A 111,615-nucleotide genomic window follows, 5' to 3' on the forward strand; every position below is an offset into this window, starting at 1 on the left:
TGGGCCGAAAGCGCACGGGCCGATCGCCGAACAGCTCCTGCGTAAAGAACGTCAGGGTGCCCTTGAGATCGCCGAAGGTGATCTCCTCATCGACGGCGAGAATCTCGACCTGGTGAAAGACCGGCGAATGGCGATTGGTCACCTGGTCGCGGCGGTAGACCCGTCCGGGGGCACAGATGCGGATGGGCGGCTCGTTTTCCTCCATGTAGCGAATCTGGACGGAGGAAGTCTGGGTACGCAGGACCAGCCCGTCGCTCAGATAAAACGTGTCCTGCATGTCGCGGGCCGGGTGGTCGGCAGGTGTGTTGAGCGCCTCGAAGTTGTAATAATCTGTCTCGATCTGGGGGCCGGTGGCGACGGTGAAACCTAAGCCGACGAAGACATCGACGATTCGATCGGTGGTGGAGGTGAGCGGATGCAGCCGTCCGGGCGGCACGAAGCGGCCCGGCATCGTCACGTCGATGTGCTCGGCTTCCAGACGCCTGGCAATCTGCTGTTCTTCGAGATCGAGCCGCTGGGCTTCGAGCGCTTCCTCGATCCGGGCTTTGACTTTGTTGGCGAGGGCACCGACAAGCGGACGCTCCTCGGTGCTCAGACGGCCCATACCTCCCAAAATCGCCGAGAGCCTGCCTTTTTTGCCCAAAAAATCGACGCGGATGCGCTCCAGTACATTCAGATCCGCCGCACTGTGGATCGCTCCCAGTGCCTCAAGTTGCAGTGCGTCAAGTTGATCTTTCATCGTGGGCTCATCCAGGCACCTGAACAATCTTATCGTGCCCCATGACCGCCTGAGCGCAGTGGTAGGATGGGAAAGCTTGTGATCAAAAGCGGTCCGGGAGCGGAGGGTGTGCCCTGCAGGCTCGGACGAGACCTGCAGAAATTCGCACCGATAGGGAGACACAGGAATGGCGAAGCGCCGCAACCAGAAAAAAGAAAAAGCTCTGCGCAACCGGGCCAACGCCCGCAAGTACCGCAAAAAACAGATGACTGGCCGCTACAACCGGCGCTCCGGGCCGGGAGGCGCTTTCGAGGACAACGATACCGGCGCTCAGGCTCCTTGATCGACAGTTTTTAAGCAGCGATGGAGCGGCACTGGATAGCAAGATGGGCGCTCGTGCTGTTCCTGCTGGGGGGTATCCAGCTACCGCTCGTTGCCCAGACGCCCCCGGTACTCATCGACACAAATTTGCCGAGCGGCAACCTGAGCCAGGCGTATCGCTACACCTTTCAGGTGGTAGGCGGCACCGCCCCTTTTAGCTGGTCGGTGAGCAACGGCAATCTGCCCAGCGGCCTCAGCCTCGACGGTACGAGTGGGCGCTTGGAAGGAACGCCCAGTGCGACGACCGTCGCAACTTTCACCGTCCAGGTCCAGGACAGCAACGGTCAGACCGCCAGCCGCACCTTCAACTTGATCGTCACCACCAGCGGTTTTCAGCTGCAGCCGACCGCCGCAGAACTGGTACTTCTGCAGGGGCGCACCGCCAGTCTGCAACTGCAGGTGATTGGCCAGCCCCAGACCAACAACCCGATCGGCTTCAGTCTGCTCAGTGCTCTGCCTGCCGGGGTGGTGGCGAGCTTTGAACCGGCACTTTTAAGCGGCGGCGACAGCAATGTCAATTTTGTAGCGGCGGCGGATACGAGTGCGGCGGCGGGTGTCTATCCCCTGCGCGTCTCGGGGGTGAGCCCGCCCGATAGCCAGTACGCCTCTTTTAATCTGATCGTCCGGCCACCGCCCCCTGAGATCGCAGGCTTCAGCCCACCGGGAGGACTGCCGGGCACCAGCGTTACGGTTCGCGGAACGCAGTTGCAGACGGCAACCGCCGTTACTATTGGTGGCCTGCGCGCACCATTTACGGCCTCCGGCCCCAATCAGCTGCAGTTGAGCGTGCCGCGCGGCGCGAGGACTGGCCGGATCGTCGTCGTCACCCCCGCCGGAAGTGCCACCAGCGCTACGGACTTCCTCGTTCCGACCTTTGCCCTCAGTCTGCAACCGGGGGTGGCAACAGCACAGCCCGGTAGCCAGGTGCTGCTCAAGCTCGTCGCCACCGGCCAGGTCAACAATCTTGTCAACTTGAATGTGATCAACTTGCCCGACAGCTGGAGTGCCCAGTTCAATCCGAACTATCTCGACAGCCAGCACCGGCAGGCCAATTTGCTTCTGCAGGTACCGGCCACCTCGCCCCTCGGCAACGCAGCGATCACCGTGAGCGCGGGCATCGTCCAGGCAGCGGCGACCGTGCAGGTGCTGACTGCCCCGCCCCGGCTCACCCGGCTTTTTCCGGTGCAGGGTCCACCCGGAACGGTGATCACCCTGTCGGGCCAGAATTTTCAGCCCGGCCTGCGGCTGCGCCTCGGTGCTCTCGAACTACCCATTTTCTCGATTAGTAGCAACCGCGTTCAGGCCCAACTGCCAGACGGTGTGGCGAGCGGTCGCATTCAACTTGTCAACCCCGACGGCCAGACGGTGAGCACCAGCACGGTCTTCGCTGTCCTGCCGCGCACTGGCCCGCCGGTCCTGCCGCCGCCATAAAGTAGAATAGGTGCGAAATAGAACCGCTCCGGTCCTATTTTGTATGCAGCACCTGGAAGGTGGGTTCCATTTATGAATCAGGTTATTTATCTCGACAATCAGGCCACCACCCCGGTCGATCCGGCTGTGCTGGAGGCGATGTGGCCCTACTTTACCGAAAAGTTTGGCAACGCAGCGAGCCGCAGCCATCCCTACGGCTGGGAAGCAGAAGAGGCGGTCGAACTGGCGCGCACGCGGGTTGCCGCTGCCCTGCACGCCGATGGGCGGGAGATCGTCTTCACGAGCGGTGCCACCGAATCGAATAATCTCGCGATCAAGGGGGTGGCCGAGGCGTACCGCCAGAAGGGCAACCACCTGATCACCGTGAGCACCGAGCACAAGTGCGTGCTCGACAGCATGAGCTTTCTTGAACATCAGGGCTACCGCGTCACCTATCTACCGGTCAGCGCCGGGGGGCTGATTGACCCGGCCCAACTGGCGGCGGCGATCACCCCCGAGACGATTTTGATCTCGGTGATGTTCGCCAACAACGAAATCGGTGTTCTGCAACCGGTGGCCGAAATTGGCCGGATTGCTAAGGCGCACGGCGTTGTATTTCATACCGACGCCGCCCAGGCGGTGGGCAAGGTGCCCATCGATGTGCAGGCACTGGGGATCGATCTGCTGTCGATTTCAGGCCACAAGCTCTACGGTCCCAAGGGCATCGGTGCGCTCTACGTGCGGCGCAAAAATCCGCGCGTCAGCCTCACTGCTCAGATTCACGGCGGCGGCCACGAGCGGGGGATGCGCTCGGGTACCCTGGCGGTGCCCCTCATCGTCGGTCTGGGAACAGCCGTAGAGCAGGCCGTCGCGAATCTATCTGCCGAAGCTCCGCGCCTGCGCGCCCTGCGCGACCGGCTACTTGAGCAGATTACAGGCCGTCTGAGCGGTGTCATCGTCAACGGCTCGCTCGATGAACGCCTCGCGGGCAACCTCAACCTCGCCTTTGCCGGCGTCGAGGGAACGGCGCTCCTGATGGGGCTGGCCGACACGGTCGCCCTTTCCTCCGGCTCGGCCTGTACCTCGGCGTCCCTCGCCCCAAGTCACGTGCTGAGGGCTCTGGGCCTCGACGACGAGTTGGCCCACGCCTCACTGCGCTTTGGAATTGGCCGCTTCAATACGGAGGCCGATATCGAGCGTACCAGCGCTAAAGTGGTGGAGGTGGTCAACCGCCTGCGCGAGCTGTCACCGGCCTGGGAAGCTCACCTCAACCGGCAGGCCGTCGCAAGTTCCTAAATTGAGCAATAGCAATGACTAGCAGCAGCACGACTACTCCCCGCCGTCTACCCAGGCGCGGTATCCAGATGACCGAGAACGCCCTCGCCGAGGTGCGCCGCCTGTGCGAAGGCCGAAGCGAGGATCTGATCTTGCGCGTCGGTGTCAAGGGCGGCGGCTGCTCCGGGCTCACCTACACGATGGACTTTGAGGATGCCGCCAACATCGGCGAGCGCGACGAAGTCTTCGACCACGACGGTTTCAAACTGGTGAGCGACAAAAAGAGCCTGCTTTTTTTGTATGGCCTGGTGCTCGACTACAGCGACGAGCTGCTGGGCGGTGGCTTCCAGTTCAACAATCCCAACGCCGAGCGCACCTGCTCCTGCGGCAGTTCCTTCTCAGCCTAGGGCGTGCGTGCCCCCCGCTTGCTGATCGAACCTGACCAGATTGAGGGCAAGTGCGCCCAGCTCACGGCTGCGCAGGCGCGCTATCTAAGGCAGGTGCTGCGGCTGCGCAACGGGGCAAAGGTGACGGTGGCTAACGGTCAGGGCCAGCTCTGGCAGGCGGTACTGGCGGGGGAATTTCTGCAGCTGGCCGGACCTATCGCCGCTGAGCAGACCGAACTTGCGACGATCGCGACGATCGCCTGCGCTGTGCCTAAAGGCGATCGCTGGGACTGGCTGTTGCAGAAGGCGACCGAGCTGGGGGTAGGGCGCATCGTGCCGCTCATCGCTGCCCGCTCGGTGGTCCGCCCGGATGCTGCCCGCCACCGGCGCTGGCAGGCGATCGTGCGCGAGGCCGCTGAGCAGTCGGAGCGGCTAATCTTGCCGGTGATCGAGCTGCCCGCCGATTTTGCTGCCTTCGTCGCCACCTGCCAGGACGAGGTGCGGCTGGTGTGTACGGCCCGTGGCGGGCGGCCATCGCTGCTCCGATTTCTGCCGACTCCCCGGATCACCCTCGTCTTTGGGCCGGAGGGCGGCTTCGAGGAGGCGGAGGTTGCTCGTGCCCGCACCGCCGGCTTCGCTGAATGTGGCCTCGGAAAACGCATCTTGCGTGCCGAAACTGCTCCGCTGGTGGCGCTGAGTTGGCTCGCCGCCTGGGATGAAGGGCTGACTGAGGACGCTTGACGCTCTCCCCATGCAGGTGCCACGATCGATGTAACGAGAATTTACAAACCGCCTGAGGTTGCCCGATGCTTGTCCCCTTCGATCCTGACCGCGCCGATTCTAACGGCGAGCGACCCACCGAAAACAAGTTGCAGCGCTACCTGCAGCGGCAATCGCCCGAGTTGCTCGCTCAGATCGCCCAGTCGATTACCCCCGAGGTGCAGCAATTGATCGCAGGCAACATCCAGGGCCTGATGGGCTCGCTGCCCAGTACCCAGTTCAGCGTCCAGGTCACCACCAACCGCGATAGCCTCTCTTCGTTGCTCGCTTCGGCGATGATGACCGGCTATTTTTTGCGCAACGTCGAGACGCGCATGGAACTGGAAAGCCAGCTCAACTCGGCCATCGGTGAAGCTGAAGAATCGTAGCAGCCCGCCACTACCTGTGTGCGCCGCTAAAATCCCCCCTTCTTTTTCCTAAGAAGGGGGGATTTTTGTGGACAGAATCAGGAGAACAAATCCCGAAACGCTCCAGGTGTAGTTATATGCATCCGCTGCATAAGGAGTTGCTTTTCAGAGGAAGAAGGAGTCTGGCCCATTACTCAACCCAATTGGCCAACCTCTGTTGATTTTCCCATCAATCAGCGGAAGCGGAGCGGACAGCCTTTTGTCAGGCAGAAGGGGGGCAGCGCAAAGTGAGTTAGAGCACGCCAGTTTCCTTGTCATTAAGGCCAGGATAGTCATCTTCATCGGTCGAAAGTAAAGTGGAACCTTTCGCCCAGGTCAATAACGAAATCAGGAAGGACTGATAGCCGACGTGACGTCTTTGCGCTTCGTCCTTGAGCCACTTGAGCAGTTCTCCGGGCATCCGAATGCTGATGAGAAAGCGTTCGTCGGTTTTAGCTGCTTCAAGGGTTTCATCGAGACTGGTACGCGGTTTGTAGGCAAAACGTTTCCAGACGTGGCGGTAACGATAGATCGTGCTCACCGAGAGCTGGGTTTCGGCGGCAAGTTCACGAACGAGTTGGCTGCTCTGCATCGGCAGCGCGTTCTTCTTGTGGAGTGCTTTGAGAGCACTCTCAATTTTGTCCTGGTTTTCCATGATCTGCTGATTTCCCTCCGGGATCATAGCTTGCTGTTGCAAACTATACATCAAACATAGCGGACTTCAAGAAAAACTGGTGGGCGATTTTTGTGACTTTTTATCGCCAGAACGCCAACAGGCTGTGAGCAGCGTCAGCGATGATCCCGTCCGCTCCCCATTCTATCAGTATATTCATTTCGGCAACAGAGTTGACAGTCCAGGGTATTACCAGCAAACCAGCGTCCTTTGCCCGAAGGACAGCGGCCCGATCGAGGGACTGGTAAGCCGGGCACCATATTTGGGTCTTCAAATATCGAGTATCGGCAAGCAAATTGATGGGTGTATGGGCTGTCAGTAAACCCGTTTGCAGAGCACTCCAGTGTTGGCTGATCGTCTGAAGTGCCCGAACTGTAAAGGACAGAACAATTACATTCTCACAGAAATGCCAGCGCTCGACGGCCTCGATGAGACTTTGCTCAAAGCGATCCGCGCCGGGGCCAAGCCAGAGCGGGTCATAAAATGGCGTGCGCTTTATTTCAAGAAATAGACGCAGTCTTTGCAGATAATCTGTCTGCTCTGCCCCCAGACTGGCGTAGGCTCTCAACAGCGCAAAGACCTGATCGAGGCTCGGCGGTGCAAAGATGCTGCGGACATTTCTCATAATCTCCGGTGCAAGCCTGCCGGTATAAAGTGGCCCTTCTTCCTTGAACTGGACCGTTACCAGGCTGCAATCTGCGATGTAATTATCTTGAATTGCTGACAGAGTAAGACTGCTCCAAAATGGGGGATCAGCAGGCAGGGAAGCTGTCCTGAGCCTGCACTTGCCGGGAAGTGGGCCTGGATCGTGGCTGATAATTACCTGGCTATCTCTACTCAGGTAGAGGTCCAGCTCGATGCCATCGACGCGCAGGTCGAGAGCCTTCTCGATCGCAGGCAAGGTATTTTCTGGAACCAGAGCGCTTGCCCCCCGGTGGGCGATGATCAGTGGCCGCTTTTCAGGTAGGGGCGAGGGCATTGCCGCGAATGAGCGAACCGAGGGTCTTGAGGGTGATCTTGGCCTGGACGAGGGGGTTGGCGGGCACGACCGTCTTATAAAGGTAAGAGTCGAAGGTGAGCCGCTGCACGTCGCGGTCGGCGCACATCTCGACGAACGCCTCGCGGGTGGCGTCGCTGCGATAAAAGACATCCTGGAGAATCGAGAGTACCCGGTAGGTCAGGCCGTACTGCTTGTCCCAGCGCTGGACGTACTGCTGCAATTGGGCCTCTGTGGGCAATCTGCCCCCTTCCGCCGCCTCGACGATCGCCTGGGCGGCCATCCGCCCTGACTTGGCCGCAAAGTAGATGCCCTCGCCGCTCGATTTGGTAACATAGCCGGCGGCGTCGCCCACGAGCATTACCCGCTCGACCACTCGCCGGGGACGGGAGCGCTCCGGTAGAGGGTGGGCTTCGATCTTGATAATCTTGCCTCCGGCAATCTTGTCGCCGGCCCGCGCCCGGAGCGCCTGTTGCATCCGGCGGATGCCGTCCTTGTTGGGAGACATCGTGCCGGTGCCGACGGCGACGTGGGTCGATTTGGGAAAGATCCAGGCATAAAAGTCGGGTGAGACATCGAAGCCCAGATACATCTCAGCCCGGTCCTCGTAGTAGGCCATCTTGTCCGGCGGCAACTGGATGCGCTCTTGAAAGGCGATGGCGTAAGGCACTTCGCCCGCATCGATGGTCTTAGCGATCTTGGAATGGAAGCCGTCGGCTCCGATCACGATGTCGGCGCTGAGGGTGTGGGCCCTGCCCGCCTTGTCGCGGTATTCGAGGGTATAGGGCGTGCCCCGCTTCAACTCGGTAAAGGTACCCTCGATCAGGTGGGTGCCCTGTTTGGCGGCGCGGTTGCGCAAAAAGCTGTCGAGCACCTCGCGGCGGCACATGCCGATGTACTCGTTCTGGTTGGTGAGCGAAATATCGACGGCGTGGTTACTGGGTGAGATCATCGACATATTGCGCACGCGCCGGTCGATGATCGACTCAGGCAGGTCAAATTCATCGACCATACACAGCGGGATCGCCCCGCCGCAGGGTTTGGCGTTGGAGAGGTTCTTCTCGATGAGATAGGTCTCAAAACCGGCCTGGGCGCAGACTTCGGCGGCGCTCGAACCGCCCGGTCCTGACCCTACCACTGCTACTCGAAGTGTCACCGGCCTCTCCTTCTCGTGCGCGAAACAGCTGACTTGGAGCGCATCTTAACACGCTCAGTCAAATTTTTCGGGCGAGGCGAGGGGGAAGAGGCGTTCTTTGAAGAGCAGATCGAACCCGGTAGTGGGGGCCATTTGCCGGACGGTCTGCTCGATACCGAGGGTGCGCAGGATGAGGCGCAGGGCGTCTTGACCCAACAGCGAGGCGAGGGGGCTGGATTCTTGGTCGATAGGTTCAAAAGTAACGGAATCGGGGGAGAGCTTGGCTTTGTCGGCAGCCAGGGCAAGGGCCGTATCGAGGCCGCCCAGGCGATCGACGAGACCTAGCTGTTGGGCGCGCCGACCGAGCCAGGTGCGGCCCTGGGCAATTTTTTCGAGATCGGCGACGGGTTTGTGGCGGCCCTGGGCGGCGAGGCTCACAAAGCGCCGGTACTCGAAGAGCAAGCGCTCATCGTAGCCCTGGGCTTCGCTGGGGCTGAGGGGGCGGAGGCCGATGAGTTCGTCGGCGTGGGCACCGCGCTTGAAGGTTTCGGGGGTGAGGGCGAGGTTGCTGTAGAGCTTCTGGAGATTGGGCACTACCGACCAGATGCCGATCGATCCGGTCTGGGTCGAAGGTTGAGCGACGATCGCCGTCGCGTCCATCGAGATCCAGTAGCCGCCGCTTGCCGCCGAATCGCCCATCGAGACGATCACGGGCTTTTTGGCGCGCAACTTCTCGACTTCGCGGCGCACAAGGTCGCAGCCGATCCCTGCCCCGCCGGGAGAATCGACCCGGAGGACGACGGCTTTGATCTCGTCGCGGCGGCCCGCTTCCCGCAGCGCTTTGATCAATGGTTCAGAACCCTGGGTCGGTCCATCGGAAAGCGGGTTGGGGCTGCCGCCATTGCCTGAGACGATGAGACCCTGGGCGACGATGAGCCCAACTTTGTTAGCTCCCACCGCCAGTCCCACCGAGGCCGGGGCCACGCGGGTGTAGTCGGTGGCGCTCACGGTCTGGAGGTTTTTGTCTGGGTCGCTGCCGGTCTGCTTTTTAAGCTGGCTTTCGACCTCGTCCCAGTAGGCCACGCCGTCGATGAGCCGGTGGCTCAATGCCCACTCAGCCGAAAGGCCGCTCGCATCGACGAGCCCCCGGACTTCGGTGACTGGAATCCGGCGGCCCGCTGCGACGGCAGCGACGAAGGTCTCGAACTGTTCGCTCAAGTTGGCGTTAATCATCTCCTTGACCGGCTCGCTGAAGGCGACGCGGCCCAAAGATTCGCCGCTCTGGGACTTGTACTTGCCGTAGCGAAAGTACTGGACGCCGATGCCCAGTTTGGCGAACAGTCCCGGATAGTGGCTGGTGGAGTTGACCAGGCCGTTCATCTCGAAGATGCCGCCGGGAGGCATGTAGAAGCGGTCGAAGGCTAGGGCCAGATAATAGAGCCGCTCGTTCATCAGCTCGGCATAACCGGTGACGGGCTTGCCGCTCTTGCGCAGGGCAACCAGGGCGTCGCGCAGCTCTTCTGTCTGGGCCCACCCCAGGGCAGCACCGTCGATGCGCAGCAGGACAGCCTTGATTCGGTTGTCCTTTGCCGCCTTCTTCAGATCCCCCAGGAGGTCTTTGAGAGTAAGGGTGTCGCTGCCCAATAGTCCCGAGAGCAGATCGCTGTTCGCCTTCTCCGGTAGATCGCCTGCGAGCTTAATTTCGAGAACCGAGTTGTCTGCAATCTGGGGACCGCGATTGAGCAGGACGAGTCCCACCAGACCCACCAGCACCAGTACCAGAAAAAGCCCGCCAAACACCGCCAGAACGCGCACCAGCCAGACGCCGACTTGCCTGAGAATGTTCATCTTTTGCTGCCAACCGTCAGCGCGATTCTAACAAAGCTTTACTGTTGATCCCTGGCCGGATCCTTATCCTTTGGCTGATTGCGCAGCCGCCAGACCCAAAAGCTCAAAGCGGCCAGCACCAGGGCAAAGGCGATCGTCAGCGGCGTCTGAGCCACCAGCGGATAGTGAACGCCCGTTCCCAGCGTATGGAGCAGAGCCAGAAAGGCGACGAAGAAGACGCCCTGGTGCAAGCTCTTCCAGGCTCCCTGCAAAAGGCGCACCGAAAAGTTGTTGCTCGTGAGCGCCAGGGGCACCATCGCAAGCAGGGCGAATATACCGAGCATCACGCCAAACTGCATGTCTCGCGGCAAAAAGAACATCCCGTCCAGACTGCCCCCCAACACATGCACGATCTGCGACCACGTGTGCAGCAGCGAAAAAGCAAAGGTCAAAAGCCCCAGATAGCGCCGCTCCTTGAGCAGACCCGGTAAGAAGCGGCTGAGAGGCCGGGCCGCCAGAGTCAACCCGAGACAGACCAGCGCCAGATGCCCCTCCACCTCGCTCAACCGCTGCTGCACCAGATGGTCACTGCTCTGCAAAAAGCTGGCAGCGACAAACCCGAGCAGGCTCGCCGTCAGAAGCCACGTAAGTTTGCGGCCATCACTCATCCGACCGGGGGAGAGGTCTACCCCGGCAGGCTCGCGTTGCTCGATCGGGCTGGTCGATTCTTTGGACATACAGACTCGAAGGCTTCCTCTTTACGCTACTGTGCAGCGGCAGATCCGCAGCCGTTCTTAAGACAGCTTTTAAGTCGTCTGACTCGTCTTGTCGGACGGGGTTGACAGTGTCCCTCAATTATTGTTAAGTTAAATTACAGGTAGTTTACAAAGCTTAATGGAGTTGCCCATGTTTTCGGCGAACGCGATGCCCCAGCTCAAGGATGGCCGGGTTGAACTGGATCTCGAGTTCAAGAGCTTCTTTGTCAATCTCGTCGAGCGCAGCTACCGCGAGGGTCTGTCCCTTGTGCGCATCAAGGAGGACATCGCCACCGTGCGCCGCGAACTGGAAGTAGCGGGCCTGGCGGAGATGCCGCTGGAGCAGTGGGCGGAGGAGGCGATCTTTGCCCTCAAGCGCCGCGAGAACCTGCCCTTGCGGGCCGTCGATGCGAATGCAAACCTGGCGGTCTGCAAGCTGTGCGGCAAGGTTGGTCCCTACCGCGAGACCAACTGCGCCTCCTTCTGCCCCTACGGCATCTGAAACACGACCCCACGGACACTCAAGCACCCAGGGCAGGGTCAGAGACGACCTTGCCTTTTTGTTGAGCGCTCCCTGAGCTTTCAATCATCTGCCGGACGGCACGCCCTCGCCCTCAAATACGGCTGAGGGGCGCAACAGCAGCATGAAACGCAGCGAAGAACTCTTGATTCTTCAAATCAAGAAACCTTGGTAATTGTTTGAGGTTTCTGTTGGTGAAGAATTAAAGCTTTTAGCGGACCGGACCCCAAATTGGCCACTGGGTTTCAATAGGATAGGAAGCGAATAGTCGGAACCTCGCAAGCTGGCGCAAGCGGCTCTGCTCCGTCTAGTCACATTCTTATTGATAAAAAGAGAGCACCCATGCAAGATTCGTTCGTGTCCGTCGAACCGGTGATCGAGTGCGGTCCCGCCGATCTTGACCTCGATTTCAAAGTATTTTTCATCGAACTGGTCGAACGCAGCTATCGCCAGGGCCACCCGCTCGATCGGATCATTGCCGACATTCAGACAGCTTGCTGTCAGTTGGGTGTGCCCGGTCTCGACGAATTGCGCTTTGTGCAGTGGGCCGAGCAAACTTTCGAGCAGCTCGAAAAGCAACAATCACAGCCGCAGAGTGCTCTCAATGTCTGCCATCTGTGCGGCAAGATCGCTCCCTACCGCGAGAGCAACTGTGCCTCCTTCTGCCCTTACAGTAGCTAATCACTTTGCGCAGCTTTAGAGCTTTTCGCCGCTGAGCACAAATGTCGGATCGAGGGCGACAAACGCCTGCTGCGCGCCGCGCCGCTCAAGGCGACAGATGGCCGCCTGTACGACTTCGACCTGGCGGGCCTGCAACTGGGCAAAGCCTTCGGTGATCTGATAGAGCCCTTCGAGGGTCGAGGTCACCGCTACCACCCTGCCGCCGGGGCGCAGTCTGGACCAGACTGCCGCCAGAACCGCCGGTAGAGACTGGCCGCCCTCGATGCAGACGCGATCGGGATCTTCTACCAGTGCGTTCAGGCACTCCGGGGCGCTACCGCGCCGCACTTCGACGCTGGTGATCGCAAACTTGTGGCAGTTGCGCTCGATCAACTCCGCCACCTCCTCGTCGCGCTCGATCGCCACGATCGGCGCGCTCGGGCAGAGCAGGGCCGCCTCGACGGCGATCGTGCCGGTCCCCGCACCGATATCCCAGAGTACGGCCCCACAGTGCAGCCGCAGCTGCGAGAGCATCAGCACCCGCACCTCCCTTGGACTGAGGGGAATGCCCGGAATGCGCTCGAACAGCTCGTCCGGGAGGCCAGGTGTGGAGTAGGGCCAAAGCGAATCGGAACTTGCCAACTGATTCTTGCTCGGCGGATCGCCCACTAACCTAACCGAGGCGACCTGCTCTTTGGAGGGCAACGGCGCTTCTGCCTGGAGGAATATTTCATTTGGTTGCCATTTTGATCTGACTGTTTCAGCCTCCGCTAGACTGCTTCTCATTTGCAGTCATAGCCTGGGTGTCATCATGGGAAGCATTGTCTGGCAGGACACAATCATTTATCTTTCATTCCTGGCCTGCATCGCTGGACTGGTGCTCGTCTTCGCCTTTCGGCGCACCGCGCCAAGCGAACTGGAGCAAGTCGATGAAGGTCTATTTGCCATGATTTTCGCTTTCTGGATTGTCTATTGCGCGACGGTGATCGTCGTGCGACTCGATTGGCTTGAAAGCGAGTGGATCGTGCGCAGCCTGCGGCTGACCAGCGCGCTGTCCTACTTTCTGACCTGGGCGAGTGTGCTGAGTCTGCCTCTGCATCGCATTGCTGCGGTTCGGGAAATCGAGTGAGCGCTCTGCCGGCAGTGCAGCTGAAGCCCCAGCGTCGCAACCGCCGCACCCACCCCTGGATATTTGCCAGTGAAGTTGCTCGATTTCCTTCTGCTGAGCAGGTGGCGGACGGCAGCATGGTGGATGTCATCGACGCCCAGGGCCGCTTCTGTGGACGGGGATTTCTCAATCGCCAGTCGCAGATCGCCGTGCGCTATCTCGAGCGCGGCGCGGACATCGAGATCGATCGCGTCTGGTGGCTGGAGCGCTTTGCTAGAGCCCTCGCCCACCGGCAGCGCTTTCTCGGCAGCGAGATTCGCACCTTCCGCTGGATCCACGGCGAGGCGGACGGCCTGCCGGGTCTGACGGTGGACCGCTACGAAGATTTCATCGTCGTTCAACTGCTGGCTCTCGGGCTTGAGCCCTGGCGGGAGGTGATCGTCGATTGCCTGGTCGAACTGGGTAGCCCACGGGGCGTCTTCGAGCGCTCCGACGCCCCGGTCCGGCGACTTGAAGGGCTCAAAGAGCAGGTTGGCTCCCTCTGGGGTGAGACACCGCCGCCACTGGTCGAAATCCAGGAGGGTTCTGCCCGGCTGCTGGTCGATCTGCTGCAGGGGCAAAAGACGGGCCTGTTTCTCGATCAGCGCTTTAACCGGCTGCATGCGGCCCGCTTTGCAGCAGGCCGCAACGTGCTCAATGCCTTCGGCTATACGGGCGCTTTCGGTGTGCATTGCGCTCTCGCTGGGGCCACCTCGGTGCTCAACGTCGATATTGCCGAATCGGCAACGGTTCTCGCCGAGCAGAACGCCCAGCTCAATCAGCTTACGCAGTGCAAGGCGATTACCGGCAACGCCTTCGATATTCTGCGCGAGTTCGATCGCGAGGGCCGCCGCTTTGAGATGATCATCCTCGACCCGCCCGCTTTTGCTAAAAGCCGCAGCGTGCTCGAAGGGGCGCTGCGCGGCTACAAGGAGATCAACCTGCGGGCGATGAAGCTGCTGGTGCCGGGTGGACTGCTCGTCACCTGCTCGTGCTCGTCGCACCTGAGCATGGAGATGTTCCGCGATGTGGTCCGCGACGCTGCCCAGGACACGGGCCGCATCGCCTGCCTCATCGAGCAGCGCGGCCAGTCGCCGGATCATCCGATCTTGATTCACATCCCTGAGACTGAATACCTCAAGTACCTGCTGCTGGAGATCGAGTGATTAGAATCGGAGCATGAAAATCCACGTCAGGCTCTTTGCCAGTTACCGCGAAGCCTTCGAGCGCGACGAGTTGGAACTGGAGGTGCCGGGGGGCACGACCTGTACCCAGATTCAGACCCAGCTCGCTGCCGAGCAACCGGTGCTGGAGCGCTGGGGCAGCGTGGTCCGCTACGGCGTCAACTGCCGCTTTGTACCGCCTGAGACGCCCCTTACCGACGGGGACGAACTGGTGCTGATTCCGCCGGTGAGTGGGGGGTAGGGCGGTGTGAACAATGATTTTCGCTTTACCCGAGAACCCCTCGATCTACAGAGCGCCTACGATCTCGGCACCGACAGCGGGCAAGGCGCTGTTGTGATCATGGTCGGTACCGTGCGCACGAGCACCGGAGGCCGGGCGGTCGCCTTTCTAGACTACGAAGCCTACGAGCCGATGGCGCTCGCGGTCTTTGAGCAGATTGCCGCCGAGATCCGCTCCCGCTGGCCTGCGACGGGCCGGATTGTCGTTCATCACCGCCTGGGCCGCCTTGCCATCGGGGAGGCGAGCGTGATCGTCGCTGTCGGCAACGCCCACCGCGCCGATGCCTTTGCCGGCTGCCAGTACGCCATCGATGCGCTCAAGCGCGACGCACCGATCTGGAAAAAAGAGCACTGGGCCGACGGCAACAGCGACTGGGTGACAGGCTCGCTTCTGCTTTCAGCCCAGGGGTGAATGTGTTACGGTTGCGCTGTAGTAGCTGATTTGGAACGGGTTTTAAGGCTGTGAGTGACGATCTTTTGCGCGCATCGGATCCGCTAGTCGCCAGCTGGATCGACCGGGAACTGGAAAGACAGCGTACCCACCTTGAACTCATCGCCAGCGAGAACTTTACTTCGGCGGCGGTGATGGCCGCCCAGGGCTCGGTGCTCACCAACAAGTACGCCGAAGGACTGCCCAGCAAGCGCTACTACGGCGGCTGCGAGTTCGTCGATGCCATCGAGCAGATCGCCATCGACCGGGCCAAGAGCCTTTTTGGCGCAGCCCACGCCAACGTCCAGCCCCACTCCGGTGCCCAGGCCAACGCCGCCGTCTTTCTGGCGCTGCTTGAGCCGGGCGATACGATCCTGGGGATGGACCTCAGCCACGGCGGCCACCTCACCCACGGTTCGCCGGTCAACCTTTCCGGACTCTATTACCGGGCAATCCACTACGGCGTCGATCCGACCCACCACCGCATCGACTTCGATCAGGTGCGCGAGCTGGCCCTTGCCCACCGGCCAAAGCTGATCATCTGCGGCTACTCCGCCTACCCGCGCCGCATCGAATTTGAGCGCTTCCGGGCGATCGCCGACGAGGTGGGTGCCTATTTGCTGGCCGACGTCGCCCACATCGCAGGGCTGATCGTCGCCGGTGAGCACCCCAACCCGATCCCCCACTGCGACGTGGTGACGACCACTACCCACAAGACCCTGCGCGGGCCACGGGGCGGGCTCATCTTGACGCGCGACGAAGCGCTGGGCAAAAAATTTGACAAAGCGGTCTTTCCCGGCATCCAGGGCGGACCGCTCGAGCATGTGATCGCCGCCAAGGCCGTCGCCTTCGGCGAAGCGCTGCGCCCCGAATTCAAGAGCTACGCAAAAGCCGTGATCGCCAATGCCCGTGCTCTGGCCGATCGCCTCACCCAGCGCGGCCTTTCGCTTGTCTCCGGCGGCACCGACAACCACCTGATGGTCGTCGATCTGCGCTCAGTCGGCCTCACGGGCAAAGAAGCCGACCTGCTCGTAAGCGACATTCAGATCACCGCCAACAAAAACACGATCCCCTTCGACCCGCAAAAGCCTTTTATCACCAGCGGCCTGCGCCTCGGCTCACCGGCGATGACCACCCGTGGCCTGGGCAGTACCGAATTTAGCGCCATCGGCGACATCCTCGCCGATCGGCTACAAAACCCGACGGACGCCCGCATCGAAGCTGACTGCCGCTTACGGGTCCAATCGCTCTGCCAGCGCTTTCCGCTCTACGAGCACCTCGGCCTGGTAGCGGCCCTGCCCGTCAGCCGCTAGCATTTTCGCAAGATTAAATTCGTCAAGAATTCTTCATCTATAGGAGGGAGTCTCCCCGTATTCCCTAGCCAGTTGGGCAGCGATACGGTAGACTTCGCGTAAAAATCAAAAACCGGCTATTTCGCCAGGGAGCGGGCTTCGATGATTGGTCAATCTCAGCCCCTTCACCGTAGCCTCCCAATCTATACAAGTCTGTGCGACAGGAGGCCGTAGAGCAGGGGGCGTGTGCGCAAAATTTCTTGACAGTAAACTTCATCAACTCTTAAAAATCTCAGAAAGGATCATCCCAGGACACCAGCTATAAGATGGACACGGCAGGAAGAAGCGATGGTACAAATTTTACATTTCCCTCATCCAGTTTCCCGATCGCTCCCGGCGATTCTTCTTTTGAGCGGTTTTCTTTTTGGCAGTAGCAGGGCGCTGGCCCAGAGTGTCCCCGTGGCGGCACAGCCGCCGGTCCAGCAGTTCGATCTGCAGGCGGCGACCAGCGCTTACCGGATTGGCCCCGGCGACACGATCGAGGTGAATGTCTTTGGGGTGCCGGAGTTGACCACCAGCCGGGTGATCCTGGCGGACGGGACGACCAGTCTGCCGATTATCGGAGCGGTGCGCTTTGCGGGCATGTCCCAGGAGGAAGCGGCGGCGGAGTTGACCGAGTTGTACCGGCCCTACCTCGAAAACACCCAGATCACCGTCGCGATCACCTCCCCCCGGCCCCTCACGATCGCTGTTCTAGGCGAGGTCAATCGCCCTGGCCCCTACACGCTCACCCAGGGAGCAGGCAACACCCAGGTCAAGGTGGGTTCCGGCGAGGGAACGACGGGCGGCGTCGGCGGTGGACGGCTCACCGTCTCTCAAGCGCTCAACTTGGCCGGCGGTGTCACCGACTCCGCCGATGTCGAGCAAATTACCCTGCGGCGCAAGTTGCCGGGCAGCAGCCGCGACTCGGTCCAGAAGATCAACCTCTGGGCGCTGTTGCAGACCGGCGACACCTCCCAGGATGTGCCGTTGCTCGACGGCGACTCGCTCACGGTGCCCAAGACGAGCGCCGACAAACCCAACTACAACATCGAGCAGGTGCTCGCCTCGACGATCGCCCCCAACACGATCGAGGTGCGCGTCCTGGGCGAGGTCAGGCAGCCTGGCCGGGTAAACGTCTCGCCCAACGCTATTCTCACCGACGCCCTGGTCGCTGCCGGTGGACTGACCGACGGGGCTGACTGGAAATCGGTGCAGCTGTTGCGCCTCAACCCGGACGGTACCGTCACCCGCAAGCAACTGGCCGCGTACCTGGAGGAGGGCCGCGACCCCCAGAAAAACCCGCCCCTTAAAAAAGGCGATATTATCTCCGTACCCCGTTCCTTTGGCGGCTCGCTGGTCAACACGCTTCAGTACCTCAGTCCCGTCTTTTATCTCAATAGTCTGGTCAATCTTTTTCGTTATTAGATCCCTCGCACTTCAGGACAATCATGGTTAATCCCCAGGCCAGCCTTGGCCCGCCGAGCGACAACTTCAATCTGCTTTCGATCTGGAGAACGCTGCGCAAGCGCAAACTCCTCTCGCTGAGCGTCGCTGTCGCTGTCTTTGGCGGGGTCGCTGCCTTTACTTACACCAGACCCTATATCTACGAGTCGGAGACGCTGATCCTGGTGGACAACCGCCAGCAGATACCGGTTGTCCAGACCACCGAAAGCGCTCTGCCTTCTGCCGCCAATCTCGAAACAGAAATCCAGATTCTCAAAAGTCGCTCGCTGATTGGCCGCGCCATCCACAGATTGGCCCCGCCCTTTAACATCCTCAATTCGACCACTGCCGCCGATAACATCTCGATTAGCCAGATTGGCGACGCCGGAGTGCTCAGGGTGGCCTACCGCGATACCAACCCGGAGCGGGCCAAGGCGGTCCTCACCGCCCTCGGGGCGACCTACGTCGAGTACAGCCTCGAGAGCAAGCGCGGCCAGGCCGACAACGCGATCAAATTTATCGAAGCCAAGCTGCCTCGCGCCAAAAAAGTTCTCAACCAGACCGCCATTGCCATCCGCGAATTTCGCAAGCGCTACGACATCCCGGATCCGGACGGCTACGCCACCAGCGTCGCCGAGGTCCAGCAGAGCCTCCAGCAGCGCATCCAGGATCTGCAGATCAACCTTGCCCAGACCCAGAGGCAGTACTCCGAATTGCGCGCCCAGGTGGGCGAAGATCCCGATATTGCCCTGTCGATGACGATCTTGAGCCAGGATCCGACCTACACGCGCCTGGTCTCCAAGTACAAGGACGCCGAAGCCGACTACGTTTCGCAGCGCGCCAAGTTCAAAGATGCCTACAAGCCGGTGGGTGATCTTAAAAAGCAGCGCGACATCTACCTGCGCCTATTGCAGGAGCAGGCCACCAGTGTCCTCGGTAGCGCCAAGGTGGCCAAGCTCGGCTTGAAGAGCGGTGCTGTGCCGGCCCTGGGAGATAGTGCCATCACCGGCAGTGGGGGGGCCAATCCGCCCGTTGCCCCCGCCGCCTCCGCCCCAACTCCCGCCACCGTTGCAAGTAAGGGCGAACCTGCTCCGCCCGCTGCCCCAACGAGTAAAGCCCCGGCTGCTTTGCCGGAAGCGCGGAGCCTGGCAGCGGCCCCGGTGCGCCAGACGATCCAGCAGTCGCTGGCAAGCCAGTTGCTCAGCACCCAGGTCACCCTCTCGGTCCAAAAAGCGCAGCTCGCGAGCCTCACCAAGGCCCAGAACGACATCGTCGCCCGCTTCAAAAAGATTCCCCAACTGCAGCAGCAGTACACCGAACTGCAGCGCGACTACAACGTCAACAGCCAGATCGTCAACGGCCTGCTCACCAAGCTCGAAGAACTGCGGATCACCGAAGCCCAGGAGACTTCGCCCTGGCGCGTGCTCGAACCGCCGGATCTGCCGGACACCCCCGTATCGCCCAAGATCGATCAAAACCTGCTGTATGGCTTTATTGCCAGCGTCTTTTTGGGTCTGGGGGCCGCCTTCGTGCCGGATCTGATCGATGAGCGGATCAAGGGCGTCGAGGAAGCGAAGGAACTGACCGGCCTGCCTCTGCTCGGCGCGATTCCCAAGACCGAGAACCTGACTGAGACCCTGGTCGCCCCCAGCCGCGACGGGGTGGTGATTGGCGACAGGCTCGTCACCCGGCAGTACACCCGCTCTCCTTTTAAGGAGGCGCTGCGCTCTCTAGCTCTCAGCCTGCGCTATCTGGGTTCCAACAACAGCGTCAAGACCCTGCTCTTTACCTCGTCGATTCCGGCGGAGGGCAAGAGCATCATCAGTTACAACCTGGGCCTGGTGCTCTCCGAATTTGGCAAGCGCGTGCTGGTGGTCGATGCGGACATGCGCAAACCGAACCTGCACCGCTTCTTAGAACTGCCCAACTCGCGCGGCCTCAGCACTGCAATCGCCACCGAGACGCCCTGGCAGCAACTGGTCCAGTCCGGCGGCAACCCCAATTTGACCTTGCTCACCTCCGGACCGATTCCGCCCAACCCGGTCGCCCTGCTCAACTCCGAAAAGATGACCGAGTTGCTTGCCCAGTGGCGCGAGAACTTTGACTACGTGATCGTCGATACGCCGCCGGTGGTCGGTCTGCCGGATGCCCAGAGCATCGTCTCCCGCGTCGATCGGGTGGTGCTCATCGTCGCCATCGAGCGCTCGACCCGCTCGGTAATCGCCCGCGTGCTCGAAATTCTGCGCAGCAGCCAGTGCGAACTGGCGGGTCTGGTGGTCAACATGCTCAACGACGGCAACGAAGGCTATTACTACCAGTATTACACTTCTTACTACGGTGAGTCGCCGCCGGACGCTGCTGCCGTCGCCCAGATGCAGGCCCAGAACAACGGCAACGGCAATGGTCGCCGCCGGGGGATGCTGAGCGGTCTTTTTGGCAACCGCACAGGTCGCCGCTAGCGATGGAGACCCAGGAACTCCTGATCGAAGCGGGCCGCTCCGAGGGCCAGTACTGGCGCGACCTGTGGCGCTACCGCGAGCTGCTGTATTTTCTGGCCTGGCGCGACATCCTGGTGCGCTACAAGCAGACGGTGATCGGAGTGGCCTGGGCGGTGGTCCGGCCTGTGATCACGATGGCGATCTTCACCCTCGTCTTCAGCAAGCTGGCCCGGTTGTCCTCCGGCGAGGTGCCCTATCCAGTGCTCGTCTTTGCGGCGATGCTGCCCTGGCAGTTTTTTTCGACGGCCCTGGTCGATTGCTCCAACAGCGTCGTCAACAACGCCAGCATGGTCACAAAAGTCTACTTTCCGCGCCTCATCGTGCCGATAAGTGCGGTGATCGTGAGCTTTGCCGATTTTTTGATCTCCCTCGCTCTGCTCGCCGCCCTGATGGCCTGGTACCACTACTGGCCAAGCTGGCGGCTTCTGGCACTGCCGGGGCTGACGCTGGTCGTCTTTGCTGCTGGCCTCGGGGCGGGCCTCTGGCTTGCGGCCCTGAACGTGCGCTACCGCGATTTTCGGATTCTGGTGCCCTTTATCGTGCAGGTGGGCATCTATATCAGCCCGGTGGGCTTCAGCAGCAATCTGGTACCAGAGAACTGGCGACTTCTGTACTCGCTCAACCCGATGGTCGGCGTGATCGACGGCTTTCGCTGGGCAATTATCGGCAACTCCGTATTTGTCTATTTTTACTGGCCGGGTTTTTTGCTCTCCCTCAGCCTTGTCGCGCTGTTGCTCGTAAGCGGCATCTGGTATTTTCGCAGGACCGAGAAAACTTTTTCTGACGTGATCTAGAAAGTAGCAGTGCCCATGTCCCCTCCAATCGTTCGCATCGAGCATCTGAGCAAACAGTACAGCCTCGGTAGACGGCCACCGACCCGCTCGCTGCGCGAAGCTTTTGCTGCTGCACCCAAAAGTATCCGCCTGGCCCTTGAGGCACTGCTGGGCAAAAGGCAGGCCGAACAAAAATTCTGGGCGCTCAAAGATGTTTGTTTCGATATCGAAAAAGGCGAAGTGCTCGGTATCATCGGTCGCAACGGTGCCGGTAAATCGACGCTCTTAAAAATTCTCAGCCGGATCACCGAGCCTACTGCCGGACGGGTACAGATTCGCGGCAGGGTGGCGAGTCTTTTAGAAGTCGGTACAGGCTTTCATCCGGAGTTGACGGGCCGCGAGAACATCTACCTCAACGGGGCGATCCTGGGGATGAGCCGCAGCGAGATCCAGCGCCGCTTCGATCAGATCGTCGCCTTCGCTGAAACCGAAAAATTTTTAGATACACCGGTAAAGTTCTATTCTTCCGGGATGTACGTGCGCCTCGCCTTTGCCGTCGCCGCTCACCTCGAACCGGAGATCTTGATCGTCGATGAGGTGCTGGCGGTCGGGGACGTACAGTTTCAAAAAAAATGCCTGGGCAAGATCAAAGACGTCGCCCGCGAGGAAGGGCGCACGGTACTTTTTGTGAGCCACAACATGGGGGCGGTGACCAGCCTGTGCGACCGGGCGGTCTACCTGATGGACGGCCAGGTGGAGCTGGACGGCTCCGCTGAAGCGGTGATCGCGAGCTACTACGCCCAGCTCGTAGACGAGCGGGGCGATCTGAGTCAGTTTCGGGTACCGGTGAGCGGTTACGGCAGCAGCGTGCGCTTTCGGCGCATCGAACTCGTCTCCGACGGCGACGGAAACCTGCGCTTCGGTGAACCGCTCCACTACACCCTTGAACTCGAAGCAGACACAGATCTTAAAAACCTGCGCATCGGCTGCAGCATCTTCGACAGCTCAGATATCTGCGTCGGTGGCCTCTTCAGCGGCCCCTTCGCGATCGAAGCCGGACAGACTCTGGTGCTCAGCCTGAGCGTCGCCAATCCCAACCTGGCACCGGGAACCTACCGCAGCGGCTTCAGCGTCGGCTACGGCGGACCCGATTCTCCCCGCCACGACCTCGATGCGATCGTCGGCAGACCCGCTTTTCATGTTCTGCCCATCGCCACCGCCGCCGGGCAGGTTGCAAACTGGAGTCCTGGTTGGGGCCGGATCGTCTTTCAGGACGTGCAATTTTCGGTTGGGGAGTAGCTGTCGCGGTGGTGGTTCGAGCGGATGTGAGCGCGCCAGTACCCAGGGTAACGGTCGTCGTCTTGAACTGGAACGGCGGACGCGACACGCTTGCGTGTCTGGCCTCCCTTGCCCAACAGGACTATGCAGCCACCAGCGTTCTCGTCATCGACAACGGCTCGACGGATGGTTCGGTTGCCGAAATCGCCCGGCACTTCCCGGCAGTCCAGATTGTCGAGAACGGCCAAAACCTGGGCTACGCCCGAGGCAACAACACCGGTATCGTTTTTGCCCTCATGGCAGGTGCGGACTATATCTTGCTATTGAACAACGACACGGTCGTTGCCCCCGATTGCGTGTCCGAACTGATGAAGGCGGCTCTCCAGTATCCCCGCGCCGCCGCTTTGGGAGCGAAGATCTACTATTTCACAGAACCGGAGCGGATCTGGTACGCCGGTGCCCGCTGGGACCGCGACAGCGCCTGCACCGCTCATATCGGGCAGGGGGAGGTGGATACGGGCAGCCCGTACAGCGCGGTGAGCGAAACCGACTACGCCTGCGGCTGTGCGGTGCTCCTGCAAGTCGAAGCGGTACACAAAGTCGGCCTGCTCGATTACCGCTACTTTCTTATCTGGGAAGAAGTGGACTGGTGTTACCGGGCGCGGCGGGCTGGATTTGAAGTCCTGTTCGTCCCGACTGCCAGAGTCTGGCACAAGATCTCGACTTCCTTTGGCGGCAGCTTTACTCCCTTGAGCCGCTACTTCTGGTGGCGCAATCGTTTGCTCTGGATGGAGAAAAATCTCCCCTTTGCCGAGCGCTTCTCGATCTACCGTCGCTGTTTGCTCAAAGAAATTCTGGGCGAAGGAATGGCTTACCTCAAGTTGCGCTCCGCCCCAGAATCGCAGCGATTGCCGGGGGCGGCCCTGCAGGGGGTACTGGATTATCTGGTGCGGCGCTTCGGCGACTCTCCGGCCTGGCTGCGCGCTTCCAGGTAGGTTCATCGTGCGCGTTCTCTACGACGGAGCGATCTACAACTTCCAGAGCCACGGCGGCATCCGCCGGTACTTCGACAATCTTTTTAAGCAACTGGCAGCGGACTATTCCCTCTCGCTCTACCGCTGCCATCCCCAAATTCCGCTCGCCCGGCGACCGCACCTGCGGCAGTACACCTACCGCTACTTCAGACCCCGGCGGCTCTCCTCGGCCCTCGAACCGTTTTTTTTGCGCGGACTTCTTGGCACAGGCCGCTTCGATCTGCTCCATCCGACGTACTATTCGTATTCGCCCCTCATCGCTGCTGCCGGACGCGAACGATTGCCGATCGTCCTCACGGTCTGGGATCTGATCCACGAGCGCTTTCCGGACCAGGCTGGTCCGACTGCCGATACCGTTGCTCTCAAGCAAAAAATCCTGCCCCTCGCCCAGCGGATCATCTGTATTTCCGAAAGCACGAAAGCGGACCTCATCGAGATTTACAAGATTCCAGAAAAAAAAATCTCCGTCACCTACCTGGCCACCGACCTGAACGCTGCACTCGCTCTGGGCGACGAGCCGGTGCCGGAGCGGCCTTACTTTCTCTACGTCGGCAGCCGCCTTGCCTACAAAAATTTCGACCGGTTGCTGGTAGCCTTTGCCCAGGCGTTTTCAGCTAAAAGCGACCCGGTGCTCTGCGTCGTCGGTGCTCCGGCCCAACCGGCAGAGCAAGAGCGGATTGCTGCCCTGGGCCTGACGGGACGGGTGGAATTTTATCCGTATCCGGACGATCGGCATCTGGCAAAGCTGTATCACCGCAGCCTGGCGCTGGTCTATCCGTCGCTGTACGAGGGCTTTGGCATCCCGCCCCTAGAGGCGATGGCCTGCGAGACGGCGGTGATTGCTTCCAACCGCTCCAGTCTGCCGGAAGTAGTAGGTGACGCCGGGATCTTGATCAATCCGCTCGATATCGCTGAGTGGACCGACGCCCTGCGCCAGCTCGCCACCAATCCGCAAGAGAGAACAAAACTGATCGAGCGGGGCAGCGAGCGGGTGAAGCACTTCAGCTGGCAGAAGACAGCCGCTCAGACGTTAGCAGTCTACCAGTTGGTGGGAGGCTGATGGCGGAGTTGCCCCGGATCTCGGTGATCGTGCCTTCGTTCAACCAGGGAACATTCATCGAGCGCACGCTGCTGTCGATTCTGGGCCAGGGCTATCCCGACCTGGAGGTGATCGTCATCGACGGCGGCAGCACAGACGAAACGATCAACGTTCTGGAGCGCTACAGCGACCAGCTCACCTGCTGGCATTCGCAGCCGGACAGGGGGCAGGCCGATGCGATCAACCGGGGCATGGCAATAAGTTCCGGTCAGATCCTCTGCTGGCTCAACTCCGACGATATGTTCCTGCCCGGCACGCTGCTGGCGGTAGGTAGCCATTTGCGAGACCAGACAGAAAGGCCAAAGCTCCTCCACGGCGGGGCGGTGACGATTGCCGAAGAAAACGGCGAACTGCGCAGCGGCGTCCAGTCAAGCCAGCCCTTCGATTGCACCCGGCTCACCTGCAGCAACTTCATCGTCCAGCCCAGCAGCTTCTGGACGCGCCCTCTCTGGCAGGGGACGGGCGAGTTGAACATTCGCTACCAGTACATCCTCGATTGGGACTGGTTCTTGCGCGCCAGCCGGGTGCCGGGCTTTGAGGCGGACTACCTGCCCCGGTTTCTTTCGCTCTACCGCTACCATGCCCAGCACAAGACGAGTAGCGGCGGTGAGAAGCGGCGGCAGGAGATTATGGAACTGATTCGCACCCACGCCTCGCCCTACTGGCAGAATCTCTACAGCGCGATCGACCGCTCCTACCCGCAGATTCAGCACACGGCCACTCGGCTCGAAAAACTGGGCCTACCGGGCCGGACCCGGCTATTGCCCTGGCTGATCCCCAACGTCCGCTCCCACCTCAAGTCTGCCCAGGACTTTTACACCGTTTTATTTACCTTCGGCTGGTGAAAGAACCTCTGCGCATTCACTTTCTGGTCGATAGCACGGGCGAGACCGGCACGTACTTCCGCTTTCACAATCTAGCGGTCGGACTTGCTCGCCTGGGGCAGTCGGTGAGCGTCTTTGCCTGCGACCACGACACCAATTCCCAGACCCGAACGATCGAGCGCGACGGCGTACTTTACCGGATCGTGCCTTCGTTTAGAGGCCAGAGCTTTTTCACCGCCTCCAACCATCCGCTCAACGCCCTCGCCCGCTGCCTGGCAGACTACCCGCCCTGCGACATTGCTCACCTGTTTCAGCCCCACCTGAGCGCTGCCCTCGCCTGGGACTGGCGGCGGACGCTCCCCGCCAGGCTGTACTTCTACGACTGGGACGACCTGTGGAGCGACGGCGGCCTGCTTGCTAAAAGTGTCCCCGGCTTTCGGCCCTGGTGGTTTCAGACCTGTACGCGCTGGGGGGAACGCCGCTTTCCGGCGCGGGCCCATCACGTTACCACCTGTAGCCGGTTCCTCGCCGATCTGGCAGCGAAGCGGGGAGCGCGGGCGGTGACGGTGCTACATAACGGTTTCTGGCCCTTCGATCCTGCAAGCAAGCACATTGCAAGACAGCAACTCGGTCTGCAGCCGGATGCGCTCTACGTCGGCTTTATGGGGCGGACCTGGGCGGAGATCGCCTGGTGCTTCGAGGCGGTCGATCAAAATCTCGACCGCCACCCCCACCTGCGCTTCGCCCTCTGTGGCCCGCCGCCGGAGGTGCTGCAACTTGCTTCTACTGGGGCGCGGGAGCGGACAGATTTTTTAGGCTCGCTTGCCCCCGAACGGACGCGCCTTTTTGCCGCCGCCCTCGATCTGGGCCTATTGCCTCTGGAGGACAATCTCTTTAACCGCAGCCGCTTCCCGATCAAATTTGCCGAGTACATGGCGGCGGGGGCAGCGGTTCTCTGCTCAGAAGTAGGAGAGTGCGCGGAACTTGCGGGCGATTTTCCCTGGGTCTTCCAGGCCGGTAGTACCCGCGTAGACTGGCTTGCCGCCTTTCAGCAGACAGTAGACTGGATAGCGGCCACCAGTGCGCCGCCTGTAGACCGCAACCGATGCGCGGAGCGCTTCAGCTGGCAGGCGCTCAGCTCAGAACTGCTCACCTGCTACCGGAGCGCCCTTTCGCCTCTGCCACCTTGATCCGATGGACGACGCAGCGCCGCTCTTTTCGGTCGTGATCCCCACCCGCCACCGCGACGGTCCCCTGGCCCGCTGCCTCGATTGCCTCGCCCCCGGACGGCAGAACTTTCCAAAACAGCAGTACGAGGTGATCGTCACCGACGACGGTTCAATGAGCACCGCCCGCGCCCTGCTCAGCGAAGCCTACCCCTGGGCGCGCTGGGTTGCCGGGCCTCAGCGCGGTCCGGCGGCCAACCGCAACAACGGCGCACGCCAGGCTGCAGGCGAGTGGCTGGTCTTTACCGACGACGACTGCCTGCCCGACCCTGGCTGGCTCGCCGCTTACCGCAACCGCATCGAAAAAGGGACTTCCCAGCTTCTTGAAGGGCGGACCTACGCCGATAGGCCCCGGCGCTCGCTGGCGGAGGCGGCCCCGATCAACGACCGGGGCGGCAATCTCTGGTCGTGCAATTTCGCGATTGCCCGGTCCCTCTTTGAGGCCGTCGGTGGCTTCGACGAGCGCTTTCCCTACGCGGCGATGGAGGACAGCGACCTGCGGCTGCGGCTGGAGCAGGCTGGTCATCGCCCCCTGTTCGTGCCGGAGGCGGCGGTCTGCCATCCCTGGCGGACGGTGCGCGGCTGGCAATCTGGCGAACAGCACCGGCACTCGATCTTGATCTATCTGTCGCTGCACCCGGAGGAGACGGCCCGGATCAATGCCCGCTATTACCTCTACGCGACCACCCGCAACTTCTGGCGCTTCACGCTGCCGGGCCTGTTCGCCCACCGGGGAGCGGGCTTCACCCAGGCTCTCATCGACCACGCCGCCTGCTTGAAGATGGCCTGGACGCTAAGAAAGCTTTCGACGCCCAAAATTCCTGCAGATCACCATGTTTTATGAGGCGATCAACGAACCGTTGCTGCGCCGGGTACCGCCCGAGACAAAGCGGCTCCTGGATCTTGGCTGCGGGTCGGGAGGCTTTGGGGCAAAGTTCAAGCACACCCACGCCTGTGAAGTGGTGGGGGTAACCTTCAGCGAACCGGAGCAGCAGATTGCCGCTCAACTTCTCGACCATGTGCTCCAGAGCGACCTCAACAGCTGCGACCTGCGCGCCCTGGGCCAGTTCGACTGCATCGTCTGCAGCCACGTCCTCGAACATCTCTACCAGCCCCAGGATTTGCTGGGCCAGCTCAAAGAGAATCTGGCAAGCGGGGGCCTGCTCCTCGTCGCCCTGCCCAACGTCCTTTACTGGCGGCAACGCCTGGAATTCGTGCGCGGGCGGTTTCGCTACACCGAGGGCGGCTTGATGGACCGCACCCACTACCGCTTCTTTGACTGGCGGACTGCCCAGGAGCTGCTGCAGGCGAGCGGCTACCGGATTGTCGAAGCGACCAGTATCGGTCACCTGCCGCTGGTGAGCAGATGGCTGCCATCGCCCATGCGCGAAACCGTGGATAAGACCGTTACCCGGCAATTTCCAGGGCTTCTGGGCCACCAGTTTCTCTTCTGCTGCGCGCTATGAACCCGCTGGTGACGATCGCCATTCCCACCTACAGGCGGCTTGCCTACCTGCAGGAGGCAGTCGCCTCGGCCCTCGCCCAGAGTTATCCCCATATCGAAGTGCTGGTGAGCCAGGATCCGACTTCCGAAGGACCGGACCCGGCGATCCGGGCCTGGTGTCTGGCGCTGGCGGAGCAAGAACCGCGCCTCAGCTACCGCTGCAACGCCCAGAACCTTGGCCTGGCCGGGAACTGGAACGCCGCTATTCAGGCGGCCCGAGGCCAGTACGTGACGATTATCGGCGACGACGATCGGCTTTTACCTGCCTTCGTCGAGCGGCTGCTGCCGGGCCTGTCGCCGGGAATCAGCGTCGCCTTTGCCAACCACTACCTGATCGACGCTCTGGGCAACCGATTGCTCGCCCGGAGCGAGGTCCACACCGCCACCTACCACCGGGCCAACCTGAGCGCAGGTGAGATCGCCGATCCTGAAAGTTGCGCCTGGCAGAATGCCGTACCGATGCTGGCATCTTTGATCGCGGCGGAACCGTTGCAGCGGCTGGGCTTCAAGATCGATCTCAACACGCCGGAAGTCGAATTTTTCGTGCGGCTGGCCCAGGAGGGAGGACGCTTCTACTTCTGTCCGGAGTACCTGGCGGAGTACCGGGTCCATCTGGGTTCTGCCACCCAATCGGGACTCACCTCCGAGGTTCTCGCCCGCTACTTGATCGACCTCCCAGCTTCACCGCAAGCCGAGCGCCACAAGCGTGCCCTGCTTGCCTCACTGTTGCCGAACGCCGTAAGCCGCCACCTGCGCCGGGGGGAGCGCGAGTTGGCTCGAAAATTGCTTGCAAGCAGCTACTATCCTGACGGTGAAAGGGTTACGGGCATCGCTCTCGTCCAGCGCTTCTGCACGGCGTTGCCGGAACCTGTTGGTTGTTCACTCTACCGGACGCTCTACTTCGCAGGCAGGCAACTTCGCCTCTGATGCGAGATCGGCGAAGATGAGCACGCATCCAGGAAACCAGAATGCAGATCACCCAGATCGTTGGGCAACTGCCCCCTGCCATTGGCGGTGTCGGCGACTACTGCTACCAGTTGTGGCGGCACTGGCCGGATTCCACCGGGCAGTGGACGTTTCTGGTGACAGAAAGTGCTGAGGCGAGTCAACACCACTGGCCGGAAGTGCAAATCCAGCCCTTCGGCACGACGGAGACCGATTTGCTGTTCGCTCTCGAAAAAGTGGATGCCCGGCTGGTCGTGCTCCAGTACGTGGGCTACGCCTTTCATCCGGGGGGCTACCCGCTCTGGCTCTCCCGCGCCCTCGCCCACTGGAAATCCCTCCGCTCCGATCACAGGCTGCTGGTGATGTTCCACGAACTGGCTCCAGATAAGCCCATCTGGCAACGCGCCTTCTGGACACGGCGCTATGCCCAGAAAGTAGTGGATGAGCTGCTGGAGTTGGCCGACGGCTGGATCACCAGTTGTCCGGGATATTTTTTGCAACTGGCAAAGCGCTCCAATCGGGGTCTCCTCGTGCCGGTGGGGGCAAATATTCTGCCCGATCGCCCCGTCGATTTTGAGCGGCCCTGGCCCCTCGCCCAGGGCAAAAAGCTCCGGCTCGTCATCTTTGGCCTGGCCCTCACCCGCCTCTGGTCCCTCGGTCGCCACGCTGCGCTGTTAAAAAAGTTGTGCGCGCAGGGCTGGGTAGAGAGCATCACCCTCACTGGCCAGGGCCAACTGCCGGAGCGCTACGCAGGACAACTGCGGCAACTGCAGACAGAAATCGCCCCGCCCGCCCTCTGGCAAGAAAAGTACGATCTGGAGGCGGCGGATCTTTCGCCCATCCTGAGCGCGCAGGATCTGGGGTTCGTCGGCAACGAATGCGAGCTATTGACCAAGTCCGGCAGCTTCGCAGCGCTCAGCGCCCACGGTGTGCTGACGGTCGCTACGGTGAAAAATCCCGGCCTCTACCTTGCCCAGGCGGGCCTCCGCGAAGCGGTGCTGCTCAACGATAGAAAGCTCACTGCCCTGCTGGAGCAACTGAGCGATCCGGCTGTCATCGCTGCAAAGCAGCGCTCGCTCCGGCAATTCTACGAAAAGCAACTTCGCTGGCAGGCGATTGTTGGGGGCTGGCAGCAACAGATCCAGCGGCTCCAGCCAGGCGATGACTAAAGTACTCCCGCCCCTCATCAAGCAGGTCCGGCGGAGGCTGGCAACGGCGATCATGCGCGCCCGCACCCGCAACCGGGACTTTGTCATCATCTCCAACGACTGTTGGGGAGCGGAGGTCTACCGCGAACTGGGCCTGCCCTACCGCACCCCGTTTGTCGGACTTTTTATGGTCACCCCCTGCTTTATGCGCCTGCTGGACGATCTCTGGTTGTATCTGGACACCCGCACCGAGCTGAGATTTATCCGGCACTCGCGCTATCCGAGCGTCAACGATTGGCGGCAAAAGCAGCAACTTACCTACCCGATGGGACTTCTGGCGGACAGCGTCGAGCTGCACTTTCTGCACTACGACGATCCCAGCGAAGCGGCCAGCAAATGGTTCCGCCGTCTCAGCCGCATCGAAGCGGGAAACACCGATCAGATCTTCGTCAAATTTTCCGCCGACAAAGACCTCTGCACCGAGGCGGACGTGCGGCACTTCGAGGCGCTGCCCTTTGCCCACAAACTTTGTCTGGCAGCCCAGCCCTATCCGGGGTGCCGCTCGGTCGTCTCGATGCCAGACTACGATATCGACGGAGCATACATGTACTGGCTTTGCCGGCGCTACTTCGACGTGGCAGGCTGGCTCAACGGCAAGACGCATCCGGACGGCCTACCAGAGCGCCTACTCAATACCGTTCTTTATTATCGGTACTGACACTGACGATGGCTCAAGATGCCTCCCATGCCTGTTTTTAAGAGACTACCTGTAAGACATTAGACCTCTTGCATGAATGTCCGGGATGGGTCACAAGTAGTAGGGTCACTACTGCTTTTCTGCCCTGATGATGAGCTATCAGGATATCCAACACCTCAAGCCCACCGACTTCAAACGCCTCTGCGGTGTGCGAGCTGAAACCTTCCAGGCAATGGTCGATGTCCTTCAACGGATAGTGGTGGAGCATGTCAATCGGCGTCTGAAGGTGTTTCGGATTTTGGCCGGTCCGTATCGCAATCGTCGCCGCCGGTTCGGTCTGCGGTTGAGTTTGCTGGCAGGGATCTACAACTACGAGCTGTCCCTGCCAGCCTTGGCCTGATTCATGCAAGAGGTCTAATAAAACCATTTTCAGTTACGGCGTCCGGAAGCGCTCCGTTTTGCGGAGGCCACCTTCGCTACAACCTCTATCAGGACGTTGTCTGATCGATCGACTCTTTCCTCTGTTCGCCAGCAGACCACGCCATCCGGCCGGACCAGCGATCCACCGCCGTGTTTGAGGCCGAACAAGCGTTCGAAGTCCTGTGCCGATTCAAATAGGACATCTTCACCGACGATCACAGCCTGGATGGAGATTTCCAGCGCGACCGAAGCTTGCTTCGCAGCTTCGCGCCAGACAGGGTCACGGGAGAGCAGAACGAAGTCTCGGTTAAAGAGGTCGATGGTGGAAATTCGTTTGCCTTTATAGATGACCCATGCATGAGGAGCACGGACGCCCGGCTGTCCTGCCCATGCCTCTGGCGTCTTGGCAGGGGGAAGGTTCGGGCCTGCGCCGATCACCGCAGACGAACGGTACAGTTGACCGAGTTCCATTGCGACATCTCCATAAAGAGTGACATCTTCCATCGCCTTGCCGGTGAACTTCACATAGTCGGGACGCGCAAAGGTCTGTTGGTGGCGCAACCAGCCGATCGGTTGCCGCTCACTGTTGTAGGTCTTCAACAGCTCTTCGGTTGCAAGACCACGCAACACCATGTCGAGCTTCCAGGCAAGGTTGTACACGTCCGCGATGCCTGTGTTCGCCCCAAAACCGCCACGCGTGGGGGGCAGTTGATGGGCTGCGTCTCCAGCGAGGAAGATTCTGCTGTGCTGGTATGTATCAGCGATGCGGCCAGCCAGTTCCCATCGTCCAGACGCGACAATCTCAAACGGGAAATCGGCCCCAAGCGCACGACGGACAGCCGCATGCTGTTGATCGGGGCTGCTAACAGCCTCTCCATCCCCCATCAGCAACATCCAGCGACCGTCTTGATACGTGGTAAGGAGTGCCTGGAAGCCGGGCTGGTCGATGTCGAATTGCTGCACACCGCTTTTTAAATAGACCTCGGCATCCGGGCAGTAGAACAGGGTGGTGCGGATGGTTTGCAGATAACCAACACCCTGCCGCTCAATACCGAGCTTTTCTCGGATAGGGCTTCTGGCACCATCGGCTGCGATCATGTACGACGCTTCAACAACGTATTCCTCGCCACTGTCGCGGTCACTAACATGGACCTCGATACCTTCGCCCAGTTCCGTGAAGCCGATCATCTCGTGTCCTAGACGCAACTGTGCGCCGAGTTCGACAGCCCTTGCCCGGAGAACGGGCTCAAGCTTGTCCTGCGGAATGGCTGCTCCCGTCGCTGGGGAGAAGCGCCCTCGTTGATCATCGATCTCGCCCGGCGTCCAGAGAGTCTCCTCCTTCCATTCACCGGCAAGGCTTTCAACTTTTCGTCTGCGAAGACGGACGCCCGGATCGCTCTGTGGAATTCGATCCCACAATCCAACGCTGCGGTAACACTCCATGGTGTATTCGGTAAAGCCCATGGCACGTGGCAGCAGTGAGCTGCCCTTATGCTTCTCAATCACAACGTGCTCGACATCACGCGATGCGAGGAAAACGGAAGCGGACAGCCCAACAAGGCTACCCCCAACCACAACCACTTGTGTACTCTGACGATTCATACTCTCTCCTTGACTTCGGCTGTATACGATACCAGTCCGTGCTTCGGGAGGAACAGCAAAGGCCGCGACCCCAGGACACAGCAGACAGGTATCTGCTCGTGTCGTGGTCCGCGGCCTATTGGCTGGAGTATTGACCCTCGTTACACTGAGGGCGACCGGGGCTCACCACGCCGGTCATGCCTTTCTCGACAGGGCTATCCTATCACAGTCTTTGCTCATACGTGGGCTTCACTTAATCCTCGCGAGCTGATTAGTCCTGATATGGACTGAACCCTTGGTGGAATTGCCGCGTCAGTTTGGGGTAGAGCTTATCGGTCCAGTTCTACCAGACACCAGTTGGCAAACCCAGGCGGGCAAAGGCTTTGAGTCCTTTCGTTTTCAGATTGATTGGCAGGCAAAGCAAGTGCGTTGCCCGATGGGAAGGACCAGCAACTACTGGAGTGAGGGAATAGACCGGGTAGGTGAACCTCTGATTCGCGCCCGATTTAGCCGCAAAGACTGCGAGGTTTGTCCAGGTTTTCAGGATTGCACGACTTCGGCAAAATATGGACGATGTGTTTCATTTCGTCCTCAGGAGCAGCATGAGGCATTGCAGCGAGCAAGAGCCTATCAGGCAACGCAGGAATTCAAGGAGCGCTATCAATGCCGCGCAGGAATTGAAGGCAGCATATCCGAAGCAGTACGGGTGTTTGGTATGCGTCGTAGCCGTTACATCGGGGTAGCCAAAACACACTTACAGCACATGGCGATTGCCGCAGCGATCAACTTGCACCGATGGTTTGCCTGGGTGGAGGAGCGACCAATGGCAGCAACACGAGTATCACGATTTCAAGCGTTGGCTCCTTTGGGCTCATAGGTTCGCCAACAGCATCTCTGAGGGGTTCACTCCAGGGACAGTGCTCGTCACTGGTGCGCGTTGCTCGCCCTCTACCGGTTACTTGCTCTGGTCTCAGTGGTCATGCTGCTTGTTTTTTGGCGGAGGAGCAGGCCGACAGTGAATAGCCAGGACAACGAACCTGCCTGGCTTGCGGTGATTGTATTGTCGAGCAACAGCCTCTGCAAGTTGCTCTTCGATAAATGTTCGATGTTCCGGTGCATCGAGGTTGAAAGCCACCTTCTGTCCGTCCTGGACGATTTCGATGTGTAGAAAAGCCCGCCCGTGTCCTGAACGGTTAAAGCGACGATCGAAAAAGCGGTAGTGGATGTTGAGGTAGCTCAATACAGCCGATGTCCTGTTTTAGAGGTGCGAGCGGGTACTGTTGGGTCGCTGTGGGGTTGAGAGCCTGGGGCGACGGGCAGTGTGCTCCTTCCCGCTTATCTTCGCCTCCTGGGTGAGCAGAGAGTGTAGCAGACACCTCGTCTGTCCCACCTGCCCTGCAATCGCTGAATGGTAGGCAAGATGGACGCGCCGCTAAAATATTGATAGACCGGCACTCAAGCTTTTCGTCTTAGTCGATGCGCACTATCGTCGTCTGGTTTCGGCGCGACCTGCGTCTGAGCGATCATCCTGCCCTCGCCGCTGCTGTGGCTGAGGGGGCACGTATCGTGCCGCTTTTTGTCTTTTCTCCTTATCTGCTGACGCATCCTGAGACTGGCAGTGGCCGGGTGCAGTTCATGCTCGGTTGCCTGGAGAGCCTCAGAAACAACCTACGGGTACTCGGTTCGCGCCTCATCTGCCGCTGGGGAGAACAAGCTGAGGTCGTGCCCGATTTTGCACGTGAGGTCGGGGCAACGGCTGTCTATTGGAACGCTGACAGCGAGCGGGCCTGGCGCACTGCTACTGATTGCCAAGTCGTCAGCGCCCTTCAAGAGCGGAGCATCGAGGCACGCTGCTTCGAGGTGGAGGCGTTACTCCCAGCAGGTGGGCCTGAAAGTTACGCGCTCAAGCACTTTACTCCCCATTGGTACGGGGCGCTGAGCTTGCCGACTGCTCCCAGGCCGACAGAGCTACCTGCTGTAGATGAGCGGATCGAAGACGCTCCTCTGCGCACTCTTGCAGACCTTGGTTTGCCACCGAGCGACCAGCAGGTGCTCGTGGCAGGCGAGCGTGAAGCCCATCGCTTGCTCAGTGCGTTCGTCGCAACGAAGGCTCGGCACTACCTGAAAAGCCTGAGTGTAGCCGTGGCAGCTACAGAATCGACCAGCCGTCTCGGGCCGCACCTCAAGTTCGGCACCATCTCCGTGCGCCAGGTCTACCAGCGGGTGCAAAGTCGCATCGGTCAGGTAGACTCCTATCAAAAGCGCAACCTGGAGGGTTTCATCTCTCGTCTTTTCTGGCGCGACCACTTTGGCCAGAAGCTGAGGAACCTGCCCCGATGCGAGAGCGAGTCTTATCTGCAGGCGTTCGACGAGGTGAACTGGAGCACACGCACAGACCACTACCAGGCGTGGTGCAATGGTCAGACCGGCTACCCGCTTGTTGACGCATCGATGCGCTGCTTGAACCGCACAGGCTGGCTGCCGTTTCGACTGCGGGCGTTGTGTGCGACGTTTCACTGCATCGACTTGTTGCTGCCGTGGCAGGGAGGGGCACTGCACTTTATGCAGAAGCTGATGGATGCGGATGTGGCCATCGACCACTGGCAGTGGCAGAGCCATGCGGGGGTGAGCAACCGGGGCCGGCAGTGGTTTCGAGTCTATAACCCGATAGCCGGAGTAGAGAAGATAGACCCGAAAGGAGAGTTCATCCGGCAGTGGGTACCGGAGTTGGAGGGAGTGAGCGCTGCCCATCTAGGAGCGCCGTGGCGACATGAAGTAGAGTACCTGCCGCCGATAGTGGAGCACGAGGAGGCGCGCCGTCGAGCGCTGGCAGTGCTTGAGCCTATCAAGCGCCGCTGCAGTCAAGCGAGCGACGCAAGCTAGCCTGGCGTGCAACCAAAAAAGTGAACCGTATAGAATGTGAGATTTCTAGCGGATCCTCAGATGCGACAACTGCCCTCATGCCCGCAGTGCAAATTTCACGCTCTCTTCCATTGGCGTGGTTGCACGACCGATCAGCGCGCTCAACACACCACTATCGTCGAACAGCACGCCCTCTGCCGCCTTCACATCGCTGTCCGCAAGGGCGTTGGCAATCGGTGCGGGTAGGCCAGTAGACTCCAACATTTCACGATACGCCGCTTCGGGAAGGTTGCGGTAGACTACTGGTTTACCGCTCGCGCCTGCTATAGCTGCAGCGAGCTGGGTGAGGGTGAATGCCCGGTCGCCGACAAGTTCATATATGCGAGTCTCGGGCGCACCGATCAGGACAGCGCTTGCCGCAACGGCGTAGTCGGCGCGAGCGGCAGCGGAAATACGTCCCTCGCCAGCGCTTCCTATCAGCTCGCCGTGCTCCACCACGACCTGTACCTGCCCAAGATAGTTCTCGGTGTACCAGCCGTTTCGCAACAATGCGTGAGCCAATCCACTGGCTTTTAGAGCCGCCTCGGTCGCGCGATGCTCCTCGGCCAGCAGCATCGGGTTGCTGTCGGCGTGGAGGATGCTGGTATAGGCGATGAAGCCTACGTGTGCGGCTACAGCTGCGTCGATCACTGCTTGATGCTGCGGCAAACGCCGGCCGATCTCGCTCGAAGAAATTAGCAGCAGCCGGTCTATCCCGGCGAGCACGGCCGTCGGCTCGGCGAGATGATCGTAGTCGAAGTGGCGTACCGCCACGCCGCGCGCCGCCACATCGGCAAGCTTGTCAGGATCGCGAACTAGGGCGACAAGCCGATCGGGCGCAACCGTTTCCAGCAATGCCTTGAGTACGAGGCGGCCGAGCTGGCCCGAGGCTCCGGTAACACCGTACATATCGAACTCTCCTGATGATTCGGTTGACGATGATATTGTAGGGCGCTAACTTACTCAAAAGAAGTACGCACACTGAGGTAAGTGTCGGATGACGCAGCGCAACTCTTCACGACTTTTTGATCTCATGGCCCAAGGCAATGTCTTTGAACCAGGCTGCCCGTCGCGTGAATTTCTAAAACACCTGACGAGCAGTTGGGGCGTCTTAGTCCTCATTGCGCTAGGTGGTGGCACGCTTCGCTTCAGTGACCTGCGGCGCAGGGTAAACGGTGTGAGTGAACGCATGCTTGCGCAGACCCTCCAGCAGCTCGAGGGTGACGGTCTGGTCGATCGACGCAGCTACCCGGTCGTACCGCCGCACGTCGAATACACGCTGACTGCCCTGGGCCACGAAGCGGCGCAGCGCGTGGAAGCGCTCGCGGAGTGGGTAGAGGAGAATCTGCCGACACTCATCGCGAATCGCGATCGTGCCAGGGCTTTGTCGGGCGAGCGCTAGAGATTCTATTGCAGTTTCTATTGGTGAAGCGCGTTGTGTATCCCCTGGGCGGCATTGTCAGGTTGAGGGAATGGCTTTCCAGGACCGTCTTCGGGCAAGCTTGAGCCATGAACATCTCCCTTTACCGCAGCCACCGCTTCCCACCAGAGATCATCGCCCACTGCGTCTGGCTCTATTTCCGTTTCACCCTCAGCTAGCGCGATGTCGAGGAGATGATGGTTATGTGCGGCGTGCAACTGAGCTACAAAACCGTCCGCCTGATCGCCGCCGCTACCGCCCTGCTTGTTCTGCACCGTCCGGCCCTGTTGATCGTCGTCGCCCCCTTTTCGATCTTCCAGAGCACAAGTGCACAAATTTTGGAGACGGCATCTACAATTTGTGCAAGTCTACTTCCAACTCAAGAGGGAAAAACCTTATGGCACGGGCTTTTCGTCATGTTATATGAGGTGCGCAAGGAAAAGTGTGCCAAAACTTCAACCTGCCAGGTTTGATCTTATCCAACCAGGCAATCGTGAACATCACAGCAGGTGAAATCGTTCCTGGTCCCAGGTCCATCGTCATCGGTCCAGACGGCCAGCAGGTAGCGCAAGATTTCATATATAACCTTGGGGAGGCAAACGTCTGGGTAAATAACGTGTCTCCTCATTTCAACGATCACTTTGCCGGTGAGCCGGGCGGAGTGGAGTACATCTGCCGTTTGGCTGTCGGGCCATCATCGCCCCCATCGTCTTCCCGTCTTCCCGCCCAGCTCGCCGTCGATCGCCTGGTCCTCGCTGTGCTGCTCGCCGTGCTGCTCGGGTTGTTTAGATTTTGGTGTAGTCGCTTGTAATCATCCGTTAAAAGGGGCTTGGGCGAGCATCTGGTCGTAGTCCGGATAGGTGAATCCCGGCACCCGGCAGCGTGCGACTTCTGTCATCCAGGTAAAGGGGACGGTATGCGGCTTGCGGCGGATTTGAGCGACGAACAGTTCGCTCAGTGTCGTAGCGAGGTCGAGCCGAGGGTGAGCTTGGAGCACTCGCTCTACTGCCTGCGGGTCGAGCTCCTCAAGACCTAGGCCGAACACATCCATGCTCGCCCCCAGGAACACCAGCGCCGCCTCGGGGGACTTGCGCACCGCGATGCCAAGGGAGGTGTGCAGGGCCACCGCTTCCCACAGCGCTTCGGCTTTTTCAGAGCTGATGCCCTCCTGCAGGGCGAAGGCGCGGGCCGCATCGGCTCCGTCCACCTCGAAGCGCTGTCCGCAGTCGAAGCGCTCGCATAGTCCCAGGTCGTGCAGCACCGCCCCCAGGAAAAACAGCTCCCTATCGAACTGCAGCCCCTGACGTCGGGCGATGAGCGCACCGAAGCGGTAGGTGCGCAGGCAGTGGTTGCAAAGACAAGGCGGGCTCACCTCCCGCACCAGTTCCAATGCCCTACGGCACAATCTGCTGTCGGGAATCGGCGCGTCGTCTGCAGCGAAGTGTGGGGTCATAGCTCACATCCTCCCGGTGTACTGTATGAACTGATCGATGAGCAGGGTGATCGCCTCCGGTTCGTCCTCGTACAGGAAGTGTCCTGCACCATGGAGCCGATGAACGGGAGCGTCCGGGAACGCTTCTCGAACAGGGGCACGAAGGTACTCCGGTTTAAGCACCCGGTCTTGCATGCCGACGATCATCGTCGCTGGTCTGTTACGCAGCGCGGCGACTGCACCGGCATCAGCGATTTCGAAGCGAACGGTGCCATCCACGATGCTTTTGGGAAAGGCGATGGCACCCAGGCATTCGGGTGGGGTGCAAAACGGCAGGCTGTAGGCCGAAAGCCAGGTCTGGTTCATGACCGCCCGGTTCTCGAACCCCTGCAGCCCAAGCATGAGTGCGAGGACGAGGTGGCCAAGGTGGCTGAGAACCGTTTCGAGGGTCCTTTCGCGATGCAGGCGGGCCATCCAACGAAAGTACTCAGCCTCGGCCACGTTCCTGGCCGTCAACTCTGCTTCGCGCGCTGTTCCAAGGGGCACGGCACCGCTGGTCACAACGATGCGTGCGATGCACTCGGGATGTCGAAGCGCCACGCCGCCGCCGATCACCCCGCCCCAGTCGTGCACTAGGAGGGTGATTCCCTCCAGGTCCAACACAAGGATCAGCGCTTCGAGGTTGTCCACCTGGGTAAGGACGGTACACTCCCACCCCTGGGTCGTCTCGCTTTTGCCGAACCCCGTAAGGTCCGGTACGATCACCCGGTAGCGCTCGGCCAGACGGGGGATTACCTGGCGGAATAGGTACCCCCAGGTCGGTTCGCCGTGCAGCAGGATCGGCTGGCCGGTCCCCTCGTAAACGTAGTGCATTCGGAAGCCCACTACGTCCAGGAAGTGGGGGGTGAAGACAAAGGTGCCTTCAAACGTCTCGTCTGCCGGGATCATGGCATTCTCCTTGATCGGTCAAACGCATCGCCGCTGCAACCTGTTCCAGGACAGGATGCGCTAGTTGCCAGGTGGCAGAGGCTCTTAAGCTGGGTGCATGTGCGAAGCAGGGCGGGCGCGGGAGGGAGCGGCCCCGAAGTGCCGTCCCCACAGTCTGCGGAAGTGCCGCGGGTCCTCGAATCCGCAGCGGCTGGCCACCTCCTCGACAGACAGTCCTGGCTCGGCAAGCAGGTGGGCGGCTACCTCCAGCCTGAGGCGCTGCTGGTACTGCCGCGGGGTGATGCCGGTAGCGTCTTTGAAGGCGCGGCTGAAGTGGCGCACGCTCATGCCGGCGACGGCGGCAAGGCGCGCGAGCGTCACGGATTCGGCGGCGTGCTCGGCCAGCCAGTCCTGAGCTCGGTGCACGTTCGGGTGGAGGTGGGTGCGGTGCTCCAGGAAGGCACTTGCTTGGGTGGCGGAGCCGTTGCGACGCAGGTAGACCACCATCAACCGGGCGATCTCCGCAGCAAAGCGTGGCCCGTGCTCCCGCTCCACCAGCGAAAGCGCCATGTCGATGCCCGAGGCAATGCCCGCACTGGTGGTCACCGAACCGTCGTGCACGTACAGGACCCCGTCGAGCACTCGGGCGCGGGGGTAGCGCTGCTCCAGCAGGCCGACGAGCTTCCAGTGGGTAGTGCAGTGCCGCCCGTCGAGCAGTCCCGCCTCAGCGAGGGCCAAAGCCCCGCCACAGACCGACGCGACCCGAGCCCCGGCAGCGTACGCCTGCTGCAACCAACGCCGCGCGTCGGGTGGAAGTACCGGTTGCTCTCCTCCCAGCCTTGCTTTCAACTCCCCCGCCACTCCTGCCACGATGACCGAGTCGCGCTCACCCACTGACGGTAGGGCTTCGAGGCGTCCAAGCCACAGCCCCTGGGCAGAACGCACCTGTTCGTGCACTGCGCAGAACTGTAGGGTGTAGTTTGCCCCGAGGGCCAGGGCGATGTCGAACACCTGGGCGGGTCCGGCCAGATCCAATAGATGCACCCGGTCGAGAACCAGAAACACGATGCGCCGAGGTGGGCCGTCAGGAGAAACCGGATTGCCGGTGAGGAACTTGTCCATGGCCGTATGCTAATCGCCCCTGGCTTACAAATTCCAGGGCAAGGAGGGCCAGCGGCGGACGTTTCCGGCCACATCCTCCCTGCTGCGACTGCCTGGGTGCACCTGTCCGGGAACCCTCGTCATGTCCCTTTGAACCGGCGCACCGGGGGCAAACGACCGCGCCGACTCCCAATCCAGGGGACTGAAGATGCAAGGCGCTCGCCGAATCCACCGGCGGGAACCCCTTGCATACAAGTTTCTTACTTGTAAGAGCAATGGTCTGTACGCGTGACGTGTGACCACAAAAGTGAGTCACTTAGAAGATGAGTCTTCCGACGGATTCTGTTGCCATTGCGGTTGCGGTTGATCTGTTTTGAGCATCGTTGCGTTGCCCGCCACTGTCGTCCCGATTGCCCCTGGCCCAACTTATCCCTGATCTTGTAGGTTTGCAGGTGAATCTGCAGGCTGTGGCCCATCGCCTTTGCCTCCTGGATGGCGCGTGCCACACTGGCAGGGTTCGCGTAGTAGCCCAGGGCAATCACCTGATCGTAGGGCTTGTACTTGCCGCTGCCTTCCTTGGGCGGCAGAGTTGCCCGCAATTCCAGCCGCTGCCCCCGCTGCCGGACAGTGACACCCACTTTGTCCGCTTTAAGGCGGGCCTGGACAGCTTCAAGAGTGTACTCGACCTTGCTGCGGCCCATCGAAAACTGTCCGAAAATTGTCCGAGATTTTACCCCCTTACCAGCGGTTCTAGCGGCTTTAGCGGGCTAGAAGGTTCTGCTGGAAGGGCGATGCGGACGGGGAGATTCGAACTCCCACGGGTTGCCCCACAGGTTCCTAAGACCGGCGTGTCTACCATTCCACCACGTCCGCACGCTTCCCCAGTGTAAGCGCGCCGGGGAACTTCAAGCCAGGATCGTCTCCAACAGACTGTCCTCGATAACGTAGTTGCTGCTCACCCGCTGCACGTCGTCGAGGTTTTCGAGTTTTTCGATGAGAGTAAAGATCTGGCGCGCCACCTCCGGTTCCTCGACCTGGATCGTGCTGCCCGCGATCCAGCGCACTTCGGCCTGATCGAGGACGAAACCGGCGCAGCGCAGGCTCTCAGTCAACCCTTCGAGATCGCCGGGGGCACAGAAGACCTCTGCCCCTTCACCGTCGGGGCGGATCTCGTAGCTGGTCGCCCCGCCTTCGATCGCCGCTTCGATCAAGTCTTCTTCGATCACGCTGCCGGTGAGCGTCGCCACACCCATCTGCTGGAACATCCAACCCACGCAGCCCGTCTCGCCCAGGTTACCGCCGTTGCGGCTGAAGACGACGCGCAGGTCGGCGGCGGTGCGGTTGCGGTTGTCAGTCTGCGCTTCGATGAGCAACGCCACCCCAGAAGGACCGTAGCCCTCGTAGCGAATTTCCTCGAAGGTGTCGCTTTCGAGGGTGCCGCTGCCCTTGTCGATTGCCCGCTGGATGTTCTCCGCCGGTAGGCTTGCCGCCTTCGCCTGCTCAATTGCCAGCCGCAGACGAAAGTTACCGGCTGGATCTGCTCCACCCAGGCGGGCAGCGACGATAATCTCGCGGGAGAGTCGGGCAAACATTGCCCCCTTGGCCACGTCGTTTTTGGCTTTCTGGCGCTTGATCTGCGCCCACTTGCTATGCCCTGCCATGCTCAACAAACACTGCCTTCCGGTCGAATCTATCACAAGCCGGATAGACAACTTTGAGAAGCGCAACGACGGTTACAAGCAGACGGTGCTTCCTGGTTTATCCCTTTTGCAGGTAGGGTTCCGGAGCGGATAGGACAGGCACCTGCAGGTGGCCGAGAGTCCATAATTAACGACGTTCTATCTGCTTGCGATCGTCATCTCAGAAACGACCAGAAGACGCTGCAAGCGCTTTATGCTAGAATTGACGAGTGATTTGACCCCGCTCCCTTCTAGCACGCCTTGAGGCAGAGTGGCTGCAGCGGTCGTGGGCGGGATGTAATCTGGCGCGGAGGAGCGCATCATCGATGACCGAAACCTATGGAGCGGATCAAATTCAGGTTGTCGAGGGCCTGGAGCATGTCCGGCTGCGTCCAGGCATGTACATCGGTTCTACGGGACCGCGCGGCCTGCACCATCTGGTCTACGAGATTGTCGATAACTCCGTCGATGAGGCGCTTGCGGGCCACGCCAAGCATATCCTGATCAGCCTCAACGCCGACGGCTCCGCCACGATCAGCGACGATGGCCGGGGCATCCCCACCGATGTCCACCCACGTACCGGCAAATCGACCATCGAGACGGTGCTCACGGTGCTGGGGGCAGGGGGCAAGTTTGGCGGCGGCGGTTACAAGGTTTCGGGTGGCCTGCACGGCGTCGGGGCAGCCGTGGTCAATGGCCTCTCGACATCGCTTACAGCAACCGTCTGGCGCAACGGCAAGGCCCATGTGCAGCGCTTCCGGCGCGGCGTCCCGGAGGGCGGCCTCAAGGTCAGCCCTGACAGTGAGCAGCGGCGCGGCACCTCGATTACTTTTTTGCCGGATCCTGAAATTTTTACGACCGGTGTGAGCTTCGACTACGACACACTTCTGAGTCGGTTTCGCGAGCTGGCTTTTCTGAATGCCGGGGTCGAGTTCTCCTTCAGCGACCTGCGCACCGATCCCAACCGGGTCGAGACCTACCTCTACGAAGGGGGCATCCGCGAGTATGTCGCCTACATGGTGCGCGAGAAGACCGCCCTGCACAGCGACATTATCTTCATCGATCAAGAGCGCGACGGTGTGAGTGTCGAGTGTGCCCTGCAGTGGTGCTCGGATGTCTTCAACGACAACGTGTTGGGCTTTGCCAACAACATCCGCACCATCGATGGCGGCACCCACCTCGAAGGACTCAAGGCAGTCCTGACTCGCACCTTCAATAGCTTTGCCCGCAAGACCAACAAGCTCAAAGAAGGGGACAAAAACCTCTCAGGCGAGCACGTGCGCGAAGGGTTGACCGCCGTGTTGAGCGTCAAGGTGCCCAATCCCGAATTTGAAGGGCAGACCAAGACCAAGCTCGGCAACCCCGAAGTGCGCGGCATCGTCGATTCGGTCATCTCCGATCGGCTTACCGAGTACCTCGAATTTCATCCGGACGTGGTGGCGGCGATTCTCGAAAAGGCGCTGCAGTCGATGCAGGCCGAAGAAGCGGCGCGCAAGGCCCGCGATCTGGTCCGCCGCAAGTCGGCCCTCGAATCGTCTACCCTGCCGGGCAAGCTCGCCGACTGCCAGAGCCGCGATCCGGGCGAATCTGAGATTTTTTTAGTCGAGGGCGATTCCGCTGGCGGCAGCGCCAAGCAGGGACGGGACCGGCGCTTTCAGGCAATTTTGCCTCTGCGCGGCAAGATCTTGAATATCGAAAGAGCCGACGATCGACGCATCTACGGCAACAACGAAATTCAGGCGATGATCACTGCCCTGGGGCTGGGGCTCAAGACCGAAGAGTTCGACGCAGCGCGGCTTAGATACCACAAGGTGATCTTGATGACCGACGCCGACGTCGATGGGGCTCACATCCGGACGTTGCTTCTGACGTTTTTCTACCGCTACAAGCGGGATCTGGTCGAGCAGGGCTACATCTATATCGCCCAGCCGCCACTTTATAAAATCTCGATCGGGGCCGGGCGCAACATCGATGTGCGCTACTGCTACGCCGAGCACGAAAAAGAGGCGATCATCGCCAGTCTGCGCGAAAACCAAAAATACGAGATCCAGCGCTTTAAGGGCCTGGGTGAGATGCAGGCGGAGCAGTTGTGGGAGACGACGATGAACCCGGCGACGCGTACCCTCAGGCAGGTGACAATCGAGGATGCCGCCGAAGCGGACCGCGTCTTCAATATCTTGATGGGTGACCGGGTCGAACCCCGGCGCGAATTTATCGAGACCTACGGCCCGCGCCTGCAGATGGCCGACCTCGACATCTAATACCTGCCAATGGCTACCCATCGGGACAGCTAAACAAAACGTGTAGCAATCGCCAGCTGTCGGATCGCGATTGGCTAATATGAGGCAGTTGAGCGACTGGACAGCGATGGGTGAAGAGTACAGCCAGAGTCTCGAAGCCGACGTGTTCGCCGCTACCCTGCGCATGGGACTGGCGGACACCCGCGACCTGCTCGAATTTCTGGCCCAAAAATTTGAACTGGCTTTGCCCGAGCAGACGACGGTGCGGCGGGGCGGCTGGCTTTTTGCCAGAGAACACCCCGTCGAGGATCTGAGCCTCGACTTTGACGAATACCAGTACCAGATCAGCCGCCAGGGGCACGCCCTGCCGGTGGCGCGCATCCAGAAGCGCGTGCGCGGGGTCGTGCTCAAGACGACCGAGCTACCGATAGAAGAATGGCTCTCTGCCGTCGCCGCTGAGCTGGCTCGTCAGGCGGAGCGCTCTGAGATCACCCGCCGCGCCCTTGACCGGTTCGTAAACGAATAGGAGGCGAGGGATGCCTTTTTTCTGGCAGCGCGACTCAGAAAGTGACAAACAGGAGCGCCAGCGACGCGAACAGGAGCAGCAGCTTAGTATCGAAGCGCTAAAAGCCGGGCGGTTGCCGGTGGCAGCCCAGCGACGGCTAGAGGAGCAGCGCCAGTCGGAGAATTTTTTTTCCTCCGACCTCAGTACCGGCGAGCACCTGCTCACCCGCGAGGCGGGCTACGAACCGCTCGCTCAGGTGATGGGCAGTGCCTTTTATAAAGTGGGCTACCGGGGCTACTTCAGCGGCGGCTACGGTAGGACGGGCGAAATCGAAGCCTTGAGCCGCGCTCAGATTGCCGCCCGTCGCCTCGCCATCGATCGCCTGCTGCAGGAGGCGCGCCTGCTCGCTGCCCACGGTGTGATTAGCGTCGAGGTCAAAGCCGGAAGCTACGACTGGTCTACGGGACTGGTCGAATTTACGGCCCTGGGCACGGCCATCCGCCTCAAGGACCGCCCTCCCACCGAACACCCTTTCGCAAGCGACCTGTCGGGCCAGGATTTCTGGCAGTTGCACCGGCGGGGCTGGTGGCCCCGCGATCTGGCCTTCGGCATCTGCTCGTACTACATCTATAGCGACTACCAGACCCGCTCGATTCTTGGCAACTACTGGGGCAGCGGTTGGGCGAACCGCGAGATTGCCCAGTACAGCGACGGCTTTCAAAAAGCCCGGCACCTGGCGGTAGAGCGCCTCACCGGCGACATCCGGCGCGCTCGCGCCCAGGGCGTAGTCGGCGTGCGCATCGACTACGAGGTCGAGGAGATCGAGTACGAAGTCAACGACACCCCCTACCGCGACCTGCTCGTTCAGTTTATTGCCCTCGGCACGGCGATCGGGCCGGACGAGCAACCGGCAGCGATCAAGACTGCCGCCCCGGTGCTCTTCTACGACCTGCGCCGCCGCGAGTGCCGGGATCTGAGCATCGACAACATTGCCGAGTAACCATCTTCTTTGAGGTAGTGCCATGTCCAGCGACAAACAGCCCCCCGCCTCCGACCTGCCGGTTCATGCCCGCGAGCGCCTCACGGCGATGCGGGGCACGGCGGGCCACCGCACCCTCTTTACCAGCGATCTGTCGGTCAACGAATTTTTGCTCGTCAAAGAAGCAGGCTTCGACCCGGTCGGTATGGTCGTCGGCAGCTCGATTTACCACATCGGCTACCAGCAGGGCAACTGGAGCAAAAACCAGGAAATGACCGTTCTCACCCAGGCGATGTACCACGCCCGCGAGCTAGCGATGACCCGCATGGAGGAGGAGGCCGATGCGCTCGGAGCCGATGGAATCATCGGCGTGCGGCTCAAAGTCAAGCACCTCGACTGGTCGGAGCATCTGGCCGAATTTGTCGCCATCGGCACCGCTGTCGCGGCAACCGAAGGATCAAGCAATCTGCGCACTGTCCACGGCAAACCCTTTACAAGCGACCTCTCGGGTCAGGATTTCTGGACGCTGCTCAGGGCGGGCTACCGCCCGGTGGGCATGGTGATGGGCAACTGCGTCTACCACGTCGCTCACCAGAGCTTTGGCCAGTGGTTCAACACGATGGGCCAGAACGTCGAGATGACTAACTTTACCCAGGCGCTCTACGACGCGCGGGAGCTCGCGATGGAGCGGATGCAGGCCGAGGCGACCCACCTGCAGGCCGAAGGGATCGTGGGCGTCGATATTCGCGAGGGCAGCTACGGCTGGAGCAGCCACGTCATCGAATTTTTTACCGTCGGCACAGCTGTGATCGCCATCCGCGCCGATCACCACATCCCGACGCCGCAACTGGTGCTCACCGTCAACGACTGAGGGGCGAGAAAATCTGTCTATAGTTTGAAGATTGTGTAAATTGCTACATTTGACCGGTGAAATTGTTACCATCGATGCAGTTTGGTTCCATCAGGTGGTACGCATGGGTATTTGGGCAAAGCCGGAGGTTTCCCGCATCAGTCGTTTTCGGCGCTTGCAGCTGGAGAACTGGCGGCAGCAGTTGGAGGCGCGCATCGCCAGGGCCCAGGCCCAGGGAGACGACCGGCTTTTAGCGGCGCTACTTTCTGAGCGGCAGTACCTCGAGCGCTGCCGTTAGAAGATTTTCTTTGCTCTTGAGCGCGACTGGTCCAGGGCTCGCTTCAGCAGAGCAAATTGACTGCTCGTATGTTCGCCGGCGGCTTCGAGCAGGGCCAGTTCCCAGACAAGGAGTGCCTGTTGCGGCTTGATCGAAAGACGGTCCAGTTGGGCAGCGACGGCTCTGGCCTTCCGGTCCTGCAGCAGGTGGAGGCGTGCCCAGAAGTGGGCGAGTCCAAAGGGCAGGTGGCTGTAAACCCGAGCCGGATAACCGGCTTCTTCGAGATACTTTGAAAGCTCACCGTAGATAAGAGCAGGATCGATAGTGCGCCCAGAGCGACCGAGGGCACGGTCGATCTGCTGCAGGGTTGCAGCCGTAATTGGCGCAGATGAGCGCAGGCGGTTGGGCGACCGGTCAATTGCGACAGGCGTCTGACGAAGGTGGTAGGACGTATCGGACATCATCGAAGACTCTGATGATCGTGGCTGGGCCAACGAAGGTGTACAGCTTTGATAGTGACCGACAAAGACCATTTCCCTTATAAAGGGGAGGTGAAGCTTCGGACAATTTGCTGTAAAGATCGTTCACAGCCGGGGATTAGAGAATTTTTTCAAGGCCGTAGACGAGGCTTTTTAAGCCCAGCACCTTACGAATCGCGAGCAGGACGCCCGGCATGTAGGCGGAGCGATCGGTGGTGTCGTGGCGCAGGCTGAAACTCTGGCCCGTGCCGCCGAAGATCACTTCCTGGTGGGCGAGCAGGCCCGGCAGGCGCAGCGAGTGGATGCGGATGTTGCCGGGGACGAGGCCGCCCCGCGCTCCCGCGATGAGTTCTGTCTCCTCTACTTTGGCCGGGTTGAACGCTTTGCCGGTGCTGGCGATGAGCTGGGCAGTGGCAAGGGCGGTGCCGCTCGGAGCGTCCGCCTTCTCGTCGTGGTGCAGCTCGATAATTTCGAGATGATCGAAGTATTCGGCGGCCCGCAAACAGGCTTGCTGCAACAGGATCATACCGATGGCAAAATTGGGGGCGACGACGCAGCCGGTGCTCGCCTTGTCGGCAAATTCCGCCAGATCCGCCAGTTGCTCAGGGGCAATGCCGGTGGTGCCGATGACTGGACGCACACCGTAGGCGATCGCCGTCCGCACTCGGTCGTACAGGCCGCGAGGATGGGTAAAATCAACCATCACCCCCGGCGAGCGCTCCTGGGCGACCATCGCGCAACTGACTTCGAGGTTATCCGTAATCGGCACATCGATGGGACCGATGCCCGCCACCTCCCCGGCGTCGGCGTCGAGGTGACTGCGATCCACCGCCCCGATCACGTACATGTCGGGGGCGGCGTGAACCGCCTTGATCACCTCCCGGCCCATCTTGCCGGCGCAGCCGACCACCAGCACCGGAATCGCCATCGCCCCTTCTCCTGTATTCGTGCCTGTCCAGTGTACGCACCACCGGTGCCCTAAAAGTGATCGTTCATCCAGGGAACCGGTCCGGCAAAAAGGCGTTCGGCAGTCTCGATCGCCTTGGGTGGGGCATCGACCAACCCGAGCGCTGCGAGTTGGCCAGCGCTGAATAGACCGCTGTAGAGCGGGGCGAGGGCGCGAATGTCGAGTCTGCAGTCGCCTCGACCGCCGGGGGTGACCTCGGCCCGGCCTCCAAAGACCGAGAGCACAAAGCGACCGGTGTTCTCCGTAAGCAGGTTGTCCGTCACCTCGATGTGCAATTCGGCTTCGAGGGAGGGGGCGTAGCCGCGCAGATTGAGGGCAGCGCCTAGATCGACGATGCGCAGCATCCAGCGCTCGGCCTGCAGGCGGCAATGCTGCTCCTCAAAAAGTAAGGCGGCGGCTTCGACGGGCGGGCCGTCCCAGAACACCTGCTCGGCCAGCGAGCGGTGATCGGCCAAAAATGTCCACAGCCGCCGCTGCGCCTGGGGGGTGAGGGCGACGAAGTCGCGCACCCCAAGGTCGTAGCCCCGCTCGGTGGCCTGCTGACAAAAGATGACGTAGCCCTCTGGAGCAGACAGCGGCCCGATCCGGTAGGCAAAGAGGCGCGCTCTATCAGAACCCGGATCGAAAATTCGCTCCCAGATCGCCCGGCTGCGGTCCAGTAGACCCGGCTGCCGGTGGGCAAACTGGTGGTACAGCTCGGCCAGCAGCGGCTCGAAGTGCGCCTCGATAGGCTCGACGGCCAGCTGCCGCTCACCTAGATCTAAACTGTGGGCCGGAGCGGACCAGCGGCAGGCGAGGCCCGCCTGCTCGTAGCCCGCCTTGCGATAGACCCGCTGGGTGGCAGGATAGAGCGCCGAGAGCGGCATCCCCTCAGCGTGCAGTTCTCTTAAAGTACCGGCGAGCAGCACCGAGGCAGCACCGCTGCCGCGCCACTCGGGAGCGACGCCCACCGCTGCCAGGCCCGCCATCGGTACACTGCAGCCGCCAAAGTACTGGCCCAGCCGGTAGATACCCAGCCCGCCGACAATTTGTGTACCGACCTGGACGATGCGGTGGTTGGCCTGTCCGATGCGTTCCCCAAAAACAGGCCAGTGCTCGGGCGCGAAATTAAAGCACTGGGTCACCAGTTGGCCCAACTGGTCGAACTGCCCCGCCTGGACTACACCGTACTCGAATGAAACGTTTGTCACAAAATCCCTACCTGAATGTAAGGCAGGATCTTCCAGGATAGAAGAAGCTGCTACTGCGCGATATCGCTATTTTCTCCCTATGTTTACCACTCGCCCCGCCACTTTCGCCCTTGCCTTCGCCCTCTGGCTAGCTGTGCCTGTAGGGGCGCAGGAGGCTACCTCAGCGGGGCTGCAGCAGGCGGAAGTCGCCTTCCGGCGGGCCGATTACGCTGCCGTTGCCCAGAACTGCCCGCGCCTGCTCGCCCGCGACCCGGTTGCGGTATCTACTTTATTACTGTGCGCCGAGGCCCAGCTGCGCCTAGGAGCGCGCGCCGAAGCCCTGATGGGTGTCAACCAGGCGATCCGGCAGGCACCGACCGACGCCCAGGCGTATCTGTTGCGCGCCGAAGTTCGCGCTGCTGCCGGCGACAGGGCCGCTGCCCAGGCGGACTACCGGCAGGTGCTGCTTTTGGGCGGCACGGACGCCGTGAACCTGCGGGCGCAGGGGCTGGCCGAATTTGCCCTGGGCAACAGCGCCGCTGCCCTCGCCGCCCTCGATCGATCGCTTGCCCTCGATTGCACCCAGGAGCGCGCCTTCTTGCAGCGGGGATTGTTGCGCCTGCAAAACCAGGATCAAGAAGGTGCCCGTAGCGACTTCGAGCAGGTAATCGCTCTGGCACCGGACTTTGTGCAGGCCCACGTGCAACTGGGCAAGCTGGCCCTCCTGCAGGGCGACAATGCGGCTGCGATCGCAAGTTTCGATCGGGCGATCGCCATCCATCCCACCGGCATCGCCTACGCGAACCGTGCCCTCGCTTACCTGCGCCTCAAGCAGTACGCGCAGGCGGTGAGCGACTTCGACCGGGCGATCGCTCTGGGTGGGGCGCAGCCGGCCTTTCTCTACCTCAACCGGGGCGTGGCCAGGGGTGAATTGAAAGACTATGCGGCTGCCCTCGCGGATCTGGGCGAAGCGATTCGCCTCGACCCGGACAACGCCGCCGCCTGGGCCAGCCGGGGCCGCCTGTACAACCGGATGAATCATTACCGCTCCGCCCTTGCTGACTTTGACCGGCAGGTGAAGTTGCAGCCCGAGCGACCGGAGGCGTACCTCGAGCGCGCCGAGGTGCGGTTGCAACTGGGCGATCTCGCCGCTGCCCTCGCCGACTTCGATCGGAGCATCCAGATCGATCCCAGGCTGGGCAGAGCCTACTACCAGCGCGCCCTGCTCTACTCGCAGCGGCGCACCTTTCGTCGGGCAATCGCCGATTTTGACCGGGCTCTTGCCCACGGCTACGACAGCCCCCGGCTCTACCTCAATCGCGGCCTCGCCTACGCCCACCTGAGCGACAAGGGTGCAGCCCTCGCGGACTGGCAGAAGGCAGCCGCCCTTTTTAACAGCGGCGACAATCAGGCAGATTATCGCCGCGTCCTCGATCTGATCGACCGCCTGCGCCGTCAGTCGGACCCGGTGGCATAAAACGCTGTATCGTGACTTGAGTGATTGGAAATACTGCGATGGGCAAAAGCGGTTGGTTGGCTTGTCTGGTGGGACTGGCGGTGGCTTTTAAGACGAGCGGAGCGCTGCAGGCAGCTCCCCGGGCCTACCCGGATCTAGTGAACGACTACTTCGACGCCTACTTTGCCGCCAATCCCTCCGCCGGTACCTACGCCGGTTTTCACCAGTACGACAACCAGCTCGAAGACGTTTCGCTTGCAGGCCGCACCCGCTGGATGGCGAAGCTCCACGGTTTTTTGCGCGACTTTGAGGCGATCGACCCGGCTACCTTGAGCCCGAGCGAGCGCGACGACCGCGAACTGGTGATGGCCAACATCCAGGCCATCTTGCTCGAACTGGAGAAGATTCAGATGTGGCGGCACAACCCGGACACCTACCCGAGCGGTGCCACCGGCAGCATCTTTACCCTGGTCAAGCGCAACTTTGCTCCGCCCGCCGACCGGTTGCGCTCGGTGATCGCCCGCGAGGAACGGATTCCCGCTGCCCTTGCCATCGGTGCGGCGCTGATCAAAAATCCGCCGCGCATCTACACCGAGATCGCCCTGCAGCAACTGGCGGGCAACATCGGCTTTTTTGAGACCACCGTGCCCGAAGCCTTCACTTCGATCAAAGACCCGACTCTGCTGGCGCGCTTTCGCCGCAGCAACGCAAAAGTAATCGCCGCCTTGCAAAAGTACGGTCAGGTTCTCAAATCCCAGTTGTTGCCTCGCTCCCAGGGCACCTTCGCCATCGGCCCCGAAAACTACCGGCAGAAGCTCCTGTACGAGGAGATGGTCGATATTCCCCTCGACCGGCTACTGGCCATCGGCTACGAGCAGTTGCGCAAGGACCAGCAGGCGCTCATCGAGACGGCAAAGCGCATCGACCCGGCCAAAACGCCGCGCCAGGTGCAGGCGATCGTCGAGAGCGATCATCCGAGTGCCGCCCAGCTTTTGCCCTCTGCCCAGAAGCAACTCGACGGCCTGCGCCAGTTTCTCATCGACCACCAGATCATCACCGTCCCCGGCGACGTCCAGGCTCAGGTCGAGGAGACGCCGCCTTTTTTGCGCGCCCTCACCTTCGCCTCGATGGACACCCCCGGCCCCTACGAGACGAAGGCGACCGAGGCTTACTACAACATCACCCTCCCCGATCCGAAGTGGCCCGCCAAAAAACAGGAGGAGTACCTGCGCGGCTACAACTACCCGCTTCTCAACAACGTCTCGGTCCACGAAGTCTGGCCCGGCCACTACACCCAGTTTCTCTGGCTCAAAAACACTCCAGACCTCTCGAAGGTGCGCAAGCTCATCACCGCCGGTTCCAACTCCGAGGGCTGGGCGCACTACAGCGAGCAGATGATGCTCGACGAAGGACTGGGCAACGGCGATCCGAAGTTGCGCTTTGCCCAACTGGTAGACGCCCTGCTGCGCGACTGCCGCTATATCGTCGGCATCCAGATGCACACGAAGGGGATGAGCCTGGCCCAGGGCGTCGAATTTTTCGTCAAAGAAGGCTACCAGCCTCGCGTCAACGCCGAGATCGAGGCCAGGCGCGGCACCGCCGATCCGACCTACCTGGTCTATACCCTGGGCAAGCTCGAAATCTTCAAACTGCGCGACGACTACAAAAAGAAATTGGGCGATCAGTTCTCCCTGCGCGACTTCCACGATCGCTTCGTCAAAGCCGGTGCCCCGCCCATCAAGCTCCTGCGGCGCGAACTGTTGGGCGACGACAGCCCGACCCTTTAAGCTGGATTCGTACTCAGGAGAATCTGCTGTGACCCCGGTTCTAGAAGCCGCCCGCTTCGACCGCGACGGCCTCATCCCTGCCGTCGTGCAGGATGTTCTCGACGGCACCGTTCTCATGGTGGCCTGGATGAACCGCGAAGCCCTCCAAAGAACCCTCGAACGCGGTGAAACCTGGTTTTGGAGCCGTTCGCGTCAGGAACTCTGGCACAAGGGGGCGACCTCCGGGCACTTGCAAAAAGTGCGCGACCTCCGCTACGACTGCGACAGCGACGTGTTGCTTGTCACCGTCGAGCAACAGGGGGACATCGCCTGCCACCTGGGAGAGCGCAGCTGTTTTCACCGCGACGAATTCGGAAGCTACAGCCTGCCCCCCGCCGACACCCTCTCCCAGGTCTTCCGGGTAATCGAGGAGCGCAAGGCCCACCCCAGCCCCGACTCCTACACCAGTCGCCTGCTCGAAAAAGGCTCCAACGCCATTCTCAAAAAGCTGGGCGAAGAAACCGCCGAAGTGGTGATGGCCGCCAAGGACGGCGAACGGGTAGCAGAAGAAGTCGCGGACCTCTGGTACCACACCCTTGTGCTCCTCGCCCACGCCAACGTCGATATTCTCGACGTGTACCGGGTACTCCAGCAGCGGCGACGGTAGAATGGCTAGACTCTACCGGCTACTAACCTGTTTTCTTCCGTCGAAAGTTAGATGGGTTTCTGCCAGTGAGAAGCCCCAGAACATTTTTATGAAAAGCAAAGCAGCGCTGACTTCGGTGACGATTATTCTAGTGAGCTGCTTTTTTAGCCCCGCCGGATCGGTCAGCGCTAAAGTTCTCCAATCTGAGGATTACCAGAAGATCCGGCTTGGGGGTTCAAAAGCGGGCTATGCAGCGAACTACGACCCATTCGCACAAACTCCACCATCGGACAGGATTGAAAAAGCCGTTCAGGATCTACTGGAGGCTGCGAACGATCATCTTGTCAACGGCAACAAGATCAAAGCCGTTGAAGAGTACACTGAAGCGATAAAACTCGATCCGACTAACTACGTCTCCTACTACAATCGCTGCTTCGCTCGTAATGCAATCGGTGAACAGGACGGAGCTTTAGAAGACTGCAATCAGGCTCTAAGGTTAAATTCTAGCTGTTCCTACGCTTACTACATTCGAGGCATTATCTATATTGCTCGAAAAAACAAGTGGGCAGCCCTTGACGACCTGGAGCACGCTGCTACGCTTTTTAAGTCCGAGGGTAACTACCAGTACGAAGCAGCAGCAAGAAAGCGGATGAAGGAGGCAGCTTGTCCTCTGTGTCCGTAGCGTGCAATTCTACCTGCAATATGAGTGAAGCAATCTGTGGGCGTGAATCGGTGTACGGCGCAGACCTCACCCGTGGTCGCAAGTACGAGATTCTGGAGTTGGACGAGGCCAAAGGCCAGGTTAAAGTCAGAGGCAATCGCGGTCGGATGCGCTGGTATCCCCTGTCGTGCTTTGACTTCGACGTCCCGGCGGCAGCTGTTCTATCTACTGTCGAAGTGCAATCGGAGTACGAAGCTGATCCCAGCCAGTACGTGGAGGTGATTGTTGGCCTGTCGGACGGTCAGCGCCGCTGGTGCATCTTCGCGACTCCTGCAGCCCTGATAGAAATGGGGGATCCACTCAAAGGAACAACTGTGCGGGTCTTGTATGGCGCTCCTCACCTGATTGTGGCTACGGCAATTGACGAGGAAATTATTCACCGCACGTTGCACCACATCGACAGTCAGGGCGAACTACTGGCCTGTACTCTGCCACTTGGGGTGAAGGGCTGAAAACGCACCAAATTCCTCAGCTGTCACGCAGGCTATGAGCAACGTCAGTTCGGGATAAAAAAGGCGGTCCGCATAGGGTGAAGCCGGTGTGCGGACTGATAGCCCACTACCACCAACCGAAGAAGCCTTTCAGCGGCTGGGACTACCGACCTGCTCACTGCTTAACCCAGGATCGTCACCCGCTCTTCGGGGCGGGGTCGTCCGAAGCGCTGCCAGGCGCTGCCGCCGCGCAAAAATAACTCCATCCACCGCACCCCGGTGCCGTCGGGCTTTTGCCAGCCGGAACTGCCCGGTGCAAAGGCCAGGGTGCCCTCGGGGACTTTGAAGCTGCCGTCAGAATAAACTGCATCGCTCACCACATCCCCGACCCGGATTATGAGCTTGGTGCCCACTTCCCGCTGCAACTGCGATTGATCGATCGTCGTCTTGAGGTTGCCGAAGCCGTCTACCCAGGCGATGCGCTCCGCCGGCACAGCGGGCAGGCGGTCGCGATCGAGTTCGGCTCCTAAGAGTGCTTCGTCTCCGGCGGCGATCTTCGCTGCTGCCTGCGGAAAGATATCCCGCGAGCGAAACTGCGAACCGGCCCGCGCCACGTTCACCCAGCGCAACGAGAGGGCGCTGTCTTTAATAAACGAGAGGGTGTAACCAGCGTTGACGCCCACGGTGCGCACGCCGCCGGGCAATAGCGCGTAGACCAGTCCTTCGCCTTCGTTGTCCTGGCGCGGCTGCACGTCGTCCTTGCGCGGAGCACAGTTGTGGTAGATAAGCAGGTCAGCAGGAGCCGGGTTCAGCCCCAGTTGGGCCACCCAGAAGCCGGTGGCGAGGGTGGCAAAAGGCGGCACCGACAAAGGCAGAATCTGGGCATTGCCCAAATAGAAGCCCAGGCGCTGGGCCACCTCCGAGAAGGCTGGATCGCCCGTGCCGTAGTCGGCGATCAGATGAACGAGCATGGCGGTACTCCGGAAATTACTGGCGCAGGGCCGCGATGTCCTCGGCAGCGGTGGGTGGTTCGGTCCGGCCACCGAGGTACTTGGCTAGAAACTGCTCGGCGGCGGCGTAGAACTTGAGGCGATTTTCGGGCCTGACAAAGCCGTGGCCCTCGTCTGCGAAGACAAGGTACTCGACGGGCTTGTTGTTCTTGCGCAGGGCGGCGACGATCTGATCGCTTTCGGCTTTGGTGACGCGGGGATCGTTCGCTCCCTGGGCGATCAAGAGGGGAGCGGTGATCCGGTCCACCTTGAACAGGGGCGAGCGCGCTTCGAGGTCCGCCCGATCGGCGGGATTGTCGGGGTTGCCCACGAAGGGGTACCAGGTGTTCGACAGGTACGGCCCCCAGTAGGGCGGAAAGCTTTTGATCAAAGACACCAGATTGGAAGGGCCGACGATATCGACGCCGCAGCGGAACAGCTCCGGTGTAAAGGTGAGGCCCACCAGCGTCGCGTAACCGCCGTAGCTGCCGCCGTAGATGCAGACTTTTTTGGGATCGGCGTGGCCCTTGCCCACCGCCCACTGCACCGCATCCACCAGGTCGTCGTGCATTCGGGCAGAAAACTGCTTTTTGGCGGCGTTCTTGAAATTCTTGCCGAAACCGGTGGAACCCCGGTAGTTGACCTGCAGCACGGCGTAGCCCCGGTTGGCGAGCCACTGCGCCTCCGGGTCGTACCCCCAGTTGTCCCGCGCCCAGGGACCGCCGTGGACGTTGAGTACCAGCGGCAGGTTCTTCGCCGGGACGCCCACCGGCAGCGTCAGGTACGACGGCAGCGACAGACCATCGCGGGCCGGAATCTCGACGGGCTGCATCGAGGCAAGCTTGTAGCGCTCGAGTTTGGGGCGGGTGGTGAATAGATACGTGCTCTTTTTTGTCCTGCGGTCCCAGACGAAGTAGCGCGTCGGGGCGTTGTCGGCGGTGTAGACCACCAGCCAGCTTTTATCTGCCAGATCGCGGTTGGCAACATCGAAGTTGCCAGGAGAAACTTTTGCCAGTTCGGCAAAATCCTGCTTCACAGCCGGGTCGAGCACCTGCCAGCGCACCCGGTCGCGGTCAAAGGCAACCGCCTGCACCCGACGGCTGCGCGGTTCGATAAATAGATCCGCCAGGTCAGTCGTCTTGTCGTCGGCGAGCAGGTTCAATTTGCCTGTCGCTATATCCAGCGCGTATAGACCGAGGGTATCGGCACCGAGATTGGTGGTGACGGCGATCGTCTTGCCGTCCTTTGAAAAATCTACGGGGTCGAAGGTATCGTCCACCGACCAGGAGATCGCCGTGCGCCAGGGGGCCTTTTCGTTGTCGCGCAGCTTGAGGTCGCCCCCGCCGGTGGCCTTCAGTTCAACCGCTCCGCGCACCTGAAAATCAGAATCGACCAGCCAGTTGCCGTAGTTGCCGGGGTTTTCGGCGGCCAGCACCAGTTCACCGCTCACCAGATCCAGCCGGTAGGGCTCGAAGAGGGCCTTGTTGCGGCGATTGAGGGTAATGACGACCTGATTGGGGCGCTCCGGCTCCAGCGACAGGAGCGAGGCGCGCACGCCGCTAAAAGGTGTGAGATCCCGCGTCCGGTCCCTGTCTGGGTCAACGGCGTACAGGTGATAGTTCTCGTCGCCGTCTTTGTCCTGCAGGTAGAGCAGATCCTGGTTGTAGGCCCAGAGGTAAATGGTGATGCCGCGCTTTTTGTCCTGGGTCACCTGGCGATCGTCTTCTTTGCCGATCGTCCGCACCCAGACCTGCAAGATGTTCTGCGCGTCCGCCTTGAGATAGGCGAGCTTTTTGCCGTCCGGCGATATCTGGGGGCTGGCCTTCTCAGGATTGTCGAAGAGCACTGCGCGGGGAATCAAAGGCGGCAACTCCGCCGAGGCCGGCGGCACCGTCAGGAGCGAGCAGCCCGCGAGCACTGCCCCAACGACCAGCGATTTGAGGAGATAGCGCATCAGGACACCGATGAGTGTGTTCCATCTGCCAAAGTACCACCCCAACCGGGCAATCTAAAACCGAGGCTAGCGGTGAGCGACGGTGCTTATCGGCTCGGCAGCGGCCCACTCGCGGCGCGATTTAGCAAGACAGCCGCCGTCAAACTGCTCGCGTGCCAACTCCTGCGCCCGCTGTTGCGCTTCGAGATACGCTTCGGGCTCAAAGTCCTCTGGACAGCTGGTGAGCAGATAGCGGCCACCGTTGAGGCGCAGGTCTCTCGTCGCTTTGATCTCGACATCCTTGTTGTCGGCGAACCTGATCTGCAGGTTGCCCACCCGCAGGAGCAACCCATCCTTGCGGTGCTCGACTTTCAGATTCCACAGCAAAAACCAGAGCAGTTTCAACAGATCCATGCAGGTAGCGTCCTTGGGAGAGTTATCCGACAAAAGTGTTGGTGCTGGCGCTGGTGCAGACGCCGGCGCAGTTGTTGGCATCGGTGAGTCGGTGGGCAGGTTTGCCCTCGTGGAAGACCCGCGTAGAGCCGGTGAGCGTTACTGCGCCGCAGTTGACGCCGTCGCCAATCACCGAGACGAGGCGGCCATTGCAGAACGTCCGGGTGCATTGCATGATCGTGATCGCTCCGGTCTTGACCGTGCAGGGGTTAGAAGGACAGGTCTCCATATCCCCCTGGCGCGCTTGCGGCAATCCCATCAAAAACCTCCACAGCAAAAGTAACAGCGGTGTCCTAGAACTATAGGGAGAAGGGTTCGCTCAAGCTAGGGACTGGTCTGGCGGGGGGTAGCACCGTTTTGGGCGGGTACGAACTGCTCGATCACTGCCTTGCGCAGCAGGGCCGGGGGCAACAACCCCTGCGCCAGGATGAAGTCGTGGAACTTCTGCTGGTCAAAGCGGCTGCCTAAGAGCTTTTCGGTCTGCTGGCGGAGGTCTGTGAGCCTGGTGTAGCCGTAGAAGTAGGCGGTGGCCTGGCCGGGGGCGCGGAAGGTGTAGCGCTCGACTTCCTGGTTGGCAAAAGGTTCGGAGAGCACCACGTCCTGGGTGAGCACGCGCATCGCCTCCTGGGGCGTCACCTTGCCCGACTGCAACTCTGGATCAAGAAAGGCGCGGGCCGCCCGCAACAGCCTGAGCTGCAGCGAGATGAGCTGGCCTTCCGGCGGCATAAACGGGTAGGTGATCGCCTCCGAATAAAGCCCCCAGCCCTCGACGTTGGTGCTGTTGAAGGCGTAGATGGCGCGGGCATTGGAGACGCCCTTTTCGATAATCGAGGCAAACTGCAGCTCGTGGCCGGGCCGCGCCTCGTGGGCGGTGAGCGTCCAGGAGGCCGCCGCAAAGGTAAAGTCGTTGACCCGCTCGGTCTTGCCCGCCGGCGCACCGGGAGGGGCCGGAATGACGAGGGGCAAAACGAATTCTCCCTGCTCGCCCTTGTTGCCCAGCAGGCGGGGCGGACGCATGTGGGGAGCCGGTTGCGCTGCACTCTCGGCGGCACTGGCAAGCACGATCCGGGCGGGCCGACCCGGTAGGGTCACCAGTCGCTCGCTCACGATGATCTGCTCGATCTGCTTGAGGCGATCTTGATAGTGGGGCAGAATCGCATCGCCCACCAACTGGTCTTTTTTGAGTTCGCGAATCACATCTCGGTAATCGCTGAGGTTGTAGCCTTTTGCCTTTGCAACCTGCAAGGCAAGCTGCTGCATCTTTTGCTGGATGTCGCCGAAGGCGGCGTGGGCCTGAGCGGTGAGCTGTTCTGGGGGAATATCGACGCCCACCTGCTCGAGAGAAAAAGCGTACAGCTCAGGCGGCTCACGAAAATCAGCGCGCGCTTTGGGCAGAATCTCCTTGCGCACAAAGGCGTCGTAGCTGGCCAGTTGAGCCTTGAGTCTGGCCAGGGGTTGCTGGTAGTCGGCTATCTGGTATTTGGCAAAAAGCTTGTCGATCCCGTCGATGAAGGTGGCACTGTTGGCTAAATTCTTCTCAACCTCGGCGCGGAACGGATAGAGCAATCCCGGCTGCGCCCGCCGCTCGCGGATGCGTGCCTCCGCCAGGACAACGAGCGGCTGATAACCCGGCTCTAAACCGGCGTAGCGCTTGAGGCGCACCAGAGCCGCCGGACGCCGGGCGGGCGCTACTTGATCGTCGAGCAAACTCTGGGTACTGAAGAAGACCAGTTGCGCCAGATTGAAGTACGGCAACTCGTACTTGCGCTCCAGTTCACTGCCGCGAATGCCTTGATCGGCGGCGCGAATCAGAATTTCAAGATCCTGGCGCACGAGGGGATCACTCTCGCTCGTAAGACGGCGCTTGAGTTCCGCCGCCACCCTGGCCGTCGCCTGCTGCTGGCGGACATCGTAGCCGCTGCTTAGATCGATGACTTTTTCATCGAGCCCCTCGACGCCCAACTGCCCGGCCCGCTCCGGCGCGTAGCGGGCAGTCACATCCAGCAGCAACTGGGTATTGGCGTTGCTGCGCTCAAGCCAGGAGGGGGCAACTGACTTAGAAACGGGCGCTGTACTGGTCTGGGCAAAAACCGCTCCATCCACGAGCGAACCGCTCAAGGCCAGAAGAGCAGCCCCCAACACAACCGAACGGCGAATCAAAGCACTCATCGGCACACCTGTCCTGACAAACAGCGGACCGACTGCAAACAGCCGGCCATTGTTCCTGTCGTACCAGAAAAGTGGGCAATCTGACCAGAGATTATGGACGAATGTCCCAAAAACTGCTAAAATTGTCTCGTTACTCAAACAGCCCAAACGCCTGCCGCAAGCCAGGATCAAGCAGATTTCCAGAATGAGGACGGCCTCCTGTTCTATCGGGACACTTCTACTCCGGTCGGACTTCATCATTACGCTTGTAACATTTATGTAGTACAATGGGGTTATGGAGATAGGCCGTCAGGGTTTGGTCTGTTTTTTTGCGAGGAGGGTGCCATGAGCCACCAGAATGTCCATCAGCGCTGTCCCGACTGCGGCAGTTTCGATATCCGGCTTTCGCGCCGCCGGGGCATCGAGTGGCTGGCCCCTTTCTTCGGGTTGTCGAGCTACCGGTGCCGCCAGTGCTCCGCTATCTTCTTCCAGGAAGTAGAAGAGGAGCAGCCCGCTGCTGAGGGCGGGACTGCCGCCGGTGGGTGGGTTTGTTAGCTCACCAGCACTGTAGCGGGGGGCAGGATGGAGACTCCACCCTGCCCCCCGCTATTTTTGGAGCACAATTGTGGAGTATGGACAGCCAACAGACGCCTTCCAGGCTCGCGGTGATCGGCGATGTACACAGTTGCGCCGCTCAGCTTGAGCGTCTGCTTACAAAGTTGCCCCCTGGCTACGAACCTGTTTTTGTCGGGGATTTAGTCGATCGCGGTCCCGATCCGGTGGGGGTGCTCGACGCAATTATCGACAACAACTTTCGAGTCGTGCGCGGCAACCACGACGACAAACTCTACCGGGCTCTCAAGGGCAACCCGGTGCAGGTGGGTCCAGACCTGGCCTTTACCCTCGAGCGCATCCGATCGCAACCGGCGGGCTGGCGCGAGCGGCTAGTAAGCTGGCTCGCCGGATTGCCCACGGCCCTGGTCTTTCCGGGCATAGCGATTGCCCACGCCTACTGGAGCCCGACCTGCCCCCCGGACGAACATCTGTGGGGACCGCGCTTCCACGACGAGGAGGGCACGATCTTTCGGGTGCGCTGGTGGGACGTTCCGGCCTACTGGACACCCGGTATTCAAGTGGTCTTTGGCCACTACCATCTGCCGGTGCTGACGCCCCATGCCGTCTGTGTCGATTTTGGCGCGCCCGAAGGTCCGCTCGCCGCCTACCTGACCGATACGCATCAGTTCATCGTCGAACCGCCTACAAAAGTAGCCCGCAAGTAGGTGCTCACGTTCGAGAGGCCGTACTCGCCAAAGGCAGGCGCACCGCGAAGTGGCTGCCCCGATCCGGCGCACTTTCGACGCTGATCGTTCCGCCGTGGGCCTCGACGATACTGCGGGCGATGGCCAGCCCGAGGCCCGAGCCATCGCGGTTTCGGCGAGCCCGATCCGCCTGCCAGAAGCGATCGAAGATATAGGGCAGGTCCGCCGGAGCGATCCCGATGCCGGTGTCTGCGACCGTGAGCCAGGCCCGTTTTTCTTGCCGGGCAAGGCTGACGGTGATCGTGCCGCCGGGGGGCGTAAACTTGAAGGCATTTTCTAACAGATTGACCAGCACGCAGCGCAGTTGCTCCGCTTTTCCCCGCACCCACAGATTCGATCCATCGGCGGCTTCGCGGTAGTCGAGGGTGAGACCCTGGCTTGCGGCGCGGGGCGTAAATTCGGCCATGCTGGCCCTGGTGAGTTCGGCGAGGGCCACAGGCCGGGCATCTTGCCCGCCACTATTGCTGCTGCGGGCGAGCATGAGCAGTTCCTGCACCAGGTTAAGGAGCTGGCGGCTGGCATCCTCGATGAGCAAAAATTTTTGCTTGTCGCCGGGGCGCATTCCCTCTGGGTACTTGAGGGCGACGGCGCTGTTGGTCATGATCGCCGTGAGCGGACTGCGCAGTTCGTGCCCGGCGTCGCCGGTAAACTGCTCCAGCCTGCGAAAGGTGTCCTCCACAGGCTGGATCACCAGATCGGTGAGCCACCAGCCACCGGCGGCGCTCAACAGGAGAGCTGCCGGGATGGCGGCGGCCAGCACCCACAACAGTTGCCGCCGGTTCTCCTCGATTGCGCCCAGCGGGCGTACCACCCGCAGATAACCCACCAGGTTCCCACTGCGCGGTTCGTAGACCGCTTCGCACCAGCTGCGCCAGCCACCGGCCCAATTTTGAAAGCGGCCAGCCTCTGGCGGTCCGTCTGTGAGTTCTCCCGGTCCAGCCGCCCCGAGGGTTCGTAGCGGCGATCCCCGCCAGTCGAACCACTGCACGAGGGTATCGGCGGCAGCGGTGTCGGATGGACGCGGAGTACTGCGAAAGTCGAAGCGGCCCCCCTCGATATCGACGCTGGCAACGGCGGTGTGGGCAAAATCGACGAGCTGCCGGTCGAAGCGCTCCCGCAGGGCGTGCTCGAAAAAAAGACTGATCCCGGCGGCAAAGACGACGAGCACCCCCGCGAGTACGCCGAGAAAGCCCGCCAGGAGCCGTCTGCGCGTCAGTTGAAACAGGGGCTGCTCAAAGCGCATGGCTGTTGTCCGGCAACTCCAGCCGATAGCCAAAGCCGTGCAACGTGCGCAGCAGATCCGCCGGTGCCCCGGCTGCCTGCAGTTTGCGGCGCAGCCGCAGGATGTGGGTCTTGACTAGATCCTCTCCGCCCCCCTGGCTGGTATCCCAGAGCCTCTCCAAGAGCGCCTCGCGGCTGAAGGTGCAGCCAGGATGGCGCAAAAAGCATTCGAGCAGCCGAAATTCCCTTGGGGTGAGCGCCAGAGCCTGCCCGGCGTAGCTCGCCTGCAGGCGGGCCGGATCGAGGCTCAGATTGCCCACTTTGAGCACGCGGGCGCGGGTAGGACCGTTGCGCCTGAGCAAGGCCCGTACCCGCGCCCCCAGTTCGTCGAGACTAAAAGGCTTCACCAGGTAGTCGTCCGCGCCACTGTCCAGGCCCCGCACCCGATCGCCGGTGCGGTCGAGGGCCGTGAGGAGCAAAATCGGCACCTCCAGGCCCCGGTCCCGCAATTCCCGGCAGAGGGTGAGCCCATCGAAGCCCGGCAGCATGATATCGAGCAGCACCAGGTCGTAGCTGACACTGGTGGCGTAGTGCAGCCCGGTCGGCCCGTCTACTGCCAGATCGACGACGTAGCACTGGTGGAGCAGATCCTCCTGGATCGGCAGCGCGATCCGCTCGTCGTCCTCGACCAGCAAAATTCTCATAATTACCGTCCACTGCGGATGGTGCCAGTAAAGGACCACTCTACAGAAGCCGGGTTAAGAGACGGTAAGGGCAGCGAAGCGCTCCGCTGCCCCGGTAGCCTTACTTTGCCTGGCTCAGTTTCCAGTTTTTGAGCAGTTGGGGCCGGTTGGCGCGCAGGTTCAGGCCCGTGCGGGAGGTGGGGTAGGGCACCCCTTCGCCCCTGATGCCTGCCCAGAGAACGCGGTTGAAGGCGTCGGCGTCGAGGCGGTCTTCGACGGCAAAGTTAAAGCCCTTCGTCGCCTTTGCCCACCACTGGCCGTCGTGCTTGAGGCGGATGCTGGCGCTCTTGATCGCTGTTGGATCAGCGCAGGCCGGTACCAGGGACGGATCGACCGGCGGGGCGCACAGGAGCCCCGGTACGGTGGCGGTGTAGGTGGCGAAGTTGGGCGAGGTGGTAAACACGTCCGACATCGGCCTGGCGTTGGCGGTGAAGCGGTTGAGGTGGTCGGTGCCCAGCAGATCTTCGAGGGTGCGCACAAAGTTGACCGTGTTGTAGTTGGTGCTCACCACCGCCCCGCGCTTTGTATAAGGCGAGATCAAGTAGGCGAGCGAGCGGTGCGAGTCGATGTGATCCGGGCCGTCTTGAGAATCGTCCTCGATCACGGCGATCACCGTGTCCTTCCAGTAGATCGACTTGGAGACCGTTTCGACGATCTTGCCCAGGGCGTAGTCGTCGTCCGCCATCTGCAACTCGGCAGTGTTCAGGCCGTCCACAGCCGTGCTGAAAGCACCGAAGTGATCGTGCATGATCCGTACCAGCGACAGGTTGGGCAGGTTGTTGCCCGCGACGTACTGGTTAAATTCGCGCTGCCACTCCTCGAAGCGGTAGATGTCCGGAGCCTGGTTGTCGTAGCCGCGAAAATAGATGTCGGTCTTGTCCAGCAGCACCTGCTTGGTGGCCGGGGACTGGGGGATGTTGGAAGTGAAGGGGGTGCGGCTAATCGGGATGTAGAGCGGATTGTTGGGATCGGGGATGGTCGGGTCGCTCTGGGTGGTGCCGTAGTAGGCCAGATCAATCAAAAAGCCGTAGTTGCGCACGGTGCGCCCCGCCCGCAAGGCCGCATCCCAGAGGTAGCCGCCCACCGCCGAAGGCTCGATGTCGCCGTCGCCCTCCGGAGCGTTCACGTCCTTCGGCCCCGGCAAGATCGAGGAGCTGCCCGTCGGATCGAGCAGGCCGGTGACGCGGGTATTGATCTGATTGGGGCTGGCCGAAGTCTGGGGCAGGCCGTTGTTGATGTTGCGGTTGGTGCCCTCGTAGTCGTAGGTGAGGCCATTGAAGTTGGCGTTGCCGTAGAGCACCGACTGGGACTTTTCGGTGTAGTCGGTGGTGCGGCCATACGTGGTCCAGCTCCAGCCCACGCCGCTCGACTCGCCGCTGTCGTAGAAGTTGTCGAGGGTAGTAAAGTCCAGGGCGAGGTTGTGGTGGTTCGGGGTGTTCGCCTCCGGAAACAGCGTCAGGCTCGGATCGCCGTTGCCCACCGGCAGATCCCCCAGCACCTGATCGTAGGTGCGGTTTTCTTTGATGACAAAGATGACGTGCTTGATCTTCTTTTGCAAAAAGCGGATCAACTTGTCGCCGATGGGCGGTTTGCCAAAGCCATTGTTGCGGTCTACGATCGCACTCAACTTTGCCAGGGCAGCGCTATTGGGCACCGGCAGGGTGAGGATGCCCGCCTTTTCGAGGGCCCAGTTGTACTCGTTTTTGAAGGTGGTGTTGGTGGCGGCTCCGGCGTCGGTGGTGCGACCGTTGGCCGGGTTAGGACCGCTGTTGGCCTTGGCGTTGACGACGTAGAGCGCCTTGCCGTCTTTGCTCACACTCACCGAGTTGGGGTACCAGCCGGTCGGGATGCGGCCTTTGACCGTGCCGCTTTTGACATCGATCACTGCGACAGCGTTCTCGCCCCCGAGGGTGACGTAGAGTGTCTTGCCGTCGGGGCTGAAGGCGAGGGCGTTCGGGTTGGCTCCCTTGTACTTGTAGCCGGGGCGCAGCAGCGAAATCGACTGCACGACGTTGTAGGTGAGCGGGTCGATCACCGTGATCGTGTCGCTGTTGCCGTTGGCGACGTAGAGGCGCTTGCCGTTGGGAGCGAGCACGAGCTTGTTGGGCTGGCCGCCCACCGGAATGCGGGTGACGATGTCGCCATTTTGCACATCGACGGCGAGCACTTCGTCGTCGCGCTGGCTCGTGACAAAGGCTCTGGTGGCGATTCCCGAGGCGTTGCTCAGCACCGCCACATCGAAGGGGTATTCGCCTGAGGCGACGGTGCTGCCGGGGGTAAAGAACTTGATCTCGCGCAGCACCTGGCGGCTCGCCGTATCGGCGATCGAGAGCGAATCGTTCTCGAAGTTGGCGGCAAACAGCGTCTTGCCGTCCCGGCTGAGGGCGAATCCGGCCACCACCGCCCCGGTCACCACTGTCCCACCCGAGGCGGTATCTGCCGGGGTGCCGTTGAGCAGGCCGCCGTCGTAGCTGGGTAGAGGCTCGCTCTGGTTGGCGTTGTGGCCGAGCAAGATAAAGGGCGCATCGGGCACGTACTGACCGCCACTGGCCTTGTAGACGTAGATGCGGTCGTCGATCCCCGCTGAGACGTAAAAGCGGCTACCGTCCGGCGACCAGGAAAGACCGTTGTAGGTGTTCGGAATATTGATCTGCTGCTTTTTGACCAGGCTGCCGCTACTGACATCGAAGACAAAGACCCACTCCGCCTGGGGGGTGGTCGTGCTGGAGGGAGCACCGCTGGTCGGATCGAGCACTGGATAGGTGAATTCTTCGCCCGTCGTCTCGTCGTTGAAGTACTGGTTGTAGCTGCTGGTGAGCACCAAGAGCGTCTTGCCGTCCGGGCTGAGGGCCGTCTTCACCGCTCCGGCGGCATCGGCGTTCCCGTCGGAGCGCAGGCCAGTGGCAAGTGGCGCAAACGTCGAACCCGGTGCCGCCGACGGGGTGATGTACTGGCCTGTGGGCAGCAGGGCTGCTCCCCGCGTGCCGAGATTGCCGACAGGCAGCGTGTTCTGGGCGAAGGCCGCCACCGGGCTCAGGCTGATTGTCGCTGCTAAAAGCAGGTTGAAGGAATATCTGATCGGTCTATCCATGCTGTTACCCCTTTTCCACTTCGTCGCCGCTGGCATCTTAAAGAAGCGAGGTGACAAAAAGGGACCAACAGGTTAAGAGATGGTAAAGCAAGCCCCCTGCAACCGCAGAATCCTGACGGGCGAGCGAACCTACAATAGAGGCGGAACCATCAAGGCACCAGTGTGAACAGTTGGGAAGTCGTTGCAGCCATTCTGCGGCTGGTCTTCAGCCTCTACATCCTGCTTTTTTTATTTCGGGTGGTGCTCACCTGGTTTCCGCAGATCGATCTCAACAAACCGCCCTACAACTTCGTTGCCTGGCCGACAGAGCCTTTTCTCAAACCCCTGCGCCGCTTTGTACCTACCTTCGGTGGCGTCGATATGACGCCATTCGTCTGGCTGGCGCTCGTCGCCCTTGCTCAGGAGTTGCTCATCGGCCAGCAGGGGATCGTCACGATGCTCACCCGTCTGCGCTCTTGAGCTGGGAGCCGTCTCACGCCGATGCACAAGAACCCACTCATTCTGCGCTTTGGCGGTGAGACAGCCACGATTCTTTTGATCGTCGCCGGTACGTTGCTGCTGTTGGGCCTGGTGGGATCAGGAAGTTACCTGGGCATTGCGCCTTTGATTGTCCTCGGCCTGCCCTCCGCCCTCGTCATCGCCATTCTGCGCAGCTTTCGCCTCGACATCGACCCACAGGGGTTGACGCGCCACCTTGGACCCAGCCTCCTTCACTGCCGCTGGGACGACCTGCGCATTGCCCGCGTCACCTCCGTCGCCGGCCTGGGTCGCATCCGGCTCCTCGTGCGCGACAGACGAGGCAGGCAGATCAGCTTTCCGCTATTTTTGATGGCGCGGCCCCAGCGCTGCTCCCTGGCAGAGGCTTTTCTCAAACATCTGCCCGAAGCGCTCAAGAAGCAATGGCTGGGCGACGGCAGCGATTACCAGTTGCGCCAACCCTGAGCGAGAAGCCACGTCAAATTGTATCCTGGAATTTGATTATTTCAGATTATTAAAATTAGATTGCATAAACGCGGATGGTCTTCCCTATTCAGCCGTTAGGCGCTATTGTCAGGAGGGTCTGTATTGAAACTGCATAGGGCGGGGTCCGCCATCGTAACAGCTGGCGTACAGAAGAGCTGTTAACTGAACGGAGAGTATCTTGATCGGCATTGTGGCTGCCGGACTCGAATGATCGAGATTCCAGCGGCTCATTTTTGCTGATTATTGCTGCAGTCGCACTTGAAATGAGTGCTCGATGTTGTCGGGGCAATTACGGTTGCGCTGGCCATATTGTTGTGCTCAGTTTCTGTCAACAACACATCCACACGAATTGGAGACATACGATGTCTGAAATCTCGAATCCCTCGGAAGTAAAATCTCAGGCTCTCCCAGCCGATACGACCGAGAAGGGTGAGGTCTTATCTGATCGTCGCGGTCATAGCAGGCGTCTGTTTCTTGCCGGTGCATCTACTGCCGGTATCGGCGCTGCTTTTTTGGGCACCCTGGGAGCTACTCCAGCCAAAGCCAAGGACATCGGGCCGCTCAGACCTTCCCAGCGCAAGTTGCGCAGCTATCAGATCCGGGTCAACGCTGCCAAAGCCGAACTGGACGTTCCCGTTCCCAAGCACCCGACCAACGGCGATGAGACCAAATACCCCAACTTTATCGGCAACTTTTCAAAGGGGCTGCCCCACGACAACCTGGGCCAGGTCGATCCGAACGCCTACAACTCGCTCATCAACGCCCTGACCACCGGCAATCCGGCAGACTTCGAGAGCATTCAGATCGGTCTGGGTCGGCCCCTCGTCAACCCCCAGGCGGCTCTTGCCTTCGATCTGCAGGGAACCGACTCGCACCAGCTGGCCATCCTGCCCGCTCCCGGCGTCGCCACTGCTGAGACGGTGGGTGAAATGGTCGAAATGTACTGGCACGCTGCCCTGCGCGACGTACCCGCCAGTGAATTCGAGGACGGCACGACCAACGCGCTCGTTCTTGCCGCCGTCGAAGATCTCAACAAGCTCTCGATCTTCCGTGGACCGCGCAACAACGGTCTGATTACGCCAGGAACCCTCTTTCGCGGTAACGCCGCCTACATCAACTCCGATGTGGACCCGACCGGCAAGACGGGCCGCTACGTCACCCCGCCGGGGGTATTGACCGGGCCGTACTTCTCGCAGTTTTTCTGGCTCAATTCACCTTTTGGGGCCAACTTCGTCAGCCAGCAGATGCTCACCGCCGTGGCGGGCGTCGATTATATGAGCACCTTCGACGAGTGGCTACTGGTCCAAAACGGCGGCAGTTCCGGCAAGAGCCAGCAGTACGACCCGGTGCGCCGCTATATCACCAATGGTCGCGACATCGGTCAGTGGGTACACGTCGATGTGCTCTTCCAGGCATACTTCGTCGCCTGCCTGACCCTGCTGGGCGGCACCAACAATCCGGATGCGTTTGCCAACGGCATCGGCGCACCGCCCAATCCAGGCAACCCCTACAACGGCTCGAAGACCCAGATTGGCTTCGGCACCTTCGGTCCTCCCTACTTCATCAACCTCGTCTCAGAGGTGGCCACCCGCGCCCTCAAGGCCGTCTGGTTCCAGAAGTGGGCAGTCCATCGGCGGCTGCGCCCGGAGGCTTACGGCGGTCTGGTCTACAACAACTACGTAAACGGCTCCAGCTATCCGATCAGCGACGAGCTATTTAACTCGGCGGGCTTTGCCAACTTCAAGAACACCACCGGCGGTCTGCTGCCGATGGCCTTCCCCGAAGGCTCCCCCACCCATCCCGCCTACGGAGCGGGCCACGCGACCGTTGCGGCTGCCTGTGTAACCATCCTCAAGGCAGTGTTCGACGAAAACTACGTGATCGCCAAACCGGTCCTCCCGAATCCGAGCGATCCGACCCAGCTCATCCCCTACGAGGGACCAGCGCTCACGATCGGCGGTGAACTCAACAAGCTCGCTGCCAACGTCGCCATCGGTCGCAACTTCGCCGGTGTCCACTGGCGCTCCGATGCCGCTTCCTCCCTACCCCTGGGCGAAGCGCTGGCCATCAGCATCCTCAGAGATCAAAAGGGCACCTACAACGAGGCGTTCAACGGCTTCACCTTCACCAAGTTCGACGGCAGCACGATCACGATCTAAAGGCTGCCGTGGAGCTTCTCACTCCCGGTGGCCTGCACTGGAAGCGGGCGGAGCGATTACCCTGAAAAACAGGAGAACCGCACCGCCCGATGCAACAACTGCTCTACATCGAAGTTCCTGCGCCCACCGAGGCGGTGCGCGCCTGGTTACAGGCGTACCGCCCGGCTGTGGGTTTTGCCTCTATGACCAGCGACGGATTTCGTCTGCGCTCAGAGAATGCCGAGTGGGTCTGTTTTGTCTGGCAGTTGCAGCGCACGAGCTATCTAAAGGTCTTTCGCTGGAGCGCCACTGCTCCCGCTCAGGCAGAGTCAGGCTGGATCGATCGGCTGCAGCAGGATGTGCAGGCGGCTTTCCCAATGCAGTACGCGCCCTTGCCACAGGTCAACCTGACGAGCCAGACCATCTTCGAGGCGCTGCGTCCCTTCTATCCACTCACGGTCCATTACTTCCAGACCCGCGTCGAAGACGGCGAGTACGCCCTCAAAAAAGCCTACTGGTGGGAGAAGCGCTGGCGCGAAGGGGTGCGCGAGCAAAAGCGACCGATGGCAGTGATCTTTCGCGGTAAGCCCGAGCTGCCGCCGCCCATCACCTACGACCTCATCTACTGCGGCGCGGCCCTGGGCATTATCCACGCTGCAGCGATGGCCCGCCTCGGCTGGCGGGTGGCGGTGATCGATCGCGGTCCCTTCGGCGCGATGAACCGCGAGTGGAATATCTCCCGCAGCGAACTCGAAGCGCTCGTTGCCCTGGGCCTCTTCAGCCGCGAGCAGATCGAGGGGCTGATTCTCAACGAGTACTACGACGGGCTCAACAAGTTCTACGACGGCAACGTGCCCGCAAGAGCCAAGGGCAAGCTACTGCATACCCCGACGGTGCTCAACATTGCCCTCGACGCTGAAAAGCTTCTGCACCTGTGCGGCGAGCAGGTGCTCGCCTCGGGCGGCGACATCTTCGACTGCACCGAGTTCGAGCGCATCGATGTCTGGGATGGCGGAATCGCCGTCGAAGCTTACGGTCTGAATTCTGGCGAGCGGCTCCGGCTCGGAGGCAGGCTGTGCATCGACGCCATGGGCTCCGCCTCGCCGATCGCGGCCCAACTGACGGGCGGACGCGCCTTCGATTCGGTCTGCCCGACGGTGGGGGCGGTCGTGCGCGGCTTCGATCCGGGTGTCTGGGATACCCATCTTGGCGATGTGCTCTACTCCCACGGCGACATCTCGCGGGGCCGGCAGCTCATCTGGGAGCTGTTTCCGGGCCGGGGGGACGAGATGGCGATTTATCTATTTTATTATCACCAGATCCACCCCGACAACCCCGGCAGCCTGCTCGATCTGTACGAAGATTTTTTTACGATCCTGCCGGAGTACAAGCGCTGCGAGGTCGAGAAGCTGGAATTTAAGAAAGCAACTTTTGGCTACATTCCCGCCGGTTCGGCTCTTGAAACTGCCGGGCGGCGCGTTGCCCTCGACCGGCTGCTTGCGATCGGAGACGCCGCCTCGCTGCAGTCGCCGCTGGTGTTCACAGGCTTCGGATCGCTGGTGCGCAACCTGCCCCGGCTGTGCGAATTGCTGCATACTGCTCTTCGCCACGATCTGCTCACCGCCGACGACCTCGACCGGGTACGGGCCTCCCAGAGCAACATCGCCGTCACCTGGCTTTTTTCGCGGGCGATGATGGTGCCTACTGGTCGCCACCTGCAGCCGGAGCGGATCAACGCTATCCTCAATACTTTTTTTGATATCCTGGCCGACAGCCGCAGCGATCTGGTGGACGACTTTATCAAGGACCGCCTGGGCTGGCTGGCCTTCAACCGCATGGCGCTGCAGGCCGCCTTCAAAAATCCGGCTCTGCTGGCGTGGGTGTTCGAGGTCGTCGGCAGCCGCGATTTTGTGCGCTGGCTGCCGGCCTACTGGCGCTTTACCTGGCAGGCGCTGCTTGGAGCGAGCCTGGGTAGCTGGATGCCGACGCTGGTGCGATCGGCCCGCAACAAGCTGGAGCGCTCCCACCCGAGGCTCTGGTACCGGCTTCTCGCCTGGAGCTACTTGATTACCTACGGCGTCGGACGCCCCAACGGCACCGCCTTCGATCTGGGTTAGTTGCTTTGCGGCAGGCTCAGTATTGAGTAACAAATTTTGTCACTGATCTCAAATTATTCGTCACGGCGATTAACAGCATTCATGGAAATCAGACAACGCAGGAAGGGCATTCCAGCCGCTAAAGTACTTATCTAAATCGGTTTTTCAATTTTTGTCGCAATTACTCCGGTAGAATTCGGACCATAGTCCTCAACCGCGATTTTATGATTAGCAGATACAATAGTGCCTGGACTGACCGTAAGTCATCATTAGATTCTCAGCAACCTATCAGAGTGTAAAGTTTGGTACGCCATTACTTAGTTGGAGTTGCGCTCTTTGCAAGATGAGCTTGTGATCGCTGTGAATGCACTATGAGCTAGAGCACCGGTCCAGAACCTAAGCCACTTGTAAAACCCTGACCGCTTCCTGCCGGGCCAGCGCGTGCAGATTGTGCACCACCGCCACTCGACGCAGGTCGAAGGCCATCAATTTTCGGGGGGTGGGGTGATCTTGCAGGAGCGACAAGCTACTGCCTCTTGCCTGGAACTTCACCCAGTTCGGGATGTGCCATCCGATTGGTGCAGCCTGGACGGCCTTCAGCAGCACTGCTTCCGCAAGCATTCCTCAGATATTGACAACCTCCGGATTGCCAGTTCAGGCAAGACCTGCAATTCTAAGCTCAGATGAGCTGAATGCATTCGGTAGGTACAGCACTTGGACCACCTTCACCCCGGCAAGAGCATCTCAGGTCTCTATGGGCACCTGTCGCTACGCCTGGGGAACGTCTTGAGTGTCGAAGCGGACGATCTTGCCTTCCTGGAAGTGGAAGACGTGCCCGACCAACTTGTCGTGCAGCCCGTGGGTCTGGTCCTGCAGCGGCCTGCCTTCGAGATCGCGCACCGACATCTGGACCATCACCACAATCGACCCGTCCGCAGCCTGCTCGAACTTCACCGGCTCGATGCGCGGACTGACGATAGCGAACTGGCGTGTCCAGTATTCCCGAATGGCCTCGCGACCGTGAACGTAGCCGCCTTCCATTGCGTTGGCCCAGACGACGTCGTCGGCAACTGTAGCAAGGACGCCGTCGATGTCCCTGGCGTTGAAGCGGTTGTAAAGGCTCTTGAGGGTATCCGTGTCCATTGAGGTTTGCTCCGTCGATAGGATGTGAGGCAAGTGGATTTTGCACAGGTTACTCAGGCTGGCCCTATTAGCTCGACCAGCCCGTCGGTCAAGAAAGCAGGGGTAGCTGCTTACCACCCGCCCCGGTTCGTGCTATTACATAGGCAACTATATAGCAAGATAGGTGCCTATGCAAGGGGAAGAATCAATGCTGGCCGTGCTTTCGACGCCAGGGCATCTGGTCAGTCTGGCGGCGCGGCTATTTGCTCGTTTGAGCGAGGCACGCCTCAAGCCCCTGGGATTCGGGGTCGGTCAGCTTCCGGTACTTGTCGCGCTTCAGAGCCGACAGGCCGACACGCAGCGGGACCTGGCTCGCTTCGCCCGCATCGAGCAGCCCTCGATGGCGCAGATGCTTGCCCGCATGGAGCGCAACGGTCTCATCTCGCGCGCGCCCGACCCGGAGGACGGACGCAGCAGCCGCATCTTGTTGACCGAGGCTGCCCGAACGCGCCTGCCCAACGCCTGCCAGATGCTGTTCGAGGGCAACGGCGAAGCCTTGAGCGGCTTCACAGAAGCGGAAGCGGCCCAGTTCATCGCCCTGCTCACCCGGCTGATTGCCAACCTCGACCGTCTTGCAAGTGCAGAGGAAGGATCTCACAGCTGTTGAAATCCCGGGGACTGACCCCTGGCAACGGGATACAAGGATGTCCACGACCGCCTCCAGAGGCACGGAAGACTATCATCTCCGCTGTCAAAAGGTACTGCTCTTCCTGCTTCACCAAAAGCGCGTAAGAGCCCAAATAATTTGTTACTCGACACTCAGCGACGGCGGTGCATAGCACTTCGGGCTGGGAGTATGCCACTATGGCGACTGTTGTCGAAAATTGTCGAGGAGAACCCTGTGAGCACCGAACTGCAGAGCAAGCCCTCCGCCGCCGCTCTATTTAAGGCGGCCTACGAAAATCGCTACACCTGGGATGAGAACTTTCCCGGCTTTGCGGCAGATTTTGTGCTGGTCCTCGCTGGCCAGACTTACACCGGCACCTGCGCTATCCACAAAGATCTGAGCGTCGAGGTCAACACAGACGACCCCAAGGCACAAGAATGGCTCTACAACCAGCTCAAAGACGTAGTCGTCCACCGCAAGCGCTCCAGCTTTGACACTGCCCACAGCAAGCACACCTTCAGCTTCGACGGTGAAGCCGACGAGAGCGGGGCGGTGCCGGTGACGGTGAGCGGCGACGCGATGGGCTCGCACTACAAGTTGCGCGACAATCAAGTCGTCCAGGTGTCGCGGACGATGGGACGGATGGCCTTCACGATCAACCACCTCGACAAGATCGACACTCCCCAGGGCTACATCTCGACCGCCTACAACGCCGTCTTCCGCAACGCTCAAACCGGCGAAATTACGGCCCAGCGCAAGTTCGAAGACGCTTACGAAGAATGGGGCGGTTACTGGGTGATGACAAGGCAGGTGGTCCACAGCCGCGAGGGCGACACCTCGACGGTGACCGACATTCGCTTTACGAACTTGAGAGCGCTTTAGGCGCTTCTGCCCTGGGAAGTTCAGGTCGGCAACTGGACATTGCGGGCAAGGCCCAGCTTGCTCAGGGTCCAGATGATGTACCAGGTGACATCGACCTCCCACCAGGCGAGGCCGTGGCGGGCCGAGCGGGGCATGGCGTGGTGGTTGTTGTGCCAGCCCTCGCCGTAGGCGAGCAGCGCCGCCCACCAGAGATTCGTCGAACGATCGTCGGTCTGGTGGCTGCGGTAGCCCCACTGGTGGCAGGCCGAGTTGATGAGCCAGGTGCAATGAAAGACCAGCACCAGCCGCACGAAGATGCCCCAGAGCACAAAGTCCCAGCCGCCCAACAAGTAAAGCCCGAGGGCGAGTACCAGCTGCAGGGCGAGCATATTGCGATCGAGAAAACGATAGACCGGATCGCGGGCAAGATCTTTGGCGTAGCGCGAGTAGTGATCAAAGTTGATCCGCTCCTCGGGCATAAAAAATAGCCAACCCATGTGGCTCCACCAGAAGCCCCGGCTCGAATCGTGGGGGTCGCCCTCGTGGTCGGAGTGGGCATGGTGGACGCGGTGGTGGGCCACCCACATGATCGGGCCACCCTGCAGGCTGAGGGTGCCCAGGAGGGCCAGAAAGTATTCCAGCGGCTTCGGCAGGCTAAAACCCCGGTGGGTGAGTAGCCGGTGGAAGCAGAGCGTAATGCCGAGGCAGCCTGTGACCCAGTGCAAAAAGAGCGCTACCGCCAGAGCCTGCCAGGAAAAGTGAAAAAGAGCGACGATTGCACCGATGTGAATCGCAGTAATAAACCCGGCAAAACTCCAGGAGACGGGGGCGGTCTGCGCGGATGGGCTCTGAGCGGTCATAGGCTCCACGGTAAAGTTTTGTTTTGAACCTTTTGTAGGATATCATCCATCCCCGCTGGCCGCAGAGCCAGCGTCGGCTTCGATCGCGTGGATCAGGCCATCAAGAGTAAAGACTTTTGCCTCAAGATCGACCCGGCCCAGCACCTCCCGGCAGGCGATGCTGGTCTGGGGTCCGATCGAAGCGAGCCGGACCGTTTTGAGCAGATCTTCGAGATTTTCCCCGCCCAGCAGCCGGGCAAAATGCCGGACGGTCTTGGCGCTGGCAAAAGTCACGTAGTCGATGCTGCCCGATTTGAGGGCGGCAAGGGCGGCAGGATCGACCTGCTCGGGGCAGCCGGTGGCATAACCCGCCACTTCGTCTACGAGTGCCCCCCACTGCCGAAATTGTGCGGTGATCGCCTCGCGGCCCCCCGACTCGACGCGCACGAACAATACCTGCTCACCCGCCAGCTTCTGTGGCTCTGGAAAATCAGCGAGCAGGCTGTCGGCGACGAACTCGCCGGGCATGAAATCGGGCATAAGCCCCCGAGCGCGGGCCACCTGGGCGGTCCTGGGGCCGACGACAGCTACCCGTGTATCTGCCAGGGCACGGAGGTCGAGGTAGTGGTGGGCGAGGCGATCGAAAAAGGCATTGACGCCGTTGGCTGAGGTAAGCAGCAACCAGCGGTAGTTTCTGAGATTCTCGATCGCCCGGTCGAGCCCCTGCCAACTGGTCGGAGCGGTGACGACCAGGGCGGGCAGTTCGACGACAGCTGCGCCGCGCTCGCTAAGTTGGGCGCTAAAGCTCGAAGCTTGATCGGCGGCACGGGTGACGAGAATGCGGTAGCCCGAGAGCGCCCGGCGCTCAGACCAGCCAAAGCGCTCGCGGTAGCGGACGACGGGACCGACGACGATCACCGCCGGGTCGGCGGTGGAACCGGCGAGATCGGCGATCGTCTCCAGGGTGCCCACGATCGTGTGCTGCTCGGGCCGCCCGGCCCAGAAGATAACTGCAACGGGCATTGCTGCCGGGCGGCCCAGATCCATCAGCCGTTCGGCGATTGCTCCCAGGCGGCGCATCCCCATCAAGATGATGAGCGTGTCGATACGAGCCAGAGCCTGCCAGGGCAATGTCTCAAAGTCGTGGCCCGTGAGCACGCAGAAGTGCGAACTGAGGGCTGTGTCGGTAATCGGAATACCGGCAAAAAGCGGGGCGGCGAGGGCAGAGCTGACACCTGGCACGAGTTCAAAAGCGCAGCCGGCCTGGTGCAACACTTCCAGCTCAGCCACGGCGCGGCCAAAGACGAGGGGATCACCCGCCTTGAGGCGCACCACACTCCGGCCCGCCCGCCAGTGTTCGACCAACAAGCGGCCCGTCTCAGCCGGGTCGGTGGCAGCCCTACCAGCGCGCCAGCCGACGCTTATCCATTCGGCGGCAGGGGCGATCTGGCGCAGGTCCGGCTCGATGAGTTCGTCGTAGAAGACGACATCGGCCACCGCTAAGACAGCCTGGGCGCGGACGGTAAGACAGGCAGCTCCCGCCGGTCCGGCTCCGACCACAAAGACCCGGCCTGTCATCAGAGGCGGCGCTGGCGGCGCAGGTAACTCTCGATAAACGGTTCGAGCCTGCCGTTCATGACGCCGGTCACATCTGAAGTCTCCTCCTCGGTGCGCAGGTCTTTGACCATCTGGTAGGGATGGAAGACGTAGGAGCGGATCTGATTGCCCCAGGCCGCCTCGACCGCCTCGCCCCGGATGTCGCTCAGTCGCTGCTGGCGCTTTTCTTCTTCGAGCACGAGCAAGCGGGCCTTGAGCATCTCCATCGCCTTGTTGCGGTTTTGCAGTTGGGCGCGCTCCTGGGTGCAGCGCACGGCGATGCCGGTGGGCTTGTGGGTGATCCGCACGCCCGTCTCGACTTTGTTGACGTTCTGACCGCCCTTGCCGCCGGAACGGAAAGTATCGATCTCGATGTCCTCGGGCCGAATCTCGATGTTCACCGAATCGTCGATGACGGGCATGACCTCGACGCCTGCGAAGCTGGTCTGGCGCTTGTCGTTGGCGTTAAAAGGCGAGATGCGCACCAGGCGATGGGTGCCCTTTTCCGCCGAAAGGTAGCCGTAGGCGTAGCGGCCATCGATTTCGAGGGTGGCCGACTTGATGCCCGCCTCCTCCCCTTCGGAGAGTTCCAATAGATGCACTTTATAGTCCTGGCGCTCTGCCCAGCGGGTATACATGCGCAAGAGCATCTCTGCCCAGTCCTGGGCGTCGGTGCCCCCCGCTCCGGCATTGATCGCCAAGATCGCCCCCCGCTCGTCGTAGGGGCCGCTCAAAAGTTGCTCCAGCTCCCAGCGATCGAGCTGCTCGCTGAGATCGGCAACACTGCTGTCGGCTTCGGGCAAGAGCGACTCGTCGCCGGTTTCCTGCACCAGCTCCAGGACCGCCTCGATGTCAGCGAGCATTTTTTGCCAGCGCTGAAACTGTTCGAGGGGCTGCCGGAGGTTATTGAGATCTTGAAGGGTTTTCTGGGCTGCAGCCTGGTTGTCCCAGAAGCCGGGAGCACTGGCCTGCTGTTCGAGGGCAGCGATGCGCAGCTGGCGCTGATCGACCTCAAAGATAGTCCTGGGTTTTACCCAGGCGCGCAGTGAGTTCTTCGACGGTGCGCTTGAGCTGGCTGCTGTCGCGGCCCGGCTTGCTTTCGAGAATATCTGACTTTTCGCTCACAGAATGCAGGCTCCCGGTGATGGTCCTATCCAGCCATCCTAACCCAGGCGAGAGCTAGGGCAGATCGGAGACACTCACCTTGCCGGTGGCCGGCTCGAAGCTGGCAAGCAGCGTCCTGGGCTGGGTGAGCCGCAGCCGATCGAAGGTACCGGCTGCGCTGGTGCGTCTGGCACTTTCGAGAACCAAGCGGTCGGTCTGGGCGTCGCCGGAGGAGTGAACCAGCTGCCATTCGACGCTCTTCGCGAGCCCGTCAGGGCCGGGCACCAGGCGGGCGCTCAAAACCGCTTTGTCGCCGGTCGCGGTGCGATCGGGCTGCCACTGTTTGCGCAGCTCGGCAGCCAGGAGCTGATCGAACTGGGCAGCCGGGTTGGGCAGGGTCAGCGCGGTGCCGGTATTGGGCGTCGAGGGCGAGCGGCCCAGCATGAGCACTCCCGCCAGACCGGCAGCAGCGACAAAACCAGCGGCCACCGCTCCCCACCACTGCGGGAAGCGGGCCGTGCGCACAGGGACTGCCTGACGCTCTACTGCCTTTTCCCAAACCCGGTCTATCTCCTGGTCGAGCGCCTCTTCCTCGTCGCGGAAGGCGGCGATATCGCGCTGATAATCATAGGGGTGATAGGTAAGCAGGCTCGGCAGGGCACGCTCGAGGCGCTCGTCGATTTTTTTATCTTCAGCGTTGGACATAGCTCTTGACCAGGGTAAGGTTAGGCGTCGGGCACACAGTCACGGAAAAAAGCAGGGCCGAGGACTTCCCGCAGGCGCTTGTAGCCTTGCTGCAAAAGCTGCGAGACGCGGGCGGAGCTAATTCCTGCCTCCTCCGCCAGCTCCTTGCGCGAGCGGTTGGCAAAGAACAGGCCGAGGATGACCATGCGCTCACCGGCGGTGAGATAGGAGAGGCTCTCGTGCAGCGCCTTGCGGCACGCTTCTTCCATGTCGCGGATCTGGGGGGCAGCAGCAATATCGAAGTACTCTTCGTCGCCGTTGCCGGGGCGGATCGGGCAGTTGAGCGACAGCGCCGGTACGAGCCTCGGATCGCGGCGCAAGATCACCTTGCGGCCAGCGTTGAGCATCTGGCGCATCTTGGCCAGTTCAGGACGCACCTGGGCATCTTCGAGCCCCTGCACCAGCCGGCCAATCAAGTTGGTGGGCGGCGATGGGAAGGTTCCCGCGAGCCGGGACTGCAGAACCGCAATGTAGGGTTCGAGCTTGATCGTGCGATAACCTATTTCTTCGAGGTGCTGCTTGAAGATGGGCCGTACACACTGGTACTTGACCCAACTTTCAAAGGCACTTCTGGAACTGTCGTAGGTTATCAACTTGTTCTCCACGCGGGACAGGGTGATGTTGATCAGATCGTCGAGTTCGCTCAGGCTGTCCTCGGCGAGCATCTGCAGAAAGAACTGGCGAACCAGAGGTTCACACAGTCTGAGGATGTCCGCCATCAGCGACTTTGCCCTTGGGCTGTCGAGGCTGCCGGCATCAGCCGCCAGCTTGTGCCACTGGCGAACCAGGCGCTGGGCCTGTGACCTTCTGTTAGTCGAGTGGGACTCGCTGACATCCGGTTGGTCGGGATCGATCAGGCGAAGGTTCTGCATGGTCAAGCGCTTCTAGGTACACGGACAACCGGCTTTAAGCAAAAAAGCGGCTCATCGCCTGGATCTGTCCTGCGGGGTATGTCTGTGATCTTAGTGTGACATCAAGTGTACGTTTCAGAGGCTGCACTTTTCGTTACGCCGGGTTACACCTTCAAGAACCACTGGCGGCGATAAAGTACCCAGAGCACCAGCCACCAGAGGGCGACCGTCGCCAGCGCGTAGGCGAGGGAGGCGTTTACCGGTGTGGTCCAGGGAGCAAAAAGATGTTCGTACAGCCAGCGTCCGGCAGTGAGATCGCCAATATGGGTGTACTTGAGAACCCGGCCCACCAGCCCCGAACCGACAAAAAGAAAGATCGCGTTCAGTCCCAGCACCTCGAAGGGCCAGCCCCAGCGCCTGCCACCTCTCACTTCGACCAGCTCGAAACACGCTGCCACTAGCCCCAGCGCCCAGCCAGAAGTCAGGAGCACGTAGGAACTGGTCCAGAGGGACTTGTTGATGGGGAAAAACTGTCCCCAGCCCCAACCGGCGAGTATCAGCACCCCCCCGGCTCCCGCCAGGATCAAGCTGGTGCGCGTCCGGCGCGGCTGGCCGCGCAGCCAGTGACCGCTCAGGTAACCGATGAACACCGTCGCCGTCGCCGGCAAGGTTCCCAGCAGCCCCTCCGGGTCGAAGCGGCCCTTGAGGTAGAGGTGGCTGGTGCCCAACAGGAGCCGGTCGAGGTACGCGCCCAGGTTCCCCGCCGGGCTTAAATCTCCGGCGATGCCGCCGGGTACCGGGACAAATCGGATTACAAGCCAGTAGCCCACCAATAGCCCGGCTGTCACCAACCACTGCCGATGGCGCGAACAATTTAAGACGACGAGCGAGGCGAGCAGGTAGGCGAGGGCGATGCGCTGCAGCACCCCCAGGATCCGCAGGGTGGCGAGGTTATAAAAAGGAAAACCGTTGAGCAGCAGCCCCAGGCCAAAAAGAATCGCCGTTCGACGCAGGATGGTCAGGTACGTGCCCGCATCCGCCCGCCGCCCCTCGTAGCGGGCGAACGAGAAGGCCATCGCCGCTCCGACGATGAACAAAAAAAACGGAAAGACCAGATCCGTCGGCGTGCAACCGTTCCACTCAGAGTGCAAGAGGGGCGGATAGACGTGATCCCAGTCGCCCGGATTGTTGACCAGGACCATCGCAGCGATGGCGATCCCTCGAAAGACATCGAGTGAGTGCAGGCGGGCGGTGTGGGCAGGAGACCGGGCGGGGGTGGTAGCGGTCACAGGCAGCTAGCCAAAGGTGACGGTGAGGTAATGATCCTGAAATTTGGCACCGCTTGCCCGCAAGCCCCGAAAACTCGCCGGCAGATCGACGTTGCGGCGCTGATCGGCGGCGCGCAGGGTGAGTTCGGGACCGTACTGGTTGAGTTCGACCTGTTTTTTGGTGAGGCCCGGCAAAAAGATGCGCACCGTGCGCGCTCGCTCGTCGATTTGAAGCGGTTTGGGAAAGGCAGCGCCATCGACGGTGGCAAGCCCCTCAAGGGCGGCGGGCAGATCGGCTATGGCGGCCTCGGGGATGGCGCGCACCGGTAGCGGAGCGAACGCCTCCTTCCAGTCGGCGTCACCGCGCACCAGCGCCCCCCCGACGTTGAAGCCCAACAGCTGGCTGATGCCCCAGAGCTGGCGGGTAGTGGCGATGGCGAGTGGGTCGGCGGTGCTCACCAGATACAGAAGCAGCCGCTCGGGATTTTGCATCACCGCCTTGCCCTCGTTGAGGATGTCGCTGAAGCGGCCCGTAGTCGCCCGCACGCTCTCGGTAGAGAAGTTGACCGTGAGGATGGCGCGGGTGATGGGCTCGATAAAAGGCGAAAGTACCTGGCCAATTGCCGATCTGGCGAAGGCTTCGCCAAAGCGGCGGATATACCAGCTCAGTTGCTCGGGAACTGCGAACATGCGCAGCTGATCGAGGGCTGCGCCGCCGTCAAAAAAGATCAGGTCGTACTGGCCGCTCAGGTCGTAATCGCGCAGCGACGACATCACCAGAAGCTGGTCGAGGCCCGGCAGAACCCCCAGTTCCTGGCCGTAGACTTCGCGAAACAGCGGAATGCGGGAGTATTCTTCTTCGGCGGAGCGCAGCCGGTTCCAGTTGCGCTCTATCAAGGCGGTGGTGCTGAAGTGGACCACCGAAAGTTGCGGCTCGACTTCGATAGGTTCCGGGCTGAGGCGGGTGTCGAGCAAAAGACCGACCGCACTCACCGGCTCCAGGCTTACGACGAGCACCCGCCGCCCGCGCCTGGCCTCGGTGCGGGCCATCGCCAGTGTCAGTGTGCTGCGGCCAACGCCGCCTTTACCCAGCAGTGAAAGAACTCGCGCCATCAGGATCCCCAGCGTTCTGAACCATCGTACTACCATGAGTCTGGCCACCGAGGACAAGCCGCTGTGGATGCAATCGAACTGGAAGTGACAGTCCACGCCCTGGCGGGGATCACCGAGGAGATGATGGCCAGGCTCATCCGGGCGGCTTACTCCTCGAATATTAAAGAGCGGCGCGACTGCTCGACGGCCCTTTTTGATGCCCAGGGCCGCAATATCGCCCAGGCAGCGGCGATTCCTGTGCATCTGGGAGCGCTGGCGGCGGCGGTGGCGGCGGTGCGCTCTATGGGGCCGGCAGCGGGGGAGATCTGGCTATTGAATGACCCGTTTGCGGGCGGCTCGCACCTGCCGGACTGGACACTGGTGACGGTTGTTGCCCATCCGGAGCGGCCCGGCGACATCCTGGGCTTTGCCGTCTCGCGGGCGCACCACAGCGACGTGGGCGGGATGCGCCCCGGTTCGATGCCCGCCGATTCGACCGAGATCTTTCAAGAAGGACTGATCTTGCCGCCGGTGCGCATCGGGACCGAAGACGGACTGGAGGCGCACCTGTTGCGGCTGATTCTGGCCAACGTGCGCCAACCGGAGCAGCGGCTGGGCGATCTGCGCGCCCAGGTGGCGGCGGGGGCTCTGGGGGCGGTGCGGCTGGTGCAACTGGCTGTGGAGCGGGGAGACGAAAAGCTGATGGCGGCCATCGACGCGGTGATCGCCTATACCGAGCGGCGCTTGCGCAGCCGCATCGCCCAAATTCCGGACGGCACTTACCGGGCGGTGGACTTTTTAGAAGGCCCAGAAGCAGAGATTCGCCTGGAACTCACGGCCACCGTGAGCGGCGAGAAGCTGCGCCTCGACTTTAGCGGCACAGCCGATCAAGTAACGGGCAACCTCAACGCCCCGATCGCCGTTACCCGATCGGCGGTGGCCTTTGCCCTGCGCGCCCTGCTCGATCCGGAACTGCCCACCAACGACGGAGCCCTCGCCCCGGTGGAGTTAATCGTACCGGCGGGCAGTCTGCTGGCAGCCCAACCACCGGCGGCGGTGGTGGCAGGCAACGTCGAGACCAGCCAGCGGATCGCCGATCTGGTGATGCTCGCCCTCGCCGATGCCGCCGGTCCTGGCCTTGCCCAGGGCCAGGGGACGATGAACAACCTCATCCTCGGCAACGCCCACTTCAGCTACTACGAGACGATCGGCGGCGGCCAGGGTGCAAGTAGCAGAGGCAACGGCCTCGATGGTGTTCACGTCGGCATGAGCAACACCCTCAATACGCCGATCGAGGCGCTGGAATTAGAATTTCCCCTCACCGTCCGGCGCTACGAACTGCGCGAGCACTCCGGCGGCGGTGGGATTCATCGCGGTGGCCTGGGGATCGTCCGCGAGCTGGTGGTGGGCGAACCCTGCACGCTCTCGCTGCTGAGCGACCGGCGGCGGCACGCTCCACACGGGGCCGCCGGGGGGGGCGACGGCCTGGTGGGCGAAAATTTTTTAAACGGCGAACCCATCCCCGCCAAGACTTCCCGCCCGTTGCGCCCAGGGGACCGAATCAGGGTCGAGACGCCGGGGGGCGGCGGCTGGGGGGTGGCTACTTCTCGACCATGAAGTAGGCGAACTGTTCACACTCGGCGATCGTCTTGATGATCGCTCCGATGACGCCCGATTCCTGTTCGCCGCCAGCCAGGTTCAGCCACTCGACGATAAAGGGCATCAGCGGTTGGGGACTGTCCCAGAGGGGCAGAAGACAGGCAGCGATCTCCGGCTGAAACAAGATCGAACTGGAGCGGCGCGGGTAGTTGAGGTCGAGGTTGAGATCGAAGGGCCGATGTGCCTCGATCGATTCGATGAGAGCCGCCTTGAGCCTGGGGGTGCAGAGCTGGGGATGGAGGCGGATAGAGGCGCTCCGGTAATCGTCGTTCGTCCACCCGGCAAAAAGCGGCGGCTTGCTCAGCGCGGCGTTTTTGGGGACGCACCAGAAATCGAGCAGCCGGTGGTTGCCCTGGATCAGTTCGTACAGGCGCAACTTTGTCCTTGCATCGCCATTGTGTAATATCTGAGCCACCACCTCCGGCAACGGCTGGGACAGATCAAAAAGGAGTGTCAGATCCCAGTCGCCCCCGTTGGTCATCCCCAACAGTTCCAGCTCCGCCCCAGCCAGCAACTCAAACAGATCGACCGTCGTAAAGCCCTTGTCGCCCTGCAACAAAAAATTCAAAACGTACCACTCAAAATCTTCCTGTTGCCGCCAGTAGGGCTGCCAGGCACCGACTTTGAGATAGGTATTCTCACCCAGCCGCTCCATGATTGCGTGGATCTGGTTGACTTCCCTCGGTCCCGGCTGTTCGATTCCTAAAAGCCGGAAAGCTTCCTGGGCACGAAAAAATGGGGCACGCGCCAGCAGACTGTGCAGGTTGCCCCGCAGGATGCCCCCAGGCTTGAGCACGGCCTTGAGACCGTTCAGCACGCCCGCCGGGTCCGGCACCAGATAGAGCACCTCGTCGCAGTTGATGTAGTCGAAGCGCAGTCCCAGTTCGGGCAGATCGGCGATCGCCAGGTGATGAAATTCGACGCCCGCGATGCCGTGGTGGGCGATGCGGCGGCGGGCGACGGCGATCGATTCGGCTGAAAAATCTACCCCCACGATCCGGGCACCGGGGTTGGCCTCCGCCAGCGCCTGGGACTTGAAGCCTGAGCCGCAACCGGCGTCGAGGATGATCATCCCGGCTGGGTCCGCGATGCGCCGGTCGTACAGATAAAAGGCTGTCATCAGGCTGTGGACATAGAGCGCGTTCGGATCGTCGCGGCAGGTGCGCTCGAAGGGAACGTTCGGATAGGGCAGGGCGTCGTACTGGCGGCGCAGGGCGTCGTCGTCGCTGTTCATGGCGCTTCGCCGTAGGTCGGGTAGGACGGGGCATAGCCGCTGCTGCAACGAGGCTGCGGGGCGCTCTTGATGGCGCTGGCCTGGGCGGGGCTGTTAAAAAGCGACCCCGGCAGGACGATATCGCCAAATACGGCCCAGCCCAGGGCCGCCGCTCCCTCCAGCCAGGTCTTGGTCTGCGATTCGCCGCGCAAACTGCCGCCTCCCTGCACCAGGGCCGGAGCGATCGCGATTCCCCGGCTGCCAAAGACGATCGAGCCGAGAATTTTGGCCCGTGGCCAGTTGCCGGTGCTCGTGACCACGATCACCTTGATCGGTCGATCGCCTGAAAGATAGGGCACCAGGGTCGTGAAGTTCGTCAGCGTCGAGCGGGCGCGGTAATCTCCGCTCACCCGCCGCCATTCGAGGCCGCGCTCCTGCTTGAAGATCTGGTAGAGGCAGGCGAGGGGACTGCCGCCGCTCACGATCACAGGCAGCTGCGGCAAAGCGGCGGCGAGTTGGGCGGCGGCGATCTCGCGGGGCACACCGCCGCCAATCACGACGATCGCTGAGGGCGGTTGCTGGGTTGCCTGCAGATAATACCAGTACTTCCAGCCCAACCAGCCGCCCCCACCGGCAACCAGGGCCAGGACCACCAGCGGCATTCTGCCCAGGCCCAACCAGCCTGCCCGCCGCGAACGGCTGTTACCGGCCAGCCGCGAGCGCGCCAGGGCAAAATTTTGCTTGCAGTTGCCGCACTTGAAATAGCTGACGCGGCGGACCAGCGAGATGAGCCGCTCCCACTCGCTGGTGCGTCGGGTAAACACCCGCGCACTCTTGCAGTGCGGACAGCTGATGTAAATTCTTTGATCTCGCATTTGCGGTTGGACGGGCATTTTATAGAGAATACTACTGGTACCGCCCCCGGTCTGTCTGGGTTGCAACTGTACAAGGCGAAGCGGCGCTCCAGTCACCGTCCGGTCCAGCCCAGGCCACCGTTGTTCTTTAAAAAAGGCATCTATGACCCAGCCAGTGTCCGAACCCGTCGTCTACCTGAACGGGCAGTTCGTCCCCGACAGCCAGGCCAATATCAGCGTGCGCACCCACAGTTTTCTCTACGGCACCGCCGTCTTCGAGGGCATCAAAGCCTACTGGGTGCCGGAGCGCGAGACGATGTTCGTCTTTCGCGCCGAAGAACACTACCGCCGCCTGCTGCAAAGCTGCCGCATCCTCAGACTCACCTGCCCGATTGGCCTGCGGCGGATGGTCGAGCTGAGCGCTGAGATCGTAGCGCGCAACGGTTGCCGCCAGGACACCTACCTGCGCCCGATCGTCTACAAGGTGGACCGGCGAATCGGCCCCAGCCTGGTCGCACCCCAGACGGAGGACGACTTTTTGCTCTTCAGCGCCCCGATGAGCGGCTATCTCGACACCGAAAAGGGGCTGCACGTCTGTGTCTCCTCCTGGCGGCGGCTCGACGACAACATGATCCCGGCCCGTGCCAAGGTCAACGGTGCCTACGTCAACACCGCCCTCGCCAAAAGCGATGCCACCCTCGCCGGTTTCGACGATGCGATCGTGCTCTCAGACGATGGCCACGTCTCAGAAGGCAGTGCGATGAACCTGTTTGTGGTGCGCGACGGCAGGCTCATCACTCCCTCGGTAAGCAGCAATATTCTCGAAGGGATCACCCGCGCCACGGTGATCGAACTGGCCCAAAAAGAACTGGGCCTGGCGGTCGAAGCCCGCCCGGTAGACCGGACGGAGCTGTACACAGCGGACGAACTTTTTTTGTGCGGCACGGCGACGGAGGTGGCTCCGGTCACCCGCGTCGATCACCGGGCCATCGCCGACGGCAGCGTGGGGCCGATCACCCGTGCGGTGCGCCAGCTCTACGCCCAGGTCGTCCGCGCCGGGCTGCCGGACTACCTGCACTGGCTCACGCCCGCCACTGCACCGGTGCTTACCCAGCAGGAGTAGACAGGGACGATTGGTCCTTTTTTCCTATCGTTCTGGTCTGGACTCTCTACCACTGATAGGCTGGCCAGCAGTAGCAATCTCCTGCTTGCCCCCAAGTCGATTTGCCCGCTCAGGCGGCAGCTATGGCCGATTGTTCCATTCGGCGCTCAGGCGGATAAAGCTGAAATCTCTGGCACCGGGGTGGCACTGACTGCACGAAGCCGCCTTGATCTCCTTGGGTAGGGGCACCTTCGGGTGCAGAGCCCGAAAGTAGCGCGACTCGCGAAAATAGTAGGGCGTCGCCTCGTCTTTTTCGAGACCGCGCGAGTAATCGCGCAGGTACTGCCAGACCAGCAGCTTTTCGGGCGCAAAGTCGAGCTTTACCTCGCGGCCATAGTGGTAAGAGTTGAGCAATAGCTCGCGCCAGGTGGCATCTGGGAAAACTTCCGGCGGAATGGCGATGTGGCAGTAGCCGCAATTTTTGATGTAGAGTTCGCGGCCCAGCTTGTACTGGGGCGAAAGAATTTCTCCCTGGTCGCTCTCGACGCCCCCCTGCAGCGGCGGGGCCGGGCTGCTATTTTGGGCGCGCACCGCCCAACTGGTCAAAGCGGCGAGCAGGAGTGCGCCGGCAACGCTGATCGCGGCCAGTAGCGGTCGTCGTCTTCTCATCGGCTTGTCCCCAGGGGCGAAACGAGGCTAGCTTAGTTGAGCAGTTGCGTCGTACACAGGTTCCAAGATGGCAGAAGTCGGGGTGTTGTTGCTCAACCTGGGTGGACCGGACCGGCAGGAGGATGTCAAACCTTTCCTGTACAACCTGTTCGCCGATCCGGAGATCATCCGCATTCCTTTTGCGCCCCTGCAAAAACCCCTGGCCTGGCTCATCGCCACCTCCCGCGCCCCCAAATCGCGCCGCAACTACCAGGCGATCGGCGGCGGTTCGCCCCTGCGGGCGATGACCGAGCAGCAGGGGCGGGTGCTCAAAAAAGCGCTCGCCTCCCGTGGCCTCGACGCCCAGATCTACGTCGGGATGCGCTACTGGCATCCGTTTACCGAGGAGGCTGTCCGCCAGATCAAAGCGGACGGCGTCCGCCGCCTGGTGCTGTTGCCCCTTTACCCGCAGTACTCGATCTCGACTTCCGGTTCGAGCCTCAAGCTACTCGATCAGCTCTGGGCCCGCGACGCGCAACTGAAGTCGATCGAACGGATTGCGATCAACTCGTGGTACAGCCGCCCCGGCTATATCAAGGCGATGGGCGAGCGCGTCCGCGAGGGACTCGATCGCTTCGATGATCCCGATCGGGTTCATATTCTTTTTTCGGCCCACGGCGTGCCGCGCAGCTACGTCGATCAAGACGGCGATCCGTACCAGCGGCAGACCGAGGAGACGGTCGATCTCGTCATGGGTGCCCTTGGTCGCCCCAATGCCCATTCCCTCGCCTACCAGAGCCGCGTCGGCCCGGTCGAATGGCTCAAGCCGTACACCGAGGAGACGATCAACGAGCTGGCCCAAAAGGGGGTGCGCTCGCTTCTGGCGGTGCCGGTGAGCTTTGTCTCCGAGCACATCGAGACGTTGCAAGAAATCGAGATCGAGTATCGCGAAGTGGCCGAGGCCGCCGGTATTCACGACTTTCGCCGCGCCAAGGCTCTTAACGTGAGTAAAACCTTTATCGACGACCTGGCCGAACTGGTGATCGAGAATCTGGGCGTCTACTCGCGCTAGCGATTCCGCTACCACGAGAGCAGACCAAAGTCGCTACTCTGTTAGAAGCAAAAACTCAAACAGAAGCAGGATAGCCATGACAGCAGGCGAGCCCAACACCGATGCACCCGGCATCGAGAAGACAGCCCAGCCCCTGGCGGTGCTCTTTCGCCACCGCGACGCCGCCGAACAGGCGCTCATCGACCTGCGCGCCGCCGGTTTTGCCCCGCAGGTCTTTGCCCTGCCGCCGGAGCGGGACGAAAGCTGGATCGTCTCCAACATCGTCACGGGCGATCCAGCAGCCCTCGACGACCTCGATGGCCATCTGCGCAGCGCCGGCTTGAGCGAAAAACGGGCGGCCTACTTTGCCGCCGGTGTCAGGGCCGAAAAGATTTTGCTTTTGATCCCCGCCGGGGCACGCCTGGCACAGGCGCACGAACTTTTGATCCCGCGCGGGGGCGACTATGGTCCCCACAACCCCTGGAACCCTTCGCGGGAACCGGAGCCGGACGAGCTGGCCTTCTCGCTCGATGAAGACAGCGATTCTGCCGGTGGCCACGACGGCGTCTGGGCGCGCGGCTCGCGCTAGTTCTCGGCAAGCACAAGCGGCACCGCTACACTGGTTATTCTTCCAGGCTGTGGGCAATGGACCTGGAAGATCGGGCGCAGAGGCTTGGATGTCCCAGCAAGTCGAGAATCTGGTGATCATCGGCTCGGGGCCGGCTGGCTACACGGCGGCCATCTACGCCGGTCGCGCCCAGCTCTCGCCGCTGGTGTTTGAAGGCTTTCACGCCTGGGGGATCCCCGGTGGGCAGCTGATGACGACCACCGAGGTCGAAAATTATCCCGGTTTTCCCGAAGGCATCCAGGGACCGGAGTTGGTGGACCGCCTGCGCAGCCAGGCGCTGCGCTGGCAGGCCCGGCTGGTGAGCGAGGATGTCGTCGCCGTCGATTTTACGGCGCGGCCTTTTGTCGTGAGAAGTGGCGAGCGGGAGGTCGCTGCCCAGGCGGTGATTGTCTGTACCGGGGCGCGGGCGCGTCGGTTGCACATGCCGGGGGAGGAGCGGCTCTGGCAAAAAGGGATCTCCGTCTGCGCCACCTGCGACGGTCCGCTACCACTGTTTCGCGGCGGGGTGCTCGCGGTGGTGGGAGGCGGCGACAGTGCCTGCGAGGAGGCGATCTTTTTGACGCGCTACGCCAGCCGGGTCCACCTGCTGGTGCGCTCAGACCAGATGCGCGCTTCTAAGATCATGCAGCAGCGGGTGCTCGCCCATCCCAAAATCGAGATCCACTGGCACAGCCTGCCCATCGGTGCCCACGGCAAAGACCACCTCGAAAATCTGACCGTCGCCGACTGCCGCACGGGCGAGACCCGCAAGCTCAAGGTGAGCGGTCTTTTTTATGCGATCGGCCACGTGCCGAATACGACCCTCTTTATCGGCCAGCTCGACCTCGACGAGGCGGGCTACATCCGCACCCGCAACCCGTCGCTCGCCACAAGCACCGAGGGCGTCTGGGCCGCCGGAGACGTGCAAGATCCGCTCTACCGCCAGGCTATCACCGCCGCCGGCAGCGGCTGTGCAGCGGCGATCGAAGTCGAGCGCTGGCTCTCAGCTCAGCACTTTACCCTTGATCGCAGTTCTCTCAACCCGCAGGCGGCAAGTTAGCGGGCCGCTTGCTCCTGGCCGCTGTGCAGCCAACAATGGTGCTGGTGAGTCAAGAGAATTTTGATCGATGGATATTCCTGAGCGGATGCACGCGGCGGTCTTTTATGGAGTGGGCGATCTGCGCTACGAGCAGGTGCCGGTACCGGCGGTCGAGGCGGAGGAGGTGCTGGTGCAGGTGCGCGCCTGCGGCCTCTGCCAGTCGGATATCAAGAAGCTGCGCTATCCGCTACTGGACCCACCGCGCATCTTTGGTCACGAGACCAGCGGTACCATCGTCCGGGTGGGGGCGGCGGTCACAGACTGGCAGCCGGGTGATCGGGTGGTGGTGATGCACCACATCCCCTGCTTTCACTGCCCGTACTGCCTCAACGAAAATTACTCGATGTGCCGGGTCTACAAGGAAGTGACTACCACCGCCGGTTTTATCCCGAGCGGCGGCGGCTTTGCCGAGTACGTCAAGGTGCCGGGGCACATCGTCCGCTCGGGGGGGCTCATCGCTATCCCCGAGGGGGTGAGCTTCGAGGAGGCGAGCTTTGTCGAGCCGACCAACTGCTGCTTGAAGGCGATCAAAAAAGCCCAGGTGCAGCCCGGCCAGACGATCTTGATTACCGGTGCCGGTCCCATTGGTCTGATGTTTGCGATGCTCTGCCGCCACTTTGGGGCGCGGCCCATCGTCACCGACTTGTTGCCCTCGCGCATCGAGCGGGCAAAAAATCTGGGGGCCGCAGCGGCCCTCGACGCTGCCGCCGCCGATCTGGCCCAACAGGTGCGCGCCCTCACCGGCGGGCTGGGCGTGGATACAGCCCTGCTCGCTGTCCCGAGCACCCGCGCCTTCGATCAGGCGCTCGCCCTCACCCGCAAGGGCGGCAGGATCCTCTTTTTTGCCGAGTTTCCGGAGGCGGTGCAGATCCCGCTTGACCCGAACGTGCTCTATCGCCAGGAAATCGACCTGATGGGCTCCTACAGTTCTTCGTACAAGGTGCAGTCTCTGGCTGCCCAGATCGTCTTTGAAAGGCTTATCGACGTGAGCGCCCTCATTTCGGACTTTTATCCGCTGGCGGAGTTGGCGGCGGCGGTCGAGCAGGCGCTCCACCCGGCCCCCGAGACCTGCAAGATCCTCATTCGGCCTTGATGGGCAATAGCCAGGCCAGCCCCCCGATAAGCGCCGCACCGGTGTAGACGGCAAACCAGAGCACCCCAAAACCGAGCGCCTGCTCACCGGCAATCCCCACAAGGCCCAACAGCAGCACGTAGCCGCCCTCGCGCACCCCCAGGCCGTTGATGCTCACGGGGGCCAGGGTAGCGACCGTAATCAGACTGTAGACGGTGATGAGCACCGCCGCTGCCACCCGCAGGTGGAGGGCGGCGGCAATCAGTACCAGCACCAGCCAGTTGATGAGCTGGATAAAGAGCGTCGCACTCCCGACGCGGGCGAGGACCGCCGGTCTGCGCAGCTGCTTCTCCCAGAGGGCGATCGTATCGAGAATGGCCTTGAAGCGCGTGGGCCGCTGCGCCAGATAAAAGCTCAGGGGAGCGAGCGCCAGCCAGGCAAGGGCGACCCCGGCGCTCAGGCTCCACAGCCAGGGCCTCAGCCCATCGAAGCCCGCGATCGTGGTGCAGGCGAGGCTGCCAATCACAAGTAAGAACAACATGCCGCTGTAGCGGTCGGCGAGCACCGTGTAGGCCGCTGCCCAGCTTCTGGTGCCAGCCCGGCCCAACAGCACCGCCCGGCCCACGTCCCCTCCAAGGCTGCCGGGCAAGAAGACCGCCACAAACAATCCCATCCAGTAGACCCGCAGATAACGGAGGCGATCAAAGGGCAAAGCCATCGCCTCGCCCAGCCAGGCCCACTTGAGGGCGTTGAGCATCTGCCCGGCCACAAACAGCCCCAAAGCCGCCCCCAGCAGCCCCAGATCCGCCCCTGCGAGCACCGCCAGCAACTTCTGAAAGTCGATGAGCCGAAAGATCAAAACCAACAGCGCCAGACTGGCTGCGATCTTGAGCACCAGTCGGGTTCTCGGCCCGACCCGCTCCCGCCAGCCCGCACTGAGCTTTTGCAGGGTAAAAAACATAGAACCGATTGTACAGGAGAGCCTGGCTGCCCTCCCGGACAATCCCCCCTGTATGCGGCCCTCTGCAGCAAATTGTTGTCTTTGCTACGGAATACATTCGCAGCCCTGCAGCAGGCCAGAATTAACAATTCGTATTAATTGTCGCCGGATTTCCCCATGCGCCCCGCCGTCCTCCACAAGTTTTCCACAGGCGGTCTACGAGGTCGGTATCGTTCAGGACATCAACTGTGGAAAACTTTGCCGCCGCTCGACCCAACAATTGATAAGCCATGTAAAGAGAATGACTAACTTTTGCCGGTTCATTCATCGCCTGCTGGACCGCTGGGGGCCGCTGGGCCGCTTCAGCGGTGATTGACAGTCGCGGTTCGCCCACGAACAATGGTCTCAACTTGATCGAAGTGAGCGAGAAGCGATGAAAACGATGGTCAGTGTTCTGGCTGAGATTCCTGAAGAATTGCACGACACATTGCAGATTTATCTGGACAATCACCCCGATTGGGACCAGAACCGGATCTTTACGGCAGCACTCTCGCTGTTTTTGTTGCAAAACGGCGGCGGCGATCGTCGTGCTGCCCGGACTTACCTGAACACGTTGTTTCAGAAGACTTCGTAGGCCCATCGTTTTTTGCACCGGACAATGCGGGGAAGGTCGTCGGTGAGCGCCTTTGATAGGGTACGACCACTCTGCATTGCCTCTGCAGGCTTTTTGCGCATCCACCCGTTGACTGGTCTTTGTTGAACTGAACGGTACCGTCCGCCGACAGCGTTGAACTCGCACTGTCACCTGCGATTGCGTGCGGGAGAGCGGAGCGTGTCATATTTGGCAAAGAGTCTGATGGGCAGGATGAGCGTAGCCGCAGAGCCGCTGGATGTACTGGTAGTCGGTGCCGGCCTGAGTGGTCTGGCCCTGGCCTGGCACCTCCAGCGCTCTGGCCGGAGGGTCCTGGTGTGCGAGGCGACTGAGCGGGTGGGCGGTGCGATCAGCTCCGAACTCATCGATGGCTTCACCTGCGAGGGCGGTCCGAACAGTTTTCAATCGACCCGGCCCCTGCAGGAGTTGCTGGTCGAACTGCAGCTGGAGGAGCGGCTGGTCTTTGCCGAGGAGCGGCTCGCCCGCTTTGTCTGGTGGGAAAACCGCCTGCGGCCCGTGCCGATGAGCCCTGCGCAGTTCGTGCGCGCAGATCTGCTCAGCTGGCCGGGCAAACTGCGCTGTCTATCGGAATTTTTTGTGCCGCCTCTTTCGGAGCCGCGCGAGGAGACGGTAGCCGAATTCGTGCTGCGCCGCTTCGGCGACGAAGCGCTCAATCGCCTCATCGAACCGTTCATCGCCGGGGTGTTCGCAGGCGACGCCGGGCAGTTGAGCGCCGATGCGGCCCTCGCCCCGCTCGTCGAACTGGAACGCCAGGCGGGCAGCGTGCTCAGGGGGCTGTGGCAGCGCCGCAATCGGGGGGTGCTCACACCCCAGCGGCTGTGTACGCTGCGCGGCGGCATCGAGCAGTTGCCACGGGCAATTGCCCGGCGGTTGCAATCGCAGTTGCGCTTCCAATCGCGCTTAGAGGCGCTGGAACCGCTGGCAGGGGGCTGGCAGGCGATTGTCCTCGATGGGCGGGGTGAGGCCCAGGCGATCAGTGCCCGCTCGGTGGCGCTTGCCGCCCCCGCTTGGGCGATCGCTCCGGTGCTGGCGCGGCTCGATCCGAGCCTGGGCCGCGCCCTGGAGAGCATCTACTATCCACCGGTGGCGGCGGTCAGCCTCGGCTACTCAAAAAGCCAGCTTCCCAACCTGAGCGAAGGCTTCGGCCATCTCATCCCGCGCGGACAATCGCTGCGCAGCCTCGGGGTGATCTACAACAGTTGCCTCTTCCGGCACGCCGCCCCGACGAGCTGGCGGCTTTTTACCTGTTTTTTAGGGGGTACGACCGACCCGCTCATCGCCGATCTGAGCGACGGTGAACTGGCCAATCTGGCGCACCGCGAACTGCAGGCGGTCCTCGACTTTCAATCGAGCTATCAGCTGTTGCGGGTGGCGCGCTGGCCCAGAGCGATTCCCCAGTATGCCCTGGGCCATATCACCAAACAGGAGCGCATCGAGCGCTACTTGGCGGAGCTGCCGGGATTGTTTCTGGTCGGCAATTATTTTGGCGGCATCTCTGTGGGCGACTGCGTGCGCCAGGCCCGTCTCAAGGCAGATAGCGTGCTGCAGTTTCTCACAAGAACCGCTGCCAATGGCCGCCTCAACCTGGCCTGAGTGCTATGACTCAGATCTCGCACCAAGGTGTGGCATTTTTGTTTACCGCTGTAGTAGTGCCTCTGCTTTTTTTGGGCCGTTCGATCGGCACTTCTGTCCCATCGACGACGACCACTTCCAGATGCACATTCGACTGCGTTGCTTGAGGTGAAGGCAGCCGAAAGCGTCCGGATTGCACCAGCAGTCGCTCGACTTTGTGGACGATACGACAGACGGTCGATTCGTGTATGTCCCAGCTTTGAGCGATGTGAAAGTGGGTGCGGCCTGCCCCCCGACCTGGCCCCAAACGGGGGTTGGGGGCGAGCAGGGGCATGGGGGGTACTCCCGCGAGTACTGCAGGGCAAGCAGCAACTGGTCTTCAGTAGAGAGTTTGGCCTGTCCGCCACGCTTGCCGGTGCGCTCCAGAGTCGGTCGAAGGACATCGACCATTGCCTGGAAGGTTTCAGCTCGCACACCGCAGAGGCGTTTGAAGTCGGTGGGCTTGAGATGTTGGATATCCTGATAGCTCATCATCAGGGCAGAAAAGCAGTAGTGACCCTACTACTTGTGACCCATCCTAGACATTCATGCAAGAGGTCTAATATTTCATCTTTCCTGTCTGATGCTGGTGCAGGCATAGCATGTTGTAAAACGTCTTCCACTTTGTAATTTTGTAATCGTAAGTAACAGCAGGTAACTCATTGAGCCAAATACGTGCTTGTCTGGCCATTCCAAAATCAAATTCTTTCATCTTTCTATTCTGCAGAAGTCCCGAAATTCAGCACCAAATCTCAAGATTTTGGGGGACTTATCAGCGCTTCTATTTGCTCTGTATTTACATCCTTTGTCTTTTGACATAATAACTCTAAGGTTACAGAGCAAAGGCGCTTAAAGACATTTATAGAGGAGCCAACAACTCCATGAGCAGCATATCTAAATTCTAGTACGCCTTCTCCGATTTGCTGTATAATTGGAGACTCAACAGCTTTTTCCAGTACTGCAACTGCGTATTCAGTTGGCAGGCCGGTAAAAATATTATCGAGCCTAGAAGCCAAAGCCCAAGACAGTTCTCTACCAAGCTTATCTGAGGACATCACTTTTACAAGCAGTTCTCCTGAAATGCAAGGAGATTTGATTTCGGCACCTAGTATTCCACATTGATTCAATCCGCCTGGAATTAGAATTTCAACAGCAACTTTGCTGATCAATCGTTCATGTTGTTCAGCTAGGATTGGCACTTTCACAATACTTTGCAAAACATCTGCTGCATCATATTCGTAGCTAATATCAGGCAATTCGTTGAGCCAAATACGTGCCTGTTTGAACGTTCTTAACTTCAATTCTCTCATCGCTCTAACCCGTAGAATTCCCAAAATGGGCGAGAAAATTCACCAGGAAACTGCTTAATAACATCTGGATGATATACACTAAATCGTGAGACGTTATATTTTTTCAGTGCTGCCTCATGTGCAACAAAATATGCTTCACTAGACTCTATGCCTTGCTCTAACAAAGATTTCATCAATGTTGCTTCCGAAATTTCGTGAGTGTAAAAGCTTGCATCTGAACCGGAAATTTTTAAGCCATTTGCTAATGCTTCCTCCAATCTGGACACCATAGCAGTATTATACGATATATCGCCAAATTTCATCAGATGCTCTTTTACAATTGAGAGACCTTTTTCTGTGATTGTAACTTCAAGACCGGCAAGTTTTCCAAATCCTTCACCTCCCGTACGTGCGCCACTCCAAAATGCTCCTGTTGCCCTGATAGAATCTCCAACTGCCTCTCGTGCTGCAACTGCAACGACGCCTTTGATTGCTGCAGTCGCCAGGCTCTTAATCAGAAAAACATCAGAGATAGCAAGGGCTGTATTGAACAGACCCCAACCTACTCGACCATTCTGAAAATCATCGATTGCCTGTCGGCCTGAACCCCAGACGGGAATCAAGCTTTCGAGTAAGCCTGGTGCTCCAACTCCTCCTGACTCAGTCTGAACCGCGTCGAGTTGCTGAGCGACATTGTTTGCAGGACAGGAAACCGAAAGACTGATATCGGCATTCGGCAAATTCTGCTCAGCGTTAGAGATGGTGGCCACCAGCCTGGTGATGTCTCCCATTGCTCAGCTGCCCCTACTCAGTCGGTGCCAGTGATCGGAGCGCTCTTGCACTTCCTGCCAATCCTGCACAGTCGTTCTGCCAATCAAAGCTCGTACTCTTCTATTTGGATGAATGGCCGGGTCGTTGAGAACAGCCTTGATCCGGGTATGTTCATCGAAGTTTGGTGCAAACTCGAACATTAAACCCACGAAGGCCGTGAGGCTCGATTCCCAGGTGATGCCATAGCGCCTGGCCTGCTGCAGCCCAAAACGGACACGACTTTTTAGCTCAGTGTCAGATAACGTTGAAACACTGCCCTCGTGATGGGTTCTCAAGTGCTTGAGCAGTTTTTCGACAAAGGCCGCCTCGGCCAGAGAATAGAACGCGCTTTCATGCTCCTGTCGTATTCTGAACGCCCGCTCTGCTTTCGTCCTCTCTGTTCCCTGCTGTGCTGTTCGTTCATCGCCTGCAAAATGTAATATCTTTTCACTTCTTCCGTCCTCCATCAGGAAACTTGCGACTGGACCATAAAACCGCTGCAGCTCTTCTGCATTGCAAGCTGGCAGGAATAAGCGCAATACTCGTGGGTCGTAAAAGCGAAAATATAGCTGCTTACCTTGCGTATCCTCGACCAATAAGAATTTGCGAAAGTGGGTGCGCAGTTGCTCCAGCGGCGCTGTCGAAATCAGATACACCCCCCAACTCGCTCCCCACGCTTGCGTCAGCCATTGCAACAGGGCCGATTCCAGTCGCACCCTGACAAGATAGGGAGCACAACGCGCCAGGGTGCTCTCTGCTTCGCCCCGATACAAACAGGCGCGCTCCGCCAGGTGACTGCTGGTGTAACTTTCGATGCCCGTCAGGATGTCTGGATGACGGGCAGCATCGAGCAGAGCATAAAGCCAAGCTCCCGGTAGACGCTCCACTGCTTCACTAAGCTGCTGGCGGACCTTCCGCGCTGAAGAGGGTGGCAACCGTGGCTCGTTGCTCATGGGCAAACCTCGCAGAACGGCAGACCGCTCAGTGCCGCCTCAAATAGTGCCAGCGCCTGCGGTGTGTCCAGTTCAGCCAGATTCAAAGCGGCTTCGGGTACAGCAGCGGTGAGGACAGTCTCCAGCAGAGGCTGTTCGTCCGCAGGTAAAGGCAGAGCGGGTGCAGATGCGCTGGCGCTGCCGTTGGGCGAGTACTGGCTGCCAAAGTAGCCCACACCGTCCCGCTTGACCTGCATCGCTCCCCCACCGCCGGATTTGAGAGCGTAGATGGCCTCGCAGGAAAGCACGACCTGCTCGGTGGCTACCTGGGGCTGCTCAGGCAGCTTTGCTATGAGCATCGGTCCTTTGAAGCCGGTGACAACCGCACCGATCAACGTCCAGCACTGCACCGTATCGCCTGCCGGGTTGAAATAGAGGATGTTGACGTTGCGCCGGGTCATCGCCCGCGCGGGGTCGAGCGCCTCGAAGGCCCAGTCGATAAACTGGCTGCTGTCGGTCAGCCCGTGGGTGAGGGTGACATCGGTGTGGCTGACAGGCCCGAGATACGTTCTGGTTTGCTCGTTGACGCCGCCTTCGTTGTAGGGATTGTTCTTGAAGGTGAGGCCCAGACCACTGCACTGGGAGAAGCTGGCGGTGAGCTGGCCGTCGATCTCGACGTAGAAGCGGTGGGGCAGGACGTAGTTGAGCTGGTGGGCAATGTTGCCGTTCTGAGTCATGGGATAGAAGGTGTGTCAATAACAACAGGAATGACGCATTCCCAGATAAAGATATCAGAACCGTACAGTCTTGGTGATAATGCTGGTCAGACAATTTCATCCTTAACGGCTGTGGCAGATCCGAGCACCGGTGCTCCTGAATGCTCATCGTCAGTCAATGAGCGTAAACTCTAATATATGAAGCAATATTGCGAAGAGGGGCTGCTGGCGGGCTGGTCGGCGCTCGCGCCGGTGCTGCGGCTGTTGCTCGTGACCGACGGAACCGTAACCGAACTATTGGAGGCGTACTTTCTCGAAGCGATCGTCGTGCGCAAGCTTGCGGTGGGCCGTGAGGACGAAGACGCCTTCGCTCGCGAGGTGCTCTTAGTCGGTGCCAGAAGCGGGCAGTGCTACGTTCATGCCCGCTCACTCATCTGGCCGCAGCGCCTCGACGAGCGGTTGCGGCGGGGGTTGTTTGAAACGGATCGGGGGATCGGCCAGCTGTTGCGCGAGAACCGCATCGAGAGCTACCGCGAACTGGAACGCTGCTGGCGCGAACCGGCTGGAGCGAGGGCCGGATATTTTGGCGTCGATGCCGGGGTGGAACTTCTGGCGCGCCGCTACCGGGTTCACAGCAGGGCAGCAGTGATTATGCAGATTACCGAGCGCTTTTCTCCCCGGCTATTCGCTTCTTAGCGGGCAGGCTGGAGGTTGGCGGTGCAGACCGGGCTGCGGGCCGGGAAGGTGGCCGGAATGGAGGGGGCTCTGGCCGGGTCGGGGCTGGTAGTTTCGCTGACGGACGGTTTGGCGGGCTCGGCGGGCCAGCGGCTGCCGTCGGCGAAGACGACGGATTTGACCTGGGCGGCGGCGATCACCCCCGGCCAGGCTAGATACAGTTCGCGCAGGCGCTTGCGGGTGCTCGTGTTGGGCAGGAGCTTGAGGCCGCTCATTGGGCAGCTCAGGCGGGTCATGATCGTGCCCTGAACATCGGCCATCGTCAATTCCAGTTCCAGGTTGTCGATGGGCTGGGCGGAGGTGTTGCGCAGAGCGATCGTCGTATCCCAGATCATGTTGGGGCCGCGAAATTCTTCGTCCTGCAGGCTGCTATTTACCTCGTCGATGCGCACCGGTGGATCGGCAGCGACAGGGGGCAGAGCGACGCCCTGCAGTGCCTTGCTCGCCCAGGCGGCCCCGGCGATGAGCAGGCTACTGGCGATCGTCAGCAAAATCGTCTTCTTCAAGGGGTGCCTTCTTGCGGAGGTGTACTGGTCGGCGGCTGCCGCCACTGATCGAAGTTGAAGCGCTGCCAGAGCGTCCCATCGATGCGCGCCACAGTCACTGGCTGGAATGGGTTGAACCGCTGCCGGGGCCGGAAAGTCATCAACTCGCTGCCGACGGTCGGCTCCAGCCGCCGGTAGATGGCGTCGAACAACAGCCGCAGACCGAATTTATTATCGCCGTAGAGCAGATTCTGGGTATTGGCGCTGTAGCGGGGCGGGTTGAGGGTGATCGAAGGGGCAAAAATCGACCCGACGATCCGGGCGCTGCCCTCGCTGATAAACGGGGCGTTGCTGAAGACCTGCGCCTGCAGGCGCAACAGCGGCACCACCTGCACCTCGCCCCGCACGCTCTCGCGCTGGAGGGTGCCCTGCTGCTGGCGGGCGTTGGCCCCGAGCGAAATCAGCACCTCCGGCTCCCCCCGGTCCGAAAGGGCGGCAAGAATATAGTTGCGCTTGTCGAGGTTGACCGATCGCGCCCCGCTCGGGATGCTCACATCGCCGATATTGACGCTGCTAATCAGGCGGTTGAGGGTGGTGGGCAGGTTGGGGGGAGCGCCGATGTCGCGCTGCACGTCCTTGTTGGCGACGGTGAAGGGCACGCCCCGCGCGTTGGCAAGCACCGTCACCGGGATCGCCGAGGAAAAAAGTAGCCTGACACCGGCGGGTTTGTTGTCCAGGGGCGGGGGCGCACCGTTAGGCCCTGCCGGAGGTGGTCCTCCCCGCTGTGCCCCGCCCGGTGTCGAAGCACTGAGGCCGGCGGGAACAGAAGCGGTGCTCTGGGTGGTTGTCGAGGCGGTGGAGTCCGTGGGCGTCGAGGCGGTGCTGCCGGGACTCGTCGCAGAGGGGGATCCCGGCGGCAGCGGTTTGAGCGCACAGACGATAGCGAGGCTGTCGGCGGCGCTCACCGGCACGAGGCTGGCATTTTCGAGGCTGAGGCAGTTGTCCTTGCCGGTGATGACGAGTGTGCCCCGGCCCTTGTAGGTAAAGACGCGAAAGGGCTGGCCCTTGAGGGCCATAGAGCGCCCCTCGATATAAAAGATGCCGCGCCGGGCCTTATTAAAGTCGAACTGGGACTTGACAGCGTCGTAGATCTTTTCGCCGCGCGGGTTGACGACGTTGTTGAGGTCGTTGAAGTCCTTGCGCAGCACCGTGCCCGCTTTGCCGATCCGTTCTGCGAAGGGCACGCTCAACTGCAGTGTGCCGGGTACGTCCTCGTCGCTGAGACTTTCAAAGCTGGCGCTGAGATCGATGTCGCCCGCCTTGGCGAAGCGGCGGTTGCCGCCCACCATCAAAAAGCCGTCCTCCTTGTTGGCCGCCTGGGCAAAAAGGCCGCGATTGAGGGGCTGGGCCGGGATGTTGCCGTCCGCCTGGGCGTAGGGTTTGCCGGTTTCGGGGTTGCGCGCCGGCTTTGCGCTCAAGTCTGCCCGCCCTTCGAGGCGCACCCAATCGCCTTCGATCCTGGGCGCATCGACCAGAATCGGCCCTTCGACCCGCACCCGGCTCAGGGTACCGGGAACAGCCTTCAGCCAGAAAGGCGGCTGCTTTTGGGGATCGACTCTAGTGACGGCTACTGCTCCCAGGGCTACCTCCGGCCTGCGGGTGGTGGCCGGGTCGTTGAGGTTGACCGACAGGCGCAGGGTCTGGGCAATCGCCTGCCTGCCATCGGTGCCATCGCCGCCGCTCTCGCCCACCACTTCGACCTGGCGGACGGCGACCGGCAGAATCCCCCCGCTCTCAGCCACTTCGGCAATCGAGAGCGGAATCCAGCGCACCGCTCCCAACTGGTGCAGCCACCAGCGCTCGCTCGGGGTGCGGTCCTTGAGGGCGGTAGCCTCAAAGGTGTCCGGCAGCGGCTCCGGGCGCATCAGGTCGCTCAGCCCGAGCACGGTGCCGTCGAAGCTGAGCCGTGGGTAAGCCAGGTAGAACTGGTCGCCCTGCTTGTAGAGCCCAAAGGGGCCGGTGTCGTCGGGTAGCGGCGTCTCGGCGCGATCGTCGAGGGCCAGAAGCCGGCTGCCCAGCCGGTTGCGAATCGCAGCGAGGGCCGATTCGGCTGAAAGATACGCCTCGGCGCGGTCGCGCTCGCCCGTAGCTGTGCGCGAGCGGTTGATCGCGAGCGAGAACACCGTCGTCCCGATCGCAAGCAAGATTGCACCCAACAGCAAAACCGCGATCAGGGTAAAGCCCCGGCGGTTTCTCACCCTCATCGGGGCGGATCCAGCGGGAGCCGCGCCCCCGGTGCCGGCTGGACATCGCGGACGCGGGGCGTCAAAAAGACGACCAGTTCGCTCTGGGAGACACTGGTGCTGGTGCTGCTAAAAAGTTGTCCGATAAGCGGCAGATAGCCCAGAAGCGGCAGGCGCACGATGTTCTCGGTGGTGTTGTTCTGAATCAAGCCGCCAATCTCGATCGTCTGACCGTCCTTGACGAGCAGGGTGTTCTTGACCTTGCGCCGGGAGATGTCGGGGGCGGCGTTGGCGCTGCTGCGCTGGCCGAGGCTCGAAGACTCGATGCTTAGCTCCGCCAGCACGTTGCCGTCCGCCTGGACGGTGGGGGTGATTTCGACGACGGTACCGGCGCGCAGGGTATTGAGCGTCGAGTTGTTGACGCTCGCACCGCTGACGTTGGTGAGCTGGTTAAGGACCAGGTTGACGTCGGTCTGCACGTCGATCGAACCTTTCTGGCCGCTGATCGTGTTGAGCTTGGTGTCGGTGAGCAGGCGGGCCTTGCCCTGGTTGATCAGGCCGCCCACCACCTCAAGAATGCGGGCGATGTTGTTGAAGACCCCCACGGCCACACCGCCGGTGAGCTGCGAGGAGAGGGCGATCGGGTTCTGGTTGGCAAAGTCGAGGGTGGGAGGGGCGACGGTGACCACGCCGCCGTTGCTCGTGATCGTCGAACCGGTGCCGATGCTGGTGCCGGTGCTGCCGGTGCCGCCGGTGTTGATCGTGCCGGAGCTGACGGTTGTGCCGGTGCCGCCCCCTACCAGGCCGCCGGTATTCGGGTTGAAGCCCACCACCGAGCCGGTCTGAAAGGCTTTGAGGACGTTCAGTTCGCGCGAGCCGGTCTCGCTTAATTCGACGATCTTGACCTCGAAGACGACCTGCCTGATCGGCTTATCGATCTCCTGGATCAAGGCGCGGACCTGGTTGCGCACCGCGTCGGTGCCGCTCACCACGATCGCGTTGCGGGCCGGGTCTTCTTTGATGAACTGGGTGAGGCTCTGGGGAAAGAGGTTCTTGGCGTCCTTGGAGCGGGTGAAGGCGAGCGGAAACGCTTCGGTGCGCTCGAGGGCACGGCTGGTAAGCGTACCGGGGGTCGAATCGCCGATGAGGTAGGTCTGGCCCTGCTTGACAAAACCGAAGCGGGTGCCGTTGAGCAACTGGGCTAGAGCGTCCTCGAAGGGCACATTCGAGATGCGCCCCGTCACCCGGTCCTGCAGTACGCCCTTGATAATCAATGCCGCCCCGGACTGGTTGGCGATGTTCTCGACCACCGAACTGAGTTCGGCGTTCTTGACGTTGAAACTCACGGGCCGCCTTGAAGGGTCCGCGCCGGGCGTGCCGAAGCCGGGCGTGTTGATATTGCTCAGCCCGCTCGCCGGTGGCTTGCTCACGATATAGACGTTGCCCTCGGTGCGGTTGATCGTGAGCCCCGCCGCCGCCCCGATCGCCGTGAGCGCGTCTTTGAAGGTGACTTTATCGAGATTGAGGGAGACCCGGCCATTCACGGTGCTCTCGGTGACGACGTTGCCCTTGGCCACCCTTCCCAGGAGCGTCAGGGTGTCGCGCACGTCGCCGTCGCGCACCTTCAAGCTCACTTTTTCTTCGGCAGAGGCAACCGGAGCGGTCGTTCCCGGCGGCGGGGGCGGCAGTTGGGCCAGCCCCTCGGTCTGGATCTCGATGGTCGGGTTGTTGGCCACCGGCTGGCCGGCCACGACTTTAAACGTGCTGCCCAGGGCGCGGGGTTTATAGATGAGGCGCGTCCCTCCCGCCACCGCCTGCACGCTCACTGTTCCCAGCGCATTGTCCTGGCTCGGGGGCAACCCGTCCGGCTCGGTGAGCGGCAAAAAAAGAATCACCTCGTTGGCGGTGTTCTTCTCGATCGAGAAGGTGACCGGGGCGGCAGTCCGAATGCGCAGCGTTGTACCGGCCACATCGATGCCCGCCAGCGGTGCCGCCTGGAGGGCTGCCCCCCAGAGCGAGCCTGCTACTGCCACGAGGGATCTGCTGTACCAGCGATTCACAACCATTCTCCGAGTGCCGCCCGTCTAGACTGACACAACCCGCAGAAGTTCCTCAATAGTGGTACTGCCCTCCATGACTTTGGCCACACCGGCCTCCGGCAGCGAGCGGATGCCCCTGGCGCGCAGGTAACTCGTGATCTCACCGTTGGAGGAACGGGCATGGATGAGGCCGCGCAGGTGCTCGTCGATTTCCATCACCTCGAAGATGCCCTCCCGCCCGTAGTAGCCGGAGCCAAAGCAGTGCTGACAGCCGGAGGCCCGCTTCCACTCGATGGGCATCTGGGCGTACTCGGGATGGGAATCGAGCTTGAGGCGCTGCAGATCGAGGCTATCGGGGGCGTAGGAGATGCCGCAGTGGCGGCAGACCCGGCGCACCAGCCGCTGGGCCACCACGCCCAGGAGCGCTCCGGCGATGAGGTACGGCTCGACCTGCATGTCGAGCAGGCGGCTTACGGCGCTGGGGGCGTCGTTGGTGTGGAGCGTGCTGAGGACGAGGTGGCCGGTCATCGCCGCCTGGAAGACGGTTTGAGCCGTTTCAAGGTCGCGGATCTCGCCCACCATGATGATGTCGGGATCTTGACGGAGAATCGAGCGCAGGCCGCTGGCGAAGGTGAGACCGGCACGCGGATGCACCTGCACCTGGTTGATGCCGGGAAGCTGATATTCGATCGGATCTTCGATCGTGACGATGTTGCTCTCTGGCCTGAGAATTTCGCGCAGGCTCGTGTAGAGGGTGCTCGTCTTGCCGGAGCCGGTGGGACCGGTAATCAGCACCAGCCCCTGGGCCCGGCCCAGCCAGTTGCGGAAGCGGGCCAGATCGGCGGCGCTGTAGCCCAGCTCTTCGAGGGCTGTAAAAGTGTTGTTCTTGGGTAACAGCCGCAGCACCGCCTTTTCGCCGTGCAGGCAGGGCAGGGTGCTCACGCGCAGATCGACTAGCTGGCCATTGATTTCTTGGGTAACGCGGCCATCCTGCGGGGTGCGGTGGTTGGCGATGTCAAGTTCGGCCAGCACCTTGACCCGCGAAATCAGAGCCTTGCTCTCAGCGACCGGAAAGACGCCCATCTCCCGCAGCAGGCCGTCGATCCGAAAGCGCACTCTGAGACCATCCTCCTGCGATTCGAGGTGGATGTCGCTCGCCCGGCTTCTCAGGGCTTCGTTGAGGAGCCGCTGCAACTGGCTGCTGACCCGCTTGCCCTCGGCGGTGCCGTCGGAGCCGATCGTAATCGTAGGCTCCGAGCTACCGGTTTCAAAGCTGCCCGCTGCCGCCTGAAAGTACTCCGGCAGCCGCTCGCGACCGATATTCCACCAGCGGCGCACCTCGGAGGCGGCGAGGTTGACCAGGCGAATATCGCAGCTGATCTTCTCGCGCACCCGGCGCTGCTCCATCTCCGATAGGACGTTGAAGCTGCCCAGGTAGAGCTGGCGGTTATAAAAGGCCAGCGGCACCACCGAGCGCAGATCTTCGCCCAGTTTGCCGGCCAGAGAACGGATCAAATTCCAATCGAGCGTCTCAGGAATCAAGACGACGCCGATGCCGGGACTGTCGGCGACGGGCAGCTTCAGTTCAGGCGGAAGTGAAGAACTTTGCATAACAACTCGCTTTGGTTCTGTTAGCAGGACGGTGAGGGGGGAGACCGGGTTTCCCCGCAGGAGGCGGACCGGTTCATTCGCACTCTACCACCGGCAGGTGGGGGGAAGGATGTTATCGCTCCGACATCCGGCCAATAATATCCGGCAGGTTAACCGCCCGGATGGACAGCGGGCGCGATAATGATTAGGTCCGTTCTGGCCCGATCATGCAGATTGCAACTGCCGAGGCAGTCGCCTGGCTGCAGCAGCGGACCGTCTTCCAGGCTCTCGCTGAACCGCTGCTCACCCTCGTTGCCGCCGCCCTGGAGGAACTGGTGGTGCGCTCAGGCCGGAGGCTGGTGCTCGAGGACAACGCTCCCGAAGCCCTGTACATCTTGATCGAAGGCAGGCTCGAAGGCTACCGCACCAGCTTGAACGGCCCGGCCACCGCCAGCAGTCTGCTGCCGGGAGCGGTCGTCCATCTGCCGGAGTTGCTCTTGGGCCAGCGCGCCCAGCGGACGGTGATTACCCTGAGCGACTGCCGCCTCTGGTCGATCCCGGCGGTGCGCTTTCGTGCCCTGGTGGCCCAATCTCCGGCTCTGGCGGAGGGTCTGACCCGGCTTCTGGCGGGCGAGGTGGCCCAGATGGCCGCCCAACTGAGCTTTGAGCAGGAGCGCGCCGCCGCCTTGCGCCCCTATCTCATCCCCCGCGCCCGGCGCGGCATCGTCGGCAAAAGCCGCTACGCCGTCACCCTGCGCGCCCAGATCCGCCAGGCCGCCACCGACCGCAAGCCGGTGCTGCTTTTTGGGGAGCCGGGACTTGAGAAGGACAACCTCGCAGCCCTCGTCCACTTTGGTTCTCCCTGGCGGCGCGAGCCCATTATCCAGGTCAACTGTGGGGCGCTGCAGCCGAGCGGCGCGGAGCTGTTTGGCCGCAGTGGCGGGCGGGCGGGCCTTTTAGACTGGCTGGGCGAGGGGACGCTGGTGCTCAACAACATCCAGGATCTGCCGGGTGCCCTGCAGGAGCCGATCCGCTCGCTGCTTGCCACAGGCTACTACCGGCCCGTCTACCGGCCCGAAGAACCGCCCCCGGCCCAGCGGCAGAACCACTCGCGGATCCTCTTGATCGCCGAGCGCGCCGCCGGTAACCTCGAACGACTGGTCGGCCACTCGATCAAGGTGCCGCCTCTGCGGGTGCGCAAGGGCGATATTGCCGCCCAGATCGCGTACTACCTCAACCTGCTCGTCCGCACAGAAGGCACCCCGAAGCCGCGCGTGACCCCCGAAGCGCTGCGGCAACTGCAGAGCTACGACTTTCCCGGCAATCTGGCCGAGTTGCGCAGTCTCATCGAGCGGGCCGTCGCCCAATCGGGCGGGGCGAGCGAACTGACCGAAGAAATTTTCTGGCCCGCCCAGGCCCGCAAAAAGCGTTTTCGCTACAACCTGCTCAACGCCCAGCCCGCCCTGCGCCGCTTTTTGCGCAGCCGGTGGTGGCCGGACCGGCTCAACTATGGCTTTACGGCCACCTTCTTTGTCCTGGTGGTCGCGGTGCTGTTTGCTGGTCCCCAGCGGCGCGCCGACAACGCCGCCTTAAACATGTTCTGGGCCTGGTGGTGGCCCCTGGTGCTCATTGGCTTTCCCTTCGTCGGTCGCCTCTGGTGTGCCGTCTGCCCCTTCATGATCTGGGGGGAGATTGTCCAGAAACTGCGAGTGGCACTGATACCCGTTCCCCTCCGCCGCTGGCCCCGCCAGCAGGCCGAGCGCTGGGGCGGCTGGTTTTTATTCGCGCTCTTTGGCTTGATCTTTTTGTGGGAAGAACTGTGGGTGCTCCCCGACACCGCCGCCCTCTCCGCCTGGCTGTTGCTGCTTATTACCGGCGGAGCCGTCGTCTGCTCGGCGATCTTCGAGCGGCGCTTCTGGTGCCGCTATCTCTGTCCCATTGGCGGCATGAACGGTCTATTTGCCAAGCTCGCCATCACCGAACTGCGCGCCCAGCAGGGCATCTGCTCGGCCACCTGCACCACCTACCAGTGCTATAAAGGCGGCCCTGCCCTCGACGAGGGCCAGACTACCGGCGGCTGCCCGCTCTACTCCCATCCGGCCCAACTGGTGGACAACCGCGACTGCGTGCTCTGCATGACCTGCCTCAAAGCCTGCCCGCACCGCTCGGTGGAATTCAATTTGCGCCCCCCCGGCATCGAACTGTGGACCACCCACATCCCGCGCCACTACGAGGTGGCGCTGTTGTTTCTATTGATGGGCGGGATCTTTTTGCACCACCTGCCCCAGATTTCCGGGCTCCTGGGCTGGTCCATCGCAAGCTTTAGCTCCCACGCCCTTCTGGCTCTGCTCATTCTGGCGGTACCGCCGCTACTGGCCCTCGCCGTCCACGGCCTCGTTCGCCTGGTGGCGCAGGCGGGCGAAGCCAAGGCGTTTATCGAACTGGCTTACGGCTATCTGCCTCTGGTACTGGGGGGTACCCTCGCCCACTACCTGCGCCTCGGACTCACCGAAGCCGGGCAGATCCTGCCGGTCACCTGGCGCACCTTTGGAGCGAGCGGAGCAGACCTGCCGGTGCTTGTCGCCCACCCGGCGGTGATCGCTTTTTTGCAGGGGGCGGTGCTTCTTGTTGCGCTCCCTCTGGCTCTCTGGCTCACCCGCAAGATCGCCCGCCAGCCGCTGCGCGTATTGCTACCCCAGTACCTGGGTAGCCTTGTGCTCACCGCCAGTCTCTGGGCACTCATCGTGGGCCGCTAGGTGGGCATCGGTGACCGCTCCGATACTGCTACTGCTCACCAGATGAGCGTACTTGGCGAGCACTCCACGGGTGTAGCGCGGCTGGGGCGGCGTCCAGGCTGCTCGCCGGGCAGCCAGTTCCGCCTCGTCTACCAGAAGTTCGAGCTTGCGCGTCGGGGCATCGATCGAAATCAGATCGCCTTCTTCGACCAGGGCGATCGTGCCGCCGACGTAGGCTTCGGGAGCGACGTGGCCCACGACCAGACCGTAGGTGCCGCCTGAGAAGCGGCCATCGGTGATCAACCCCACCGCATCCCCCAGCCCGGCCCCAATTAAAGCGGAGGTGGGCGAGAGCATCTCGCGCATCCCCGGCCCGCCCTTGGGGCCCTCGTAGCGGACCACCAGCACATCCCCCGGCTGGATGCGACCGCTCAAGATCGCCGCCATGCACTGCTCCTCCGACTCGAAGACGCGGGCCGGGCCAGTGATACTCGGCTTTTTGATGCCGCTAATCTTGGCGACCGCTCCTTCGCTGGCCAGGTTGCCCCGCAAGATGGCGAGGTGCCCCGACGAATAGACCGGGTTGTGCCAGGGCCGGATCACCTCCTGGTCTGCCGACGGCTCCCGTGGCACATCCCGCAGCAGCTCGGCCACACTCTGACCTGTGATCGTGAGCGCCTCGCCGTGCAGTAGCCCCCGATCGAGCAGCATCCGCATCACCTGGGGGATGCCTCCGGCCCGGTGCAGATCGGTGGCGACGAAGCGGCCACTCGGCTTGAGATCGCACAGCACCGGCACACGGGCACGAATCTGCTCAAAATCATCCAGCACCAGCGGCACGCCCATGCTGTGGGCGATGGCGAGCAGGTGGAGCACGGCGTTGGTCGAACCGCCGATGGCCATAATCACGGCGATCGCATTCTCGAATGCCTGGCGGGTCAGAATCTGACTGGGCAGAATCTGCTTCTGGATGGCCTCAACCAGCACTTTGGCCGAAAGGGCTGCACTATCGGCCTTTTCTGGATCTTCGGCGGCCATCGTCGAGGAGTACATCAAGCTCATGCCCATCGCCTCGAAGGCCGAACTCATCGTGTTGGCGGTGTACATGCCACCGCAGGAACCTGCCCCCGGACAGGCCCGCCGCTCGATGTCGAGCAGCTCCTGCTCGTCGATCTTGCCGGCGCTGAACTCGCCCACTGCCTCGAAGGAGCTGACGAGGGTGAGATCGCGGCCATTGTAGTGGCCGGGCTTGATCGTGCCGCCGTAGACAAAGATAGCCGGGATATTGAGGCGGGCAATCGCGATCATCGCACCGGGCATGTTCTTGTCGCAGCCGCCGATGGCGAGCACGCCGTCCAGGCTCTGGCCGTTGCAGACCGTCTCGATCGAATCGGCGATCACCTCGCGGGAGACAAGCGAGTACTTCATGCCCTCGGTGCCCATCGAGATACCGTCGCTAATCGTAATTGTGCCAAACAGTTGTGGCATCGCCCCGGCCTGACGCAGACTTGCCTCGGCCCGCACGGCAAGATCCCCGAGACCCAGATTGCAGGGGGTGATCGTGCTGAAGCCGTTGGCCACCCCGACGATCGGTCTGTCAAAATCTGCGTCACCAAAACCCACCGCCCGCAACATCGCACGGTTGGGCGAGCGCTGCACGCCCTGGGTGACTACGCGACTGCGCCGATTATCGGACATGGGCCTCTCCAAACCAAATCTGGATTCGTAGGCTAACAAGTTCTCTTGCCAGGCGCAAATTGCTAATGATCGTCCACCTGTGCAGGGGCAATGCTCACTTCAACCCGACCGACGATCTTTGCCTTGAGCGTGTCTGGCGGTGCTGCCGGTTCGCCGACGACGACCACTGGTTCACCGACGAGGGGAATGCGGCTGGTCGGATGCCCGCTTGCATCCTGGTAGCGGGTCTGGCTCAGATCGACTTGAAAGGGAATGCCACTCGGGCTGCGGACCGTCGCCCAGTGGCCGTCGCTGGCGGTGAGCTGGCCCTGGATGACGATCAGCCGCGATTCGGGTGCGCCCGGTTGGGCGTCCACTCGGCCCACCAGACAAATAGTGAGCCATCCAGCAATCGAAGCGACGCGCAGCAGAGCAGAAGACATGCAGAAACCGGTTGCGGGTGTCTGCATCTACGGTACCGTTTCAGGAATGTCCCTGCAGCCTTTTCTAGGCTTCGCTCTCGCTGCTCTGCGAAGCCGACAAGCCGGAAGCAGCGAAGTACAGGGCGCGTTTTCCACAATCGCTGCAGCGATACGGCAACCAGCCTAACCGATCGACAAGTCTCTCCAATCCTCTGCGCTTGGAGCGCCGCAAAGATGTACCGCCGCATCTGCTACATTTTGCTGCCATAATCTTCGCCAATAAAGAATGAAGGGACTGAAGCGAACTTGAAGGCTCTTTACGTCTTGCGTCTTGGGCCATACCCTAGCGAGATTTTTGGCAAAAAGATGTATTCCTCTATACGAGGGGCCGAAAATCGCTCAGCACCTGAGGAAACATAGCTGTATTTATTTGCAGACGTCAGGCTGTTTTGCTTGAACAGTCGGGATGCAACTCAGCTCACCAACATCCGTGAACTGAGTAACAGTCATACTCCCGCTAGCTAAGCGCCCGTCAGTTCGGCGACGATGCGGTCTGCGCCGTAAACTTTTTTTAGCGTCTCGGTGAGCGCACTCGTCGTCACCGCCACTGCCCGATTGAGCTGCGGATCGAAGCCAAAGGCTCCGCCCAGCGAGTGGATGTTGCCGTCGAAGATAAGACCCACCACCTCCGCCTTCTGGTTGATCACCGGGCTGCCGGAGTTGCCGCCGATGATGTCGCAGGTGCAGACAAAGTTGAAGGGCGTGCTCAGATCCAGCTTTGAGCGGGCGTCGAGCCAGCTTTGGGGCAGGGCGAACGGATCTTCGCCGGTGGCGCGATCGAAGGCACCGGCCAGGGTCGTAAAAGGCGCAATCGGGCGGCCATTTTCTTGATAGCCCTGCACCGCCCCGTAGCTCAGGCGGGGGCTGAAGGTGGCATCCGGGTAAGAATTTGTCCCCAACAGGTCGAAGCGGACCCTGGCGAGCAGTTCGCCGTTTTTCTTCTCGACCGCTTCGACCCCATCTTCGTAGCGCTTGCGGATAGCCCGTGCATCGGGATCGATAAGTTGGGCCAGACGAATCAGCGGATCATCGGAGGCTGCCACCGCCTGGGCCCCTCCCTCCCAGAGTTTGCGCCTGATCGAGACATCGGCGAGCTTGCTGCCTGTGACCAGGCTGTGGGCGAGTTCGGCGGGGGAGCGCTTGCCCAGCACCTTGCGCACCAGCGGATCGTCTGTGCCCAGATTTTCGCGCAGTTTGGTGAGCGAATAGCGCAGGGTGACTTCTTCGAGGTCGTTGTAGATGGGGGCGCTCGTGAACAGTTCCTGCTTGAGTTGGGGCAGGGCGGAATCGGTGTATTCTTTGAGGCGCTTGTCGTTGGGCTTGGGCAGTTCGGCAGCACCGCGCACCAGGGTGCGGGCGAAGGCAAACAGCTCCGAATTAAAACCAGCCCCGCCCTCGATGAACGTGTAGGGCAGATAGAGT

The 111,615-nt window shown here is 61.3% G+C and carries 110 protein-coding genes, 1 tRNA gene and 2 pseudogenes (2 of these 113 cut by a window edge); 60 read left to right on the forward strand and 53 right to left on the reverse strand.

The genetic code is table 11. From position 1 onward, the window contains the following. Positions 1-739, reverse strand: the 5' portion of a protein-coding gene (gene pheS / locus GKIL_RS16820; protein ID WP_023174989.1) for a phenylalanine--tRNA ligase subunit alpha. It extends 278 nt beyond the left edge of the window; 739 of the gene's 1,017 nt are visible here — the first part of the coding sequence; the start codon lies at positions 737-739; the stop codon falls past the left edge of the window. Positions 740-905: 166 nt separating this feature from the next. Between pheS and GKIL_RS24930 the strand changes: the two genes are divergently transcribed. From GKIL_RS24930 to GKIL_RS16845, 6 genes are all read left to right on the forward strand, one after another. Next, positions 906-1,061: a hypothetical protein gene (locus GKIL_RS24930; RefSeq protein ID WP_023174990.1), complete on the forward strand. Its 156-nt coding sequence runs from the start codon at positions 906-908 to the stop codon at positions 1,059-1,061. A gap of 20 nt (positions 1,062-1,081) precedes the next feature. After that, positions 1,082-2,530: an IPT/TIG domain-containing protein gene (locus GKIL_RS16825; protein WP_023174991.1), complete on the forward strand. Its 1,449-nt coding sequence runs from the start codon at positions 1,082-1,084 to the stop codon at positions 2,528-2,530. A 72-nt stretch (positions 2,531-2,602) separates the two neighbouring features. Continuing rightward, positions 2,603-3,805 carry an IscS subfamily cysteine desulfurase gene (locus GKIL_RS16830; protein WP_023174993.1) on the forward strand — a complete coding sequence of 401 codons (1,203 nt, stop codon included), beginning with the start codon at positions 2,603-2,605 and terminating at the stop codon, positions 3,803-3,805. A 14-nt stretch (positions 3,806-3,819) separates the two neighbouring features. Next, positions 3,820-4,191: a HesB/IscA family protein gene (locus tag GKIL_RS16835; protein ID WP_023174994.1), complete on the forward strand. Its 372-nt coding sequence runs from the start codon at positions 3,820-3,822 to the stop codon at positions 4,189-4,191. A 3-nt stretch (positions 4,192-4,194) separates the two neighbouring features. Beyond that, a complete protein-coding gene (locus GKIL_RS16840) occupies positions 4,195-4,911 on the forward strand; it encodes an RsmE family RNA methyltransferase (RefSeq protein WP_023174995.1) in 717 nt (238 codons plus the stop codon). A gap of 65 nt (positions 4,912-4,976) precedes the next feature. After that, positions 4,977-5,318: a DUF760 domain-containing protein gene (locus tag GKIL_RS16845; protein ID WP_023174996.1), complete on the forward strand. Its 342-nt coding sequence runs from the start codon at positions 4,977-4,979 to the stop codon at positions 5,316-5,318. Between the two features lie 271 nt (positions 5,319-5,589). On the opposite strand, the gene GKIL_RS16850 is transcribed toward GKIL_RS16845, so the two are convergent. The 5 genes from GKIL_RS16850 to GKIL_RS16870 are packed head-to-tail and all read right to left on the reverse strand — an operon-like array spanning position 5,590 to position 10,705. Then, entirely contained in the window at positions 5,590-6,033 is a 444-nt protein-coding gene (locus GKIL_RS16850) for a hypothetical protein (protein WP_245595859.1), read from the reverse strand. A 58-nt stretch (positions 6,034-6,091) separates the two neighbouring features. Next, on the reverse strand, positions 6,092-6,988 hold the full coding sequence (locus GKIL_RS16855) for a glycerophosphodiester phosphodiesterase family protein (RefSeq protein WP_023174998.1): 897 nt from the start codon (positions 6,986-6,988) through the stop codon (positions 6,092-6,094). Next, a complete protein-coding gene (gene chlP / locus GKIL_RS16860; RefSeq protein WP_023174999.1) occupies positions 6,969-8,162 on the reverse strand; it encodes a geranylgeranyl reductase in 1,194 nt (397 codons plus the stop codon). Before chlP ends, GKIL_RS16855 begins: the two co-directional genes overlap by 20 nt. 54 nt (positions 8,163-8,216) lie before the next feature. Beyond that, positions 8,217-9,989 carry a signal peptide peptidase SppA gene (gene sppA, locus GKIL_RS16865; protein WP_023175000.1) on the reverse strand — a complete coding sequence of 591 codons (1,773 nt, stop codon included), beginning with the start codon at positions 9,987-9,989 and terminating at the stop codon, positions 8,217-8,219. A gap of 38 nt (positions 9,990-10,027) precedes the next feature. Beyond that, on the reverse strand, positions 10,028-10,705 hold the full coding sequence (locus GKIL_RS16870) for a ferric reductase-like transmembrane domain-containing protein (protein ID WP_023175001.1): 678 nt from the start codon (positions 10,703-10,705) through the stop codon (positions 10,028-10,030). A 169-nt stretch (positions 10,706-10,874) separates the two neighbouring features. Between GKIL_RS16870 and GKIL_RS16875 the strand changes: the two genes are divergently transcribed. Together GKIL_RS16875 and GKIL_RS16880 are read left to right on the forward strand one after the other, a co-directional pair. Then, the gene (locus GKIL_RS16875) at positions 10,875-11,225 is read left to right on the forward strand and encodes a hypothetical protein (protein WP_023175002.1); all 351 of its coding nucleotides are present in this window, start codon (positions 10,875-10,877) and stop codon (positions 11,223-11,225) included. A gap of 360 nt (positions 11,226-11,585) precedes the next feature. Beyond that, complete coding sequence (locus tag GKIL_RS16880; RefSeq protein ID WP_023175003.1) at positions 11,586-11,924, forward strand: hypothetical protein; 339 nt, start codon at positions 11,586-11,588, stop codon at positions 11,922-11,924. A gap of 15 nt (positions 11,925-11,939) precedes the next feature. On the opposite strand, the gene cbiT is transcribed toward GKIL_RS16880, so the two are convergent. Then, complete coding sequence (cbiT, locus tag GKIL_RS16885; RefSeq protein ID WP_041244935.1) at positions 11,940-12,545, reverse strand: precorrin-6Y C5,15-methyltransferase subunit CbiT; 606 nt, start codon at positions 12,543-12,545, stop codon at positions 11,940-11,942. 52 nt (positions 12,546-12,597) lie between these two features. On the opposite strand from cbiT, the gene GKIL_RS16890 reads away from it, so the two are divergent. The 19 genes and pseudogenes from GKIL_RS16890 to GKIL_RS25680 form a co-directional block, all read left to right on the forward strand. Next, complete coding sequence (locus GKIL_RS16890) at positions 12,598-13,032, forward strand: hypothetical protein (RefSeq protein WP_187293941.1); 435 nt, start codon at positions 12,598-12,600, stop codon at positions 13,030-13,032. Continuing rightward, positions 13,029-14,216 (forward strand): class I SAM-dependent rRNA methyltransferase, encoded by a 1,188-nt coding sequence (locus tag GKIL_RS16895; RefSeq protein WP_023175007.1) that lies wholly within the window; start codon positions 13,029-13,031, stop codon positions 14,214-14,216. The genes GKIL_RS16890 and GKIL_RS16895 overlap by 4 nt, the downstream gene beginning before the upstream one ends. A gap of 13 nt (positions 14,217-14,229) precedes the next feature. Continuing rightward, complete coding sequence (locus GKIL_RS16900) at positions 14,230-14,475, forward strand: MoaD/ThiS family protein (protein ID WP_023175008.1); 246 nt, start codon at positions 14,230-14,232, stop codon at positions 14,473-14,475. Positions 14,476-14,481: 6 nt separating this feature from the next. Beyond that, entirely contained in the window at positions 14,482-14,925 is a 444-nt protein-coding gene (locus GKIL_RS16905; RefSeq protein WP_023175009.1) for a molybdenum cofactor biosynthesis protein MoaE, read from the forward strand. Positions 14,926-14,975: 50 nt separating this feature from the next. Beyond that, positions 14,976-16,256, forward strand: coding sequence for a serine hydroxymethyltransferase (glyA, locus tag GKIL_RS16910; RefSeq protein WP_023175010.1), 1,281 nt, complete (start codon positions 14,976-14,978; stop codon positions 16,254-16,256). Positions 16,257-16,583: 327 nt separating this feature from the next. After that, the gene (locus GKIL_RS16915) at positions 16,584-17,702 is read left to right on the forward strand and encodes an SLBB domain-containing protein (RefSeq protein WP_023175011.1); all 1,119 of its coding nucleotides are present in this window, start codon (positions 16,584-16,586) and stop codon (positions 17,700-17,702) included. 23 nt (positions 17,703-17,725) lie between these two features. Next, on the forward strand, positions 17,726-20,179 hold the full coding sequence (locus GKIL_RS16920) for a GumC family protein (protein WP_023175012.1): 2,454 nt from the start codon (positions 17,726-17,728) through the stop codon (positions 20,177-20,179). Between the two features lie 2 nt (positions 20,180-20,181). Then, positions 20,182-21,012, forward strand: coding sequence for an ABC transporter permease (locus GKIL_RS16925; RefSeq protein WP_023175013.1), 831 nt, complete (start codon positions 20,182-20,184; stop codon positions 21,010-21,012). Positions 21,013-21,027: 15 nt separating this feature from the next. Next, positions 21,028-22,290 carry an ABC transporter ATP-binding protein gene (locus GKIL_RS16930; protein ID WP_023175014.1) on the forward strand — a complete coding sequence of 421 codons (1,263 nt, stop codon included), beginning with the start codon at positions 21,028-21,030 and terminating at the stop codon, positions 22,288-22,290. 8 nt (positions 22,291-22,298) lie between these two features. Then, positions 22,299-23,264, forward strand: a complete 966-nt coding sequence (locus tag GKIL_RS16935; protein WP_023175015.1) for a glycosyltransferase family 2 protein — start codon at positions 22,299-22,301, stop codon at positions 23,262-23,264. Between the two features lie 7 nt (positions 23,265-23,271). After that, positions 23,272-24,363: a glycosyltransferase family 4 protein gene (locus GKIL_RS16940; protein ID WP_023175016.1), complete on the forward strand. Its 1,092-nt coding sequence runs from the start codon at positions 23,272-23,274 to the stop codon at positions 24,361-24,363. Continuing rightward, positions 24,363-25,247 (forward strand): glycosyltransferase family 2 protein, encoded by an 885-nt coding sequence (locus GKIL_RS16945; RefSeq protein WP_023175017.1) that lies wholly within the window; start codon positions 24,363-24,365, stop codon positions 25,245-25,247. Before GKIL_RS16940 ends, GKIL_RS16945 begins: the two co-directional genes overlap by 1 nt. Further along, complete coding sequence (locus GKIL_RS16950) at positions 25,244-26,416, forward strand: glycosyltransferase (protein ID WP_023175018.1); 1,173 nt, start codon at positions 25,244-25,246, stop codon at positions 26,414-26,416. The genes GKIL_RS16945 and GKIL_RS16950 overlap by 4 nt, the downstream gene beginning before the upstream one ends. A 4-nt stretch (positions 26,417-26,420) precedes the next feature. Next, positions 26,421-27,296, forward strand: a complete 876-nt coding sequence (locus GKIL_RS16955) for a glycosyltransferase family 2 protein (protein WP_023175019.1) — start codon at positions 26,421-26,423, stop codon at positions 27,294-27,296. After that, the gene (locus GKIL_RS22930; protein ID WP_023175020.1) at positions 27,286-27,918 is read left to right on the forward strand and encodes a class I SAM-dependent methyltransferase; all 633 of its coding nucleotides are present in this window, start codon (positions 27,286-27,288) and stop codon (positions 27,916-27,918) included. Before GKIL_RS16955 ends, GKIL_RS22930 begins: the two co-directional genes overlap by 11 nt. Further along, positions 27,915-28,883, forward strand: coding sequence for a glycosyltransferase family 2 protein (locus tag GKIL_RS16965; RefSeq protein ID WP_023175022.1), 969 nt, complete (start codon positions 27,915-27,917; stop codon positions 28,881-28,883). The genes GKIL_RS22930 and GKIL_RS16965 overlap by 4 nt, the downstream gene beginning before the upstream one ends. A 41-nt stretch (positions 28,884-28,924) precedes the next feature. After that, positions 28,925-30,070 (forward strand): hypothetical protein, encoded by a 1,146-nt coding sequence (locus GKIL_RS16970; RefSeq protein WP_023175023.1) that lies wholly within the window; start codon positions 28,925-28,927, stop codon positions 30,068-30,070. Next, positions 30,063-30,767, forward strand: a complete 705-nt coding sequence (locus GKIL_RS16975) for a DUF1919 domain-containing protein (RefSeq protein WP_023175025.1) — start codon at positions 30,063-30,065, stop codon at positions 30,765-30,767. The genes GKIL_RS16970 and GKIL_RS16975 overlap by 8 nt, the downstream gene beginning before the upstream one ends. Before the next feature lie 226 nt (positions 30,768-30,993). Then, positions 30,994-31,146: pseudogene (locus tag GKIL_RS25680) on the forward strand (IS5/IS1182 family transposase); the annotation flags it as partial. Positions 31,147-31,175: 29 nt separating this feature from the next. Here GKIL_RS25680 and GKIL_RS16985 read toward each other — a convergent pair. Further along, entirely contained in the window at positions 31,176-32,768 is a 1,593-nt protein-coding gene (locus GKIL_RS16985) for an FAD-dependent monooxygenase (RefSeq protein ID WP_023175027.1), read from the reverse strand. 277 nt (positions 32,769-33,045) lie between these two features. Between GKIL_RS16985 and GKIL_RS23815 the strand changes: the two genes are divergently transcribed. After that, positions 33,046-33,624, forward strand: a complete 579-nt coding sequence (locus GKIL_RS23815; RefSeq protein ID WP_023175028.1) for a transposase — start codon at positions 33,046-33,048, stop codon at positions 33,622-33,624. A 93-nt stretch (positions 33,625-33,717) separates the two neighbouring features. Here the strand turns inward: GKIL_RS23815 and GKIL_RS24935 are convergent, their stop codons facing one another. After that, the gene (locus GKIL_RS24935) at positions 33,718-33,987 is read right to left on the reverse strand and encodes a hypothetical protein (protein WP_144080420.1); all 270 of its coding nucleotides are present in this window, start codon (positions 33,985-33,987) and stop codon (positions 33,718-33,720) included. A gap of 236 nt (positions 33,988-34,223) precedes the next feature. On the opposite strand from GKIL_RS24935, the gene GKIL_RS16990 reads away from it, so the two are divergent. Next, on the forward strand, positions 34,224-35,630 hold the full coding sequence (locus GKIL_RS16990) for a cryptochrome/photolyase family protein (protein WP_023175030.1): 1,407 nt from the start codon (positions 34,224-34,226) through the stop codon (positions 35,628-35,630). Positions 35,631-35,705: 75 nt separating this feature from the next. Here the strand turns inward: GKIL_RS16990 and GKIL_RS16995 are convergent, their stop codons facing one another. Beyond that, entirely contained in the window at positions 35,706-36,557 is an 852-nt protein-coding gene (locus tag GKIL_RS16995) for an SDR family oxidoreductase (protein ID WP_023175031.1), read from the reverse strand. Positions 36,558-36,645: 88 nt separating this feature from the next. Here GKIL_RS16995 and GKIL_RS17000 point away from each other — a divergent pair, with 88 nt between their 5' ends. From GKIL_RS17000 to GKIL_RS17010, 3 genes and pseudogenes are all read left to right on the forward strand, one after another. Beyond that, entirely contained in the window at positions 36,646-37,050 is a 405-nt protein-coding gene (locus GKIL_RS17000) for a winged helix-turn-helix transcriptional regulator (RefSeq protein ID WP_023175032.1), read from the forward strand. A 107-nt stretch (positions 37,051-37,157) separates the two neighbouring features. After that, positions 37,158-37,307, forward strand: a pseudogene (locus GKIL_RS25685) (IS6 family transposase); the annotation flags it as partial. A gap of 254 nt (positions 37,308-37,561) precedes the next feature. Then, positions 37,562-37,879 carry a hypothetical protein gene (locus GKIL_RS17010; RefSeq protein WP_144080421.1) on the forward strand — a complete coding sequence of 106 codons (318 nt, stop codon included), beginning with the start codon at positions 37,562-37,564 and terminating at the stop codon, positions 37,877-37,879. Here the strand turns inward: GKIL_RS17010 and GKIL_RS17015 are convergent, their stop codons facing one another. The 6 genes from GKIL_RS17015 to GKIL_RS17040 form a co-directional block, all read right to left on the reverse strand. Continuing rightward, positions 37,880-38,521 (reverse strand): HD domain-containing protein, encoded by a 642-nt coding sequence (locus tag GKIL_RS17015; protein ID WP_023175034.1) that lies wholly within the window; start codon positions 38,519-38,521, stop codon positions 37,880-37,882. A gap of 3 nt (positions 38,522-38,524) precedes the next feature. After that, entirely contained in the window at positions 38,525-39,448 is a 924-nt protein-coding gene (locus GKIL_RS17020; protein WP_023175035.1) for an alpha/beta fold hydrolase, read from the reverse strand. Between the two features lie 84 nt (positions 39,449-39,532). Then, entirely contained in the window at positions 39,533-40,549 is a 1,017-nt protein-coding gene (locus GKIL_RS17025) for a GlxA family transcriptional regulator (RefSeq protein WP_023175036.1), read from the reverse strand. Between the two features lie 239 nt (positions 40,550-40,788). Beyond that, a complete protein-coding gene (locus tag GKIL_RS17030; protein ID WP_023175037.1) occupies positions 40,789-41,229 on the reverse strand; it encodes a hypothetical protein in 441 nt (146 codons plus the stop codon). Positions 41,230-41,320: 91 nt separating this feature from the next. Continuing rightward, positions 41,321-41,401: transfer RNA gene (locus tag GKIL_RS17035), tRNA-Leu, on the reverse strand. Between the two features lie 32 nt (positions 41,402-41,433). After that, the gene (locus tag GKIL_RS17040) at positions 41,434-42,189 is read right to left on the reverse strand and encodes a YebC/PmpR family DNA-binding transcriptional regulator (protein WP_023175038.1); all 756 of its coding nucleotides are present in this window, start codon (positions 42,187-42,189) and stop codon (positions 41,434-41,436) included. 344 nt (positions 42,190-42,533) lie between these two features. Between GKIL_RS17040 and gyrB the strand changes: the two genes are divergently transcribed. The 5 genes from gyrB (at position 42,534) to GKIL_RS25370 (ending at position 47,079) form a co-directional block, all read left to right on the forward strand. After that, positions 42,534-44,468, forward strand: a complete 1,935-nt coding sequence (gene gyrB / locus GKIL_RS17045) for a DNA topoisomerase (ATP-hydrolyzing) subunit B (RefSeq protein ID WP_023175039.1) — start codon at positions 42,534-42,536, stop codon at positions 44,466-44,468. Between the two features lie 88 nt (positions 44,469-44,556). Continuing rightward, positions 44,557-44,973: a hypothetical protein gene (locus GKIL_RS17050; RefSeq protein ID WP_144080422.1), complete on the forward strand. Its 417-nt coding sequence runs from the start codon at positions 44,557-44,559 to the stop codon at positions 44,971-44,973. A gap of 10 nt (positions 44,974-44,983) precedes the next feature. Then, positions 44,984-45,952 carry a heavy metal-binding domain-containing protein gene (locus tag GKIL_RS17055; RefSeq protein ID WP_023175041.1) on the forward strand — a complete coding sequence of 323 codons (969 nt, stop codon included), beginning with the start codon at positions 44,984-44,986 and terminating at the stop codon, positions 45,950-45,952. A 22-nt stretch (positions 45,953-45,974) separates the two neighbouring features. Next, positions 45,975-46,802, forward strand: coding sequence for a heavy metal-binding domain-containing protein (locus tag GKIL_RS17060; protein ID WP_023175042.1), 828 nt, complete (start codon positions 45,975-45,977; stop codon positions 46,800-46,802). A gap of 103 nt (positions 46,803-46,905) precedes the next feature. Beyond that, positions 46,906-47,079 (forward strand): hypothetical protein, encoded by a 174-nt coding sequence (locus tag GKIL_RS25370; protein WP_023175043.1) that lies wholly within the window; start codon positions 46,906-46,908, stop codon positions 47,077-47,079. Here GKIL_RS25370 and GKIL_RS17065 read toward each other — a convergent pair. The 3 genes from GKIL_RS17065 to GKIL_RS17075 form a co-directional block, all read right to left on the reverse strand. After that, the gene (locus GKIL_RS17065) at positions 47,076-47,522 is read right to left on the reverse strand and encodes a hypothetical protein (RefSeq protein WP_023175044.1); all 447 of its coding nucleotides are present in this window, start codon (positions 47,520-47,522) and stop codon (positions 47,076-47,078) included. The genes GKIL_RS25370 and GKIL_RS17065 overlap by 4 nt on opposite strands. 133 nt (positions 47,523-47,655) lie before the next feature. Next, positions 47,656-48,465, reverse strand: a complete 810-nt coding sequence (gene dapB, locus GKIL_RS17070) for a 4-hydroxy-tetrahydrodipicolinate reductase (protein WP_023175045.1) — start codon at positions 48,463-48,465, stop codon at positions 47,656-47,658. Between the two features lie 50 nt (positions 48,466-48,515). Further along, positions 48,516-49,694: a GNAT family N-acetyltransferase gene (locus tag GKIL_RS17075; protein WP_023175046.1), complete on the reverse strand. Its 1,179-nt coding sequence runs from the start codon at positions 49,692-49,694 to the stop codon at positions 48,516-48,518. Positions 49,695-49,773: 79 nt separating this feature from the next. On the opposite strand from GKIL_RS17075, the gene GKIL_RS24940 reads away from it, so the two are divergent. The 5 genes from GKIL_RS24940 to GKIL_RS22945 all read left to right on the forward strand — a co-directional run bounded on the left by GKIL_RS24940 (position 49,774) and on the right by GKIL_RS22945 (position 54,714). Beyond that, positions 49,774-51,150, forward strand: a complete 1,377-nt coding sequence (locus tag GKIL_RS24940) for a tetratricopeptide repeat protein (RefSeq protein ID WP_023175047.1) — start codon at positions 49,774-49,776, stop codon at positions 51,148-51,150. Positions 51,151-51,188: 38 nt separating this feature from the next. Continuing rightward, positions 51,189-52,916, forward strand: coding sequence for a DUF885 domain-containing protein (locus GKIL_RS17085; protein ID WP_023175048.1), 1,728 nt, complete (start codon positions 51,189-51,191; stop codon positions 52,914-52,916). A gap of 1 nt (position 52,917) precedes the next feature. Next, the gene (hisIE, locus tag GKIL_RS17090; RefSeq protein ID WP_041244947.1) at positions 52,918-53,562 is read left to right on the forward strand and encodes a bifunctional phosphoribosyl-AMP cyclohydrolase/phosphoribosyl-ATP diphosphatase HisIE; all 645 of its coding nucleotides are present in this window, start codon (positions 52,918-52,920) and stop codon (positions 53,560-53,562) included. An 88-nt stretch (positions 53,563-53,650) separates the two neighbouring features. Continuing rightward, positions 53,651-54,223, forward strand: a complete 573-nt coding sequence (locus GKIL_RS22940; RefSeq protein ID WP_023175050.1) for a tetratricopeptide repeat protein — start codon at positions 53,651-53,653, stop codon at positions 54,221-54,223. Positions 54,224-54,243: 20 nt separating this feature from the next. Beyond that, positions 54,244-54,714, forward strand: coding sequence for a hypothetical protein (locus GKIL_RS22945; RefSeq protein WP_023175051.1), 471 nt, complete (start codon positions 54,244-54,246; stop codon positions 54,712-54,714). Between the two features lie 161 nt (positions 54,715-54,875). Here the strand turns inward: GKIL_RS22945 and GKIL_RS17105 are convergent, their stop codons facing one another. From GKIL_RS17105 to GKIL_RS17125, 5 genes are all read right to left on the reverse strand, one after another. Further along, positions 54,876-55,664, reverse strand: a complete 789-nt coding sequence (locus GKIL_RS17105) for an SAM hydrolase/SAM-dependent halogenase family protein (protein WP_023175052.1) — start codon at positions 55,662-55,664, stop codon at positions 54,876-54,878. Positions 55,665-55,680: 16 nt separating this feature from the next. Then, entirely contained in the window at positions 55,681-57,636 is a 1,956-nt protein-coding gene (locus tag GKIL_RS17110) for a S9 family peptidase (protein WP_023175053.1), read from the reverse strand. 66 nt (positions 57,637-57,702) lie between these two features. Next, positions 57,703-58,029 (reverse strand): hypothetical protein, encoded by a 327-nt coding sequence (locus tag GKIL_RS17115; RefSeq protein WP_023175054.1) that lies wholly within the window; start codon positions 58,027-58,029, stop codon positions 57,703-57,705. Positions 58,030-58,051: 22 nt separating this feature from the next. Next, positions 58,052-58,327, reverse strand: coding sequence for a PAAR domain-containing protein (locus GKIL_RS17120; protein WP_023175055.1), 276 nt, complete (start codon positions 58,325-58,327; stop codon positions 58,052-58,054). Positions 58,328-58,392: 65 nt separating this feature from the next. After that, positions 58,393-60,237: a DUF885 domain-containing protein gene (locus GKIL_RS17125; RefSeq protein WP_144080425.1), complete on the reverse strand. Its 1,845-nt coding sequence runs from the start codon at positions 60,235-60,237 to the stop codon at positions 58,393-58,395. 324 nt (positions 60,238-60,561) lie between these two features. Here GKIL_RS17125 and GKIL_RS17130 point away from each other — a divergent pair, with 324 nt between their 5' ends. Beyond that, entirely contained in the window at positions 60,562-60,771 is a 210-nt protein-coding gene (locus GKIL_RS17130) for a hypothetical protein (RefSeq protein ID WP_023175058.1), read from the forward strand. A 77-nt stretch (positions 60,772-60,848) separates the two neighbouring features. Further along, positions 60,849-61,496, forward strand: coding sequence for a metallophosphoesterase (locus GKIL_RS17135; RefSeq protein ID WP_023175059.1), 648 nt, complete (start codon positions 60,849-60,851; stop codon positions 61,494-61,496). Positions 61,497-61,500: 4 nt separating this feature from the next. Here GKIL_RS17135 and GKIL_RS17140 read toward each other — a convergent pair whose 3' ends face one another. The 3 genes from GKIL_RS17140 to GKIL_RS17150 all read right to left on the reverse strand — a co-directional run bounded on the left by GKIL_RS17140 (position 61,501) and on the right by GKIL_RS17150 (position 66,590). After that, positions 61,501-62,778 (reverse strand): sensor histidine kinase, encoded by a 1,278-nt coding sequence (locus tag GKIL_RS17140; RefSeq protein ID WP_023175060.1) that lies wholly within the window; start codon positions 62,776-62,778, stop codon positions 61,501-61,503. Then, entirely contained in the window at positions 62,768-63,460 is a 693-nt protein-coding gene (locus tag GKIL_RS17145) for a response regulator transcription factor (protein ID WP_023175061.1), read from the reverse strand. The genes GKIL_RS17140 and GKIL_RS17145 overlap by 11 nt, the downstream gene beginning before the upstream one ends. Positions 63,461-63,560: 100 nt before the next feature. Next, positions 63,561-66,590: a bifunctional YncE family protein/alkaline phosphatase family protein gene (locus GKIL_RS17150; protein ID WP_023175062.1), complete on the reverse strand. Its 3,030-nt coding sequence runs from the start codon at positions 66,588-66,590 to the stop codon at positions 63,561-63,563. A 162-nt stretch (positions 66,591-66,752) separates the two neighbouring features. Here GKIL_RS17150 and GKIL_RS17155 point away from each other — a divergent pair, with 162 nt between their 5' ends. The 4 genes from GKIL_RS17155 (at position 66,753) to GKIL_RS17170 (ending at position 71,808) form a co-directional block, all read left to right on the forward strand. Next, the gene (locus tag GKIL_RS17155) at positions 66,753-67,049 is read left to right on the forward strand and encodes a YggT family protein (RefSeq protein ID WP_023175063.1); all 297 of its coding nucleotides are present in this window, start codon (positions 66,753-66,755) and stop codon (positions 67,047-67,049) included. A 21-nt stretch (positions 67,050-67,070) separates the two neighbouring features. Continuing rightward, positions 67,071-67,532, forward strand: coding sequence for a hypothetical protein (locus GKIL_RS17160; protein ID WP_023175064.1), 462 nt, complete (start codon positions 67,071-67,073; stop codon positions 67,530-67,532). A 383-nt stretch (positions 67,533-67,915) separates the two neighbouring features. After that, the gene (locus GKIL_RS17165) at positions 67,916-69,712 is read left to right on the forward strand and encodes a vanadium-dependent haloperoxidase (protein WP_023175065.1); all 1,797 of its coding nucleotides are present in this window, start codon (positions 67,916-67,918) and stop codon (positions 69,710-69,712) included. An 89-nt stretch (positions 69,713-69,801) separates the two neighbouring features. Continuing rightward, positions 69,802-71,808, forward strand: coding sequence for an FAD-dependent oxidoreductase (locus GKIL_RS17170; RefSeq protein ID WP_023175066.1), 2,007 nt, complete (start codon positions 69,802-69,804; stop codon positions 71,806-71,808). Positions 71,809-72,183: 375 nt separating this feature from the next. On the opposite strand, the gene GKIL_RS17175 is transcribed toward GKIL_RS17170, so the two are convergent. Together GKIL_RS17175 and GKIL_RS17180 are read right to left on the reverse strand one after the other, a co-directional pair. Continuing rightward, the gene (locus tag GKIL_RS17175; RefSeq protein ID WP_023175067.1) at positions 72,184-72,408 is read right to left on the reverse strand and encodes a hypothetical protein; all 225 of its coding nucleotides are present in this window, start codon (positions 72,406-72,408) and stop codon (positions 72,184-72,186) included. A gap of 147 nt (positions 72,409-72,555) precedes the next feature. Beyond that, complete coding sequence (locus tag GKIL_RS17180) at positions 72,556-72,930, reverse strand: nuclear transport factor 2 family protein (protein ID WP_023175068.1); 375 nt, start codon at positions 72,928-72,930, stop codon at positions 72,556-72,558. Positions 72,931-73,117: 187 nt separating this feature from the next. Between GKIL_RS17180 and GKIL_RS17185 the strand changes: the two genes are divergently transcribed. Next, positions 73,118-73,576, forward strand: a complete 459-nt coding sequence (locus GKIL_RS17185) for a MarR family winged helix-turn-helix transcriptional regulator (RefSeq protein WP_245595860.1) — start codon at positions 73,118-73,120, stop codon at positions 73,574-73,576. A gap of 234 nt (positions 73,577-73,810) precedes the next feature. Then, complete coding sequence (locus tag GKIL_RS17190) at positions 73,811-74,458, forward strand: DUF3386 domain-containing protein (protein WP_023175070.1); 648 nt, start codon at positions 73,811-73,813, stop codon at positions 74,456-74,458. Between the two features lie 20 nt (positions 74,459-74,478). On the opposite strand, the gene GKIL_RS17195 is transcribed toward GKIL_RS17190, so the two are convergent. From GKIL_RS17195 to GKIL_RS17230, 7 genes are all read right to left on the reverse strand, one after another. Next, positions 74,479-75,297 (reverse strand): acyl-CoA desaturase, encoded by an 819-nt coding sequence (locus GKIL_RS17195; protein WP_023175071.1) that lies wholly within the window; start codon positions 75,295-75,297, stop codon positions 74,479-74,481. 42 nt (positions 75,298-75,339) lie between these two features. Beyond that, positions 75,340-76,854 (reverse strand): uroporphyrinogen-III C-methyltransferase, encoded by a 1,515-nt coding sequence (gene cobA / locus GKIL_RS17200; RefSeq protein ID WP_023175072.1) that lies wholly within the window; start codon positions 76,852-76,854, stop codon positions 75,340-75,342. Next, positions 76,854-77,979 (reverse strand): peptide chain release factor 2 gene (gene prfB, locus GKIL_RS17205; protein WP_144080509.1). Its coding sequence is split into 2 segments (ribosomal slippage): positions 76,854-77,885 and positions 77,887-77,979, totalling 1,125 coding nucleotides; the frame shifts between segments, so codons are not numbered across the junction. The genes cobA and prfB overlap by 1 nt, the downstream gene beginning before the upstream one ends. 72 nt (positions 77,980-78,051) lie before the next feature. Beyond that, on the reverse strand, positions 78,052-78,681 hold the full coding sequence (locus GKIL_RS17215; protein ID WP_023175076.1) for a hypothetical protein: 630 nt from the start codon (positions 78,679-78,681) through the stop codon (positions 78,052-78,054). A 20-nt stretch (positions 78,682-78,701) separates the two neighbouring features. Next, positions 78,702-79,592 carry a sigma-70 family RNA polymerase sigma factor gene (locus GKIL_RS17220; RefSeq protein WP_023175077.1) on the reverse strand — a complete coding sequence of 297 codons (891 nt, stop codon included), beginning with the start codon at positions 79,590-79,592 and terminating at the stop codon, positions 78,702-78,704. Between the two features lie 143 nt (positions 79,593-79,735). Next, positions 79,736-80,773: an acyltransferase family protein gene (locus tag GKIL_RS17225; protein WP_081705385.1), complete on the reverse strand. Its 1,038-nt coding sequence runs from the start codon at positions 80,771-80,773 to the stop codon at positions 79,736-79,738. Between the two features lie 93 nt (positions 80,774-80,866). Then, positions 80,867-81,952, reverse strand: a complete 1,086-nt coding sequence (locus tag GKIL_RS17230; RefSeq protein WP_023175079.1) for a Get3/ArsA fold putative tail anchor-mediating ATPase NosAFP — start codon at positions 81,950-81,952, stop codon at positions 80,867-80,869. A 63-nt stretch (positions 81,953-82,015) separates the two neighbouring features. Between GKIL_RS17230 and GKIL_RS17235 the strand changes: the two genes are divergently transcribed. Further along, on the forward strand, positions 82,016-83,548 hold the full coding sequence (locus GKIL_RS17235; protein ID WP_023175080.1) for a hydantoinase B/oxoprolinase family protein: 1,533 nt from the start codon (positions 82,016-82,018) through the stop codon (positions 83,546-83,548). On the opposite strand, the gene GKIL_RS17240 is transcribed toward GKIL_RS17235, so the two are convergent. After that, complete coding sequence (locus GKIL_RS17240; RefSeq protein ID WP_023175081.1) at positions 83,532-84,824, reverse strand: class I SAM-dependent methyltransferase; 1,293 nt, start codon at positions 84,822-84,824, stop codon at positions 83,532-83,534. The genes GKIL_RS17235 and GKIL_RS17240 overlap by 17 nt on opposite strands. Further along, a complete protein-coding gene (locus GKIL_RS22950; protein WP_051382852.1) occupies positions 84,821-85,627 on the reverse strand; it encodes an ElyC/SanA/YdcF family protein in 807 nt (268 codons plus the stop codon). The genes GKIL_RS17240 and GKIL_RS22950 overlap by 4 nt, the downstream gene beginning before the upstream one ends. A 193-nt stretch (positions 85,628-85,820) precedes the next feature. Here GKIL_RS22950 and GKIL_RS17250 point away from each other — a divergent pair, with 193 nt between their 5' ends. Beyond that, positions 85,821-86,780, forward strand: a complete 960-nt coding sequence (locus GKIL_RS17250; protein ID WP_023175083.1) for a branched-chain amino acid transaminase — start codon at positions 85,821-85,823, stop codon at positions 86,778-86,780. Positions 86,781-86,900: 120 nt separating this feature from the next. Here GKIL_RS17250 and GKIL_RS17255 read toward each other — a convergent pair whose 3' ends face one another. Next, the gene (locus tag GKIL_RS17255; protein WP_023175084.1) at positions 86,901-87,428 is read right to left on the reverse strand and encodes a hypothetical protein; all 528 of its coding nucleotides are present in this window, start codon (positions 87,426-87,428) and stop codon (positions 86,901-86,903) included. 67 nt (positions 87,429-87,495) lie between these two features. Between GKIL_RS17255 and hemH the strand changes: the two genes are divergently transcribed. From hemH to GKIL_RS17275, 4 genes are all read left to right on the forward strand, one after another. Continuing rightward, positions 87,496-88,479 (forward strand): ferrochelatase, encoded by a 984-nt coding sequence (hemH, locus tag GKIL_RS17260; protein WP_023175085.1) that lies wholly within the window; start codon positions 87,496-87,498, stop codon positions 88,477-88,479. Positions 88,480-88,555: 76 nt separating this feature from the next. Further along, positions 88,556-89,047, forward strand: a complete 492-nt coding sequence (locus tag GKIL_RS17265; protein ID WP_023175086.1) for a hypothetical protein — start codon at positions 88,556-88,558, stop codon at positions 89,045-89,047. 88 nt (positions 89,048-89,135) lie between these two features. Continuing rightward, positions 89,136-90,125 carry a thioredoxin-disulfide reductase gene (gene trxB / locus GKIL_RS17270; protein ID WP_023175087.1) on the forward strand — a complete coding sequence of 330 codons (990 nt, stop codon included), beginning with the start codon at positions 89,136-89,138 and terminating at the stop codon, positions 90,123-90,125. An 85-nt stretch (positions 90,126-90,210) separates the two neighbouring features. Continuing rightward, complete coding sequence (locus tag GKIL_RS17275) at positions 90,211-91,257, forward strand: zinc-dependent dehydrogenase (protein ID WP_041244957.1); 1,047 nt, start codon at positions 90,211-90,213, stop codon at positions 91,255-91,257. Here the strand turns inward: GKIL_RS17275 and GKIL_RS17280 are convergent. Next, positions 91,244-92,197: a lysylphosphatidylglycerol synthase transmembrane domain-containing protein gene (locus GKIL_RS17280; protein ID WP_023175089.1), complete on the reverse strand. Its 954-nt coding sequence runs from the start codon at positions 92,195-92,197 to the stop codon at positions 91,244-91,246. The two genes, GKIL_RS17275 and GKIL_RS17280, sit on opposite strands and share 14 nt — an antisense overlap. 412 nt (positions 92,198-92,609) lie before the next feature. Between GKIL_RS17280 and GKIL_RS17285 the strand changes: the two genes are divergently transcribed. Both GKIL_RS17285 and hemG read left to right on the forward strand, forming a co-directional pair. After that, positions 92,610-92,810 (forward strand): DUF2811 domain-containing protein, encoded by a 201-nt coding sequence (locus tag GKIL_RS17285; RefSeq protein WP_023175090.1) that lies wholly within the window; start codon positions 92,610-92,612, stop codon positions 92,808-92,810. A 231-nt stretch (positions 92,811-93,041) separates the two neighbouring features. After that, positions 93,042-94,442, forward strand: coding sequence for a protoporphyrinogen oxidase (hemG, locus tag GKIL_RS17290; RefSeq protein WP_071824920.1), 1,401 nt, complete (start codon positions 93,042-93,044; stop codon positions 94,440-94,442). A gap of 10 nt (positions 94,443-94,452) precedes the next feature. Here hemG and GKIL_RS24300 read toward each other — a convergent pair whose 3' ends face one another. From GKIL_RS24300 to GKIL_RS17300, 6 genes are all read right to left on the reverse strand, one after another. Beyond that, positions 94,453-94,755, reverse strand: coding sequence for a helix-turn-helix domain-containing protein (locus GKIL_RS24300; protein ID WP_081705292.1), 303 nt, complete (start codon positions 94,753-94,755; stop codon positions 94,453-94,455). Between the two features lie 264 nt (positions 94,756-95,019). Further along, positions 95,020-95,172, reverse strand: coding sequence for a hypothetical protein (locus tag GKIL_RS25375; RefSeq protein ID WP_187293835.1), 153 nt, complete (start codon positions 95,170-95,172; stop codon positions 95,020-95,022). 40 nt (positions 95,173-95,212) lie between these two features. Continuing rightward, on the reverse strand, positions 95,213-95,770 hold the full coding sequence (locus GKIL_RS24945; RefSeq protein ID WP_023175093.1) for a hypothetical protein: 558 nt from the start codon (positions 95,768-95,770) through the stop codon (positions 95,213-95,215). Next, positions 95,767-96,540 (reverse strand): hypothetical protein, encoded by a 774-nt coding sequence (locus GKIL_RS25530; protein WP_023175094.1) that lies wholly within the window; start codon positions 96,538-96,540, stop codon positions 95,767-95,769. The genes GKIL_RS24945 and GKIL_RS25530 overlap by 4 nt, the downstream gene beginning before the upstream one ends. Positions 96,541-96,543: 3 nt before the next feature. Beyond that, positions 96,544-97,512, reverse strand: coding sequence for a DUF4123 domain-containing protein (locus GKIL_RS22955; protein ID WP_023175095.1), 969 nt, complete (start codon positions 97,510-97,512; stop codon positions 96,544-96,546). After that, positions 97,509-98,228, reverse strand: coding sequence for a phage tail protein (locus GKIL_RS17300; protein WP_023175097.1), 720 nt, complete (start codon positions 98,226-98,228; stop codon positions 97,509-97,511). Before GKIL_RS17300 ends, GKIL_RS22955 begins: the two co-directional genes overlap by 4 nt. Positions 98,229-98,405: 177 nt before the next feature. On the opposite strand from GKIL_RS17300, the gene GKIL_RS17305 reads away from it, so the two are divergent. Then, on the forward strand, positions 98,406-98,903 hold the full coding sequence (locus tag GKIL_RS17305; protein ID WP_023175098.1) for a chorismate--pyruvate lyase family protein: 498 nt from the start codon (positions 98,406-98,408) through the stop codon (positions 98,901-98,903). On the opposite strand, the gene GKIL_RS17310 is transcribed toward GKIL_RS17305, so the two are convergent. From GKIL_RS17310 to GKIL_RS17325, 4 genes are read right to left on the reverse strand one after another with little or no spacing between them, the layout of a single operon-like run. After that, positions 98,900-99,448 carry a hypothetical protein gene (locus GKIL_RS17310; protein ID WP_023175100.1) on the reverse strand — a complete coding sequence of 183 codons (549 nt, stop codon included), beginning with the start codon at positions 99,446-99,448 and terminating at the stop codon, positions 98,900-98,902. The genes GKIL_RS17305 and GKIL_RS17310 overlap by 4 nt on opposite strands. Further along, a complete protein-coding gene (locus GKIL_RS17315; RefSeq protein WP_023175101.1) occupies positions 99,445-101,691 on the reverse strand; it encodes a hypothetical protein in 2,247 nt (748 codons plus the stop codon). Before GKIL_RS17315 ends, GKIL_RS17310 begins: the two co-directional genes overlap by 4 nt. Continuing rightward, positions 101,688-103,703, reverse strand: coding sequence for a secretin N-terminal domain-containing protein (locus GKIL_RS25380; RefSeq protein WP_041244029.1), 2,016 nt, complete (start codon positions 103,701-103,703; stop codon positions 101,688-101,690). The genes GKIL_RS17315 and GKIL_RS25380 overlap by 4 nt, the downstream gene beginning before the upstream one ends. 51 nt (positions 103,704-103,754) lie before the next feature. Continuing rightward, positions 103,755-105,320 carry a GspE/PulE family protein gene (locus GKIL_RS17325; protein ID WP_023175104.1) on the reverse strand — a complete coding sequence of 522 codons (1,566 nt, stop codon included), beginning with the start codon at positions 105,318-105,320 and terminating at the stop codon, positions 103,755-103,757. Positions 105,321-105,532: 212 nt separating this feature from the next. On the opposite strand from GKIL_RS17325, the gene GKIL_RS17330 reads away from it, so the two are divergent. Continuing rightward, positions 105,533-108,055 carry a sigma 54-interacting transcriptional regulator gene (locus GKIL_RS17330; RefSeq protein WP_041244963.1) on the forward strand — a complete coding sequence of 841 codons (2,523 nt, stop codon included), beginning with the start codon at positions 105,533-105,535 and terminating at the stop codon, positions 108,053-108,055. Here the strand turns inward: GKIL_RS17330 and ilvD are convergent. The 3 genes from ilvD to GKIL_RS17345 all read right to left on the reverse strand — a co-directional run. Beyond that, positions 107,990-109,732 carry a dihydroxy-acid dehydratase gene (ilvD, locus tag GKIL_RS17335; protein ID WP_023175106.1) on the reverse strand — a complete coding sequence of 581 codons (1,743 nt, stop codon included), beginning with the start codon at positions 109,730-109,732 and terminating at the stop codon, positions 107,990-107,992. The two genes, GKIL_RS17330 and ilvD, sit on opposite strands and share 66 nt — an antisense overlap. A gap of 62 nt (positions 109,733-109,794) precedes the next feature. Then, positions 109,795-110,181, reverse strand: coding sequence for a hypothetical protein (locus tag GKIL_RS17340; protein ID WP_023175108.1), 387 nt, complete (start codon positions 110,179-110,181; stop codon positions 109,795-109,797). 473 nt (positions 110,182-110,654) lie between these two features. Next, positions 110,655-111,615, reverse strand: the end of a protein-coding gene (locus GKIL_RS17345) for a S46 family peptidase (RefSeq protein ID WP_245595861.1). The gene runs 1,103 nt beyond the window's last position; the window shows 961 of its 2,064 coding nt (coding positions 1,104-2,064); its start codon lies off the right edge, out of view — the gene reads right to left on this strand; its stop codon occupies positions 110,655-110,657.

Source organism: Gloeobacter kilaueensis JS1, from assembly GCF_000484535.1.
GTDB classification, from domain to species: Bacteria; Cyanobacteriota; Cyanobacteriia; order Gloeobacterales; family Gloeobacteraceae; genus Gloeobacter; species Gloeobacter kilaueensis.

What these genes read in the sequence shown, in the direction of transcription:
- GKIL_RS24930 (WP_023174990.1), top strand. Translation starts at nt 906, where the DNA reads ATGGCGAAGCGCCGCAACCAGAAAAAAGAAAAAGCTCTGCGCAACCGG.
- GKIL_RS16825 (WP_023174991.1), top strand. Translation starts at nt 1,082, where the DNA reads ATGGAGCGGCACTGGATAGCAAGATGGGCGCTCGTGCTGTTCCTGCTG.
- GKIL_RS16830 (WP_023174993.1), top strand. Translation starts at nt 2,603, where the DNA reads ATGAATCAGGTTATTTATCTCGACAATCAGGCCACCACCCCGGTCGAT.
- GKIL_RS16835 (WP_023174994.1), top strand. Translation starts at nt 3,820, where the DNA reads ATGACTAGCAGCAGCACGACTACTCCCCGCCGTCTACCCAGGCGCGGT.
- GKIL_RS16845 (WP_023174996.1), top strand. Translation starts at nt 4,977, where the DNA reads ATGCTTGTCCCCTTCGATCCTGACCGCGCCGATTCTAACGGCGAGCGA.
- GKIL_RS16855 (WP_023174998.1), bottom strand. Translation starts at nt 6,988, where the DNA reads ATGCCCTCGCCCCTACCTGAAAAGCGGCCACTGATCATCGCCCACCGG.
- sppA (WP_023175000.1), bottom strand. Translation starts at nt 9,989, where the DNA reads ATGAACATTCTCAGGCAAGTCGGCGTCTGGCTGGTGCGCGTTCTGGCG.
- GKIL_RS16870 (WP_023175001.1), bottom strand. Translation starts at nt 10,705, where the DNA reads ATGTCCAAAGAATCGACCAGCCCGATCGAGCAACGCGAGCCTGCCGGG.
- GKIL_RS16875 (WP_023175002.1), top strand. Translation starts at nt 10,875, where the DNA reads ATGTTTTCGGCGAACGCGATGCCCCAGCTCAAGGATGGCCGGGTTGAA.
- GKIL_RS16880 (WP_023175003.1), top strand. Translation starts at nt 11,586, where the DNA reads ATGCAAGATTCGTTCGTGTCCGTCGAACCGGTGATCGAGTGCGGTCCC.
- GKIL_RS16900 (WP_023175008.1), top strand. Translation starts at nt 14,230, where the DNA reads ATGAAAATCCACGTCAGGCTCTTTGCCAGTTACCGCGAAGCCTTCGAG.
- GKIL_RS16915 (WP_023175011.1), top strand. Translation starts at nt 16,584, where the DNA reads ATGGTACAAATTTTACATTTCCCTCATCCAGTTTCCCGATCGCTCCCG.
- GKIL_RS16920 (WP_023175012.1), top strand. Translation starts at nt 17,726, where the DNA reads ATGGTTAATCCCCAGGCCAGCCTTGGCCCGCCGAGCGACAACTTCAAT.
- GKIL_RS16925 (WP_023175013.1), top strand. Translation starts at nt 20,182, where the DNA reads ATGGAGACCCAGGAACTCCTGATCGAAGCGGGCCGCTCCGAGGGCCAG.
- GKIL_RS16930 (WP_023175014.1), top strand. Translation starts at nt 21,028, where the DNA reads ATGTCCCCTCCAATCGTTCGCATCGAGCATCTGAGCAAACAGTACAGC.
- GKIL_RS16945 (WP_023175017.1), top strand. Translation starts at nt 24,363, where the DNA reads ATGGCGGAGTTGCCCCGGATCTCGGTGATCGTGCCTTCGTTCAACCAG.
- GKIL_RS16955 (WP_023175019.1), top strand. Translation starts at nt 26,421, where the DNA reads ATGGACGACGCAGCGCCGCTCTTTTCGGTCGTGATCCCCACCCGCCAC.
- GKIL_RS22930 (WP_023175020.1), top strand. Translation starts at nt 27,286, where the DNA reads ATGTTTTATGAGGCGATCAACGAACCGTTGCTGCGCCGGGTACCGCCC.
- GKIL_RS16965 (WP_023175022.1), top strand. Translation starts at nt 27,915, where the DNA reads ATGAACCCGCTGGTGACGATCGCCATTCCCACCTACAGGCGGCTTGCC.
- GKIL_RS16970 (WP_023175023.1), top strand. Translation starts at nt 28,925, where the DNA reads ATGCAGATCACCCAGATCGTTGGGCAACTGCCCCCTGCCATTGGCGGT.
- GKIL_RS16975 (WP_023175025.1), top strand. Translation starts at nt 30,063, where the DNA reads ATGACTAAAGTACTCCCGCCCCTCATCAAGCAGGTCCGGCGGAGGCTG.
- GKIL_RS16985 (WP_023175027.1), bottom strand. Translation starts at nt 32,768, where the DNA reads ATGAATCGTCAGAGTACACAAGTGGTTGTGGTTGGGGGTAGCCTTGTT.
- GKIL_RS16990 (WP_023175030.1), top strand. Translation starts at nt 34,224, where the DNA reads ATGCGCACTATCGTCGTCTGGTTTCGGCGCGACCTGCGTCTGAGCGAT.
- GKIL_RS16995 (WP_023175031.1), bottom strand. Translation starts at nt 36,557, where the DNA reads ATGTACGGTGTTACCGGAGCCTCGGGCCAGCTCGGCCGCCTCGTACTC.
- GKIL_RS17000 (WP_023175032.1), top strand. Translation starts at nt 36,646, where the DNA reads ATGACGCAGCGCAACTCTTCACGACTTTTTGATCTCATGGCCCAAGGC.
- GKIL_RS17015 (WP_023175034.1), bottom strand. Translation starts at nt 38,521, where the DNA reads ATGACCCCACACTTCGCTGCAGACGACGCGCCGATTCCCGACAGCAGA.
- GKIL_RS17020 (WP_023175035.1), bottom strand. Translation starts at nt 39,448, where the DNA reads ATGATCCCGGCAGACGAGACGTTTGAAGGCACCTTTGTCTTCACCCCC.
- GKIL_RS17025 (WP_023175036.1), bottom strand. Translation starts at nt 40,549, where the DNA reads ATGGACAAGTTCCTCACCGGCAATCCGGTTTCTCCTGACGGCCCACCT.
- GKIL_RS17030 (WP_023175037.1), bottom strand. Translation starts at nt 41,229, where the DNA reads ATGGGCCGCAGCAAGGTCGAGTACACTCTTGAAGCTGTCCAGGCCCGC.
- GKIL_RS17040 (WP_023175038.1), bottom strand. Translation starts at nt 42,189, where the DNA reads ATGGCAGGGCATAGCAAGTGGGCGCAGATCAAGCGCCAGAAAGCCAAA.
- gyrB (WP_023175039.1), top strand. Translation starts at nt 42,534, where the DNA reads ATGACCGAAACCTATGGAGCGGATCAAATTCAGGTTGTCGAGGGCCTG.
- GKIL_RS17055 (WP_023175041.1), top strand. Translation starts at nt 44,984, where the DNA reads ATGCCTTTTTTCTGGCAGCGCGACTCAGAAAGTGACAAACAGGAGCGC.
- GKIL_RS17060 (WP_023175042.1), top strand. Translation starts at nt 45,975, where the DNA reads ATGTCCAGCGACAAACAGCCCCCCGCCTCCGACCTGCCGGTTCATGCC.
- GKIL_RS25370 (WP_023175043.1), top strand. Translation starts at nt 46,906, where the DNA reads ATGGGTATTTGGGCAAAGCCGGAGGTTTCCCGCATCAGTCGTTTTCGG.
- GKIL_RS17065 (WP_023175044.1), bottom strand. Translation starts at nt 47,522, where the DNA reads ATGATGTCCGATACGTCCTACCACCTTCGTCAGACGCCTGTCGCAATT.
- dapB (WP_023175045.1), bottom strand. Translation starts at nt 48,465, where the DNA reads ATGGCGATTCCGGTGCTGGTGGTCGGCTGCGCCGGCAAGATGGGCCGG.
- GKIL_RS24940 (WP_023175047.1), top strand. Translation starts at nt 49,774, where the DNA reads ATGTTTACCACTCGCCCCGCCACTTTCGCCCTTGCCTTCGCCCTCTGG.
- GKIL_RS17085 (WP_023175048.1), top strand. Translation starts at nt 51,189, where the DNA reads ATGGGCAAAAGCGGTTGGTTGGCTTGTCTGGTGGGACTGGCGGTGGCT.
- GKIL_RS22940 (WP_023175050.1), top strand. Translation starts at nt 53,651, where the DNA reads ATGAAAAGCAAAGCAGCGCTGACTTCGGTGACGATTATTCTAGTGAGC.
- GKIL_RS22945 (WP_023175051.1), top strand. Translation starts at nt 54,244, where the DNA reads ATGAGTGAAGCAATCTGTGGGCGTGAATCGGTGTACGGCGCAGACCTC.
- GKIL_RS17105 (WP_023175052.1), bottom strand. Translation starts at nt 55,664, where the DNA reads ATGCTCGTTCATCTGATCGCCGACTACGGCACGGGCGATCCAGCCTTC.
- GKIL_RS17110 (WP_023175053.1), bottom strand. Translation starts at nt 57,636, where the DNA reads ATGCGCTATCTCCTCAAATCGCTGGTCGTTGGGGCAGTGCTCGCGGGC.
- GKIL_RS17115 (WP_023175054.1), bottom strand. Translation starts at nt 58,029, where the DNA reads ATGGATCTGTTGAAACTGCTCTGGTTTTTGCTGTGGAATCTGAAAGTC.
- GKIL_RS17120 (WP_023175055.1), bottom strand. Translation starts at nt 58,327, where the DNA reads ATGGGATTGCCGCAAGCGCGCCAGGGGGATATGGAGACCTGTCCTTCT.
- GKIL_RS17125 (WP_144080425.1), bottom strand. Translation starts at nt 60,237, where the DNA reads ATGAGTGCTTTGATTCGCCGTTCGGTTGTGTTGGGGGCTGCTCTTCTG.
- GKIL_RS17130 (WP_023175058.1), top strand. Translation starts at nt 60,562, where the DNA reads ATGAGCCACCAGAATGTCCATCAGCGCTGTCCCGACTGCGGCAGTTTC.
- GKIL_RS17135 (WP_023175059.1), top strand. Translation starts at nt 60,849, where the DNA reads ATGGACAGCCAACAGACGCCTTCCAGGCTCGCGGTGATCGGCGATGTA.
- GKIL_RS17140 (WP_023175060.1), bottom strand. Translation starts at nt 62,778, where the DNA reads ATGCGCTTTGAGCAGCCCCTGTTTCAACTGACGCGCAGACGGCTCCTG.
- GKIL_RS17145 (WP_023175061.1), bottom strand. Translation starts at nt 63,460, where the DNA reads ATGAGAATTTTGCTGGTCGAGGACGACGAGCGGATCGCGCTGCCGATC.
- GKIL_RS17150 (WP_023175062.1), bottom strand. Translation starts at nt 66,590, where the DNA reads ATGGATAGACCGATCAGATATTCCTTCAACCTGCTTTTAGCAGCGACA.
- GKIL_RS17160 (WP_023175064.1), top strand. Translation starts at nt 67,071, where the DNA reads ATGCACAAGAACCCACTCATTCTGCGCTTTGGCGGTGAGACAGCCACG.
- GKIL_RS17165 (WP_023175065.1), top strand. Translation starts at nt 67,916, where the DNA reads ATGTCTGAAATCTCGAATCCCTCGGAAGTAAAATCTCAGGCTCTCCCA.
- GKIL_RS17170 (WP_023175066.1), top strand. Translation starts at nt 69,802, where the DNA reads ATGCAACAACTGCTCTACATCGAAGTTCCTGCGCCCACCGAGGCGGTG.
- GKIL_RS17175 (WP_023175067.1), bottom strand. Translation starts at nt 72,408, where the DNA reads ATGCTTGCGGAAGCAGTGCTGCTGAAGGCCGTCCAGGCTGCACCAATC.
- GKIL_RS17180 (WP_023175068.1), bottom strand. Translation starts at nt 72,930, where the DNA reads ATGGACACGGATACCCTCAAGAGCCTTTACAACCGCTTCAACGCCAGG.
- GKIL_RS17185 (WP_245595860.1), top strand. Translation starts at nt 73,118, where the DNA reads ATGCTGGCCGTGCTTTCGACGCCAGGGCATCTGGTCAGTCTGGCGGCG.
- GKIL_RS17195 (WP_023175071.1), bottom strand. Translation starts at nt 75,297, where the DNA reads ATGACCGCTCAGAGCCCATCCGCGCAGACCGCCCCCGTCTCCTGGAGT.
- cobA (WP_023175072.1), bottom strand. Translation starts at nt 76,854, where the DNA reads ATGACAGGCCGGGTCTTTGTGGTCGGAGCCGGACCGGCGGGAGCTGCC.
- GKIL_RS17215 (WP_023175076.1), bottom strand. Translation starts at nt 78,681, where the DNA reads ATGTCCAACGCTGAAGATAAAAAAATCGACGAGCGCCTCGAGCGTGCC.
- GKIL_RS17220 (WP_023175077.1), bottom strand. Translation starts at nt 79,592, where the DNA reads ATGCAGAACCTTCGCCTGATCGATCCCGACCAACCGGATGTCAGCGAG.
- GKIL_RS17225 (WP_081705385.1), bottom strand. Translation starts at nt 80,773, where the DNA reads ATGGTCCTGGTCAACAATCCGGGCGACTGGGATCACGTCTATCCGCCC.
- GKIL_RS17230 (WP_023175079.1), bottom strand. Translation starts at nt 81,952, where the DNA reads ATGGCGCGAGTTCTTTCACTGCTGGGTAAAGGCGGCGTTGGCCGCAGC.
- GKIL_RS17240 (WP_023175081.1), bottom strand. Translation starts at nt 84,824, where the DNA reads ATGAACAGCGACGACGACGCCCTGCGCCGCCAGTACGACGCCCTGCCC.
- GKIL_RS17250 (WP_023175083.1), top strand. Translation starts at nt 85,821, where the DNA reads ATGACCCAGCCAGTGTCCGAACCCGTCGTCTACCTGAACGGGCAGTTC.
- GKIL_RS17255 (WP_023175084.1), bottom strand. Translation starts at nt 87,428, where the DNA reads ATGAGAAGACGACGACCGCTACTGGCCGCGATCAGCGTTGCCGGCGCA.
- hemH (WP_023175085.1), top strand. Translation starts at nt 87,496, where the DNA reads ATGGCAGAAGTCGGGGTGTTGTTGCTCAACCTGGGTGGACCGGACCGG.
- GKIL_RS17265 (WP_023175086.1), top strand. Translation starts at nt 88,556, where the DNA reads ATGACAGCAGGCGAGCCCAACACCGATGCACCCGGCATCGAGAAGACA.
- trxB (WP_023175087.1), top strand. Translation starts at nt 89,136, where the DNA reads ATGTCCCAGCAAGTCGAGAATCTGGTGATCATCGGCTCGGGGCCGGCT.
- GKIL_RS17275 (WP_041244957.1), top strand. Translation starts at nt 90,211, where the DNA reads ATGCACGCGGCGGTCTTTTATGGAGTGGGCGATCTGCGCTACGAGCAG.
- GKIL_RS17280 (WP_023175089.1), bottom strand. Translation starts at nt 92,197, where the DNA reads ATGTTTTTTACCCTGCAAAAGCTCAGTGCGGGCTGGCGGGAGCGGGTC.
- GKIL_RS17285 (WP_023175090.1), top strand. Translation starts at nt 92,610, where the DNA reads ATGAAAACGATGGTCAGTGTTCTGGCTGAGATTCCTGAAGAATTGCAC.
- hemG (WP_071824920.1), top strand. Translation starts at nt 93,042, where the DNA reads ATGAGCGTAGCCGCAGAGCCGCTGGATGTACTGGTAGTCGGTGCCGGC.
- GKIL_RS24300 (WP_081705292.1), bottom strand. Translation starts at nt 94,755, where the DNA reads ATGCCCCTGCTCGCCCCCAACCCCCGTTTGGGGCCAGGTCGGGGGGCA.
- GKIL_RS25375 (WP_187293835.1), bottom strand. Translation starts at nt 95,172, where the DNA reads ATGAAAGAATTTGATTTTGGAATGGCCAGACAAGCACGTATTTGGCTC.
- GKIL_RS24945 (WP_023175093.1), bottom strand. Translation starts at nt 95,770, where the DNA reads ATGAGAGAATTGAAGTTAAGAACGTTCAAACAGGCACGTATTTGGCTC.
- GKIL_RS25530 (WP_023175094.1), bottom strand. Translation starts at nt 96,540, where the DNA reads ATGGGAGACATCACCAGGCTGGTGGCCACCATCTCTAACGCTGAGCAG.
- GKIL_RS22955 (WP_023175095.1), bottom strand. Translation starts at nt 97,512, where the DNA reads ATGAGCAACGAGCCACGGTTGCCACCCTCTTCAGCGCGGAAGGTCCGC.
- GKIL_RS17300 (WP_023175097.1), bottom strand. Translation starts at nt 98,228, where the DNA reads ATGACTCAGAACGGCAACATTGCCCACCAGCTCAACTACGTCCTGCCC.
- GKIL_RS17305 (WP_023175098.1), top strand. Translation starts at nt 98,406, where the DNA reads ATGAAGCAATATTGCGAAGAGGGGCTGCTGGCGGGCTGGTCGGCGCTC.
- GKIL_RS17315 (WP_023175101.1), bottom strand. Translation starts at nt 101,691, where the DNA reads ATGAGGGTGAGAAACCGCCGGGGCTTTACCCTGATCGCGGTTTTGCTG.
- GKIL_RS17325 (WP_023175104.1), bottom strand. Translation starts at nt 105,320, where the DNA reads ATGCAAAGTTCTTCACTTCCGCCTGAACTGAAGCTGCCCGTCGCCGAC.
- ilvD (WP_023175106.1), bottom strand. Translation starts at nt 109,732, where the DNA reads ATGTCCGATAATCGGCGCAGTCGCGTAGTCACCCAGGGCGTGCAGCGC.
- GKIL_RS17340 (WP_023175108.1), bottom strand. Translation starts at nt 110,181, where the DNA reads ATGCAGACACCCGCAACCGGTTTCTGCATGTCTTCTGCTCTGCTGCGC.